We start from the raw sequence: 115,343 nt of genomic DNA on the forward strand, positions 1-115,343 counted from the left end.
GCGGGCGATCCCCCACAAAGGCATCGGCTTCGGCGCGCTCGCACACCTCGGTGATGAGCCGGCGCGTGCCACCCTGCAAGCCTTGCCGGCGCCGCGCCTGACCTTCAACTATCTTGGCCAGTTCGACGGCAGTTTCGACGCTGCGAGCGATGCCCTGTTCGTGCCGACCAGCGAGTCCGGCGGCGCAGAGGTCAATCTGCAAGGGCCGCTGGGCAATCCGCTGGCGCTCAACAGCAAGGTGTTCGGCGGTGAGCTGGACCTGAGCTGGACCTACAGCGGCGCGATGTTCGACAGCGCCACCATCCAGCGTCTGGCCGACGACTATGTGCAGGAACTGACCGCGCTGATCGGCCACTGCTGCGACACTGCCAACCGTGGCGTGACGCCGTCGGACTTCCCGCTGGCGCAACTGTCGCAAGCGCAACTCGACGCACTGGTGCTGGAGCCGCAAGGCATCGACGACATTTATCCGCTGTCGCCGATGCAGCAGGGCATGCTGTTCCACACCTTGCTCGAACACGGCAACGGCGACTACATCAACCAGATGCGCCTGGACGTCGACGGCGTCGATCCGCAACGCTTCCGCGCAGCGTGGCAGGCGGCGGTGGATGCGCATGACATCCTGCGCAGCGGTTTCTTCTGGCAAGGCAATCTGCCGCAACCGGTGCAAGTGGTGCAGCGTCAGGTCGAGGTGCCATTCAGCGTGCTCGACTGGCACGGCAGGACTGATCTGGAGGCAGCGCTGCAAACCCTCGCCGATGAGGAGCGCGCACTGGGTCTGGACCTGAGCTGTGCGCCGCTGATGCGCCTGGTGCTGGTGCGCACTGCAGCCGAGCGTTATCACCTGATCTACACCAACCATCACATCCTGATGGACGGCTGGAGCAGCGCGCAGTTGCTCGGCGAAGTGTTGCAGCACTACAGCGGCGAAGCGGTCGCCCGTGGCGCGGGTCGCTACCGCGATTACATCGCCTGGCTGCAACGTCAGGATGGCGCGGCGGCGCAAGCCTACTGGCTGTCGACGCTGGGCAATCTGCAGGAACCGACGCGCCTGGCCAATGCCATCGCGCGGCCGCAGGCCGGTTTGCCGAGCGTGGGTTACGGCGATCATTACCAGGTGCTGGACGCTGAGCTGAGCCAGCGCCTGGGCGAGTTTGCCCGGGCCGCGAAAGTCACCGTCAACACCGTGGTGCAAGCGGCGTGGCTGTTGCTGTTGCAGCGCTACACCGGCAAGGATTGCGTGGCGTTTGGTGCCACCGTCGCCGGGCGCCCGGCGGATCTGCCGGGTGCCGAAGCGCAGATCGGCCTGTTCATCAACACGCTGCCGGTGATCGCTGCGCCGTCCGCGCAGCAGAGCGTGATCGCCTGGCTGCAAGCAGTGCAGGCGCAGAACCTCGCCTCGCGCGAGTTCGAACACACGCCGCTGGCGGATATTCAGCGCTGGGCCGGGCAGGGCGGTGACGCGCTGTTCGACAGCCTGATGGTGTTCGAGAACTACCCGATCGGCGAAGCACTGGAACGCGGTGCGCCGCAAGGTCTGCGCTTCGGCGCGGTGGCCAATCAGGAGCAGACCAACTATCCGCTGACCCTGCTGGTGAACATGGGCGCGCAACTGTCGGTGCATTTCAGTTATCAGCGCGACAGCTTCGCTGCGGCCAGCGTGGCGCAGTTGGGCGCGCATCTGCAGCGTCTGCTGAGCCAGATGGCGGATGGCGGGGAACGTTCGCTCAGTGAACTGAACCTGATTGAACACGGCCCGCAAGTGAACAGCGATTTCGTTACCGAGCAGTGCATCCATCAAGCCATCGCCAATCAGGTGGCGGCGACCCCGGATGCCTTGGCGGTGACCTTCGCCCATAAGCAACTGAGCTACGCCGAACTGGATGCCCACGCCAACCGTCTGGCGCATAAATTGGTAGAACTGGGCGTCGGCCCGGAAGTGCGCGTGGGCGTGGCGATGCCGCGTTCCGAGCAGTTGCTGATTGCCTTGCTCGCGGTGCTCAAGGCGGGTGGCGCTTACGTGCCGCTCGACCCGGACTATCCGGCGGATCGCGTGGCTTACATGCTCGAAGACAGCCGGGCGCGGGTGTTGCTCACCGAACAGGCGGTTGCCGCGACCCTGAGCGTGCCGGGCGATACCCAAGTGCTGCTATTGGATCAGCTGTCGCTGGGCAGCTATTCGGCTGTTGCACCACAGACTGCGGTGCAGCCGGATAACCTCGCCTACGTGATCTACACCTCCGGCTCCACCGGCAAACCGAAAGGCGTGGCGATTGCCCATCGCAACGTCATGGCGCTGAGCGACTGGTCGGCCAAGGTCTACAGCCGCGACGACATCCAAGGCGTGCTGGCCTCGACGTCGGTGTGTTTCGACCTGTCGGTCTGGGAGCTGTTTGTCACTCTCGCCAACGGTGGTTCGCTGATCATCGCGCGTAATGCACTGGAGCTTGCGCAACTGCCGGCTCGCGATCAGGTGCGTCTGATCAACACTGTGCCGTCGGCGATTGCCGCGCTGCAGCGTGCCGGGCAGATTCCGCCAAGCGTGCGCATCATCAATCTGGCGGGTGAGCCGCTGAAGCAAGCCTTGGTCGATGCGCTGTATCAGCAGTCAACCGTCGAGCACGTCTACGACCTGTACGGCCCGTCGGAAGACACCACCTATTCGACCTGGACCCGCCGCAGTGCTGGCGGTCAGGCACGGATCGGGCGTGCGCTCGATCACAGCGCCAGTCATCTGCTGGATGCCGATCTGCACGCGGTGCCGCAAGGCGTTTCGGCCGAGCTGTATCTGTCCGGCGCCGGTATCACGCGCGGTTATCTGGGGCGTGCGGCGATGACCGCCGAGCGCTTCGTGCCGAATCCTTTCGTCGGTAACGGCGAGCGCATGTACCGCACCGGCGACCTGATTCGAGAGCGCGAAGAGGGCGAGCTGGAGTATATGGGCCGGATCGACCATCAGGTGAAAATTCGTGGATTCCGCATCGAACTGGGGGAGATCGAGGCGCGATTGCTCACGCAACCGGCAGTCACCGAGGCGGCGGTGCTGGCCGTCGAAAGCGACACCGGCGCGCAACTGGTGGCGTATGTGGTTGCCCCGTCACTGGAGATGCACGACGGGGACGCGCGGCGGCAACTGCGCGAGGGACTAAAGACTGGCCTCAAGTCTTCGTTACCTGACTACATGATTCCCGCGCACCTGCTGTTCCTTGAGCAGTTGCCACTGACCCCCAACGGCAAACTCGACCGCAAGGCCCTGCCGGCGGTCGATGCCAGCCAGATGCAGGCCGCGTATGTCGCGCCGCACAGTGAGCTTGAGCAGCAGGTCGCGGCGATCTGGCAGCAAGTGCTCGAAGTGCAACGCATCGGCTTGAACGATCACTTCTTCGAACTCGGCGGGCACTCGCTGCTGGCGGTCAACGTGGTGTCGCGCATTGCTCTTGAACTGGGCCTGACGCTGACCCCGCAACTGTTATTCCAGCACCCCGTCCTGAGCGATTTTGTCGCTCGACTCGATACAGGAGGCGGGGCAATCAACGAACAGAAACTGAGCAAGCTGGAAGCCCTGCTTGACGATATGGAGGAAGTCTGATGGACAAGAGTGTTGCTTTGAGGGTAGCCAAGCGCTTTATCACTCTGCCGCTGGACAAACGTAAGCTGTACCTGGAAAAGATGCTCGAAGAGGGCGTCTCTCCGGCCAACCTGCCGATCCCGGAAACACGTTCCGGGTTTGCGGCGATTCCTCTGTCGTACGCTCAGGAACGTCAACTGTTCCTCTGGCAAATGGACCCGCACAGCACCGCGTATCACATCCCCAGTGCCCTGCGCCTCAAGGGGCGGCTGGATGTGGCGGCGCTGGAGCGCAGCTTCAACGCCGTGGCGGCGCGTCACGAAAGTTTGCGCACCACCTTCGCCGAGCAAGGCGAAAGCTTTTGCCAGGTAATTCACCCGCAGCTGCCGCTGAGCATCAGCCTGACGCCATTGCCGGAGGGCCTCGATGCCGCCGGGGAAGACGCCGCGATCAAGGCCTTTGTCGAGAGCGAAACCGCACGCCCGTTCAATTTGCAGCAGGGCCCGCTGCTGCGGGTGGCGCTGCTCGAAGTGGCACCGGACGATCATGTACTGGTGCTGATCCAGCACCACATCATCTCCGATGGCTGGTCGATCAAAGTCCTGGTCAACGAGCTGATTCAGCATTACGGCGCCGACACCGCCGGGCAGCCGCTGAGCCTGCCGGAACTGGAAATACAGTACGCCGACTACGCGATCTGGCAGCGGCACTGGCTGGAAGCGGGCGAGCGTGAGCGCCAGTTGGCCTACTGGGTCAAGACCCTGGGCGGCGAGCAGCCGGTGCTGGAGCTGCCGATCGATTTCCCGCGTCCGGCCGTGCAAAGCCTGCGCGGTGCGCGGCTGGAACTGAACCTGCCGGCTGACCTCGGTGACGCCCTCAAACAGCTGGCGCAGCGCGAAGGTGCGAGCCTGTTCATGCTGCTGCTGGCGTCGTTCCAGGCGTTGCTGCATCGCTATAGCGGACAGGCGCAGATTCGCGTCGGGGTGCCGACCGCCAACCGTAACCGGGTCGAGACCGAAGGCCTGATCGGCTTCTTCGTCAACACGCAGGTGCTGAGTGCCGAGGTCAGCGGGCAACTGCCGTTCAACCAGTTGCTGGCTCAGGTCAAGCAGGCGGCGATGGACGCGCAGGCGCATCAGGATCTGCCGTTCGAGCAACTGATCGAAGCTTTGCAACCGGAGCGCAGCCTGAGCCACAGTCCGGTGTTCCAGGTGATGTTCAACCACCAGACCAGCCGTGACCAGGGCCGCAACGCGGCGCAGTTGCCGCAGTTGAGTGTCGAGGATGTGCAGTGGGAAGGGCGCACCGCGCAGTTCGACCTGACGCTGAATACTTACGAGTCCAGCGACGGCTTTGCCGCCGAGCTGACCTACGCCACCGATCTGTTCAAAGCTGAAACCGTCGAGCGTCTGGCGCGTCACTGGCAGAACCTGCTGCGTGGCATCGTCGCCGCGCCGAGCCAGCGCGTCGGCGAATTGCCGTTGCTGGAAAGCGCCGAACACGGCGTGCTGTTGCAGGACTGGTTGCGCAGCGCCGACCGCACTGCGCAAGCCGAATGCGTGCAGCAGGATTTCTCCCGGCGTGCACAGCAAACGCCGCAGGCCACTGCCCTGATCATCGGCGAAGACGTGCTGAGCTACGGCGAGCTGGATGCCCGCTCCAGTCAACTGGCGCACAAGCTGATCGAGGCCGGTGTCGGCCCGGATCAACTGGTTGGCATCGCCGTCGAGCGCAGCGCGGAAATGATCGTCGGCCTGCTGGCGATCCTCAAGGCCGGCGGTGCTTATGTGCCGCTGGACCCAGCGTATCCACAGGATCGCCTGGCCTACATGATCGAGGACAGCGGCCTGCAACTGCTGCTGATTCAAAGCCATTTGCAGACGCAGCTGCCGATCCCGCCGGGCGTGCAAGCGCTGTTGCTGGATCAGCCACGCGAGTGGCTGGCGGCTTATCCACAGACCGCGCCGGACGTGGCAGTCAATGGCGAGCATCTGGCCTACACGATCTACACCTCCGGTTCCACCGGCAAACCGAAAGGCGTGATGGTGCGCCACGCGGCGCTGAGCAACTTTGTCGCGAGCATGATCAAGCAGCCGGGCATCTGTGCCGCCGATCGCATGCTGTCGCTGACCACCTTTTCGTTCGATATTTTCGGCCTGGAAATCTACGGCCCATTGCTGGCCGGCGCCTGTGTGGTGCTGACCGGCAAGGACGTGCATCAAGACCCGCAAGCGGTGCTCGAACTGATCGAGCGTCACGCCGTGACGGCGCTGCAAGCCACGCCCTCGACCTGGCGCATGCTGCTGGACAATGAACAGGCGCCAATCCTGGCGGGCCGCACGTTCCTCTGTGGCGGTGAAGCGCTGTCGCAGGAGCTGGCGCAACGCATGCTCGCACTGACGCCGAGCGTGTGGAACCTCTACGGCCCGACCGAAACCACTATCTGGTCGGCGCAGCACGCCTTGAGTGCGGACAGCAGCCGTCCATTCCTCGGCACACCGATCGACAACACCGCGTTGTACATCCTCGGCAGCGACCTTGAGCTCAATCCGCTCGGCGCCCCGGGGGAATTGCTGATCGGCGGCGACGGCCTCGCTCGTGGTTACTTCCAGCGCCCGAGCCTGACCGCCGAACGTTTTGTCCCCGATCCCTTTTCGAAAATCGGCGGGCGTCTGTACCGCACCGGCGACCTGACCCGTTACCGCGCCGAAGGCGTGATCGAGTACATCGGGCGGATCGACCATCAGGTGAAAATCCGTGGTTTCCGGATTGAACTCGGCGAGATCGAAGCACGTTTGCTCGCCCTCGACAGCGTGCGCGAAACAGTGGTGGTTGCGCAGGACGGTCCGACCGGCCCGCAACTGGTCGGCTATGTGGTGCCGACCGCCGACGATATTGATGAAGTTGAACTGCGCGCCGCATTGAAAGCCAGCCTCAAGGCCGAGCTGCCGGAATACATGGTACCGGCGCACCTGCTGTTCCTCGCGCAACTGCCGCTGACGCCGAACGGCAAAGTCGACCGCAAAGCCTTGCCGGCACCTGACGCCAGCCAGCTGCAATCGACTTACATCGCCCCGCAAACCGCCACTCAGCACAGCGTCGCCGAGATCTGGCAAGCGGTGCTCAAGCTCGATCGCGTAGGCCTGAGTGACAACTTCTTCGAACTGGGCGGCCACTCGTTGCTGGTCACGCAAGTGGTCTCGCGGGTGCGTCAGACGCTGAACGTGCAGGTGCCGCTGCGCACGTTGTTCGAACACAGCACGCTGGAAGACTTCGTCGCCGCGCTGGGTGTCGATCAGGCGCACCGGGAGCCGCCGATTGTTGCCTTGCCACGCCTGCAACCGCTGGCGCTGTCCTATGCCCAGGAGCGTCAGTGGTTCCTCTGGCAACTGGAACCGACCAGCACCGCTTATCACGTGCCGGCGGCGCTGCGTCTGCGCGGTGAGCTGGATCTGCCGGCGTTGCAGCGCAGCTTCGACGCGCTGATCGAGCGCCACGAATCGCTGCGCACCTGCTTCGTCGAACAGCAGGGCCAGACCCTGCAAGTGATCCAGGCTCACGGCACGCTCGATCTGCAGGTGCAGGACGTGGCAGCGGATCTCGACGAGGCGGCGCTGCAAGCGCTGGTCGCCGCCGAAACCCTGCACCTGTTCAATCTGCAGCAAGGCCCGTTGCTGCGGGTCAAACTGCTGCGTCTGGCCGCCGATGACCACGCGCTGGTCATCACCCTGCATCACATCGTCGCCGATGGCTGGTCGATGAATGTCATGGTCGATGAGCTGGTGGCGTTGTATGCCGCCTACAGCCAGGGCCAGAACGTGCAATTGCCGGCGCTGCCGGTGCAATACGCCGACTACGCCGTGTGGCAGAAACAGTGGATGGACGCCGGTGAACGCGAGCGTCAATTGAGCTACTGGACCGCGCAACTCGGCGATGGTGATCAACCGCTGCTGGAGTTGCCGACTGACCGTCCACGTCCAGCCGAGCAGAGCTATCGTGGCGCCCGTCGCGATATCCCGCTGAGCCTCGAACTGGCCACCGCGCTCAAGCAACTGGCGCAGCGTGAGAATGTCACGCTGTTTGCGCTGTTGCTGACGTCGTTCCAGACCTTGCTGCATCGCTACAGCGGTCAGGCCGATATCCGCGTCGGGGTGCCGGTGGCCAACCGCAACCGGGTCGAAACCGAAGGCCTGATCGGTTTCTTCGTCAACACCCAAGTACTGAAGGCCGAGTTCGACAGTCAGCAGACGTTCCGCAGCCTGCTGCAACAAGTGAAAAATACGGTGCTCGGCGCCCAGGCGCATCAGGATCTGCCGTTCGAGCAACTGGTCGACGCGCTGCAACCGGAGCGCAGCCTCAGCCACAGCCCATTGTTCCAGGTGATGCACAACCACCAGAGCCAGGTGCGTCAGGCGCAGGGCGCCACGCGTCTGCCAAAACTGGCGATTGAAGGCTTGCCTTGGGCGTCCAGTACCGCGCAGTTCGACCTGACCCTGAACACCTTTGAATCGAGCGACAACGTCTGGGCCGAGCTGACCTATGCCACCGACCTGTTCGACCTCGAGACCATCGAACGCCTGGCGCAACACTGGACCCATCTGCTGCAAGGCATCGTTGCCGACAGCGCTCAACGCATCGCCGAACTGCCGCTGCATGACGCCGCCGAACGCGCGGCGACCTTGCAGCAGTGGAACCCGGCCATCCGCGATTTCCCGAGCGAGCAGTGCTTGCATCAATTGATCGAACAACAAGCCGCCCGCGCCCCGCAAGCGATTGCCGTGAGCTGTGCCGGGCAGTCCCTGAGCTACGGCGAACTCAACAGCCGCGCCAACCAGTTGGCCCACAAGCTGATTGCCAGCGGTGTCGGCCCGGACGTGCGCGTCGGTCTGGCGGTGGAGCGCAGCCTCGACATGCTGGTCGGCCTACTGGCGATTCTCAAGGCCGGCGGCGCCTATGTGCCGCTGGACCCGACGTACCCGGAAGAACGCCTGAGCTACATGATCGGCGACAGCGGCATCGCCTTGCTGCTGACCCAGAGTCATCTGATTGGGCGTTTGCCGGTGCCGGATTCGTTGCGCAGCCTGATGCTTGATCAGGAACGTGACGGTCTGGAAGGCTACAGCGACAGTAATCCGCAGGTGCGCATGAGCCCGGACAACCTGGCTTACGTGATCTACACCTCCGGTTCTACCGGGCAGCCGAAGGGCACGTTGCTGGCCCATCGCAACGTGCTGCGCCTGTTTGAGGCCACCGATGCGTGGTTCGATTTCGGCGCCGCGGATGTCTGGAGCCTGTTCCATTCCTACGCGTTCGATTTCTCGGTGTGGGAGATTTTCGGGGCGCTGCTGTACGGCGGCAAACTGCTGGTGGTGCCTTACGAGGTCAGCCGCTCGCCGGAAGATTTCTTCGCCTTGCTTTGCCGCGAAGGCGTCACCGTTCTGAACCAGACGCCGTCGGCGTTCAAGCAATTGATGCAAGTGGCCTGTGCCCCCGAACACGCGACGCAAGCACTGGCGCTGCGTTACGTGGTGTTCGGCGGCGAGGCGCTGGAGGTCAAGAGCCTGCGTCCGTGGTTCGAGCGCTTCGGCGATCAGGCACCGCAACTGATCAACATGTACGGCATCACCGAAACCACCGTGCACGTGACCTACCGGCCGATTTCGCTGGCCGACTTGCAGCGTGATGCCAGCAGCCCGATCGGCGAACCGATTCCCGACCTGTCCTGGTACTTGCTCGACGGAGATCTGAATCCGGTCGCCAAAGGTTGCATCGGTGAGCTGTACGTCGGTCGTGCCGGCCTGGCTCGCGGTTACCTGAACCGCGCCGATCTGACCAGCCTGCGCTTTATTCCCGACCCGTTCGCCGCCGATGGCGGGCGTCTGTACCGTACCGGTGACCTGGCGCGCTACCGCGCCGACGGCGTGATCGAATACATCGGGCGGATCGACCATCAGGTGAAGATTCGCGGGTTCCGTATCGAACTCGGCGAGATCGAAGCGCAGCTGCTGGAACAGGCTGCCGTGCGCCAGGCCGTGGTGCTGGCGCAGCCGGGCCTTAGCGGTCAGCAACTGGTCGCGTATCTGGTGCCAGGCGATGCCGCGCTGCTCGACGCAAGCCCGGCCGAACAGGCGCTGTGGCGCGACAGCGTGCGTGCCGAACTCAAGGCCCATCTGCCGGATCACATGGTTCCGGCGCACCTGTTGCTGCTGGCGCAATTGCCGTTGACCGCCAACGGCAAACTCAACCGCAGCGCCTTGCCGTCACCCGACGCCAGCCAGTCACAGCAGGCCTATCAGGCGCCGCAAAGCGCGATGGAGCAGGGTCTGGCCGCGATCTGGCAAGACGTACTGAAGCTGCCGCAAGTCGGCATCCACGACAACTTCTTCGAATTGGGTGGCGACTCGATCATCTCGATTCAGGTGGTCAGCCGTGCCCGTCAGGCCGGCATTCGCCTCAATCCCAAAGATTTGTTCCAGCACCAGACCGTGCAGCGTCTGGCACTGGTCGCGCAGTGGGGTGGCGACGAGTCGAGCATTGATCAGCAAGCCGCGAGCGGTGCAGCGTTGCTGCTGCCGATCCAGCAGCAGTTCTTCGCCGACGAGATTCCACAGCGTCATCATTGGAACCAGTCAGTGCTGCTGCAACCGCGGCAGGCGCTGGACGCTGAAAAAGTCGAGCAAGTGTTGCGCGCACTGGTGGCTCATCACGATGCCTTGCGCCTGAGCTTCACTCAGCACGATGGCGTGTGGCAGGCCGAGCACCGCGCGGTCGAAGCGCTGCCGCAGAACCTGCTCTGGCAGGAGGACGTGGCCGATGCCGCCGCCCTTGAAGCCTTGGGTAACCGCGCCCAGCGCAGTCTCGATCTGCAACACGGGCCGTTGCTGCGTGCGGTACTGGCGAATCTGGCCGATGGCACGCAGCGTTTGCAGTTGGTGATTCATCACCTGGCGGTGGACGGCGTGTCGTGGCGGATTCTGCTGGAAGACCTGCAAAACGCTTATCAGCAATTGCTGAATGATCAGCCGTTGAGCCTGCCGTCCCGGACCAGCGCCTTCAAGGACTGGGGCGAGCATTTGCAGCGTTACGCTAACAGCCCGGCGTTGCAGGCCGAACTGGATTATTGGCAGGCCTGCCTGAGCGATGTAAGTACCGATCTGCCGTGCAAACGCGTTGACGCCAGTCAGGACAATCGTCTGGCCCAGACCGTACAAACCCGGCTCGGCACCGAGCTGACCCGCCAACTGCTGCAAGAGGCCCCGGCGGCGTACCGCACCCAGGTCAACGATCTGTTGCTGACGGCACTGGCGCGGGTCATCGGTCGCTGGAGCGGGCAGGCGTCGACGCTGATCCAGCTCGAAGGCCATGGTCGCGAAGAACTGTTCGACGGTGTCGATCTGACCCGCACGGTGGGCTGGTTCACCAGCCTGTTCCCGGTGCGCCTGACGCCGGCAGAGACGCTTGGCGAGTCGATCAAGCAGATCAAGGAACAACTGCGCTCGATCCCCAACAAGGGCATCGGTTTCGGCGCCTTGCGTTACCTCGGTGATGCCCGCGCGCAACAGAGCCTGCAGGCCTTGCCGAGCCCGCGCATCACCTTCAACTACCTCGGGCAGTTCGACGGCAGTTTCGCCGGCGATGACGCTGCGCTGTTCGTGCCGTCGCCGGACAACGCCGGCCTCGATCAGAGCCCGGAGGCGCCGCTGGGCAACTGGTTGACCCTCAACGGTCAAGTGTATGGCGGCGAGCTGCGGGTGGGCTGGACGTTCAGCAGCGAGCGTTTCGACGGCGCGGTGATCGAAGCCCTGGCGGCAGATTACGCCGCAGAACTCGCAGCGTTGATCGGCCATTGCCTGACCCCGGGCGTCGAAGGCCTGACCCCGTCGGACTTCCCGTTGGCCGGCCTGACGCAGGCGCAGCTCGATCAGTTTCCGCTGGCGCCGCGCCAGGTCGCCGATGTGTATTCGCTGTCGGCGATGCAGCAGGGCATGTTGTTCCACAGCCTCTACGAGCAGGCCACCGGCGATTACATCAACCAGGTCCGGCTCGATGTCGAAGGCCTCGATCCGCAACGCTTCCAGCAGGCCTGGCAAGCGGCGGTGGACAACCACGACATCCTGCGCAGCAGTTTTGTCTGGCAGGGTGAACTGGCGCGTCCGGTGCAAGTGGTGCACAAGCAACTGGACATGCCGTTCCGCATCTTCGACTGGCGTGATCGTGACGATTGCCACAGCGATCTGAATGCACTGGCGGCTGCCGAACAGGCGCAAGGTTTCGACCTGAGCCAGGGGCCGCTATTGCGCATGGTCGTGGTGCGTCTGGACGAGCAGCGCTGCCACTTGATCTACACCAACCACCACATCCTGATGGACGGCTGGAGCAACTCGCAGTTGCTTGGCGAAGTCCTGCAGCGTTACAGCGGGGTTGCCCAGCCGCCACTGGCCGGACGTTATCGCGATTACATCGAATGGCTGCAGCGTCAGGACGTGCAGGCCAGCGAGCGTTACTGGACCGCGCAACTGGCTGACCTGCAAGCGCCGACCATGCTGGCGCAAGCGTTGCAGGCGCAGCGCGGCGATGCACCGCGCGACGGCCACGGTGAACATTTCTGCGTACTCGATGCTGAGCAGACGCGGCGTCTGGGCGAGTTTGCGCGCCAGCAGAAAGTCACCCTCAACACGCTGATTCAGGCGGCATGGCTGCTGCTGTTGCAGCGCCTGACCGGCCAGCCGTGTGTGGCGTTCGGCGCGACGGTAGCGGGGCGTCCGGCTGAGCTCAAAGGGGTCGAGCAGCAGATTGGTCTGTTCATCAACACCTTGCCGGTCATCGCCATCCCGCAGTCGCCATCGAGCGTTGGCGAATGGTTGCAGAGTGTGCAGGCGCAGAACCTGGCCTTGCGCGAACATGAGCACACTCCGCTGTTCGACATTCAGCGTTGGGCCGAGCGCAACGGTGAGGCGCTGTTCGACAACATTCTGGTGTTCGAGAACTACCCGGTGTCCGAGGCGCTGGCGCAGGGCGCACCACAAGAGCTGCGCTTCGGTGAAATCCACAATCATGAGCAGACCAACTACCCGCTGACGCTGCTGGTGCACTTGAGCGACGAGTTGTCGATGCACTTCAGCTACCAGTGCGAAAGCTTTGCCGCGCACAGCGTGGTGCAACTGGCTGGGTATCTGCAGCGCTTGCTCGGGCAGATGAGCGAGTCGGGTGAGCGTTCGCTCAGTGAACTGAACCTGATCGAGCACAACCCGCAGGTGAGTACCGACTTCTCCACCGATCTGTGCATCCATCAAGCCATCGCCCGTCAAGTGGCGGCGACCCCGGATGCCTTGGCGGTGACCTTCGCCAATACGAAGTTGAGCTACGGTGAACTGGATGCGCAGGCCAATCGTCTGGCGCACAAACTGCTTGAGTTGGGTGTTGGTCCGGAAGTGCGGGTGGGCGTGGCCATGCCGCGTTCCGAGCAGTTGCTGATTGCCTTGCTCGCGGTGCTCAAGGCCGGTGGCGCCTATGTGCCGCTGGACCCGGATTACCCGGCGGATCGCGTTGCCTACATGCTGGAGGACAGCCGGGCGCGGGTGTTGCTGACCGAACAGGCGGTTGCCTTGACCCTGAGCGTGCCGGGCGATACGCAAGTGCTGCTGATGGATCAGGTTTCGTTGAGCGGTTATTCGACTGTTGCGCCACAGACTGCGGTGCAACCGGACAACCTCGCCTACGTGATTTACACCTCCGGTTCCACCGGCAAACCGAAAGGCGTGGCGATTGCCCATCGCAACGTCATGGCGCTGATCGACTGGTCCGCCAGGGTCTACAGCCGCGAGGACATTCAAGGCGTACTGGCCTCGACGTCGGTGTGCTTCGACCTGTCGGTGTGGGAACTTTTTGTCACCCTGGCCAACGGTGGCTCGCTGATCATCGCGCGTAATGCGCTGGAGCTGGCGCAACTGCCGGCCCGCGATCAGGTGCGCCTGATCAATACCGTGCCGTCGGCGATTGCCGCACTGCAGCGTGCCGGGCAGATTCCGCCAAGCGTGCGCATCATCAATCTGGCGGGTGAGCCGCTGAAGCAAGCCTTGGTCGATGCGCTGTATCAGCAGTCAACCGTCGAGCACGTCTACGACCTGTACGGCCCATCGGAAGACACCACCTATTCGACCTGGACCCGCCGCAGTGCCGGTGGTCAGGCACGGATCGGGCGCGCGCTCGAGCACAGCGCCAGTCATCTGCTGGATGCCGACCTGCACGCGGTGCCGCAAGGCGTTTCGGCCGAGCTGTACCTGTCCGGCGCCGGCATCACGCGCGGTTATCTGGGACGTGCGGCGATGACCGCCGAGCGCTTCGTGCCGAATCCTTTCGTCGGTAACGGCGAGCGCATGTACCGCACCGGCGACCTGATTCGTCAGCGCGAAGAAGGCGATCTGGAGTACATGGGCCGGATCGATCATCAGGTGAAGATTCGCGGCTTGCGTATCGAACTGGGCGAAATCGAAGCGCGTCTGCAGGCGCATGCCGCCGTGCGTGAAGCGGTGGTCGTGGCCAGCGAAGTGTCGAGCAGTCAGCAACTGATTGCCTATCTGGTGCCGAGCGATCCGGCGATCATCGACGCCAACGCCGAGCAACAGGCCGCACTGCAGAAAACCCTCGGCAACTGGCTGGGCGCGACCTTGCCGGATTACATGGTGCCGAGCCACCGCCTGTGGCTGGCGCAGCTGCCGCTGACCCCCAACGGCAAGATCGATCGCAAGCGCCTGCCAGCACTGGAGCTCAGCGCCGCGCAGCTGCATGTCGAACCGGTGAACGCCACCGAGCAGGCGTTGGTGGAGATCTGGAAAGAGGTGCTGGGCCTTGAGCAGATCAGCACCCACGACAGTTTCTTTGCCTTGGGCGGCGACTCGATCATCTCGATTCAAGTGGTCAGTCGCGCCCGTCAGCAAGGACTGGAGCTGAGCCCGAAAGACCTGTTCCAGCAACCGACCATTCAGCAACTGGCCCTGTGCGTGCAGGCTGAAGGGCGTGTGGCGCCGGCCCCGGCGCTGATCGACCTGCCGCTGCACGGCTTGAGCGAGGCGCAAGTGGCGCAACTGCCACTGCCGGCGGGGCAACTCGACGGGCTCTATCGCTTGTCGCCGATGCAGCAGGGCATGCTGTTCCTCGGCCTGAATTCGCCGGAAGCGGATCTCTACGTCAACCAGTTGAGCGTTCCGGTGCAGGGCCTTGATCCGCTGCGTCTGCAAGCCGCGTGGGAAACCGTCAGCCGTCGCCACGACATTCTGCGCACCGGTTTTCTCTGGCAGGACATGGCCGAGCCGCTGCAATTCGTGCTCGCCGATCCGCAGTTGCCGTTCAGTCTGCTCGACTGGCGTGAGCAGGATCATTCGGCCGAAGCCTTGCAAGGCCTGGCGGATGCCGAGCGGGCCAAGGGCTTTGACCTTGACCAGCCACCGCTGCAACGACTGACGCTGGTGCAAGTCAGCGAGCACAGCTATCAGCTGATCTGGACTTACCATCACATTCTGATCGACGGCTGGAGCAGTTCGCAGTTGATCGGTGAAGTGCTGAGCCAGTATTCCGGACGACCACTGGCCGAAGCGGTGCCGTACCGTGGTTACATCAACTGGCTGCAGCAGCAGGACGCGAATGCCAGCGAAGGTTTTTGGCGTCAGCACCTGAGCCGGCTCGACGAGCCGACCTATCTGGCGGACGCGGTGACGCGCACCGGCAGTGGTCGCGGTCACCAGGCGCTGTACAGCCGTCTGGGCGAGGCCCGCACCGAAGAGTTGAAAGCCTTTGCCCAGTCGCAGCAGGTCACCCTCAACACCTTGGTGCAGGGCGCATGGCTGGTGCTGCTCAGCCGTTACAGCGGCCAGCGTTGCGTGGCGTTCGGCGCCACGGTGGCGGGGCGTCCGGCGAGTCTGCCGGCCTCGGAATCGATCCTCGGCCTGTTCATCAACACCTTGCCGGTGATCAAGGACGTACCGGCCGAGCAGGCCGTGGGCGCCTGGTTGCGCGAGTTGCAGGACTTCAACCTGGAGATGCGCGAGCGCGAATACACGCCGCTGACCGACGTCCAGCGTTGGGGCGGGCGTGCCGGGCAGTCGCTGTTCGACAGCATCATCGTGTTCGAGAACCACCCGATCGACCAGGCGCTGCGCGAGTGGCGCGATGATTCGCTGAAGTTTGGCGAGATCAATAACTCGGGCCTGACCAACTTTCCGATGGACCTGATGGTCACCCTCGAAGACGGGTTGGTGATCGAGTACATGTTCCTGCGCGAACATTTTGATCTGGCGACTGTGGAAGGCATCCGCAGCAACATGGAAGGCCTGCTCACCGCACTGGTTCAGGACGCCGGGCAGGCGCTGGGACGCATCGGTCTGCCGACCGGGCAAGTCGCGCCCGCGCCGCACGTTGTCGCGCAAGCGCAGACCACGCTGGTGCACCAGCGCATTGCCGGGTGGGCCGCGCAGCGTGCCGAACAAACCGCAGTGATCTTCAATGAGCAAGCCTTCAGCTACGGCCAGATCGAAGCGCGGGCCAATCGTCTGGCGCATGCGCTGATCGCCGAAGGTGTCGGTCCGGAAGTGCGGGTCGGTGTGGCCCTGCCACGCAGCGAAAACATGATCGTCGCGCTGTTGGCGGTGCTCAAGGCCGGGGGGGCCTACGTGCCGCTGGACGCGACTTATCCGCGCGAGCGCTTGAGTTATCTGATGCACGATTCGGGCATCGCCTTGCTGCTCAGCGATTCGAGTCTGCGTCAGGTGCTGCCGACCCAGGCCAACCTGCATGTGCTGGAACTCGATCAACTGGACCTGCGCACTCAGCCGGATTCGGCGCCGCAGGTCGCGGTGCAGCCGGGCAACCTGGCCTACGTGATCTACACCTCCGGCTCCACCGGTCAGCCGAAAGGTGTCGGCGTGGCGCACGGGCCGCTGGCGATGCACTGCCAGGCGATCGGTCAGCGTTACGAAATGAGCGCGGCCGATTGCGAGTTGCACTTCATGTCATTCGCCTTCGACGGCGCGCATGAACGCTGGCTGACCACCCTGACGCACGGCGCGCGTTTGCTGATTCGTGACGACAGCCTGTGGACTGCGGAACAGACCTACGACGCCCTGCATCAGCACGGCGTGACCGTGGCCGCGTTCCCGCCGGTGTACCTGCAGCAACTGGCCGAACACGCTGAGCAGCACGGCAATCCGCCGCCGGTACGGATCTACTGCTTCGGCGGGGACGCGGTGCCGGTGGCGAGTTTCGAACTGGCCAAACGCGCACTGCAACCGCAGTACATCATCAACGGCTATGGCCCGACCGAGACGGTGGTCACGCCGCTGATCTGGAAGGCCGCGGTCGACGATCAATGCGGCGCGGCCTATGCGCCGATCGGCAGCGTGGTCGGCGAGCGTAGCGGTTATGTGCTCGACAGCGACCTCAACCCGCTGCCGGCCGGCATCGCTGGTGAGCTGTACTTGGGTGGTGCGTTGGCGCGCGGTTATCTGGGGCGTGCCGGTGGCACCGCCGAACGTTTCGTTGCCAACCCGTTCAGTGCGGATGGCAGTCGCCTGTACCGCACCGGCGACCTGGTGCGCCAGCGTGCCGACGGCACTGTCGACTACCTCGGGCGGATCGACCATCAGGTGAAGATTCGTGGTTTCCGCATCGAGCTGGGTGAAATCGAAGCGCGCCTCAAGCAGCAGCCGGGCGTGCGTGATGCCGCCGTGGTGGCCCGCGAGGGTGTCAGCGGCAAGCAACTGCTCGGCTACGTACTAGCCGCTGCCGAGACCCCGGCCGACGGTTTGGGCGAACGTCTGCGCGAGCAACTCAAGGCCAGCCTGCCGGATTACATGGTGCCGGCACACCTGATGGTGCTTGAGCGCATGCCGCTGACGCCGAACGGCAAACTCGACCGCAAGGCCCTGCCGAACCCGGACGCCGAACAGCGCCTGGCCTACGTCGAGCCGCGCACCGAGCTGGAAAAAGCCCTGGCGAAGATCTGGCAGGAGGTGCTGAAAATCGAACGGGTCGGGCTCACCGACAATTTCTTCGAACTGGGTGGCGATTCGATCCTCAGCCTGCAAGTGGTGGCCCGCAGCCGCGTGCTCAAGGCTCAGGGCCTGAGCCTGAAACTGCGCGATCTGATGCAGAAACCGAGCATCGGCGAACTGGTAGCGAGCGTTCAGGGCACGGCGGAAAAAGCCTCCGGGTTGCTGGCGATGAACGCCGAGGTCAAGGGCGTGGCGCCGCTGTTCTGCCTGCATGCCGGTTTCGGCACGGTGTTCGACTACGAGCCGCTGGCGCGGCGCCTGAGCGGTCAACGCCAGCTGTTGGCGATTCAGTCGCGGATGCTGCTGGATCCGGCGTTCAACGACACCTCGCTGCAGGAAATGGCCAGTGATTACCTGGCGCAGATTCGCCAGAAACAGCCGCAGGGGCCGTATCACCTGCTGGGCTGGTCGCTGGGCGGTACGCTGGCGATGTTGATCGCCGCGCAACTGGAGCAGGCCGGGCAACAGGTCAAGTTTGTCGGGCTGGTCGACAGCTTCGTGCCGTCGGCGGCGGTCGACGCCGGGGCTGTCGATGACTGGCAAGCCGACCTGCGCGATTTCCTGCAGGTGACGCTGCCGGACGCCGCTTCGGACTTGTCTATCGACGGTGAGGAAACGCCGCACAACCTGCGCGCGCTGTTCCAGCGTGCCATGAGCGCCGAGCGCGGGGCGTCGACTTATGTGGCGCTGGGTGCCGAAGAACTGGCGCAGGTGTTCAGCGTGGCGCGCCGGCTCAAGCAGTTGTCGCTCAAGCTTGAGCGCTGTGCGCCGCTGACCGTCAACCCGACGTGCTGGTGGACCTTGGGTCGCGAAGCCGAGGCACTGGAGCTGGCGGCGCAACTCGACCAGCCGGGCATGGGCGGTGAATGGCTGGATTGCGGGCACTTCCAGATCCCGCGCGATGAAACTTTCCTGTCCGAGGCTGAAGAAATGCTCGGCCAGATCGTTGAATCAGTAGTCATGTCCTGAAACCTGCTGTGAAACCCAAGCAAAACCGATCGGGCGCTGCTGGCGCCCGATCGCTTTGGAGATTTGAATGTCATTGAATCCTGATATCGCCGCATTTCTGCAATTGGTCGGCAACGGCCGGGCCAGTGGCAAACGCGTCGGCATGCACGAGTTGAGCCCGAGCGAGGCCCGTGAACAGTTCGATCAGTCATCGTTGCTGATGGACGCCGGCGGTGAAGAACTGGCCGTGGTGGATGAGCTGCAATTGCCGGTGCGTGACGGTGCACTGTTGAACGCACGGATCTACAGCAATCATCCGTTGCAGGCGGGTGCCGGTCGTCCGGCACTGTTGTATTTCCATGGCGGCGGCTATGTGGTCGGCAGCCTCGACTCGCATGATTCGTTGTGCCGTGCGTTGGCCGCGCTAGCCGATTGTGTGGTGCTGTCGGTGGCGTATCGACTGGCGCCGGAACATCGTTTCCCGACAGCGGCCGACGACGTCCGCGATGCCTGGGACTGGCTGGTGGCGAGTGCTGCTGATCTGGGCATCGATGCGGCGCGGCTGGCGATTGCCGGCGACAGCGTCGGTGGCAGCCTGGCCACGGTGCTGGCTGCGCAACTGACGGATGCTGCTGTGCAGCCGCGTTTGCAGGTGCTGATTTATCCGGTTACCGATGCCAGTCGCACTACGCCTTCGATCGAGCGTTTTGCCGAAGGTTATCTGCTGGAAAAGGCTTCGCTGCAGTGGTTTTACGAGCACTATCAGCGTGATGCCAGCGATCGTCTTGATCCACGTTTCTCGCCGTTGCTCGGTGAAGTTCCGGCCGATGTCGCGCCGGTGCTGATGGTGTTGGCCGAGTGTGATCCGTTGCACGATGAGGGTGTGGCGTATGCCCGGCATTTGCAGGCGGCGGGGGTTATTGTGGATTTGCAGGTGTACTCGGGCATGACCCATGACTTTATGCGGATGGGGGCGATTGTTGATGAGGCTGAAGAGGCGCTGGGGTTGATTGCTGGGCGCTTGGTAGAGGTGTTTGCTTTGGCTTGACGGGGTGGGGGGTGAATATCCGTTGCTGCGGTAACGGCCGCCTAGGGTTCCGCCCTGACGGCGGGTCACTTTGGCAAAAGCCCCAAAGTAACCAAAGGGCTTTACCCTGACGTTCGGCCCTCGCTTAGGCTCGGGTTCCTTCGCTCCGGGATTCATCCGGGGGCAGCGCCTACGGTTTGCTTCGCTGCACCTCCTCTCGCTGTGTTTGGCTGCGCCAAACGGTCGCTGCGCTCCCACCCCCGGATAAATCCCTCCACTCAGCCTGCCGACGGGCCCTCAGATCAAGAGCGGTACTCGAGCTAACGCTCATTGTGTTGAGTGGTGGAAAAGCGAGCGCTCGGCTTTTGCTTTTCTGTAGGAGCCAGCCTACTGGCGATGGCGGCCTGCGAGCCGACCAGTCTCTAATTGACCACACCCCATCCCCCTGTGGGAGCGAGCTTGCTCGCGAAGGCGGCCTGACAGCCGACCAAACTCCAACTGAATACACCCAATCCCCTGTAGGAACTGCCGAAGGCTGTGATCTTTTGATCTGCTTTGGCTTTGGCTTTGGCTTTGGCTCTTGATGTGGCTTTTGATCTTTTGCCCCTTCGGCAGGCCGAGCGTAGGTGTCCATCCGGGGGTTAGGCGCGCAGCGCCATGCGGCGGAGCCGCATACATCGAGAGGAGGTGCAGCGAAGCAAACCGGAGGCGATGCCCCCGGATGGACACCGTAGCGAGGGAACACTGAGCCTCAGCGAAGTGCCGTACGCCGGGGCAAAGCCTTTTGGGTTACCTTTTCGGCGTCTGGAAAAGGTGACTCGCTGTAAGAGCGAAACCGCCAGCGGCAGCACCCGAAGCAACGGATATTCACCCAAAACCCCAAGAGCCTGGTCGGCCCAAAGGCCGCCAAGTCCCCAAAAAAAACGCCAGCAAAATGCCGGCGTTTCAGTGAGCGCTAAACGTATTACCAGTTATAGGTCACGTCAGCAGTCATGGTCCGGCCTTCGCCGTAATAGCAGTCGAGGGTACCGTTGCACGCGGCCACGTATTTCTCGTCGGTGAGGTTTTGCAGGTTGGCTTGCAGCTTCACGCCTTTGACATGCAGCGGCGATTTCTCCAGGTCGTAAGAGACCATGGCGTCATACACGGTATAGGACGGAATCTGGAACGAGTCCGACTCGTAATCCGAACCGTAGCTGCTGCGCACGTAACGGGCGCCCAGGCCCATGCCGAAACCGGCGAGGGCGGTAGAGATGTCGAAGTCGTAGTTGACCCACGCGGAGGCGGTCAGCGGTGGACGCATGGCCAGAGTGCGACCTTCGCGACCGTCGTTGTCCTTCTCCCACTTGGTCTGGTTACGCGACACCGCCGCCAGCACGCGCAGGTTGCGGGTGACGTTGACCTTGCCTTCCAGCTCGATACCGCGCGAACGCACGGAGCCGCTCTGGGTGCTGAAGCCCGGGTTGTTGAGGTCGGTGGTGAGCATATTGTCCTGGTCGATCTGGTACGCCGACAGCTGGATGAAGCCGTCGATCGACTTCGGCTCGTACTTGACGCCGACTTCGTACTGCTTGCCGGTGGTCGGTTCGAAGGCGCTGCCGCTCATGTCGGTACCGGTTTGCGGCAGGAACGATTCGGCGTAGCTGACGTACGGCGTGATGCCGTTGTCGAACTCGTAGCCCAGGCCGGCACGCCCGGTGAACTTCTCGTCCTTCTGGTTGCTGTGGCCGCCGCTCAGCGGTTGCTTGTTGTCGGTTTCGGCGAAGTCATAACGACCGCCGAGGGTCAGGAACCACTGGTTCCAGCGCAGTTGATCCTGAGCGTACAGGCCGGTCTGGGTGATGGTGTTGTCCCATTTGTACGGCTGACGGAAATTGATCTGGCTGCCATACACCGGGTTGTACAGATCCAGACCTGGAGCGGTGCGGTCGTACAGGCCGAGGAATTTCGAATTGTAGTGGTAGTAGTCCACACCCAGCAGCACGGTGTGCTCGACGTCGGCGGTGTGGAACTTGGCCTGGGCAATGTTATCGATGCCGTAGACCTTGTTGTGCTGCGACCAGTCCACCGCATAACGGCTCTGGTAGCTGCCGTCGTTGAGGCCGGTAACCGGGTTGGTCGGGAACGCATAACCGTGCAGCGGCGCCACGTACTGGTCGTTGATGTCGGCGTAACGCGCGTTCTGCTTCAGGGTCCAGACGTCGTTGAGTTCGTGAGCGATCTCGTAACCGACGACGAACTGCTCGCGGTGGTACTTGTTCACGTCCGGCTCGCCGAGGAACAGGCTGCGGCTGATGCGCCCGGCCTGGCTGCGATGCACCGTGCCGTTGGCCGGCAGGCCTTGGGCTTCCGGTACATCGTGGTCTTTCTGGTACTGACCGAACACGGTGATGGTGGTCTGGTCGTTGGGCAGCCAGGTCAGGCTCGGCGCCAGCAGCATGCGGTTCTGGCTGGCGTAGTCGATGGCCGAGCCGCTGTCGTTGACCACACCGGTCAGGCGATAGAGGAATTCGCCTTGATCGTCGATCGGGCCGCCGAGGTCGAAGGCACCGTACTTGCGGTCATAGCTGCCGCCACCGAGCTTCACTTCGTGCAGCGGGGTCGCGGTCGGACGCTTGCTGACCATGTTGACGATACCGCCCGGCTGGTTCTGGCCGTACAGCACCGAGGCCGGACCCTTGAGCACTTCGACGCGCTCCAGGGTGTACGGGTCGATCTGCAGCGAACCGCCGGTGCTGCCGCCGCCGTAAGGCATGTGCAGGCCGTCGAGGTACAGCGGAGTAGGGGAGAAGCCACGGGACGTCGGTTCGTCGAAGATCTTCACCCGGTCCGAGAAACCGCCGCCGGTCATGCCCGGCGTGTATTGCAGGGCCTCGGTGACCGTCTTCGAGCCGCGCATCTTGATTTCGTCTTGAGTGACGACGTTGATGGTCTGCGGGATTTCCTTGAGCGACGAATCGGTCTTCGAACCGGTGGCGCTGCGCTTGGCGACGATCCCGTCGACCGGGCCCCAGGCCGATTCGGCGGTGGCGGAAATGCTGGTCGGGGCCAGATCGAGGCTGGCACCGCCGGTGCTGCGCGAACGCAAGGCAACGTTGTTGCCTTCGACGCTGTAGGCGATGTTGGTGCCTTGCAGCAGTTGCGCGATGGCGGCGGTCGGTTCCAGGTTGCCACTGACGGCGCTGCTGCGCAGGCCGCTGACTTCATCCGGGCTGTAAAGCACTTGGAGGTTGGTCTGGCGACCGAATTCCTGCAACGCGCTCCCCAGCGACTGTGCAGGAATATTGATCGCCACGGCGGCGGCCTGGGCCTGGCCGATCATCGGCACAGTCAGGGCCATGGCGCAGAACGCGGGCAAGGTGCAACGGAAGGAGCGGCGGATCAGCAGGGCCTTGGCGAGCGGGTGGAGTCCGTGCGGTGCGGGCATTGTTCTTCTACTCTTCAAAGTGTTGACTGAGAACTATTTCTATTAACTGTTAGTAAGACGTTGAGCCTTCCGAAAACCGGAAAGCTCAACGCCATTTTTTTACAAAATTTTCACAGTCAGGCGGGTTGCAGCTCAGTGACCACTTTGCCGGCGCTCATGCGCACCAGTTGGTCGGCGACATCGAAGTAACGATCGTCGTGGGAAATGACGATGATGGTCTTGCCCAGACGCTTCAGGTCCGGCAGCAGCTCGGTGTAGAAAATCCGCCGGAAGGTCGGGTCCTGATCGGCGGCCCACTCATCGAACACCAGCACCGGACGCTCTTCCAGCCAGGCGTTGATCAGGGCCAGACGCTTGCGCTGGCCGGTGGACAGGTCGGTGGTGGTGAACGAGCCGTCACGCACGCTGACCTTGTGCGCAATTTCCAGGCGCTCCAGGTATTTGTTGGCGTCTTCCGGGATATGGGTGTCGCCCTGGACCACGTCGTCGAACAGGTAATAGTCGGCGAAGATCGTGGTGAACAACTGGCGGTAATCGTCGCGGTTGCTGGCGTCGACGAGCTGCTGGTTGAGGCGGATTTCGCCTTGCTGTGGCGCGTACAGGCCCAGCAGCAACTTGATCAGCGTGGTCTTGCCGCAGCCGTTTTCGCCGACGATGAAAATGATGTCGCCTTGTTCGATTTTCAGGTTCACCGGCCCCAACCGGAACGGCTTGGCGCCTTCTACCGTCGGGAAACTGTACGAGACATCGGTCAGCTCCAGGCTGTGCACCGGGGTTTTTTGATGGCCCTGATCACTGAGCAGCAGGTGCGGCTCGGGCGAAGAGAATTGCTCGGACAGATCGGCGATCCGGCGGAACGCGATTTGCGCACGACTGACGATCGGCAGGGTGCCGATGATGTGTTCCAGCGGCCCTTTCATGTACAGCAGCACCAGCACGAAGCCGCTCATCACCGCTTTGTCGGCGCTCGGCCACAGCGATTGCAGGCCCAGCGCCAGGCCGATCACCACGAAGAACAGCATCGAACCCAAGGTCTTGGCGACCACGAAAATGTTCACCGAACGCACCTGCGTGTCGCAGATCTTGTCGGCCGTGCCTTCGATGCCCGAGACGAACATGCGATGCCGGCGCGGGCGGTGGATGCGCAGTTCCTTGGCGCCCTCGGCGACTGCGTGATAGTGCTTCTGCAACTCGTCTTCGTAGTCGCGGGCCTTGAGGAAACCCTGCATGCCGCGCCCGCGTGCGATGTACTGAATGACCGTGCCGATCAGGATCGCCACCGCCATCATCAGGAACATCGGCCACGACAACATCGCCAGGTAGCCCATGCAACCGAGGGTCACGGTCAGGGAAATCGCCAGCGGCGCAAAGGCGAAGGCGAAGTCGCTGATGGTGTCGACATCGTGGGTCAGCACCGGAATCAGCCGATGGCTGCGATAGCGCTCGATCTGCTCGATCGGCGCCGAAAGGACTTTCTCGCCCAGCTCTTTGCGCAATTTGGCGATGATGTGCTGGCCGACGAAATTGGTGCCGATGTCGGAAAAGATCGAGCTGGTCAGCGCCAGCAGGCACAGGCCGGCAAACACCGCGACCATGGTGCTGGTCAGTGCGCCCTCGGCGTGCAGCACGTTGTTGATGGTCGCCAGCAGCGCGGTGACGCTCAGGCCACCGACCATGCCAAGCAGGATCGACACGCTGACGATCAGTCGAAAGGGTTTGAGCAGGGCGAACAATTCATTGATCACCCCGCGTGTTGGTTTGCTCATGGAGGTTCCCTGCTTGAAGGAGCGGCGAACACCGGCACTGCTCGTGGGGTTCGCCTGGATGACGTAGAGGGCAGTGGGCGCGCCATGGAGGATCGCACCCACCTGTAGAACGACTGGCAGGACGGCTAATTTAGCCGGGCGATGGCGTTACAGATCACGGGCGACCCGGAAGCCGATCCAGTCGCCACGGGTGTCGGTGTAGGTGGCGTTGCGGTTGCCCGAGCGCGAGAACACCGGTGCCTCGCCCCAGTCGTTGCCACGGATGCGCCGCACTTCGCACTTGCCGCTCAGCCAGGCACTGCCATCGCTTGGCGCACCGACGTAGTTCTCGTTGTAGCAATCGGCGGTCCACTCATAAATATTGCCGTGCATGTCGTAGACGCCGAACGCGTTGGCCGGAAAGCTGCCGGCCGGCGCGGTGAAGTTGTAGCCATCGGCGGCGCCGTAGGTGTTGGCGTGTTTGGCGATGCTGTATTCCTTGCCTTCGTCAAACGGGAAAGGGAACGGCCCGGTGCTGCCGGCGCGGGCGGCGTATTCACGCAGCGACTCGCTGACCAGCCGGTATTGCTGGCCGGTCTTCTTCGACAGCCAGGCCACGTAAGCTTCGACCTCCAGGAAATCCATGCACACCGCCGGGTGCTTGTCGGTGTACTGCTTGCGCGGGTCGCTGCCTTGATAATCCGGGATCCCCGCCTTGCAGGCGCGACCGGGGCGCGTGTCGCCGTCGGGCATCTTGTAGCCGCTGTCCTTGAGGTAGGCGTCCCACTCGCCGCGCAGAATCTGGAAACGGCTGATCGCCAGCGGTTTGGCAAACGTCACCGGGTGCAGCGGTCCTTCATCCGGCTCGCGGCCGACCTCATCCTCCGGGGTGCCCATGGTGAACGTGCCGGTGGGCAGCACGACCATTTCCGGGCAGTCCTTGCAGTCCTTGAACACCTTGCCCGGCGCAGGCGGGGTGGCGGCCTGCGCGGCGCCCGGCAGCAGGCCGGCGGCGAGGGCGGTGAGCATCAGCGCCGGCAGCGCCTTCAAGGAAAATCGACGCAGTTCACTGTTCATTGCGAGTCTCGCTAAAAGGAAAAGGGGATCGCCCGGATTCAAAGGGCCTGGTCGAGCACGGCCAGCAAGCGGTCGATTTGCTCTTCGTCGTTGAGCAGCCCCGGCGCGGTGCGAATCACCGGGCCGACGTCGCGGTGCACGGCATCGGCCACCACGCGGTTGGCCATCAGGTGCGCGGCGATCTTGTCGCTGTCCTTGCCCTTGACCCGGAAGAAGGTGAAACCGGCGGACAGCTCAGGGCTCAGTGGCGTCACCAGTTCGATCTGCGGCCGTTGCTGCAGGCGTTGTTTCAGGTAGCTGTTGAGCGCGTGAATGCGCGCCTCGACCTCGGCCTTGCCCAGCTCAAGATGCAATTTGAACGCTTCGTCCAGCGCCCAGCGGTGCTCGAACGAGTGGTAGCCACCGGGCGTCATGGTGGTGGAAAACGCCGTGGCTTCGGAGAACGTCGGAATGATCGGGGTAACGTATCTGACTTCGGCGAAGCGGCTGCAGACGATGCCGGTGCCACGTGGGCCGAACATCCATTTGTGGGTGCCGGCGATGAAGAAGTCGCAGTTCATCTGCGCGAAGTTCAGGTTGTCCACGCCGAAGCCATGTACCCCATCGACCACGTAAACGATGCGGTCGGCGTCGCTGCGACCACGGTTGTGCCGGTCGACGATGGCGCCGATTTCACCGATGGGCAGTTTCATGCCGCTGCCCGAATGCACCCAGCACATGCCCAGCACCCGGGTTTCGGGGCGGATGGCGCCGTCCATGGCAGCAAGGATTTCTGCCTTGCTGGCGCTGTACGAATCCTTGAACAGGCGAATTTTGCGCACCCGGGTGCCGTCGCGTTCGCTACGCAGGGCGAGGATGGTGTGGGTCGCGTAGTGCTCGTGCTCGGTGGTGAGGATTTCCTGATCGGGGCGCACGTGCACGCCGCCGTAGATCGTCGCCAGACCTTCGGTGGTGCTGCCGGTCAGGGCGATCTGTCTGGCGTCGGCTTGCAGGTAGCGTCCGGCCCAGACCTGCACGTTCTCCTCGCGCTGTTCGATCACGCCGAGATCCCAATCCATGGCCAGGCCGGGATTTTTGTCGAGGGCGGCGCGGTGTCGTTCAATCGCCTCGCGCACCGGTTTCGGGTGCGAGGTGATCAGAAAGTTGGAGAAGTGCAGATACGCTGGATCCTGATCGAACAGCTGCTGCAACCGCGTCCACTTGTTGCCGGTCGCGGGCGCGGCGTTCGCGGCACAGGCGACATTCGGCAGGCTCGCGCCCAGTGGCAGCGCCGCCGCGAGAATCCCCGCCTGCTTCAAGAACTCACGACGATTGCTCATGGCTGGGCAGTTCCCGGCGCAGCGGCCAGTGCCGGTTTCGCGGCTTTCTCGACCTGATCCCAGACCCGCAGGAAGTTGCCGCCCCAGAGCTTGGCGATGTCCGCTTCGGAGTAGCCACGCGAGATCAGTTCGGCGGTGACGTTACGGATTTCGCCGACGTTCTCGAAACCTTTGACGCCGCCACCTTCGTTGAAGTCGGAGCTGATGCCGACATGGTCGATGCCGATCTTGCGCACCGCGTAATCGATGGCATCGCCCAGATCCTTGAGGCTGGCTTTCGGCTCTTCTTCAAGGATGCCGTACAGGCGGCTGGCGTACTGACCAAACTTCTGCTCGGACCACGCCGCAATGATCGGGTCGCCCGGCATCAGCGCCATCGCCAGGTTCGGCAGCGGCGGCAGGTCGAAGTCCTTGCGCATCTCGTTGAGCTTGTCCTGGGTGTGCTGGGTGAGCGGACGCAGGTACTGCGAGAACGCGACGATCTGCACCACGCCGCCGCTGTTTTTGATCAGCTGCATTTCCTTGTCGCTGAGGTTGCGCGGAATGTCGACCATCGCGCGCGGCGCCGAATGCGAGGCTACCAGCGGCGTGCGGCTCAGTTGCGCAACTTGTTCGAGGGCTTTGGTCGACATTTGCGAGACGTCGATGATCACGCCCAGATCGTTGAGGCGCTTGACCGCTTGCTTGCCCAGATCCGAGAGACCGTCGAGGGCGTCCGGCGAATCATTGAGAAATGGCAGCGGCCGCGACGAATCCGCCCAGTCGTTGTTGCCGATGTAGCTGAAACCGAACATGCGCATGCCGCGCGCGGTCCACAGGTCCAGCAGGTTGAGGTCGTGGCCCAGCGGATAGGCGTTGAGCATGCTGATGAAAATCGCGAACTTGCCTTCGCCGTGCAGGCGCCGGAAGTCGTCGGGGGTGTAGGCGATGGCCACCTGATTAGGGTAGTCGCGAACCATCCCGGAGATGATCTTGAAGCGGATTTCCTGCTGATTGCGCGCCTCGTCGACGAAGCCGGGGGTCGGCTTGTGCGGGGCGTTCGGGCCGTTCCACATTTCCGGCCAGCCGAAGATGGTCAGCGCGGCGCCGGACAGGCGCCCACGGTTGGCCTTGGCGAGGTCGAACTGGCCGTCGCCGTCCTTGTCGGCTTCGTGGCCGTCGGTGCCGAAATTTTGCGTCAGGCTGACATGGCTGTCGAAAGACAGCATGCGTTCGTGCAACTCATCAGCCTGCTTCATGACTTTGGCCGGGTAGCCGAGGTCGTCCTTGAACCAGTGATGCCACACGGCAAAGCCTGCGCCGGCGCTGATCGCCAGGGCCAACGGCAGGCCGATGAATAGAGCCTTTTTCGAACGTGGTTTTGTCATTGCCATCTCAGTCAGGTTCGCCATCGAGGTGCAGGCGCGGGGGCCTTCGCTATCTGGGAAGAACGAGTGGTTGGCGGCAAAATTTAAGCCTGACACTGTGGCGAGGGGATTTATCCCCGATCGAGGGCGAAGCGCTTGCAAGGCCTGCGAGCGCTGTCCCTTCTGGTGTCGCCGCCAGCGTCGAATGGGAGTTGCTTCGCAACTCATCGGGGATGAATCCCCTCGCCACGGGTCATCATCGCCGGGCGCGTTAAATTTGCCGGGGCAACAAACGTTCTAGCTTGGATAAAGCCTGCTTCATGGCTGACACAGGTAGGGCAATGAAGATTTCTCGACGATGGTTCATGGCGGGCCTGGCGCTGACCGGCGCTGCCGTGCCTGCGGCGTATTTCGGGCATCGTGAATGGACGAAGCCGGACCCGACGATCACCCCGGGCGAAGCGTCTTTCGATGTCGCCGACATGGCCGGGCAGCGCCTGGCGAATGCGTTGCGCGGGGTGTGGGATATCCGTTTCGAAGGTGCCGATGCCGGCCTCGAAGGCTTGCCGCTCAAGGGCCTGCAAGTGTTTCTCGATATCGGCCAGAAGGGGCGCGGCGTGTGCGGTTTTCTCGACACGCCCGAGCGCCTGCGCTCCGCTGAAACACCGCGTTATCGAATTCTGGGCGACCTCGCGAAAGCCGATGCGGCGAAGCTGAGCTGGCGCTTGATCGGCGCCGATGGCCAGATCAGTTATGAGCTGGAGATGATCCTCGATGAGGTCTGGGCCGACTTCGGTAATGCCGGCAGTGGCACCCTCAGCGGCAAGGCTTTGCGCCTGGACCGCTCACTGGCCTTGCCGGCGCAGGACAATCGCTTCGTCGCCGTCAAGCGGCTGTTCCCCGAAGCGCGCGAGCGCACGCCGCTCAACCCGACGTTGCTGGCGTGGTTGATCTCCCCCGAGCATCGCCTGTTTCACCAGTTGTGGCATGCGACCCGGGACAAGTGGCACAAACTGCCCGAGGACAAACGCGAGGCCTTGCGCGGCATCGGCTGGCAGCCCGGCCCGCGCGACAAGGAGCGCGATGCCCGTGGTCCGCGCAAGGATCGCAATGGCTCGGGCGTGGACTTTTTCTTCATGCACCGGCACATGCTCGGGACGGCGCGCTCGATGCAGGAATTGCCATCCTGGGAGTTTTTCCCGCTGCCGCAGCCGGAGCTGATCCGCGACCGCGTCGGCTTCGCCCGCTATTTCGACAACCACGACGGCACGGCCTTGCCACCGACCTGGACGGCGGCGGGTGATGACGAATTCAGTCAGTGGGTCAGCGACATCAAGACTGCCGAGACTTACGAAAGCAACTTTCAGGTCTGGGAGTCGCAGTATCGAGATCCGGCGTATCTGGCCCGGCTCACCCTCGGCCAGTTCGGCTCCGAAGTCGAGTTGGGCCTGCATGACTGGCTGCACATGCGCTGGGCCTCCGTGCCACGCGATCCGTCCAACGGTCAGCCGGTGCCATTCGCCCGCGATCCGGCGGACTTCGCGGCCCGCTGGTACAACGCCGAAAATGATTTCCTCGGCGATCCGTTTTCTTCCCACGTCAACCCGACGTTCTGGCATTTCCATGGCTGGATCGACGATCGCATCGAGGACTGGTTCCGCGCCCACGAGCGGTTCCATCCGGGCGAAGTCACGCGGCTGCAAGTCAATGGCGTGCCATGGTTTGCTCCGGGGCGCTGGGTGGAAGTCGACGACCCGTGGCTCGGGCCGATCACCCATGGCTGCAGCACCACGCCGGGATTGCAGGTGGGCAAGTCGGTGGAGATGGATCCGGAAACCATGAAGCTGGCGCTGCGCATCACCTTCATCACCGACGAGGAAAAACTCGCCGGCCTGTTCCGCCGCGTGCCGCAACGGCCATGGTATGCGCGCAATCTGAAGCCTAAAACCAGCCCGACTTGAGGGCTGCGTCATCGATCATTCGCGAGCAGGCTCGCTCCCACGGGTTCAGGTGTCAGCCCACAATGTCCGGGCTGACTTCTACATGAGAACGCATTCTTACTGATGGAACGCGTTCAAATGTGGGAGCGAGCCTGCTCGCGAAGGCGATCTGTCAGTCGCCGCAATTACAAGGTCTGCCACCCGCCACCAAGCGCCTTGTACAGCGCAATGCTCGCCTGCATCCGCGCCAGGCGCAGTTGCACGCTCTGGTCCTGCGCTGCGTACAAGGTGCGCTGGGTTTCGAGGACAGTCAGCAAGTCTTCAGCGCCAGCCTGGTAACGGCTCTGCGCGATGTCGAATGCGGTCTGCGCCTGATTCAGTTCTTCGTTCTGCCACAACCGCTGCTCATCCAGGCGGCGAATGCTATTGAGCGCTTTTTCCACATCGGCGAAACCGTTGATGATCGCCCCACGGTAAGTTTCCAGCAGCTCTTGCTGGCGCGCAGAGGCCTTGTCGCGTTCAGCGCCGAGGCGACCGTTATTGAAAATCGGTGCGACCAGTCCGGCGGTCAGGTTGTAGAAAGGGCTGCGGATCAAATCGTCGAACTGATTGGCGCCCGAGCCGAGTTGGGCGGTCAGGGTCAGTGCCGGCAACATGGCCGCGCGAGCGACTTTGACGTCAGCTTCGGCGGCGGCCAGTTGGGCTTCGGCGCGTGCGATGTCCGGACGATGCGTGAGCAACTCGCTGGGCACGCCGGCGGCGATGTCTGGCCATTGCAGGTGCTCGAAGGACTCTGTCGCCGACAGTTGCTGCACCGGTCGGCCGAGGAGGGCGGCGAGGCTGATCAGCGCGTCCTGGGCTTGCTGTTGCACGCGCGGCAATTGCCATTGCTGGGCGGCGACCAGGCTCTTCTGTTGCGCCAGCTCCAGCGCGGTGGCTGAGCCTGAATCAAACCGCGTCTGCACCAGTTTCAGCACGCTTTGCGCGTTGGCCAGATTGAGTTCGGCGATGCGGCTCTGCTCGCGTAGCGACAAGGTTTGCGCATACGTGCTGGCAACGCCGCTGAGCAATGTCAGTTCGACCGTCGCCCGGTCGAATTCGCTGGCCTGCAGAGCGAACTGCGCACTGTCGCGCGAGGCGCGTTTGCCGCCCCAGAAATCGATTTCGTAGGTGGCGCTCAGGTTGGTATCGAAATAGTCCACCGCCTTGTTGCTGCTGTTGGCATCGAGTTGGCTGTAGCCATTGCCGCGCAGCAGTTTCTGCCGATTGGCATTCAGTCCGGCCTTGACCTCCGGCAACTGTGAGCCGCCAGCGATGACGGTGGCCGCCTGCGCCTGACGCACGCGAGCAACGGCGGCCGCGAGGTCGAAACTGCCGACGCGAGCCTGTTCGATCAGACGATCCAGTTCCGGGCTGCCAAATTGCGTCCACCACTGCGGGTTGTTGCGGGCAACGCTGGCGCCATGGGGCGACTGCCAGGCAGCTGGCGTTTGCACGCCACTGTCCGGGCGTTGAACGGGACTGCCGCAGGCACTGAGGATCAGGCACACGGTCAACAGGCTGAGGCGCGGTTTCATAGATCGATCATTCACTGGTAAGGGCCGTGACCGGGTCGAGCCGGGCAGCTTTGCGGGCAGGCATGAAGCCGAAGACAACACCGGTGACCAGGGCGCAGCCGAACGCGCCGAGTACCGCCATCAAGGAAAAAGCCACGGCCACTTCGCTGAGGATCAGCACGCCGCCGACGATCAGCGCCAGGGCGATCCCGGCAATGCCGCCGACCACCGAGAGCATCACCGCTTCGGTCAGGAACTGCCGGAGGATGTCGCGCTGGCGGGCGCCGGTGGCCATGCGAATGCCGATCTCGCGAGTCCGCTCGCGCACGGTCATGAGCATGATGTTCATCACGCCGATGCCGCCGACCAGCAGCGAAATCGCCGCAATCGAACCGAGCATCAGCGACAGGGTGTTCTGGGTGCGCGCCTCGGCCTGAATCATCGCGGCGTTGTTGGTCAGTTCGAAATCCTTCTTGCCGTTGTGCAGGCGCAGCATCAGTTGCTCGATGGCCTGCTCGGTGTCCTTGACCTTGCGCGCGTCGGCGGCGGCGATGGCCACGTATTCCGGATTGCGCGTGCCGAACAGCCGGACGCTGGCCGCCGAATAAGGGATGGCGATGCGATTGTCGCTGTCGGAGTCGCCGGAGCTGGCGCCTTTTTCCGCGAGTACGCCGACCACCTGGAACGGCACATTCTCGATCAGGATGAACTGGCCGATCGGGTTCGGCACATCCTTGAGCAGTTTGCTGCGGACTTTGTGGCCGATCACCGCGACGGCTGCAGCATTCTGCTCATCGGCCTCGGTGAAGTAACTGCCTTGCACCACCGGCCAGTTGAAGATCGCCGGGAAGTTGGTGTCGTTGCCGCCGACGTAACTCAGGTGGTCGGCATTGCCGTAACGTACGCCGGCCTCGGCGCCGTTGACCGGCATGATCCGCTGCACTTGCGGCAGGCTGGCCAGCGCGTGCACATCGTCGAGGATGATGATCCCCGGCGGCGTGCGCGGGTTGGGCGCCGAGCCGCTCAGATAAATAATGTTCGAACCGAACGCGCCCATCTGCGCCATCACCTGGCGTTTGCTGCCTTCACCGACCGCCAGCATCACCACCACCGACGCCACGCCGATGATGATCCCGAGCAGGGTCAGCGCTGTGCGAAAGCGGTTGATCCACATCACCCGCCACGCCGCGTGCAGGGCATCGACCAGTTCGCCTTTCCACGCGCCAGTGGCTTCGGCGCCGTCGGCCAGACGCTGGCGCAGATCCACCGCTTGCAGGGCGCCGGGGTTGGCGCTGGTCTGGGCGTGGGGATTGTCGCGGGCGCTGTCGCTGATGATCAGGCCGTCGCGGATTTCGATGATGCGTTTGGCCCGGGCCGCGACTTCGCGGTCGTGGGTGATGAGGATCACCACGTGGCCCTGGCTCGCCAGCTCATCGAGCAGCGTCATCACTTCTTTGCCGCTGTGGCTATCGAGGGCGCCGGTGGGTTCGTCGGCGAGAATGATGTGGCCGCCGTTCATCAACGCCCGGGCAATCGACACCCGTTGCTGCTGGCCACCGGACAGCTGATGCGGACGATTGCTGGTGCGCGAGGCCAGACCGAGGCGGTCGAGCAGGGCGGCGGCGCGGGCGTGACGTTCGGCGGCCGGGGTGCCGGCATAGATCGCCGGCATCTCGACGTTTTCCTGGGCCGAGCCGGACGGAATCAGGTGATAGCCCTGGAATACAAATCCAAAGGCTTCGCGGCGCAGCCAGGCCAGCTCGTCGCTGTCGAGGCCGGCGACGTTTTCCCCGGCAAAGCGATACTCGCCGGAGGTCGGCCGGTCGAGGCAGCCGAGGATGTTCATCAGGGTCGATTTGCCGGAGCCGGAAGCGCCGACAATCGCCACGAATTCACCAGCGTGAATCGACAGGTCGATGCCGCGCAACACGTGAACTTCAGGCGCGTCACCGCCGCCGTAGGATTTGCGAATGTCCTGCAGATCGATCAGAGGCGTTTGCATTCAGCCTCCGCTGCCGTCGACCGGGCCGATCAACAGGTGATCGCCTTCGTTGAGGCCGTCGACAATCTGCACCTTGAGCCGGTCGCTGATGCCGGTGCGTACCTCGCGTTGCTGAATCTCGCCGTTGGCCGCGACCACCTGAGCGGTTTGCAGGTTGGCCGTGGTGCTGCCCTGCAACGCGGCGACCGGCGCGGTGAGCACGCCTCTGGCCTGATTGGCGACGAAAAACACCTGGGTGGTCATCTCGGCCATCAAGGCGTTGTCGGCGTTATCGACGTCGAGCAAAACCGTGTACAGCACAACGCGGGCGCTGCCGCTTTTACTGCTGCTGGCTGGGCTGCCGCCGCCCTGGCTGGTCTGGTCCAGCGGCTTGGGCGGCACCGGCAGAATCTGCCGCACGGTGCTGCTCCAGCGCCGCTGGCCGCCGCTGAGGGTGGTGAAGTAGGCGGTCATGCCCGGTTTGACGTGACCGATGTCAGCCTCGGAAACCTCGGCCCACACCGTCATCGGTGACAGTTTGGCGATGCGCAGGATCAGCGGCGTCTGCTGTTGCGCGTTGAGGGTCTGGCCTTCGCGGGCGTCGAGGGCAACCACGGTGCCGGCCATCGGCGCGTAGATCCGCGTGTAGCCGAGTTCAGCCTGATCGCTGCGCAGGCTCGCTTCAGCCTGGCGGATCTGTGCCTGGAACATGTCGACGCGGGCCTGAGTGGCTTTCAATTCTGCACGGGCGGTTTGCACGTCTTCTTCACGGGTGGCGCCGCCGGCCACGAGATGCTGCTGCCGCTGATACTTCTGCCGCGCCAGTTCATGCTGGGCGCGCTGCTCCTGCAATTGCGCCTTGAGGTTTTCGATGGAGAAGCGCCCGGCGTCGAGTTTGGCCTGCTGCGTGGACGGATCGATTTCCACCAGCAGTTGACCTTCCTTGACCACGTCACCGACTTCGACGTGGATCTTCTGGATCTGCCCGGAGGCCTGCGCGCCGACATCGACATATCGGCGCGGTTGCAGGGTGCCCAGTGCGGTGACGCTGCTTTCGATGTCGCCACGACTGACTTGCACGGTGGCGAAGCGCTCGCGGCCCGGCGGCATGATTTGCCACGCGGCGTAGGCAACAACAGGAATCAGACAAAGGACTGCGAGCAGGGCGCGTCGAGCGGGGCGGGGACGTTTCATGCAGGGTTCCGGCCAGTGGAATTCGGCCCGTCGTCCGGCTGCACGCCACAGCGCGCAGCCGCAGAACGCTGTCGCAGGGCGCGACAGACACGGGGAGCTGTCCTGTAAACGATGAATACGCGGGGGAATTTAAGCGAAGACACAGGATGTTACAGGTATAGAACGGCACTATTTAGCGGGCAACGACAAACGCCACTTTAAATCTATATGAGAATTACTATAAATTACGCACCTCAGTTGCCACTATCTTGCTACCCGTGTTCGCGGGCCGTCGATCAGTGTGCTCAAGGATCGAATCCGCATCGATGCGGCCGGGAGTCATGTTGGAAAACTACTATCGCGAGCTGGTGTGTTTCCTGAACGCCAAGCTCGGCAACCGTCAGGTCGCCGAAGATGTGGTGCATGACGCTTATGTGCGGGTTCTGGAACGCTCCAGCGACACGCCCATCGAGCAGCCCCGGGCCTTTCTTTATCGGACGGCGCTGAATCTGGTGATCGACGATCATCGGCGCAACGCCTTGCGCCAGGTCGAGCCACTGGAAGTGCTCGACAGCGAAGAGCGCTATTTCACCCCGTCGCCCCATGGCACTCTCGATCACGGCCAGCGTCTGGAGATGCTCCAGCGCGCCCTGGCGGAATTGTCGCCGCTGTGCCGCGACAGTTTTCTGCTGCGCAAGATCGAAGGCCTGTCGCACCCGCAGATCGCCGAACAGCTGGGAATTTCCAAGGCACTGGTGGAAAAACACATCGTCAATGCGATGAAGCATTGCCGCCTGCGCATCAAACAATGGGATGCCCATTGAGCCGCCATCGCTAAATTTTATTTCACTGTCCTCGTTCCTACTCAACAGACGACCTGCTGTCCTGCTCAAGGCCAGTCGGGTCACTTAGGCTCTCCTTTCCCCTTGTTGAGGGGTTCATCCAGAGGACACTGGAAATGACTCAGGCAATTGCATCGCCCATCGTTCACGACCTGATCGGCGTCGGTTTCGGACCTTCGAACCTGGCGCTGGCCATCGCTCTGCAAGAGCGCGGCCCGACCCACGGCGAACTGGATGTGCTGTTCCTCGACAAGCAGGCCAACTACAGCTGGCACGGCAACACCCTGTCGACCCAAAGCGAATTGCAGATTTCCTTCCTAAAGGATCTGGTGACCCTGCGCAACCCGACCAGCCCGTACTCGTTCGTCAATTACCTGAAGGCTCACGGCCGTCTGGTGGACTTCATCAACCTCGGCACCTTCTACCCGTGCCGCATGGAGTACAACGACTACCTGCGCTGGGTCGCCGGGCAGTTCACCGAGCAGAGCCGCTATGGCGAAGAAGTGCTGACCATCGAACCGGTGCTGCACAACCATCAGGTTGAAGCGCTGCGCGTGATCTCCCGTGACAGCGAAGGCCAGCAGTTGGTGCGCACCGCGCGTTCGGTGGTGGTCAGTGCCGGTGGCACGCCGCGGATTCCGGAGGCGTTCAAGGCGCTGAAGGGCGACAGCCGCGTGTTCCACCACTCGCAGTATCTGTCGCAGATGGCCAAACAGCCGTGTGTGAACAACCAGCCGATGAGCATCGCGATCATCGGCGGCGGGCAGAGCGCGGCGGAAGCCTTCATCGATCTGAACGATTCGTTCCCGTCGGTGCAGGTCGACATGATCCTGCGCGGCTCGGCGCTCAAGCCTGCGGACGACAGCCCGTTCGTCAACGAAGTGTTCTCGCCGGAGTTCACCGATCTGGTGTTCCAGCAAAACAGCGCCGAGCGTGAGCGCCTGGTCAACGAGTACCACAACACCAACTACTCGGTGGTCGACATCGACCTGATCGAACGCATCTACGGCATCTTCTATCGCCAGAAAGTCTCGGGCATTGCCCGTCATGCGTTCCGTACCCTGACCACCGTCGAGAGCGCCACCGCCACCGAACGCGGCATCGAACTGGCGGTGCGCAACAACGCCACCGGCGAAGTCACCGTGCGTATCTATGACGCCGTGGTCCTGGCCACCGGTTACGAGCGGCAGATGCACCGCAAACTGTTGGCACCGCTGGAAGAATACCTCGGTGATTTCGAGGTCGATCGCAACTACAAACTGATCACCGACGAACGCTGCAAGGCCGGTCTGTACATGCAGGGCTTCTGCCAGGCCAGCCATGGCCTGAGTGATACGTTGCTGTCGGTGTTGCCGGTGCGTGCTGACGAGATTGCCGGCTCGCTGTATGAGCATGGCAAGAACCGTGTGCATCGTTCGGTGGCAGATCTGTTGTTGGCGACGGCAAGCTGAATCTGCTTTGCCTGATACACCGCCTTCGCGAGCAGGCTCGCTCCCACATTGGCTCTCTGTCGACCACAAAATCTGTGTTCAATGAAGATCTCCCTGTGGGAGCGAGCCTGCTCGCGAAGGGGCCCTTCAGCAATACCGCAAAACTCATTCCTGAACCCTTCCTGAACATCCCCGACACACCTCCTTCCACGGGTTTACTCTCAAATCATCGAGGCGTAAGCTTCGCGCGTTTTCATCAATAGCGGAGACCCAAAGTGGGTACTTGTTCGAGTGACAGTTGTCGGCCGGTCTCGGTAACCGGCAGATTCTCGGCAAGATAACGCGCAGCCTTTCTCTGCCGTTGTCTCGCCGTAAAGCGAGCAGCGGCATCCCGATCATGGTCAGTTGAGACCATGTCCCGACGTCCTTCTCATCGACACTGAAAGTATGTGATTTCGACCGTGTGGTCGCGATCGCAAACCTATCGACACGCCTGTCCTTGTGATCGGCGCGCCAAGCCTTGCCGTGCCGGATTTTCCGGCGTACGAGGCGCGGTCGTACCTGCTCGACGGTTTCCCGGCTGACCATAGGGGCAACAGCCATGAAACTTACGCTCAAGGAATTTTTCGCAGGCTTCCTGCGTACACGCCACATCGCCCGGCACTTCCGCCGTCTGGCGCTGCTGGAATCGATCACCGACACCACGGTCAGCCGTGAAGTCCCGCCCACCCTGGCCAACACCCTGGTCGATGCGGCCCATCGCGACAGCGGTGAGCTGCTGTCGTCACTGGGCACTCACACCGACGGTTTGACTGACTTTGAAGTCGACGCCCTGCGTGCGCAGTACGGCCTCAACGAAGTCGAGCACGAGCAGCCGCTGCCATGGTGGACCCACCTGTGGCACTGCTACAAAAACCCGTTCAACCTGCTGCTGACCCTGTTGGCGGTGATTTCGTGGCTGACCGAAGACCTGAAAGCCGCCACGGTGATTTTCTCCATGGTGGTGCTGTCGACGCTGCTGCGCTTCTGGCAGGAAAGCAAATCCAACCAGGCCGCCGACGCGCTCAAGGCGATGGTCAGCAACACCGCCACGGTGATGCGCCGCGACGAGCCGCGCATCGAACTGCCGATCAAGCAACTGGTGCCGGGCGACCTGATCGTGCTGTCCGCCGGCGACATGATTCCTGCCGACTGCCGGGTGCTCAGCGCCAAGGATCTGTTCGTCAGCCAGGCGGCGATGACCGGTGAATCGATGCCGGTGGAAAAATTCGCCCGTCAGGCCGACCGCGACACGCGTAATCCGCTGGAGCTGGAGAACATTCTGTTCATGGGCACCAACGTGGTGTCCGGTACGGCGGTGGCGGTGATTCTCACCACCGGCAACAGCACCTATTTCGGCGCGCTGGCGCAGCGGGTCGGCGCGACTGACCGCGCGGTGACCTCGTTCCAGCTGGGCGTGAACAAAGTCAGCTGGCTGCTGATCCGCTTCATGTTCGTCATGGCGCCGCTGGTGCTGTTCATCAACGGTTTCACCAAGGGTGACTGGACCGAAGCGCTGCTGTTCGCGCTGTCGATTGCCGTGGGCCTGACCCCGGAAATGCTGCCGATGATCGTCACCTCGACCCTGGCCAAAGGTGCGGTGTTCCTGTCGCGCAAAAAGGTCATCGTCAAACGTCTGGACGCGATCCAGAACTTCGGCGCCATGGACGTGCTGTGCACCGACAAGACCGGCACCCTGACCCAGGACAAGATCTTCCTCGCGCGCAATGTCGACGTCTGGGGTGAAGACTCCGATGACGTGCTGGAAAAGGCCTACCTCAACAGCTACTACCAGACCGGGCTGAAAAACCTGCTCGACGTGGCGGTGCTGGAACATGTGGAAATTCACCGTGAACTGAAAGTCGGCACGGCATTTCGCAAGGTCGATGAGGTTCCGTTCGACTTCAATCGCCGGCGCATGTCGGTGGTGGTCGAGGGGCGTGGCGAGCCGCATCTGCTGATCTGCAAAGGCGCAGTGGAAGAAGTGCTGGCGGTGTGCACCCGCGTGCAGCACGGCGAAGTCGAAGAAGCCTTGAGCGATGAATTGCTGACCCGGATTCGTCAGGTCACCGCAGCATTCAACGCTGAAGGCTTGCGCGTGGTGGCGGTGGCTGCCCGCTCGATGCCGGCAGGTCGCGACACTTACAGCCTGGCGGATGAACAGGAGCTGACGCTGATCGGTTATGTGGCGTTCCTCGATCCACCGAAGGAAAGCACTGCTCCGGCGCTCAAGGCTCTGGCCGAGCACGGCGTGGCGGTCAAGGTGCTGACCGGTGACAACGAACTGGTGACCGCGAAGATTTGCCGCGAAGTCGGTCTGGCGCAACAGGGCTTGCTGATGGGCAACGACATCGAGCGCATGAGCGACGCCGAGCTGGCGGTGGCGGTGGAGAACACCAACGTCTTCGCCAAACTGACGCCATCGCACAAGGAGCGCATCGTGCGCATCCTCAAGGGCAACGGGCATGTGGTCGGCTTCATGGGCGACGGCATCAACGACGCCCCGGCGCTGCGCACCGCCGACATCGGAATCTCGGTGGACAGCGCGGTGGACATCGCCAAGGAAGCCGCTGACATCATCCTCCTGGAAAAGAGCCTGATGGTGCTGGAGGAGGGCGTACTCGAAGGGCGTCGCACCTTCGCCAACATGCTCAAGTACATCAAGATGACCGCCAGCTCCAACTTCGGCAACGTGTTCTCGGTGCTGGTCGCCAGTGCGTTCATTCCGTTCCTGCCGATGCTGCCGATGCACCTGCTGGTACAGAACCTGCTGTACGACATTTCGCAGATCGCCATTCCGTTCGACAACGTCGACAAGGAGATGCTGAAGAAGCCGCAGCGCTGGCAGCCGGCGGATGTCGGGCGCTTCATGCTGTTCTTCGGCCCGATCAGTTCGATCTTTGACATCCTGACGTTCGCCTTGATGTGGTATGTGTTCGATGCCAACACTCCGGATCACCAGACCCTGTTCCAGTCCGGCTGGTTCGTGGTGGGGCTGCTGACCCAGACGTTGATCGTGCATATGATCCGCACGCCGAAGATCCCATTCCTGCAAAGCCGTGCAGCGATGCCGCTGCTGGTGATGACCGGGATCATCATGGCGGTCGGAATCTTCCTGCCGATGGGGCCGCTGGCCAACTACTTCAAACTGCAGGCGCTGCCGTCGATGTACTTCGTGTTCCTGCCGATGATCCTGCTGGCGTACATGGCGCTGACCCAGGCGGTGAAAGGCTTCTACATCCGCCGGTTCGGCTGGCAATAAAGATTCAAACAACACTGTCCCCCCTGTGGGAGCGGGCTTGCTCGCGAATGCGGTTGTCCAGTCACAGTTGTAGTGGCTGACACACCGCCTTCGCGAGCAAGCCCGCTCCCACAGGGGGAAGTGTGGATTTTTCCAAGGATTCCATCATGCAAGCCATCAACAACCTCAACCTGACTTCTTTGCTCGACACGCTGGTCAGCCTCAGCGCAGCGTTCATCCTCGGTGGCCTGATCGGTTTCGAGCGCCAGTACCGGCAACGCACCGCCGGCCTGCGCACCAACGTGCTGGTGGCGGTCGGCGCGGCAATTTTCGTCGACATGGCCAACCGTCTCGGCGGTGCTGAAGGTGCGGTGCGGGTGGTCGCCTACGTGGTCTCCGGCATCGGCTTTCTCGGTGCCGGGGTGATCATGCGCGAAGAGGGGAACGTCCGTGGCCTCAATACCGCCGCGACTCTGTGGACTTCCGCCGCTGTCGGTGCCTGCGCCGGTGCCGACCTGCTGGCCGAAGCGGTGCTCGGCACGCTGTTCATCCTCGCTGCCAACACCTTGCTGCGGCCGATCGTCAACAACATCAACCGTCAGCCACTGGACGTGGTCTCGGCCGAAGTCACCAACATTGTCTATGTCATCGCCCGGCGCTCACAGCAAAAAGCCGTGTTCGCCCTGCTCGAAGCCGAGCTGGAACGCAGCAACTACCCGGCCAGCGACGTCGATGTACACGCCTTCGGTGCCGACGAAATCGAGATCGAAGCCACGCTGGCGACGACTTCGGTCGACGGCGATGAGCTCGATGCGCTGGTGGCGCGGATTTCGACTTCAGCGCTGGTGGTGCAGGCGTTCTGGAGTCCGAGTACCACCGAATAAGGCAACAATGTCGGGCAGCCATTCGGCATGGCTCATGAGTGCGGATGAATGACCGGTTTTTTAGGAAAAGTCCTACAGAACTGCTCCTGAGGCTTGCGTAGTCTTGGCGCACCCATCCTCCTCCCCGAGATCGAGTATGATCAATAAATCCCTGCGTATCCTGATTGCCGATCCGCAGCATTTTCACCGGATGAAAATCGAGCGCCTGTTCAATGGCCTCCAATACTTCCGCGTCGCTCCGGTACAGAGTCTGCCTGAGCTGCTGACCCTGGTGGACTACGGCTGTGAACCGTTCGACGTCGTGGTCATCAACGCCGAGCTGGCGGCCGGATCGCTGGACCTGCCGGGTTTTTTCCTCAACAACCCGCAGGTGCGGCACGCCCTGATCTATAACGAGCCCTCGGCACCTGCGCTGACGCCCGCAGGCTTCGCTCAGGAAAACCTGCAGATCAGCCCTGTCGCCTTGCCCAATGCGGCCGCGATCAAGCACCTGATGGCGCGGGTCGACGTTGCCCCGTTGTGCGCAGTAAATGCTTGGAACCCGGCGCCATCCGCGCAACGCCGGGCCTGAGCACGGATTACCCTTTCGCGCAACTGTCAGATCTGACAGGTAGATACGCTTTGCTTCCCGTGTAACAGTCTTTGCGCAGCCAACCCGGTGAGTAGCAGCTGATGCCGGTGGCGCCATCGTCCTGTTTTTGCACTGGGAGCGGTCATGAAGTCAGCGCTGATCGTCGACGATCATCCGGTGGTAAGGGCTGCCGTGAAACTCGTCCTCGAAGCCGAAAGGTTCAAGGTGATTCACGAAGCATCCAGCGCCAGCGAAGCCATGGCGCTGAGCCGTGAGCACAAGCCGAAACTGGTGGTACTTGATCTCAAGTTGCCGGGAGTCGGCGGGCTGGAGGTGCTGGAGCGGCTCAAGGCCACCGACCCTGACTGCAGGGTGCTGATCTTTACTTCTCAGGATCCGTTGCACTATCAGGATCGCTGTCTGCGTAGCGGCGCCATGGGTTACGTGGCTAAAACCAACCAGTTGCTGCAATTGCACAAGGCTGTCCAGGCCCTGATGTCGGGCTACTCCTATTTTGCTGCGCTGACGGGTGACGGCCTTGTGTCGACCCCGTCGCACCGCAGCGAAAAACAGCTGATCGACGAGCTCTCCAACCGAGAACTGAACATTCTCGTGCAGTTGGCTCTGGGCAAGCCCAACAAGAAAATCGCCGCTGAAATGTTCCTCAGCCACAAGACCGTCAGCACCTACAAAACCCGCTTGATAAAAAAGCTGGGTCTGCACTCAAAGTCAGCGGTGTACTTGCGCGAATTCGCCAAGCGCAACGATTTGATCTGAGTAGCACAGTGAATCTGCGATGCTGGTGGTGCGTGCTCTGGTTGAGCATCACGGCCACCTGCTGGGCCAGTGAGTCGCCGCAGCCTCTGGATTTGTTGAGCCAGGCAGCACTGGAGAACATTCAAGTCCCGCTCGACCCCCAGGATCAACAGTGGCTACGCAGCCATTCGACGTTGCACATGGGTATTTCCGGGCCCGATTATCCACCGTTCGAGATCACGCGGAATCGGCAGGAGCTGGAAGGTCTCACCGCCGACTATGCCGAGCTGCTGGCGCAACTGCTCGGGGTGCGGATCGAGGTGCAACGCTACGCAAACCGCGACGCGGTGATGAGCGCACTCAAGCGCGGCGAACTCGATCTGCTGGGCACCTCGAACAATTTCGAGCTGGCCGATCCAGATTTCATCTTGTCGCGCCCCTATGCCGAAGACCAACCGATGCTGGTGACCCGGCTCGACGAAACGTTACCGGCCGACCTGACAGGCAAACGCATCGCCATGGTCGAGGACTATCTGCCGCTGACCAGCGTGCAGGCGTTCTACCCCGACGCGAAGGTGCAGCGTTACTCCTCGGCAATGGATGCGCTGGGTGCGGTGGCGTTCGGTGTCGATGACGGCTATCTCGGCGATCTGATCAGTGCCAATTACCTGATCAACACCAATTACCGCAATGACCTGCAACTGGCCGGGCCGTCGGGTCTGGATGCCAATCCCTTCGGTTTCGCCCTGCTGCGCAGTGAGGTGCGCCTCAAACGCATTATCGACAAGGCGCTGGCGGCGATTCCCATGGAGCGTCGTCAGTTGATCGAGCAGCGCTGGAGCGCAGGGCGCGCGCAAATGGCCGCGCAGTCGCAGGTGCGCCTCAGTGCCAGCGAGCAGCAGTGGCTGGAGCAACATCCGCGGGTGCGGGTCGGCGTGATCGAAGACTTCGCACCGCTGACGTTTTTTGATGCCGACGGACGATTCAACGGGTTATCGGCGCAGTTGCTCAACCTGATCAGTCAGCGTACCGGGCTGCAATTCGAGTTGGTTCGGGGGCGTTCGCTGGATCGTCAGATTGAGCAGCTCAAGGCCGGTGAACTCGACGTGTTGCCGGTGGTGACCCCGAGCAGCGAACGGGAAACCGAGCTGCAATTTACCCGTGCCTACCTGAACAATCCGTTTGTGCTGGTCAGCGCGACGACGGCCGGCAGCCCGCGCAGCCTCGCCGATCTGCCGGGCAAGCGGCTGGCGATTTATCGCGGTCATCCATTGCACGACTTTATTCTGCAGCAGGTGCCCGGGATTCGCCTGGTGGAGGTGCGCAGCCCGGCCGAGGGCATGGAGCAGATCGCCAAAGGCCAGGCCGACGTGACGGTCAGCTCACTGCTGGTGGCGCGGTTTCTGATTGCCCGTCATTACCGCGAGCGCCTGCGCATCACCAACACGATCGGCGATCAGCCGGCACGCATTGCCCTGGCGACCGCAACGCAGGATACGGCGCTGCACACGATTCTGAACAAGGCGCTGCTGAGCATCGCGCCACAACAGATGGACGAACTGGTCGAGCGCTGGAGCCATGACGTGGTCGTGGAAGACAGCTACTGGCAGCGTCATCGCCGCGAAATCCTGCTGGCGTTTGCCGGTGCGGCAGGGCTGCTGTTGCTGGCCTTGGCCTGGATCGGTTTTCAGCGCTCGCAGCTGCGTCAGCGTCAGCAGTGGCTGCACCAGTTGCAGCAGGCCAAGGATGCCGCCGACGACGCCAATCGGGCCAAGACTACGTTTCTGGCGACCATGAGCCATGAAATCCGCACGCCGATGAATGCCCTGATCGGCATGCTCGAAATGGCCCTCAAGCGTGCCGAGGAGGGCGTCACCGACAAGCTGGCAATCGAGGTCGCGTCCGCTGCCGGCCAGCAATTACTGGCGTTGATCGGCGACATTCTCGATATCGCACGTATCGAGTCCGGGCATCTGTCCCTCGCGCCGCAGCGGGCCAATCTGCGCGAACAAGTGATCGCGGTGTGCCGCGTATTCGAAGGGCTGGCGCGGGAGAAACGCCTGCTGTGGCAGGTCGAACTGGATGCGCACAGTGACGTCGACGTCATGCTCGACCCGACACGCTTCAAGCAAGTGCTGTCAAACCTGTTGAGCAACGCGATCAAGTTCACCGAGCAGGGTCAGGTGAGCCTGCGTTTGTCATGCTCTGCGATGCCGTCCGGGATCCTGGCGGTCGCGGTGGTGATTGCAGACAGCGGAATCGGCATCAGTGCCGATGACCGCAAACGCCTGTTCAGTCCGTTCGTCCAGGCCGCTAACCAGGGCCAGTCAGCGCGTAGCGGCTCGGGACTGGGCCTGGTGATCAGCCGTAACCTCTGCGAAATGATGGGCGGCACACTGCACCTGGACAGCGAGCCGGGGCATGGAACGCGGGTTGAGGTAAACCTGCAGCTGCCGCTGTTGACCGCGCTCGAACCCGAGACGGCAGGCCCGCAAGTGGCGGACACGCCAGCGCGTTCGCTGAGCGTGCTGGTGGTGGACGATCATCCGGTCAACCGCTTGCTCCTGTGCCGGCAACTGAGTGAACTGGGCCACGCTACGGTCGATGTCGAGGATGGTGAGCTGGGCTTGCAGCGCTGGCGAACACAGGCTTTCGATGTGCTGATCACCGATTGCAACATGCCCCGGCGCAACGGTTACGAACTCGCTCGGACACTTCGTGAAGAAGAGGCGGCGAACGGTCGTGCACGCTGCGTGATCCTCGGCTTTACCGCCAACGCGCAGGTCGAGGAGAAAGTCCGTTGTCTTGAGGCCGGCATGGACGATTGTCTGTTCAAGCCGATTCGCTTGCACGATCTGCAACAGGCATTGAAGGCGGCCAGCCGCGGCGACAGTGATCAGCCGTCGAACCCGACACCGCCGCTGCCCGAGATCGACCTGAGCGCGCTTGAGCAAATGGCCGGGGACAATCCGGCAGTGATGCAACGTCTGCGCGAACAAGTGCTGCGCAGTCTGCACGAGGACCTGCAAAAACTGGACGCTGCGCGCCAGCCACAGGACCTGAGCGAATTAACTACCCTGGCGCACCACATCAAGGGCGGTGCGCAAATGGTCGGTGCCGCGCGGGTGGCGGCGGCGTGCACCGATCTCGAAGAGGCGTGCCGCGACGCCGAAACCCTGGCGGTCCACCGCTCGGCGGATGCGCTGCGCAGGGCCATGCTCGGCCTCGCGCAGCGGCTTCAGGACTGAGCGATCAATCCCACTGCGGGGCAATGCCTTTCGGGCTGGTCAGGCGCTGGCCACGCTCCAGACCGGCGATCAGCGCCATGTCGGATTCGCTCAGAGTCAGCGCGGTGGCGCCGAGGTTGCTCTGCAGGTTGGCGCGTTTGGTCGACGATGGAATCACCGCGTACCCCGACTGCATCGCCCAGGCCAGAGTGACCTGCGCCGGGGTCGCTTGCAGGCGTTCCGCGATCTGCTGGATCACCGGATCCTTCAGCACTTCGCCATAGGCGAGGGTCATGTAGGAAGTGATCTGGATGTCCTGGCTGCGGGCGAACTCGACCACTTTGCGGTTTTGCAGGTACGGGTGCAGTTCGATCTGGTTGGTGGCGATGTTGTCTGCGCCCACCGCTGCGATGGCCTGTTGCATCAGCTCGATGGTGAAGTTCGACACCCCGATCTGCCGGGTCAGGCCCAGACGCTTGGCTTCTAGCAGCGCGCCCATGAATTCGGCGACTGGCACCTGATCTTCCGGCGACGGCCAGTGGATCAGCGTCAGGTCAAGGTAATCGGTCTGCAACTTCTGCAGACTCTCTTGGAGACTCTCGATCAAGCGATCCTTGGCGAAGTTGGCGATCCAGATCTTGCTGGTGATGAACAGCTCTTCACGAGCAATGCCGCTGGCGGTGATGGCCTGGCCGACCTCGGCTTCGTTCTCGTAGATCTGCGCGGTGTCGATGGCGCGGTAACCGAGTTCAAGGCCGGTGCGCACCGAATCGATGACCACCTGACCTTGCAGGCGAAACGTACCCAGACCAAAAGCGGGAACAGACATTGATGACTCCAGGGTTGCAGTGGGAATGGGCAGGAGTATCCGCGTCTGTGTCCTTGAGAAAAACCGCTGGTGGGGCAAAGCACTGTTGAGCAGAAGTCATGAATCTTTCCCGATAGTGGTGTTGTCTGGACTGGCCTCTTCGCGAGCAAGCCCACTCCCACAAGGGATCGAGATTCAACGGTGGGACTGTTCTATAAATGGAACACTAAAGCCGGTTTTTGCCGTCTAGTCCTAAAAACGCTATGGATTTAAGCTTAATCCATTGCGTCACCCACCTTTTCTGGAGGCAACCATGAAAAACATCATCGGTATCTACACCAGCCCTCGCGGCCATTGGGTCGGCGATGGTTTCCCGGTGCGCACTCTGTTTTCCTACGACAACCTGGGCAAACACATCAGCCCGTTCCTGCTGCTCGATCACGCAGGCCCGGCCGAATTCACCCCGACCACCGAGCGCCGTGGCGTCGGCCAGCACCCGCACCGTGGTTTTGAAACGGTGACCATCGTCTACGACGGCGAAGTGCAGCACCGCGACTCCACCGGCAGCGGCGGCACCATCGGCCCCGGCGATGTGCAGTGGATGACCGCCGCGTCCGGGATCCTCCACGAGGAGTTCCACTCGGATGAGTTCGCCAGAACCGGCGGCAAGCTGGAGATGGTGCAGCTGTGGGTCAACCTGCCGGCCAAGGACAAAATGGCCGCGCCCGGCTACCAGACCATTCTCGACGGCGATATTCCGAATATCGCGTTGAAGGACGATGCCGGCCGGCTGCGGCTGATCGCCGGTGAGTTCGATGGGCATAAAGGCCCGTCGCACACTTTCACGCCGATCGACGTCTGGGATCTGCGGCTCAATGCCGGCAAGTTGCTGACGCTCGATCTGCACGAGGGGCGCAACACTGCGCTGGTGCTGTTGAAAGGTTCGGTGCAGATCAACGGTGTGGAAACCGCAGGTGTCGGGCAGTTGGTGCTGTTCGAGCGCGACGGCCGTCAGTTGACCCTTGAGGCCAGTGAAGATGCGGTGGTGTTGCTGCTCAGTGGCGAGCCGATTGATGAACCGATTGTCGGCCATGGCCCGTTCGTGATGAACACCGAGCAGGAAATTCATCAGGCATTCGCCGACTTCCAGTCGGGACGTTTTGGCCGGATGCACGGGTAAATTTCACCCCTGTGGGAGCGGGCTTGCTCGCGAAAGCGCAGTGCCAGTCAATGCATGTCTGACTGATCCACCGCCTTCGCGAGCAGGCTCGCTCCCACAGGGGTTTTCCGGTGTTTTTGTGCTGGTGTTCTGCCTCTGAAATCAATTACTCCTACACTTGCCCAATCTGTGCGATCTTCTCGCGATTGGCCCCTGTCGGAGTGCTTTGATGTTGTCTTTTTTGACCGAACATCCGTTGTTTTGCGCGTTGATCCTGATCCTCCTCGATCTCGGGCTGTGGCGTCTGATCAGCTCCCGTGGCAGCGAGTGGAAGCTGCTGGTGCGGGTGCTGATTTTCAGCCTGTTCAGCGTGCTGTTGTTCAACGAAGGCCTGAATCCGATGGAGCCGGCGCCATGGGCCGACAACGTGCCGCTGCACCTGGCGGCGACCGGCTTGCAGATCGGTTGGTGGCTGTTCGGCGCGCGCACCCTGACGGTGCTGATCGGTGCGGTGATGATGCAGCGCGTCGGGCACACCGGGCGGCTGTTGCAGGATCTGCTCGGTGCGGTGATTTTCCTGATCGCGATTATCGCGGCCCTGGCCTACGTGCTGGATCTGCCGGTCAAAGGTGTGCTGGCGACGTCCGGCGCCTTGGCGATCATCGTCGGTCTGGCGTTGCAGAGCACGCTCAGCGATGTGTTTTCCGGGATCGTGCTCAACACCACCAAGCCCTATCAGATCGATGACTGGATTTCGATCGATGGCACCGAAGGCCGGGTCATCGACATCGACTGGCGCGCCACGCGTCTACAGACCAGTCAGGGCAGCATGGCGGTGATTCCCAACTCGCTGGCGGCCAAGGCCAAGATCATCAACTTCAGCCGGCCGAGCAACATGTTCGGCCTGGCCGTCAGTGTGCAGGTCAGCCCGCATGCGCGACCGACCACCGTGATCGACGCATTGGAGCGGGCAATGCAGGGCTGCCGCCCGCTGCTGGACAATCCTTCGCCAAGCGTCGCGCTCAAGAGCTCCAGCAGCGCCGGCGCGGAATATGAGATCAGCGGTTTTGTCTCGTCGATGGATCAGAAGCGCTCGGTGCGCAATCAGCTGTTCGATCTGGCTTATCGGCACTTGCAGGCGTCCGGGGTCAATCTGTTGTCGAGCGTGGAACCGAATGCGCCAAGCGGCCTGTCGCGGCCACGGGCGCTGCTCGACAGTTCGCCGATTTTTTCCACGCTGCGCCAGGAAGAAAAAGACACCTTCAGCCAGAATATGACCCTGCAAACCTTCCGTGCCGGCGAGACGATCCTCGAAGCCGGGGAGGTCAGCGATCATTTGTTCATCATCGAATCGGGCGTGGTCACCGTGACCTTGACTCGCCATGGCAGCCCGTTTGAATCCGGGCGCATGGGGCCGGGGGAGGTGATCGGCGAGGCCGGGATTCTGTCCGATTCTTCAGTACCGGCGACCTTCGCGGCGAAAACCTTCTGCGCGTTGTATCGCATCGAGAAGACCTATCTGAAGCCGTGTCTGGATGCCCGCCACGACATCAACGAGGCGATGAAAGCCTTGCTCGATTATCGCCTGCACAAGGCTCAGACCCTGACCCAGGACGTGCCGCCCGTGGTGGCGAAAACCGGGTTCCTGCACTGGTTGCGCAATCGCGTGTGACAGGGTGGTCTACTCGTCTTCCGGGAGATTGGCTATTTGTCCGGGGCAAGTGCGGGACTACCTTAGTCACACATTCACTGGCCCCGGAAACTCAATCATGAAAGCTCGTACCGATTTCTACACCGCCTCCCCAGACGCCCTGAAAGCGATGATCGCACTGGAAACCGCGGTCTCGAAACTGCCGCTGGAAAAGACCCTGGTCGAACTGGTCAAGCTGCGCGCTTCGCAGATCAACGGCTGTGCGTTCTGCATCGACATGCACACCGCCGATGCAATCAAGGGCGGCGAAACTCCGCGTCGGCTGTTCGCCGTCACCGCGTGGCGTGAAGCGCCATTCTTCACCGAGCGCGAACGTGCTGCGCTGCTGTGGACCGAATCGCTGACCCAGCTGAGCCTGACCCACGCCCCGGACGAAGACTACGACATCGTCGCGGCGCAATTCACGCCCAAGGAAATGGTCGACCTGAGCGTGGCGATCAGCACCATCAACAGCTGGAACCGTCTGGCGGTGGGCTTCCGCAAAATCCCGCAGCTCTAAGCCCCAGACACAATCTTTTGTAGGAGTGAGCCTGCTCGCGATAGCGATTATCCGTTCAACATTAATGTTGAATGAACTGGCGCCATCGCGAGCAGGCTCACTCCTACAGGGGGCATGCATTGCAGATCTGGATCAATGCCCATCCGCACTCGGCGCGGCCGGTGGTTGTACCTTGCGCATCAAGGGCACCATCGCCGTGGCGACGATGAAGCACAGCATGATCATCAAAAAGGTATCGCCGTAGGTCTGGGTCTGCGCCTCGCGGTAGGTCAGCAGCCACAGTTGACGCAGGCCTGCGGTGACGCCGACGTCACCACTCTGACCCAGTGTCGCCAGATTGCCACCGACCTGCGCCAGCCACTGATTCATCGCCTCGTTGCTGCTGTTCAAATGCTCGGCCAAGCGGGTGAAGTGCAGGTTGGTGCGGTCATTGAGAATGGTCGCGCACGCGGCAATGCCGATCGCTCCGCCCAGATTGCGCATCAGGTTGAACAGCCCCGAAGCGTGCTTCAAGCGCGCCGGTGCCAAGCCCCCCAAGGTCAGCGTCACCGCCGGCGGCACCGCCAGTTGCTGAGCGATCCCGCGCAGCGCTTGCGGTAGCATCAACTGGCCGGAACCCCAGTCGTGGGTGATCGGACTGAACTCCCACATCGACACGGCAAACAAGCCCAGGCCGATCATCATGATCCAGCGCAGATCCATGCGATTGGCGAGAAAGGCGTACAGCGGAATCGCCATGATCTGGAACACCCCGGTGGAAAAAACCGCCAGACCAATGTCCAGTGCGCTGTAGCCTCGCACCCGGCCGAGAAACAGCGGGGTCAGGTAAATCGTCGCGAACAGACCGATCCCGGTGACAAAGGAAAAGAAACAGCCCAGGGCAAAATTGCGATCCTTGAGCGCGCGCAGATCGACGATCGGATTGGCCACGTGCAAGGTGCGTCCGATGAAGGCCAGACCCGCCAGACCGCTGATCCATGCCGTGGTCAGAATCGTTTGATCGCTGAACCAGTTCCAGCGCGGGCCTTCTTCGAGGGTGTATTCCAGGCAGCCGAGAAACAGCGCGAGAAACACCATGCTCAGGTAGTCCGCGCCCTTGAGCAGCGCCAGTTCCGGCTGGTCGATCTTCACCAGCATCGGCACGGCCACGGCGACGAAAATTCCCGGCACCAGGTTGATGTAGAACAGCCAGTGCCATGAGGAAATGTCGGTGATCCAGCCGCCGATCACCGGACCCAGGGTCGGCGCCAGCGAAGCCACCGCACCGATGGTCGCGGCGGCGATCACCCGTTGTTTGCCGCTGAAGAAAAAGAACGCGGTGGTGAACACCAACGGAATCATCGAGCCGCCAAGAAAGCCTTGCAGCGCGCGAAAGGCGATCATGCTCTGGATGTTCCAGGCCACGCCGCAGAGCAGGCTGGCCAGAGTAAAACCGACCGCCGAGGCGCAGAACAGCCAGCGTGTGGAGAACACCCGCGACAGCCAGCCCGACAGCGGGATCACAATGATTTCGGCGATCAGGTAACTGGTCTGCACCCACGCCGTTTCATCGGTGCCGGCCGAGAGCCCGCCGCCGATGTCACGCAGCGAGGCCGAGACGATCTGGATGTCCAGCAGCGCAATGAACATGCCGATGCACATCGTGGCGAAGGCGAACACTTTGGTCGCGGTGGCCATGTCGGCGGCGTTGAATGGTTGCGCCGGGGCGGTGAGGGCGGTGCTCATGGCGCGACGGCCACGGCGTTGGTTTCGGCTTGTGCGCGGGTGTCGACTTCAGCGGTAACCGACAGCCCCGGCCGCAGGTGACCGAGTACGCCGTCAGCCGGATCGAGCAGGATTCGCACCGGCACCCGCTGGACGATTTTGGTGAAGTTACCGGTGGCGTTCTCCGGCGGAAGCACGCTGAATTGCGAGCCGGTAGCCGGGGCGAGGCTGTCGAGGCGGCCGTGGAATTCCTGGCCGGAGAGCACGTCGGCACGGATGCTCACCCGTTGCCCGGGTTTCATCCGCGCCAGTTGATCCTCCTTGAAATTGGCATCGACCCACAGACCGCTGGCCGGCACCACCGACAGCTGTTGCGAACCCGCCTGGGCATAGGCGCCGACCCGCGCGCGGCGGTTGCCGATCACGCCATCAACCGGCGCGCGCAGTTCGGTGTAGCCGAGATTCAACTGCGCCAGATCACGCTCGGCGCGGGCCTGTTGCAGGGCGGCGCGGGCCTGTTGTTTCTGGGTGTCGATCACCGCCAGTTGGCGCTGGGCGGCAAGCAGTTCGGCCTGGGCGCGGGCACTCAGGGCCTGGGCGGTCTTGAAGGTGGCGTCGGCGCGTTGGGCGCTTTCCACCGACACGGCATTGGTGCTGACCAGACGTTTGTAACGCGCATTGTCATCCCGCGAGCGGGCGGTTTCGGCACCGGCGGCATCGATGCCGGCGCGGGCCTGGCCGATCACCGCTTGCTGCAGTTGTTCAGTGGCGTCGAGGTTGGCCAGCAGCGCCTCTTCGGCGGCAACGGCGCCCTCGGCTTTGGCGAGGCTGGCGCGATAGTCACGTGCGTCGAGGCGGATCAGCACGTCACCGGCCCTCACCGATTGGTTGTCGCTGACCAGCACTTCTTCGATGTAACCGGCGACCTTCGGCCCGATCACCGTCACGTCGCCACCGATGTAGGCATCGTCAGTCTCTTCAAGAAAACGCCCGGTGCCCCACCAATGACTGGCGTAAACGCCGACCACGACCAGCGCGACCAGGCCAGAGCCGGTCAGCAGCAGGCGTTTGCGCAGTGGCGGTTTGGCGGGGGTGACCGGGGCAGACAGGTCTGGCTCAACGGTTGGCATGCTGGTCATGGCGTAATACCTGCGGAAACGGGCTGTTATTACGGGTGTAATATGACGCAAGTAATATTTTGTGGCAATTATGTTTTTGTGCCAATCGTCAGTTGCTTACCCGGCCTCGGGGTTTGGAGCGGTTCCGACAAACGACAGCGCCCGTAATACGGGGCCAAATCTTCAAGAACTCGATGAAAGCCCTCGGGGAACCCCTGAGGCGGTGACGTTGAACGCAGTAAAATCAAATGTTTAAGAAATGTAAGCGTTGTAGGAAGCGTCTTGCATTTGTGTAGGAAGGCTCTGACTATCACTCGCATTGATGAGGTGGCATTACGCTACTTTATGATTGCAGGGATGTTGCGTGCCGTATTTGCTTTGCGCTGTTTTCCGTCGTCGTTCCACGCTTTGCCCGCTGTTGTCGGCCTTTGTGTTGAGTGTGTGTGCCTCCTCGATTCAAGCGGCTGATCCTGTTGTGCCGGGCCAGGAAGTGCTGCGCCAGCAGCAACAGCAACAGCGCGATCTGCAACAACTGCAGATGGAACAACGCAAGCGCCAACTGGAGCGCGGTGCGTTCGGTCCTGCGCCCGCCACCCCAGTGCTCCCGCAGACCGTCACCCCCGATGAACGCTGCTGGCCGCTAAGCGGCACGCGCATTGGTGGCGTCACGCTGATCGACAGCGCCAAGCTCAACGCCCGGATCAAACCGCTGCTGGCGCCGTGCATGGGCGTCGGCCAGATCAACCATCTGCTGGCGACCATCACCGCCGCCTACGTCGAGCAGGGCTACATCGCCAGCCGCCCGTACTTACTGAGCGCGCCAGCGGCGGGGCAGTCGCTGGACATCATGATCGACGAGGGCTACATCGAGTCCATCGAGCTGGCCGATCAGAGCCTGCCCGTTTCGCTGGGTGGCGCGTTCCCGCACATGCTCGGCCAGCCGCTGAACCTGCGCGATCTGGAGCAGGGTCTAGATCAGTTGAACCGCTTGCGTTCGATCGACCTGACCGCCGACATCGCCCCTGGCAGCCAGCCCGGCGCGTCGCGCATCATCCTGCGCTCGCGCACGGCCGGGCAGTCGCGCTGGGCGTTGGGCCTGGGCATGGACAACCTCGGCAGCGCCAGCACCGGGCGTGACCGCGATACCGTCAGCCTGAGCTTCGACAGCCCGCTGCAACTCAACGATCTGTTGAGCCTCAGCGCCAGCGACACGTTGAATCAGGGCGATCGCTACAGTCGCAACGCCAGCCTGTATTACGCGATTCCCTACGGCTACTGGACCTACAGCGCGTTCGCCAGCCATGCGGAATATCGCGCGCCGTTCAAGCTGCCCAGCGCAACCTTGTACAGCACCGGCATCACCGATCAACTGAGTCTGCGCGCCGACCGCGTTTTGTGGCGCGACCAGAGCCGTCAGCTCAGCGCCAACCTGCAACTGGCACACAAGGACGTCGACAGCTATCTGGAAAATGTCCGTCTGGGCATTCAAAGCCCGACCCTGACCGTGGCCGAAGCCGGACTCAATCTGTTCTGGCTCGACCGTGCGGTGTGGAACCTCGACTTCACTTACTCGCAAGGCCTGCGCTGGCTGGGCGCCGATGACGACGCCAATCACGCGGTCAGCAACCTGCCCAAAGCGCAGTTTCGCAAGTACCGCGCCGGCCTCAGCCAGTGGCGCAACGGCCAGTTCGGCGCGCAAGCGTGGCAGTGGCAGAGCCAGCTCAATCTGCAATACAGCCCCGACCCGTTGCCGGCCATCGAACAGTTGCTCGGCACCGACGATTCTGCGGTGCGCGGTTATCGGGTCAGCAGCGCATCCGGTGCCAGCGGCGCGATCTGGCGCAACACCTTGCGTCTGCCGCTGCGCAGCGATTGGCCGGTGCAGATCACCCCGCGCGTGGGCCTGGACAACGGCTGGCTCAAGGCCGATCACGGTGCTCAGGGCCAGCGCCTGAGCGGCGCCAGCGTCGGGCTGAATCTGGGCTGGAAGAATCTGCAAGTGGACGTCGATTACCAGCGCGCCCTCAACACCCCCAACGGTTTGCAGCACGAGCCAGAGACCTGGCTGATGCGCGTGGGGTTGCAGATATGAGCAGTACCGAGACTCATCAAGCAGTGAACAAGCAGCCGTCGGATCTGAGCGCGACAGCCACGGCCAAGACTAAATCGCGCGCCGTGATGCCGTACTTACATGGAGACGTTTTTATGCCAGCACACACCTTTGCATTCCATCTTTCTCCTCGGGGCAAACTGCGCTGGGCGATCGCCAGCCTGTTCTTCGCCGTGCACCTGCCCAGCGCCATCGCCGGCGGTGTGGTGGTCGCTCCCGGCCCCGGCGGCACCGCGCAATTGCAGACCCAGGGCGGCGTGCCCATCGTCAATATCGTCGCGCCCAACGGCTCGGGCCTGTCGCACAACCAGTTCCTTGACTACAACGTCGACCGTCAGGGCCTGGTGCTGAACAACGCCTTGCAGGCCGGGCAATCGCAGCTCGCCGGGCAACTGGCAGCCAACCCGCAACTGCAGGGCCAGGCGGCGAGCGTGATCCTCAACGAGGTGATCAGCCGCAACCCTTCGGCCATCAACGGCGCCCAGGAAATCTTCGGCCGCGCCGCCGATTACGTGCTGGCCAACCCCAACGGCATTTCGGTGAACGGCGGCAGTTTCATCAACACGCCGAACGCGAGTCTGCTGGTCGGTCGTCCGGAGTTGAACGACGGCAAACTGCAAGCCTTGAACACCCGCGACGCCAGCGGTCAGTTGCAGATCCACAGTGGCGGCCTGCGTAATGCCGAGGGTTCGGTCAATCTGATCGCCCCGCGTATTGACAGCCAGGGCCGCATCGATGCCCGCGATCAGTTGAACCTCACCGTCGGGCGCAATCAGGTCGATTACGCCAGCGGTCAGGTCAAAGCCGTGGATCCGGCGGGCAACACCAAAGATCAACGCATCGACGCCAGCCTGTTCGGTGCGATGCAGGCCGGGCGCATCAACATCGTCAGCACCGCCGAAGGCGCGGGCGTGCGTGTGGGGGCGGTGCAAGTGGCCGGGCGTGACGGCGTGCAGATCCGCTCGGCTGGCGACCTGAGTGTCAGCGGTGAAGCCATCCCCAACAGCCTCGAAGTGACGCGTGCCAGCATTCGCAGCAGTCAGGGTGATGTCGGCCTGCACAGCGGCAACGACCTGACGCTGGCCGCCACCGACGTCAGTGGTCGCGACGTCAACGTCAATGCCAAGCGCAACCTGACCCTGAGCAGCGTCGAAAGCCGCAAGCTTCAGCAGACGCGAGAAAACTGGAGCAACAGCACCATCGGCATCACTTGGGAAACCTACGATCGCACCCAGACCGACAGTGAAACTCGCCAGCACGGCAGCCAGATCGTCGCTAGCCGCGACGCCAGGCTGACCTCCGGCAAAGACACCGAACTCAAAGCGGCCAAGGTTGAAGCGGCGAAAAATCTCGATGTGCAGAGTGGCGGCGATCTGCGCCTGACAGCTGCCACCGAAAGCCACACCCAGACTGATCAGGGCAACCATCGCAAGCATCTGTGGAAGGCCGACTGGAACAACAGCAGCGAAGAACAGCGCAGCATCGGCAGTCAGTTGAAGGGCGGCAATATCGCTCTGCAAACCGCCGCGTTGCTGCGCGCCGAAGGTGCCGAACTGAACAGCACCGGCGATGTGAAACTGGCGGGCAAGCAAGTGGACGTCACCACGGCCACGCGCACCAGTCGCAGCAATAACAACAGTTACTCCGGCGACCTGGTTGGCGGCGGATTCTTCGGCAAGACCGGTGATGCCGACAAGGGCCATTCCCGGCATCAGGGCAGCAAAATCAATGCGGCCGGCAAACTGATCGTCAAGGCTGACGACGTGCGCATCAGCGGCAGCCAGGTCCGTGGCGGCACCGAGGCCAGCGTGATCAGCGATCAGGGTTCGCTGGTGATCGACGGCGTGCAGGACACTTCGCACAGCAACAACCACGACAAGGACAGCAAATTCTTCGGCATCACCAAGGACGAGTCGCGGCAGAATTCCAGGGACAGCACCACGGTGCGCAGCGAGCTGGTTTCCGACAGCAATCTCAAGCTCAAAAGCGCCAAGGACATCGAAGTGGCCGGCTCTACGGTCAAGGCTGGTGGCGTGCTGACGGCGGACGCAGCGGGTGATGTGAACGTGCATTCCACGCAGAACAGCCACGCCAGCAGCTCGACCACCGAGACCCGTGGCTTCGATGCCTACGCCAAAGAGCAAACGCCGGAGCAATATCGCGCCGGGGTGCACTACGAAGACAAGCGGCAGACCGTCACCCGCAACGACGTCGACCAGCAGGGCTCGAGCCTCAGCGGTGGCAGCGTGCAGGTTAAAGCGGACGGCGATCTGACGATCAAGGGCGGTGAAGTCAAATCCACTGCTGGCGACACTACGCTGAGCGGCAAGAACGTGTCGTTGCTGGCCGAACAGGACAGCCACAAAACGTCGACCGACACCTCCAGCACTGGCGGCGGCTTCTACTACACCGGCGGCCTCGACCGCGCCGGCAGTGGTGTCGATTTTGCCCACAGCACCACGCAAGACAGCAGCAGCAAAACCAGCGCGCAAACCACCAACATGCAGAGCAGCGGCGACCTGAACATCAACGCCGACAAGCTGGTGACCGAAGGCGCGCAGGTCAAGGCTGGCAACGGTCTGAACGTCGCGGCCAACGAGATCGACAACCGCGCCGCCAGCAACACCGAAAGCAGCAGCCACAACCAGAGCAACTGGTCGGCGGACATCGGCGCCAACGTCGAGTACAAGGACATCGCCCGCCCGATTGCCGGTGCAGTCAAGGATGTGCTCAACGGCAAGGTGCCGGACAAGGAAGCCCTGAGCAATCTCGGCCAGCCGAACGTCGGCCTCGACGTGGCGATCGGTCACGGCCGCGCCGACAAGACCGAGCACAACAGCAACGCCGTGGTCAGCCGTTTCGACGGCGGCAGCGTCGAGGTGAAAACTGCCGGCACCCTGCACGACCAGGGCACTCAGTACAGCGCCAGCAACGGCAAGGTCAACATCAGCGCCGACAAACTGGTGGCCGATGCCGCGAGCAACACCCACAGCAGCACCGATAACTCAGTGGACGCCAAGGTCGACGTGCGGGTCTACACCAAGACCGGCGAAGACGTGAACGTCGCCGGCAGCGGCGCGGGTGGCAACAGCTACAGCAGCAAGGACAGCAGCACCGCGGTGGTCGGCGGTTTTGCCGGCAGCCAAGGCGTGAACATCAAGGTGGGCGGTGACGCGCAGTTCGCCGGCAGCCGTTTCGACGGCGGGCAGGGCGGAGTGAACATCAAGACTGGCGGCGATCTGGCGCTGAATCAGGCAAACGACCGTCAGAGCAGCAGCGACTCCAGCCTGCGCGGCAACGGCTCGCTGACGGTCGGCACCTTGCCGGGCACCGACGGCACCAACGTCGACCTCGGCGCTGGCTTCCAGCTTGACCACACCGGCAAACAGACCTCTGACACTCAGGCTCACGTGGCGAGCATCAGCGGCAAAGGCCCGGTACAACTGAGCAGCGGTGGCAATCAGGTCCAGCAAGGCACGCAGATCGACAGCGCCGGCGGCATTGAGCTGCACGCTGACGGCAAGCTTGATCTGCAAGCGGCCGTTGATACCCACACCGCGACTGGCAGCAATCTCGGCGGCGGCTTGAAGGGCGGCGGCAGCAAATCCAGCAGCGAGAAAAGTCGCGATCAGGGCGGTAATCTGAGCGGCAACTTCAACATCGGCCGCATCAACGAAAACTCGCAAACCCTGACCGGTGGCCAGCTCAACAGCCAGAGCCAAATCGCCTTGAGCGGTGACGCGGTGCACCTGCAAGGCACGCAAGTCGGCGCGCCGAAAGTCAGCATCGATGCGCAGAAGGGCGGTTACGTTCAAGAGTCGGCGCAGTCCACCGAGAGTCGCAATAACTGGAACGTTGCGCTGAATGCCGGCGGCAACCTCAGCAGCAAGACCCCGACCGCTGCCGACGAAAAGGCCAGCAGCGATCACGGCTTCAATGTCGGGGCCAAGATTGGTGTCGATTATCTGCAAGGCACCACCCAGCAAAACAGCCAGATCAAGGCTGACAGCGTGGTGCTCAACAGCGCAGGCGATGCACAGCTGTCGGGCGCGCGGATCGACGCGAACACTGTCGGCGGCAAGGTCGCCGGTGATCTGATCGTCGAAAGCCGCCAGGACTCGACGACCCAGGCCAAGGTCGATGTTGATCTGGGCCTGACGGCGAAGAAAAATCCACCGAGCGACAAGGAAAAGCTCGCCGGCACCGACTATAAACCGACGCTGAAAGCGCAAGGCGAATACGCGCACAAGGACAGCGTGGTGCAGGCATCCGGCATCAGTGGCAATCAGGGTGTGAAGTTGAACGTTGGTGGTGGTACGCAGCTGACCGGCGCACGGATTTCATCGACGGACGGCAAGGTCGATCTGGGCGCTTCGAAGGTCGTTGGCAGCGATCTGGTCAACCGTGACTACGGGGTGAAAGCCGGACTGGACCTGCCGCAGAAAACCGAGGAGAACGCACCGAAGGTGTCGTTTGATAACGGCAATCTGAAAGTCGGCCCGGTGACCCTGAGCGGCAATCTGGACAGCCAGACCCTACAGGCCGGGATCGACGAAAAAGGCTGAGCAGCACCGCTGTAAAAACTGTGGGAGGGGGCTTGCTCGCGAAGGCGGTGGTTCAGTCGATAAATTAGCTGACTGAATTGACGCTTTCGCGAGCAAGCCCGCTCCCACATTGGTTTTCTGTCTCGACCCGATCTGGCGGTCAGCTCGAAGCCTTCGCCTTACCCGCACTCATCAGCACGACCACCGCCAGCAGCGCGGACAGGATCGAACCCAGCAACACGCCGACCTTCACCGAATCGACCAGATGCGGCGCGCCCGGGAAGGCCAGTGCGCCAATGAACAGGCTCATGGTGAAGCCGATCCCGCAGAGCAGGGCGACGCCGTACAGCTGCAGCCAGCTCGCGCCTTGCGGCAGTTGTGCCAGACCACTGCGAATCGCCAGGGCGCCGAGGCCGAGGATACCGATCTGCTTGCCGAACAACAGGCCCAGCGCCACGCCCAGCGGCACCGGCTCAAGCAGGTTGCTCGGAGAAATGCCGGTCAGCGACACACCCGCGTTGGCGAAGCCGAAAATCGGCACCACGGCGAACGCCACCCACGGATGCATTTTTTCTTCGAGGTACAGCAGCGGCGAGTTGTGCTCGTCTTCGGGATTTCCCAGCGGAATGCACAGGGCCAGAATCACCCCGGCGAGGGTCGCGTGGATCCCCGATTGCAGCATGAAGAACCACAGGAAGGCGCCGGCGATCAGGTATGGCCAAAGTTTTCTGACACCGCAGCGGTTGAGGATCACCAGCAGTGCAATCACTGCCAACGAGGCCAGCAGCATGCTCACCGACAGGCCGCTGGTGTAGAAAATCGCGATGATCACCACTGCGCCCAGGTCATCGAGGATGGCCAGCGCCGAGAGGAAGATTTTCAGCGACACGGGCACCCGTTTGCCCAGCAGCGACAGCACGCCCAGGGCGAAAGCAATGTCGGTGGCGGCGGGGATCGCCCAACCGCTCAGGGTCTGCGGATTGCCCCAGTTGATCGCGACGTAGATCAGGGCCGGGACCAGCATCCCGCCCAGCGCGGCGAAGCCCGGCAGCGCGCGCTGACCCCAGGTCGACAACTGACCGGCGAGCATTTCGCGCTTGATCTCCAGGCCCACCAGCATGAAGAAGATCGCCATCAGGCCATCATTCACCCAATGCTCGATCGACAGACCGGCGATCTTGATGTGCAAGGTCGAGAAATACGTGGCCGCCCAAGGCGAGTTGGCGACCAGCAGCGCGGCCAGGGCAGCGGCCATCAGAATCAGGCCACCGGCGGATTCGGCAGCGAAAAAACGCGAGAGAAAGGCCAGGGCAGAAGGCGACTCCTGGCGGGCAGGGGCAGTCTGCAGGCGTGACGGATCGTGGCTCATAGGCACAGCAACTCCGCGCGGCGGCCCGACCTGCGCTGAATTAAACCTGCCCTGCCGCGTTGTTGCGGTGGCACCCGGGCGGCATTTTACACAATAGGTGGGACGGCTGCGAAAAACTCGACGACGTGGGTCGCTGCCCGGCAATTTCTCGATACGTGGAAATTGGCTTCCTGATGTGTGCTTAGCTGTGCGCCGTCCGTTTAAGCCTCTGACCCTTTATAAAAATGAAAACAACCCTCGTCGCCTTATTCGCTTTGTTATCAGTCATTCAGACCTCCCTGTCCGTGGCAGAAAATGCCAACGGCAAAAATCTTTATGTCCAGCGCTGTGCTGTGTGCCACGGCGCCGATATCAAGGCAACCGGGCCATTGGCCAATAAAAGCAATCCGCCAACGCCTGACCTGACAACAGCCACCTTCAAGAAACGCCTTAAGGATTATCCGGGCGTCATCGTGTCCTCGATCATCCTTCTTCCCAATGGAAACCTGATTCCAAAAACCTTGCAGGACAACGGCGTGAAGATCGCGCCGCACGCCTGGAGCGTTCAGGATTTTCGCGATCTGCATCAATACATGAGTGAGGTGATTGCAAAAGCACGATGACCTGGAGATGAACGGCGGATCGGGTCTCCAAGGAATGAATTGCCGGCCTTAATAGGAAGCATTACTATTCACGCCCTTTCCACAGCACGCCGTTATGAACCCCATGCTGCCCCGCAGACCCGGCTTTTTCGAGCATTACGAAGAGTTGATCGGCACCTGGACCCGGCGTCTGCGCAATCGCGCGCAGGCCGAGGATCTGGCGCACGACACCTTTGTGCGGGTGCTCGAATCCGATTCGGCGGCGGTGCAGCAGCCACGGGCGTATCTGCACCAGACCGCACGCAACATCGCGGTCGACGGTTATCGGCGTGAGGATCGACGGGAAGCCATGGAGTCGCAGGCGATCGATCACAGTGTGTCGTCCACCGGCGACCCGGAGCATTACATGCAGGCGATCCAGTTGGCCGACTCCATCGAACGGGCGCTGCAGGAACTGCCGCTCAACTGCCGGAAGATTTTCGTCTGGCAGAAGATCGAAGGGCTGACCCAGGCGGAAATCGCCGAACGCCTTGGGCTGTCGAGGAACATGGTCGAAAAGTATATGATCCGCACCCTGCGCCACTTGCGCGATCGCCTCGACGGCATGCAGTCATGAGCGGCCGCCGCTTTTCATCCCCAGCCCGACAGGACATTCCATGATGGATACCCGTGATTGCGCGTGCGGGCAAACAACGGTGCGCGATGAAGCGGCACGCTGGTTTGTGCGTTTGCAGGAACCGCTGATCAGCGCCGAGGAACAACAGCGTTTCGACGCCTGGCTGAACCAGCATCCGCAGCACCGTGACGAATTCCAGTTGCTGCAAGGCTTGTGGACGGCGGCCGATCTGCTGCCGGCGCCACGCCTCAAGGCCCTCGTTGAAACCCCGCCGGCCCGTCGCGAACGTCGCCCGCTGCTGCGCTATGCCGTGGCCGCCAGTGTGCTGGCGGTGGCGCTCGGCCTCGGTCTGTTCAGCGGTCTGAATCACCCCGACGGCTACAGCGCCGAGTTCGCGACGGCGCTGGGTGAGCGCAAGCACGTGGCGCTGCCGGACAGATCGGTGATCGACCTGAACAGCCGCAGCCGTCTGCAGGTGCGTTTTGAGAAGGATCGGCGGCTCATTGAATTGAGTGAAGGCGAGGCGCTGTTCAGCGTTCAGCACGACACGGCGCGGCCGTTCGTGGTCGAGGCCGGCAGTGGCAAGGTCACCGTGACCGGCACGCGTTTCGATGTGCGCCGCGATGTCACGCAAACCCGGGTCGCGGTGGAGCAGGGCACGGTCAAGGTGCAGGGGCGCAATGCGCCGGACAACGAGTTCATCAACTTGACGGCAGGTCTCGGTACCCACGTCGATGCCGAGGGTCGCGTCGCCGCCGCATATGCGGTCAACCCCGCCGAACTGACGGCGTGGCGCAGCGGCAAACTGGTGTTCAACAACGCCAGCCTCGGCGAAGTGGCAGCGGAAGTTTCGCGTTATCGCGACAAGCCACTGACGGTCAGCAACCCGGCCGTGGCCAGTCTGCGCCTGACCAGCGTGTTCAAATCCGACAACACCGACGCCTTGCTCAAGGCCCTGCCAAACATCCTGCCGGTGGCCGTCCGAACCCTGGCTGATGGCAGTCAGGAAATAATTTCAAAATAACATTCAGGTTTTTTTCGAGTTCATCGTCTTCCTGTTTAACTGCAACTGGTTTGCATTAACAGACGCACACTCTTGCGCTCCACAGGACTACGTTCGACGTGAAAAACACCTCAACCAACAACAAAAAATCCCCCTGGTTACCGCTGGCCCTGGCGTTGGCGGTCAACGCCGCCGTGCCGCTGGCCTTCGCCGCTGAAGCCATTCACATCCGCGCCCAGCCGTTGGGCCAGGCCCTGAGTGAACTGGGCCAGCAAACTTCGCTGCAAGTGTTTTTCAGCCCGGAACTGGTCGCCGGCAAACAGGCACCCGCGGTCGATGGCAACATTTCCCCCGAGCAGGCGTTGCGCCAATTGCTTCAGGGCAGCGGCCTCGACTATCAGATCAACGAAGGCTCGGTGACTTTGGCTCCAGTCGCGACCGCCGCCAGCAACGGCCCGCTGGAACTGGGCGTGACCGACATCAAAGTGGTCGGCGACTGGCTCGGTGACGCCGACGCCGCCGTGGTGCAGAACCACCCGGGCGCACGCACGGTGATCCGCCGCGAAGCCATGGTCGAGCAAGGCGCGATGAACGTCAGTGACGTGCTCAAGCGCGTGCCCGGTGTGCAGGTGCAGGACTCCAACGGCACCGGCGGCAGCGACATCGCGCTGAACGTCGGCGTGCGTGGCCTGACTTCGCGCCTCTCGCCACGCTCCACGGTGCTGATCGACGGCGTGCCGGCCGCGTTCGCGCCGTACGGCCAGCCGCAGCTGTCGATGGCGCCGATCTCCTCGGGCAACCTCGACAGTATCGACGTGGTACGCGGTGCCGGTTCCGTGCGTTACGGCCCGCAAAACGTCGGCGGGGTGATCAACTTCGTCACCCGCGCCATTCCGGAAAAAGCCACCGGGGAAATCGGCACCACCCTGGAGACCACCCGTTACGGCGGCTGGAAGCACATCGACACGGCGTTCCTCGGCGGCACTGCCGACAACGGCATGGGCGTGGCGCTGTTGTATTCCGGGGTCAACGGCAACGGTTACCGCGAGCGCAACAACGACAACGACATCGACGACGTGCTGCTCAAGACCCATTGGGCGCCGACCGATCAGGACGATTTCAGCCTCAACTTTCATTACTACGACGCCAGCGCCGACATGCCCGGCGGCCTGACGCAGAAGCAGTACGACGACAAACCGTATGATTCGGTACGCGATTACGACAACTTCAGCGGTCGGCGCAAAGACGTGTCGTTCAAGTGGATTCGGCAGATCGACGAGCGTACTCAGGCAGAAATCCTTACCTATTACACCGACAGCTTTCGCGGCAGCACCATCGCCGCCCGCGACCAGAAAACCCTCAGCTCGTACCCGCGTTCCTACTACACCCTCGGTGTCGAACCGCGTGTGTCGCGGGTGTTTGACGTCGGCCCGACCACGCAGGAAGTCAGCGTCGGTTATCGCTACCTGAAAGAGGCGATGCACGAACAGTCGAGCCGTCTGGCGCTGGTCAACAATCAGCCGGTGGTCACGCCGACGTCCGACGGCCATGTGTTCCAGGACCGCACCGGCGGCACCGAGGCCAACTCGGTGTACGTCGACAACAAGATCGACGTCGGCAACTGGACAATCACTCCGGGCATTCGCTTCGAACACATCAGCACCGACTGGCATGACCGCGCCGTGCTCGACACTGCAGGCAAACGCGTGCCGGAGAAAAACCGCAGCATCGAAAGCAACGAACCGCTGCCGGCGCTGAGCGTGATGTATCACCTGTCGGACGCGTGGAAACTGTTCGCCAACTACGAAACCTCGTTCGGCAGCCTGCAGTATTTCCAGCTTGGCCAGGGCGGTTCGGGTGACCAGACCGCCAACGGCCTGGAACCGGAAAAAGCCAAGACCTACGAGATCGGTACGCGCTACAACGATGACGTGTGGGGCGGGGAAGTGACGCTGTTCTACATCGACTTCGATGACGAACTGCAATACATCAGCAACGATGTCGGCTGGACCAACCTCGGCGCGACCAAGCACCAGGGCATCGAAGCGTCGGTGCACTACGACATGGCAGCGCTCGATCCGCGTCTCGACGGTCTGACCGCCAACGCCGGTTTCACCTACACCCGTGCGACTTACGAAGGTGAGATTCCGGGCTTCAAGGGCCGTGATCTGCCGTTCTATTCGCGGCAGGTGGCGACCGTGGGCTTGCGTTACGACGTCAATCGCTGGACCTACAACATCGACGGTTTCGCCCAGTCGAAACAGCGCTCGCCGGGCACCGGGGTCAACGCCGATGGCAGCTTCAACGGCAACTACATCACCGAAGGCACGGCCGACGGGCAGTACGGCGACATCCCGGGTTACGTGACCTGGAACGTGCGCGGCGGGTATGACTTCGGGCCGCAAGTGTCGAATCTGAAACTGGGTGCCGGGGTGAAAAACGTCTTCGACAAGCAGTACTTCACCCGCTCCAGCGACAACAATTCGGGGATGTATGTCGGTGCGCCGCGTACGTTCTTCGTGCAGGCCAGTGTAGGTTTCTAAGGCGCTGTTGTGGCTGAATCGGTTTCACACGGTTCAGCCACAAAAAGCCTGAAGCTATTGAGGGATCAGAAACTCGATGGTCGGCCCGGGATTCCCGGCCAGGTCTGCGCCTTTGAGGCAGACGTTCTTTCGGCCATTGGCAATGGAAACATGGAACACGCCTGTGGAGGGTGATACGCGTTGAAATCCCTGCCCGTCATTGCAATTGATGCTCCCTGGCTGGCCGTACTTGTATTGAAATCGGGCGGGATCCAGATCCGGTGAAACCGGAAATACCCTGATGTCGTATTCGTCGCCACCTACCGCTTCGACCTTATAGGCAGGCTTCAGCGGTGCGGGCGCGTCCATCATCCAGCGCCAGTAGACGCTGGGTGTTCTTCCGGCCCATTGCTTGGGTACGTCCGTAGGCCGCTGTTGGCCAATCAGGCAGAGAAAGTACAAGCCTGAGCCGTCTTTAAGTTCATGACTCAATTGATTATCGGCGTCCGGTGCAGCCGTTCGCACTTGGCTATAGCCATCAAGGTTCTGACATTCGTCCAGAGTGCGCGTAAAGCGATAGCGGTAGTAAGGCGCGGTTGTGGTGAACGTTTGCAGCCATCGCCAAGGCACGACTTGTCCATGTTCGTCGCGCTCGAGCTTGATGTAATCGCTGTTTTGCGACGAACCAGGAAACGACCAGTTCTCGCCCAGCGAACAACCGTCCAGACGTGGATTGAAATGTCCGTTGGCGAAACAGGCGTCCAGCCCATCGGTTGTGGAGGCGTAATTGGTATTGCTGCGTTTGTTGACCTGTCCCGCCACGACTTCGCAGGGCGCGCCCTTGTCGCAGCGATTGCGGTCACTCCCGCGAGTGGTGGTGCCGAGCACACCCACAATTTCATTGGTGTAACGCGCAAGCAGTGGCGAGCCTGACAGCCCGCTGACAACATCGAGACAACGGTTGCTCAGTTGTCCGACCCAACGCCATGGGCCTTCAATAATCGCCGCCGAGTGTTCTTGTTTGCAGGCCATGCGCTGAATGAAACCGTTCATGGGCGCGCCGGTGATCAGAATATCGTCTTCGCTGACCAATGGGGTCCGCGCCAGTTTCAACGGCTGGATACCGTCTCTGATCAACTGTTCCAGAGGCTGTTCAAGCTCAATGATAGAGAGGTCTTGACCGCGTAGCGTGCTCCAGCCAATGCGACTGACCGTGTAGGAACGGCTTTGCGGTTGCGTGTCGAAAAAATAATTGAACGTCACCCGACCCTTTGCAGGTTGATTGACGATGATCTCGTTATTGCCTATCTCCGGATGTGTGCAGTGTCCGGAGGTCAGCACATAGGCGGGTTGCGATACTGCTCCGGGTTCTCGAGTGTCAATCAGCGTGCCGGAGCAGGTCATGCCGTCTTCAACTTCAACACGGCCAATGGCTTGCCAATGCGCATAGTTCCCGCCGGCATTGGCCAGGCGCTCAGCGGGCGCAAAATTGGCAGTGCCTTCACCCCAGTCGTATCGATTAACGGAAGCGCATCCCTGGATAATAGTGATTAGCGCAATAACTGATCCTGTTCCAATGTTCATGCCGGATTTCCTTTTCTCCTGAGCTGGAAATCAACCCTATGATTGGGGGCAGGGCTTGTCTACTGTCAAACCTGACAGGTACCGCGCCAATGTTCAGACTTTCAAGGTCTTGCCGCCGATGGCCACCGCCACCAACAACACCGCCATCAAGCCAAACGCAAAACTCAAACTGCTGGCATGCGCGACAAAACCGATCACCGCCGGCCCCGCCAGAATCCCTGCGTAACCCAGCGTGGTGATTGCCGGCACCGCAATGCTTTCCGGCATCACCGTCTGCTTGCCCACCGCCGTATACAGCACCGGCACGATGTTCGAGCAGCCGGCGCCGACCAGCGCATAACCGAGCAGCGCGGCTTCCCAGCTCGGGGTGAAGGTCGCCAGAAACAGGCCTGCCGCTGCCAGCAGCCCGCCAAACAGAATGATCCGCGTAGCCCCGACACTGCGCACGATCCGGTCACCCAGAAGGCGTCCCACCGTCATGGTCAGGGCAAATGCGGCGTAACCCAAGCCCGCATACGCCGTGTCGATCCCGCGTTCCTGGGCGAGGAACACCGCGCTCCAGTCCAGCGCTGCGCCTTCGGTGAGGAACACGATGAAACACATCCCGCCGATGAACAGCACGATGCCGTGGGGAATGGCGAATGCCGGGCCCGAGCTTTCACTGCCGTACGGCAGCATGTGCGGCACCGCTTTGAACAGCGCGCCGATCAACACCGCCACCACCACCAGCATCGCCGCCAGTGGCGTCAGGCCGAGGCCGAGGAGGGCGCTGACACCGGCCGCGCCGACAATTCCGCCGAGGCTGAACAGGCCATGAAACCCCGACATCATATTCTTGCCACTGGCCCGCTCGACGATCACCGCTTGCAGGTTGACGGTCGAATCCACCGTGCCCAACCCGGCGCCGAACATGAACAGCGTGGCGATCAGCGCCGGTATCGACGACACCGTCGCCAGCAACGGCAGCGCCGCGCAAATCAGCAGGGTGCCGCCGGTGGCGACTTTGCGGCAGCCAAAGCGCGTGGCGAGAATCCCCGCCAGTGGCATCGCCAGAATCGAGCCGACCCCCAGGCACAGCAGCAGAAGGCCCAACGTACCCTCATCGAGTCCGGCGCGGGCCTTGGCGTACGGCACCAGTGGCGCCCACGCGGCAATTCCCAGGCCGGCGATGAAAAAAGCGATGCGCGTCGACATCTGTTGCAGGCGTCCGGGGACGAAGGTGTCTTGGGGGTTGAGGCTGGTCATATCGATCCTTGGCAAAAAACGTCGCGTCCCCGAATGACAGTGATAGCGCGTCGAGGTTCGATCGCAGGTCTCGGGGGCGGTGCAGCCGACATCCTAACCTGTGGGAGCGAGCTTGCTCGCGAATGCGGTGGTTCAGGCGATGAGATTGGTGGCTGATACGCCGCTTTCGCGAGCAGGCTCGCTCCCACAGGGTTTTGCACAGAACGGACATTTGTGAGCGCCAGTCATCCAATGTGGGAGCGAGCCTGCTCGCGAATACTGTGTATCAGCTAATCAATATGGCGGCTGATGCACTGCTATCGCGAGCAGGCTCACTCCTACAAGGGATCGCGGTTTACAGTGATGGCTTCGACAAGGTGAGTGAGGCCGGTGATGACGCAGTTCTACGATGCGCGGGGCAATATTTACGGGGTGGTTTCGCCGCAGAGACTTCACGAGGCGGGGATCGATCTGCCGAGTGGAGCCGCGCAGTGTGCTGCGTCGAGACAGGCGTGGAGTCAGGCAGCCATAGCGCTGTGCTGCGATTGGCCCGAGGGCCAGCGTCCGGCGGGGAGTAAATCGCACCGCAGCGACGGTCTGCTGATTGGCCCGTTCCAGGCAGTGCCGCCGTTCGACGTGCTGATCGTCAATACCGACGGCACCTTGGCCGAGCGCAGCGGCAATGGTCTGACGATCTTTTCCCAGTCGTTGCTGGAACAGGGGTTGATGCCGGCGGAAGGGGCGTCGCTGCGAGTGCATCACGACAAGGGCGACGCCGTGGAAACTTCGGTGAAAACGGCCACAGTTGAAGGCATGAACGGCTTCTGGCTGAACCTCGGTCAACCGGGCTTCGGGCCTTCAGCGGTGACCGCCCGGAATGTTGAAAACCGCGAATTCAATGGTCATGAAGTGAGCCATGTAAAACCATTGGCGCAGCTCGATCCCGCGTGGCAGCACAGCCAGTTCGTGCGCATCGGCAATCCGCATTGCGTGACCTTGCTCACCGACGTTGCCGTGTTGCCGAGCAACTCACAAATGCGCGAATCGCCCTGGGCTGAAGGCCTGACCCGAATCGCCTACGCGATGCCGACCGGCGCCGGCCAGCCATGCCCGGCGGGCATCAATCTGCAATGGGCCGCGCTTGAGTCCGCGCAGCGCATCGTCGCCCGAGTATTCGAGCGTGGCGAAGGGCCGACGGCGTCTTCCGGCACCAGTGCCAGTGCGGTGGCGTGTGCCGCATGGGCGGTGGGTTGGGTGGCGAGCGGCGAAGTGCACGTCGTCATGCCGGGCGGTACGGCGCCGGTGTTGCTCGAAGAAGAGCAGGGCGAATTGGTGCGGGTCAGGCTGTTTGGTACGGCTCGATTGATCGACTGAAGCGGCAATCGCCTTCGCTGGCAAGCCAGCTCCCACAGAGTTATGTGGTGAACACAAATCACGCGTTCACTGCTGGATACTGTGGGAGCTGGCTTGCCAGCGATGAGGCCATCAGCCTGACAAAAGTTTCAGATTTGTCCGCCGCTGAACGCCACCACCGGCATCTGCCGCTGCATCAGCACCTTGCCGCCACGAATCGAATACAGCGGCAGGCCCTGGCTGCGGATCACTTCGTAGTCGCTGTCCGCCGACAGAATCAGCAAGTTCGCCGGACGCCCCTGTTCCAGGCCATAACGCTCGCCCAAGTGCATGGCCTTGGCGCTGTTGTCGGTGACCAGGTCCAGCGCGTTCTGCAGGTTGCGGTAACCGAGCATGTGGCAGATGTGCAACCCGGCTTCCAGCACCCGCAGGATGTTGCCGTTGCCTAGCGGATACCAAGGATCGACGATCGAATCCTGGCCAAAACACACGTTCATCCCGGCCTCAAGCAATTCATTCACGCGCGTCACGCCACGGCGTTTCGGGAAGTTGTCGAAGCGCCCCTGCAGGTGAATGCTTTCGGTCGGGCACGAGACGAAACTGATCCCGGAATGCCCGAGCAGGCGGAACAGTTTGGCGCAGTAGGCGTTGTCGTAAGAACCCATTGCCGTGGTGTGGCTGGCGGTGACCCGCGCGCCCATGTCGCGGCTGCGCGCCTCTTCTGCGAGCACTTCGAGAAAGCGCGAGTGCGGGTCGTCGGTCTCGTCGCAATGCACATCGACCAGGCACCCGGTGCGCTCGGCCAGATCCATCAGAAACTTCACTGAACTGACGCCCTGATCACGGGTGTACTCGAAATGCGGAATGCCGCCGACCACATCGGCGCCCATGCGAATCGCTTCTTCCATCAGCTCGCGACCGTTGCGGAACGACTCGATGCCTTCCTGCGGGAACGCGACGATTTGCAGATCGATCAGGTGCCGGGATTCTTCGCGGACTTCGAGCATCGCCTTGAGCGCGGTGAGTTGCGGATCGGTGACGTCGACGTGGGTGCGCACGTGCTGGATGCCGTGTGCGGCCAGGGCCTGGATGGTCTTTTTCGCGCGGGTCTTGGTGTCTTCTTCGGTGATGGTGACTTTGCGCTCACCCCAGCACTCGATGCCCTCGAACAGCGTGCCGCTCATGTTCCAGCGCGGCTCGCCAGCGGTCAGCGTGGCGTCGAGGTGGATGTGCGGCTCGACGAAGGGCGGCACCACCAGATTGCCGCCGGCGTCGAGGTCGCCGGGGTTGAGGGTCGGGGCTTCGGTCTGGCGGCCGATGCTGCGGATCAGGCCGTCTTCCAGGTGCAATTCGTGCAAACCGTCCTGGTTGCGCAGTCGGGCGTTGATGATGTGCATCAGGCGAATCCTTCTTATAGGTCTGGTAGTGGCGCACCGGCGCGACGGGCGCCGAGCAGGCCGGTGACGATGACATACGTTAGCGCGGCGGCGGCAATCCCTACCAGCGGCGCGACCCAGGGCGAGTGGAACGCAGTGAGCGTGCCGACCGCGTAAGCCCCCAGTCCCGGCCAGTTGAACGCCGGCAGCCGTGCGTCGGCCAGACGCGGATAGCGCCCGCGCCAGCGGAAGAAAAAGTCGGCCATGATCACCCCGCCAATCGGCGGAATCACCGTGCCCAGCAGAATCAGGTACGGCACCAGCATGTCGTACATGCCCAGCAGGGCGAGCAGGGTGCCGATTACCGCGCCGGCCAGGGTCACGGTTTTGCGTCGGCCGGTGCGCAGCAGGTTGCAGCCGGCGACGGCGAAGTTGTAGATGGTGTTGTCCTGGGTGCTCCAGATATTCAGTAGCAGCATGGCCATTGCGGCCATGGCGAAACCTTGCAGCAGCAACACTTCAACCACGTCGGGCTGCTGATAGACGATCGCGCCGTAGGCACCGATCAGCACCATCAAGCCATTGCCGATGAAAAATCCGATCAGGCTCGCCAGCACGGCAACCCGTGCCGAGCGCGAGAAGCGGGTCCAGTTGGTCGCCTGGGTCGCGCCGCTGACGAAGGTGCCGAACACCAGCGTGATCGCGGTCGACCAGTCCAGCGAACCCGTCGGCACCACGCTGAGCAAACCATCGAGGCCACCGACTTTTACCGTCGCGACCCACATCGACAGCATCAACAGCAACATCATCGCCGGCACCGCGATGTACGACAGGATCTCCAGGCCGCGATAACCGACATACGCCGTGGCGCAGAACACCAGGCCGAACAGCACCATCAAGCCGAGCACTGTGCCTTGCCCCAGATCGAAGTATTTGCCGAGCACCACGGCGGCGGTCGCAGTGCCCCAGGCGTACCAGCCGATCTGGGTGAAACCGAGGATCAGGTCGCTGAGCTTGCTGCCGACTTCGCCAAAACAGAAGCGCCCCATCAGCACGGAGTTAAGTCCGCTCTTGAAGGCGATATAACCGAGGCCCGCCGCATACAGACCGAGCAGCAGGTTACCGACGATGATCACCGCTATCATCTCGCCAAAACTGAACGCCACGCCGAGCTTGCCGCCGGCGAACATGGTTGCGGTGAAAAACGTGAAACCGAGCAACACCATGGCGGTTGAGGCCAGACCTTTGCGGGCATGCATCGGCACTTCGCTGAGCGGGTAGTCGTTGCCGGGATCGTTCTGCGTCATGGGGCGTTCCTTGCTGAAGAGGGGGGACGCGGGTTGGGTTGCAGTGGTCGTGCCAAATGCTGATTGGCGCGGGTTATGTATAGACGAGGCGCATGGATTGGCGCGAAAGCGGTGCAACTGAATGCACCCGAGCCCAATGTGGGAGCGAGCCTGCTCGCGAAGGCGGCGGGTCAGGCGACATTTGCAATGGCTGATATTCCGCTTTCGCGAGCAGGCTCGCTCCCACAAGGGATGGGTGTTGGGTCAGAGGAATCTGAGCAGGGCGGCGACGATGGTTTCCGGCGCGTCCTCCTGGACCAGGTGGCCAGCGTTGGCGATTGGGTGAAATTGCGAACCGGGGATCATCTGGTGCAACGCCCGACCCCGCTCGATGGGAATCCACTGATCGGCTTCACCCCAGAGAATCTGCACCGGGCAGCGGATGCTCGGGTACAGCGGTTCGGCCTCGCGAGTGTAGCGCTCGTCCATCTGCGCGATCTGCCGATAGAACGCCGCTTGCCCCGGATCGCCGAGCCACGGTTGCACGTAGGGCGCCAGTTCAGCGTCGGGGATGTCGCGGTGAATCGCCCCGCGAATGTAAGTCGGAACGATCGCGCGCTGAATGTAATCGGGCAGGCCGCTGAACGCCGCTTCATGCTGGCGCACATGCTGCACGAACGGCGATCCCCATGGCGTCAGCGCCACCGGATCGATCAGCGTCAGGCTGCGGTAGTCCTTGCCATTGAGCAAATGCGTGCGCAACGCGGTGGCGCCGCCGAAGTCATGGGCAACCACGTCCGGGCGCTGGATGTTCCAGTGATCGAGCAACTGCGCGAGCAGTTGATTCTGCACCCCGAGGGAAACATCGTCATCCGGTTGTGCGGAGCGACCGTAGCCCAGCAGGTCGAAATAATGCACCCGGTGACTGGCGAAAAAATGCGGCGCGATGCGGTGCCACACATACGATGAAAACGGTGTGCCATGCACGAACACCAGCGGCGGGCCGTCACCGCGCACGGCGTGGCGCACCGGATGCCCATTGAAATCGAAGACCTGATCCAGCAACCAGTCCGTCATCGACCTGTCCTCTTGGCGGGGTTGAGCCAAAAAGCATAGGCATAAAAAAACAGCCGTGAAGGCTGTTCTCTATTTTCCTGACAAACACCGATCCTTTGTAGGAGTGAGCCTGCTCGCGATAGCGTCGGCACATCCGAAATCAATGTGTCTGACAAACCGCTATCGCGAGCAGGCTCACTCCTACAGGGGGATTTGTGTTGGATCACTCACCGCGATAGATGCAACCGCTGGTGCAGGTCTCGTGAATGCGGATCGCGCTGAGTTCCGGCAGCAGCGGCTTCATTTCATTCCAGATGAATTTGGCCAGGACTTCGCTGGTCGGGTTTTCCAGGCCAGGAATGTCATTCAGGTAGTTGTGATCCAGACGCTCGTACAGCGGCTTGAAAATCGCCTTGATCTCGGAGAAGTCGCGGATCCAGCCGGTGTGCGGATCGAGGTCGCCGCTCAGGTGCAGCGCCACCTTGAACGAGTGACCGTGCAGGCGTCCGCACTTGTGGCCGTCCGGTACGTGCGGCAGGCGGTGGGCGGATTCGAAAGTAAACTCTTTGAAAATTTCCACAGTGATTTCGGCTCTGTTCAGGTGGCGTTCGCCGCAGCGATTCGGGCAGGCGGCGAGTTTACCAGCTTGTGTTTGGCGATGCGGGAAAACACTGACTAAAGGGTCAGCAAGCGCTCGGCGAGGCGACCGTTGGCCGCCAGTTCGAGAAACTCGTCGCCCAGTCGGCGGCTCTCGTCCATTGCCGCGTGCCAGTACTTTTGGCGGCTCGGCGCATCGCCCATGAAGCGCTTGAAGTCGTTACGGTCGGGCAGTTTGCCGTAGGGCAGGCGCGCCAGATATTCCTTCGATGGCGCCAGCAACAGCACATCCTGCAAGCGCTCGACCGAGGCACGGCGCCACGGCAGGGTCTTGTCGAACCAGCCGGGGATCACCCGGTCGGTGAAGTGTGGATAGAGCACGATGCCGTCGCCGCTGTAGGGCAGGTCGAGGTGATAGTCGAGCAGGCCGCCGTCGCGGAACGTGCCGGCACCGGCGCCCGGCAGGTCGCGCACGCCTTCCATGACCATCGGGATCGAGCCCGAGGCCAGCAGCGCCTGACGCAGGTTGCCGGCATTCAGGGCGACGAAGCGCGACGGAAAGTCATTCAGCGCATTCAACGGCGGGGCGAGGCGCGGGTCGTGAATGATCAGGCGCTCAAAGTGCCGCGACAGCCGCGCGCGACCGCGCAGGTTATCGGCAATCACCGAGCCCAGCGCCAGACCGAGGCGGCCACGATGATCGTCGGCCAGGCGTCCGTGGCTTTTCACCACCATGATGTTCAGGCGGTAGTCGGCATTGTTGAGGATGCTGGCGTCGCGGCCGTCGAGCAGGTCATTGAGCATGCGCTGCGAGCTCGCGCTGATCTCGGCCATGGTCACGCCTTTGTTGAAGTTCTGCTCGGCATACAACTGGCCGAGGCGGCGGATGCCTTCGGCGGCGTCCGGCAGGCAGGCGCTGGCGAAGCGCCAGGAACCGACCGACGCACCGATCAGCGAGCGCTCACGCGGCGCGCTCGGCAGCCACTCACCGAACAACGCCAGATCCAGCCCTTGAATCCCCAATGCCTTCGGCCCGCCGGCCGCACCGGGCAGGGTGCCGACGTCAGCGGCGTTCAGGCCTTGGGCACGAATGCGCGCCATGGCCCGAGGGCCGGCCTTGAGGGTAAGGGCAGGGAACTTGATGTGGATGGCAGTCATACCGGTCTCGATCGTTAGCAAGCTTTGGATTATAGGCGCACTACTTGACCCTGTGGGAGCGGGCTTGCTCGCGAAAGCGGTGTGTCAGTCGCCATCATTATTGCTGACCCGCCGCCTTCGCGAGCAAGCCCGCTCCCACAGGGTTTTGCATGAATCTGCAAATGAGGTTGGTGTCAGGCGCAATGATGGCAATTCAGTTTCAGTTAAGTTCGCACCGCTATGGTGCCGACCGTAGCTGCACATAAAAACACGGAGACACCCATGAAAACCCTGACTGCCCTGTCCATTGCCTCGATCATCGGCCTGACCGCCAGCCTCGCCCACGCCCGCGATCTTGGCCCCGATGAAGCCCTGCGCCTGCGCGACGCTGGTACTATCGTCTCCTTCGAGAAGCTCAACGCCACGGCGCTGGCCAGACACCCGGGCTCGACCATCACCGAAACCGAGCTGGAAGAGGAGTACGGCAAGTATGTCTACCAGGTCGAAATGCGTGATCCGCAAGGGCTGGAGTGGGATCTGGAATTAGACGCGGTCACTGGGCAGGTTCTCAAGGATCATCAGGATACGTAATGAAGGTTAATGTTCGCGCCACCAGCCGCACGGCGTTGGCGCTTGTGATTGTTTGCTCGGCGGCGATGGCCCGCGACCTCGATCAGGACGAAGCGCTGAAGCTGCGTCAGCAGGGCGTGATCCTGCCGCTGGAGCAGGTGCTGCAACAGGCGCTGGATCGCTATCCGGGGGCCAAACTGCTGGAGGTCGAGCTGGAGGAAAAGCACGACGTCTATGTTTATGAAGTCGAGCTGCTGACGGTCGAGGGCGTGGCGCGCGAGCTGCACCTGAAAGCCGATACCGGCCAATTACTCAAAGACAAGGAAGATTGACCGATGCGTTTGCTTCTGGTGGAAGACCACGTGCCGCTCGCCGACGAACTGATCGCCGGCCTGCAGCGCCAAGGCTACGCGGTGGACTGGCTGGCGGACGGACGCGATGCGGTCTATCAGGGTAGCAGCGAGCCGTATGACCTGATCATTCTCGACCTCGGTCTGCCCGGCGTTCCAGGGCTGGAGGTGCTGGCGCAATGGCGTGCCGGTGGCCTGTCGACCCCGGTGCTGATCCTCACCGCCCGCGATTCCTGGGCCGAGCGCATCGAAGGCCTGAAGGCCGGCGCCGACGATTACCTGACCAAACCGTTCCATCCCGAAGAGCTGCATTTGCGGGTGCAGTCGTTGCTGCGTCGCTCCAAGGGCCAGGCCAATCAGCCGACGCTGAAAGCGGCCGGCCTGCATCTGGACGAAGGTCGCCAGTGCGTGATTCGCGACGGCAGCGAGATTCAGCTGACCGCCGCCGAATTCCGCCTGCTGCGTTATTTCATGCTGCACCCGGAACAGATCCTGTCGAAAACCCACCTCGCCGAGCACCTCTATGACGGCGAGACCGAGCGCGATTCCAACGTCCTCGAAGTTCACGTCAACCACCTACGGCGCAAGCTGGGTAAAGCGGTGATCGAAACCCGTCGCGGCCAGGGTTACCTGTTCGGCGGGCAAGCTTCGTGAGGTCGATCCAGCGCCGTTTGAGCCTGGGCTTGATCAGCGTGATGGTGATCGTTGGCATGGTGCTGGCGCAAACCAGCCTGTGGTTGTTCGAAGTCTGGTTGCAGCGTTATCTCGAGGCCGGTCTGCGCAACGATAGCGAAAGCCTGCTGGTCGCGCTGGTGCGTGGCCCGCAAGGTTTGCAACTGGATGAGCGGCATCTGTCGCCGGCCTATCAGCGACCGTTTTCCGGGCATTACTTCCGCATCGATTTTGCCGACAGCCACTGGCGCTCGCGTTCGCTGTGGGATCAGGATCTGCCGCTGCTGGAGCACCCGGGTTTGCACAGCAACCTGCAACTGGGGCCGGACGGTCAGCAGTTGCTGGTATTGCGCTCGGACTATCGACGTCTGGGGCAGTCGATCTCGATCAGCGTCGCCCAGGATTACACCCCGGTGCGCGAGAGTTTCCAGCGCATGCGCCAGATCGGCCTCGGGCTGGGCCTGGCCGGTTTGCTGCTGATTCTGCTGCTGCAACGGCTGACGGTGCGCCGCGCGTTGAAGCCGCTGGAGCGGGCGCGCGAGCAGATCGCCCAGTTGCAGCAGGGCCAGCGCTCGCAACTGGACGATCAGGTGCCGGTGGAGCTGGAGCCGCTGGTGGCGCAGATCAACCATTTGCTCGCGCACACCGAGGACAGCCTCAAGCGCTCGCGCAATGCGCTGGGCAATCTGGGACATGCGCTGAAGACGCCGTTGGCGGTGCTTTTGAGTCTGGCGTCGAGCGAAAAACTCGATGCCCACCCGGAGCTGCGCAAGATCCTCAAGGAACAGTTGGAGCAGGTGCAACAGCGGCTCAATCGCGAGCTTAATCGCGCGCGGTTGTCAGGTGATGCGCTGCCCGGCGCGCTGTTTGATTGTGACGCGGAACTGCCGGGATTGCTGGCAACGCTGAACATGATCCACGGCGAGCATCTGGCGTTGAGTTACGTCGCGCCGCCGGGGCTGCAACTGCCGTGGGATCGCGAGGACTTGCTGGAACTGCTCGGCAACCTGCTCGACAACGCCTGCAAATGGGCGGACGCCGAGGTGCGTCTGAGTGTGATCGAACGTACTGACGGTTACGCCCTGAGCGTTGAAGATGACGGCCCGGGAATTCCTGAAGAGCAACGCACTCAGGTGTTCAGTCGTGGCACGCGGCTCGATGAGCAGACTGACGGGCATGGCCTGGGGCTGGGAATTGTGCGTGATATCGTCGAGACGTGGGGCGGGTTGCTGGTGTTGGGCGAGAGTGAGTGGGGCGGGCTGAAGGTGGTGATCGAGCTGCCTAAACGCTGATCTCCCCAACACCATAAATCCCCTGTGGGAGCGAGCCTGCTCGCGAATGCGCTGGATCAGACACATCATCGCTGACTGACATACCGCTTTCGCGAGCGGGCTCGCTCCCACATTGGGTTTGGCAATGGGCTGTCAGACCCGGAACTGATCCATCAGACTCTGCTGTTGATTCGCCAGGCTGTTCAGCGACTGGCTCACCCGCGCCGACTCATTGGCCTGTCCGGACAGCGATTCGGTCACGTCGCGAATGGTCGCGACGTTGTTGTTGATCTCCTCGGCCACCGCGCTCTGTTCTTCCGCCGCGCTGGCGATCTGCAGGTTCATGTCGCTGATCACTGTCACCGCGTCGCCGATCTGGCGCAGTGCGGTCACCGCTTGCCCGACCTGTTCGACACTGCCCTGAGCCTGACGATGGCTGTTGCCCATCGACCCGACCACATCCTGGGTACCGGTCTGCAGTTGCTCGATGACCTGACGGGTTTCTTCCACCGACTCCTGCGTGCGGCGGGCAAGGTTGCGCACTTCGTCGGCGACCACGGCAAAACCACGCCCGGCTTCACCGGCACGCGCTGCTTCGATCGCCGCGTTGAGCGCCAACAGGTTGGTCTGTTCGGCGATGGCGCGGATGGTTTCCAGCACGGTGCCGATCTTTTCGCTGTTGGCAGCCAACCCTTCGACCTGAACCATCGCCGCGCTCATGTCGGCGGCGAGGGTGTCGATGCTCGCGGTGGTGCGGTCGATCACGGTCAGGCCCTGACGGGTGGCGCGGTCGGCGTCCTTGGCCGCTTCGGCGGCTTGCGCGGCGCTGCGTGCAACGTCCTGCGCGGTGGCGCTCATTTCGTGGGAGGCAGTGGCGACCTGATCGACCTGACGGTATTGCTGCTCCATGCCGGCGCTGGTCTGGGTGGCGATGGCCGAGGACTGGTCGGCGGTGTTGCGCGCATCCTGCACCGAGCGTTTCACCTCGGCGATGATCGGCTGCAACTTGTCGAGGAACTTGTTGAACCAGCCGGCCAGTTGACCGAGTTCATCTTTCTTGTCATACGCCAGACGGCGGGTCAGATCACCTTCGCCGCTGGCAATGTCTTCCAGCATATGCGCGACGCCGAGGATCGGTTTGGTCACGCTGCGCGCCATCAGCCACACCAGCAGTAGGCCGACGAACGCCGCGAGCACGCCGAGGCTCAGCTCGATCAGGGTGCCGGAGTTGTTGCTCGCATCCAGTTGCTGCTTGAGCGCTTCGGCGCGGCTGACCAGCACCTTTTCCGGCACGTCGAGCAACACGGCCCACGACGGGCCGCCGGGGATCGGCTGGAACGGCGACAGCACTTTCAACTGGCCGTTGCTGTGCAGGCTGCTGACGCTGCTGCTGGCCGCGAGCTGACGCAGCAGTTCAGCGCCGCTGACGGTGTCCACGGCATCCAGGCGCTTGCTCAGTTTGCTCGCATCCGGGCTGTAACCGGCGAGCAGGCCGGTGGGGCTGATGATGCTCACGGCGGTCTGGCCGTCGTAGAGTTTTTTGCTCGCGCCCTGGCTGATCGCCTGCAGGCTGTTGAGGTTGATGTCCACCGACAGCGAGGCGATGACTTTACCGTTGACCATCAGCGGGAAGACGATGCTGGTCATCAGCACGTTCTGGCCGTCGATCACATAGAAGTACGGTTCGATCACGCACGGCTTGAGCGTGGTGCGCGGACAGGTGAACCAGGCGTTGGCCGCCTGACCGCTGGGGCCGGTGCTGGTGTCGGCCATGTCGCTTTCCGGCAGGGCCATCGAGGTGACTTTGCCGGGAGTCGGCTGCGACCAGTACAGGGCGAAGCGGCCCTTGTCGTTGCTGCCCAGTTCGGCCTGACCGGCGAACAGTTCATCCTTGCCATCCAAGGCGTTGGCTTCGAACACCAGCGACAGACCGAGCAGATCCGGGTTGGCTTGCAGCGCGGACTTGACCTGACGGGTCATGTCTTCGCGCAGGTCGAAGGCATCGAGAAAGCGCTTCTCGGCCTGCTCGCGCAAAAACAGTACCTGTCGCGAGAAACCGTGACCGTATTGATAGGCGTCCATGAACTGCTGGCGAATCCCGGCAGCCTGCACCTCACCCTGCGACTCAATGCGCGCCTGGGCCGACTCGGTCAGCATCTCCATGCTCGAAGCCTTCACCAGCTCGGAGCTGTGCTCCATGCGATACAGCGAAAGACCCACCAGCAGGGTCACGATGCCCGCCAGGCACAGGCCGGCGAGCAGGGTGATTTTCCATTGAATGGAAAGTTGTCTGAGCGACATGGAGACGTCCTTATTCGATAAATATCTGAGACTTTGCACTGTAACGGCCGCGTTTCGGCTTTCTTTATTGTTCAAGTGCAATATGACCAATTGCCGCATGCCGGCGATCAGATACCTGTGGTGAGGGGATTTATCCCCGATGGGGGGCGAAGCCGCCCTCACAATCGTTCAGAGAAATTGCATAGTCAGGTTTGGCGACTGCTGCGCAGCCGATCGGGGATAAATCCCCTCGCCACAGGGTTCTCCATTGCCCGTTACATTTAAGTTCAGCCGCTCGCTTTGACACCGCCGCCACTCTGCGGCACAGTGCGCGCCCTTCTAATAAGACCCTCTTTGCAAATCCGCCGGTTAACCGTTGGCGGACTCATCCTGTCTGGCGGTGATATTTCATCGCAGTGTTTTTGAGGTAGTGAAATGAATGCAGTGATTGCTGCGGTCGGCGTCATGCTGATCCTCAGCCTGTCCCGCGTGCACGTGGTGATTGCCCTGATCGTCGGTGCGCTGGTCGGTGGCCTGACCGGTGGTCTGGGCATCGACGCCACGCTCAAGGCGTTCAACAGCGGTCTGGGTGGCGGGGCGACGGTGGCGTTGTCCTACGCGTTGCTCGGCGCTTTCGCCGTGGCGATTGCCAAGTCCGGCCTGGCCCATGCGCTGGCCGACAAGGCCCTGGCGATGGTCGATCGTCAGCATTCGACCGGCGGCGGCAGCGTCAAGTGGCTGCTGATCGGCCTGCTGTGGGTGGTGGCTATTGCCTCGCAGAACATCCTGCCGATCCACATTGCGTTCATCCCGCTGCTGGTGCCGCCGCTGCTCTATGTACTGACCAAGTTGCAGCTGGATCGCCGGTTGATTGCCTGCGTCATGACCTTCGGCCTGATCACCCCGTACATGGTGTTCCCGGTGGGTTTCGGCAACATCTTCCTCAACCAGATCCTGCTGGCCAACGTCAGCAAGGCCGGGGTCGACATCAGCCAGATCAACGTCATGCACGCCATGGCGATTCCGGCCCTGGGCATGGTCTTCGGCCTGTTGCTGGCGGTGTTTTTCAGCTATCGGAAAAAGCGTGTTTACGATCTGGAGAAAATCGAGCAGGTCGAGCAAGTCAGCGTCGCCTACAACCCGAAGACCATCGGCATTGCCGGTCTGGCGATTGCCGCCGCGTTCATCATTCAGTTGCTGCTGGATTCGATGATTATCGGCGCACTGGCCGGGTTCCTGATCTTCTCGGCCTCGGGCATCGTCAAGTGGCGTGAGACCGACGACCTGTTCACCGAAGGCATGAAGATGATGGCGATGATCGGCTTCATCATGATCTCCGCCTCGGGTTTCGCCGAAGTGCTCAAGGCTACCGGCGAAGTGCGCTCGCTGGTCGAAAGCGCGGCGGCGTGGATCGATCACAGTCAGGCGATCGGCGCGCTGTTGATGCTGCTGGTGGGCCTGATGGTGACCATCGGTATCGGCTCGTCGTTCTCCACGGTGCCGATTCTGGCGGCGATTTTCGTGCCGCTGTGCGTGCAACTGGGCTTCAGCCCGATGGCCATCGTGTGCATCGTCGGCACCGCCGGTGCATTGGGCGATACCGGCTCGCCGGCCTCGGACTCGACGCTGGGCCCGACCTCCGGTCTGAATGTCGATGGCCAGCATCACCACATCTGGGACACCGTGGTCCCGACCTTCCTGCACTACAACCTGCCGCTGCTGGCGTTCGGCTGGGTGGCCGCGATGGTTCTCTAAACCCGCCAATCCTCTGTGGGAGCGAGCCTGCTCGCGAAAGCGGTGTGTCAGCTAAAAACAGGCTGGCTGACACGACGCCTTCGCGAGCAGGCTCGCTCCCACAGGGATAACAGGTCTTTCTCCAGACTCAACTTTTGCTTTTGCGTGCCGTTAACGCCTTTAACCACGCCAATAAAACCAAAAGAGTGAGCCCCCCAATGCGCTTGAGTCTCAAGGCCAAAGTCCTGTCCCTTGCCGTCCTGCCGGTGCTGCTCTTTGCGCTGGTCATCAGTCTGACCACGCTGTTTATCCTCCAGCAACAGGCGCACACCGAGGTCGAGCAGACCCGCGAGCGCTTGCTCGCCGACGCCAAGGCCACCCTGCAAAGTTACGTCGCCGTGGCCATGACCACGATCAAACCGCTGTACGACGCAGCCGCCCCCGGTGACAACGCGGCGCGGGCGCAGGCGATCAAGCTGCTGTCGGGCATCCGCTACGGCAAGGACGGCTACTTCTTCGGCTACGACTCCGAGACTGTGCGCCTGTTCAAGGCCAACGACCCCGAAGGCGTGGGCAAAAGCTTCAAGGACAACCGCGACCCGAATGGCGTCTACGTCAACCTCGGCCTGGTGAAAGTGGCGAAGGACGGCACCCACTATCTGCAATACAGCTCGCCGCTGCCAGGCAATGCCAACGTGCTGGTGCCGAAACTCGGCTACACCGAGTACTTGGCGAAGTGGGACATGGCGGTTGGTACCTCGGTCAACCTCGACGGCATTGAAGCGCAAGTGGCGGTGGTGCAGGCGCAAGTGCAGGAGCGCATGCAAGGCGTGATCCTCAGCATCGTCGGCGTGGCGGTGCTGGTGTTGCTGGTGATTGCCATCGCGGGGATGCTGCTGGCCAACACCATTCTTCGCCCGCTGAACCTGATGAAAGCCAACCTCGACGACATCGCGGCGGGCGAGGGCGACTTGACCCGCCGGCTGGACATCACCAGCCAGGACGAACTCGGCGAACTGGCCGGCTCGTTCAACCGCTTCGTCGACAAGATCCACGGCCTGGTGCGGCAGATCACCGAGATGACCACGCAACTGACCGGCCTGGTGACCCAGGTGTCGGATCAGGCCCAGCGTTCCGATCAGGCGATGGAGCGTCAGCGCCACGAGACCGATCAGGTCGCCACGGCGATCAACGAGATGTCCGCCGCTGCCCAGGAAGTCGCCAAGAGCGCACAAAACGCCGCGGTCGCCGCGCAGCAGACCGACGAGGAAGGCCAGAGCGCCAAGCGCGTGGTGGCCGGCAGCATCAAACAGATTCATGCGCTGGTGGATGACATTCGCAGCAGCGGCGTGTCGCTCGACAGCCTGCAGCAGGACGTGTCGTCGATTGTCGGCGTGCTCGGGGTGATTCGCTCGATTGCCGAGCAGACCAATCTGCTGGCACTGAACGCGGCGATCGAAGCGGCGCGCGCCGGCGAGGCCGGGCGCGGTTTTGCGGTGGTGGCGGACGAAGTGCGGGCACTGGCCAGCCGCACGCAGATCAGCACCCAGGAAATTCAGGGCATGATCGATCGCCTGCAAGCGGGTACCCAGTCGGCGGTCGAGGCGATGCGCCGTTCCAGTGAAGCGGGCGATGGCACTTCGGCGCAGGCCAATCAGGCCGGGGCGTCGCTGGATGCCATGGCTGACCTGATCGCGACGATCAACTCGATGAACGCGCAGATCGCCAGTGCTGCCGAGGAACAAACGGCAGTGGCCGAAGAGATCAACCGCAGCGTGCATCAGATCGCGGTGGCGGTGGACAGCGTGGCGGACGAGACCCAATTGGGCGCGCAGACTTCGCGCAGTCTGGCGGAGCTGGGGCAGCGGTTGGGCAAACTGGTGGGCCAGTTCCGCATTTAAAAAGTCTGTAAAACCTCATTGTGGGAGCGGGCTTGCTCGCGAAGGCGTCATGTCAGTCAGTATTCTTGTATCTGACACACCGCCTTCGCGAGCAAGCCCGCTCCCACATTGGGTTTTGTGTAGGACTTAGGGTCTGTCCCAGTACGGCACTTCGCCAAAGCACTCGACAAAGAAATCGATCACCGTCCGCACCTTCACCGACAACCTTCGACTTCCCGGCCACAGCACTGCGATCTGCTGCGGCTCCAGGCTGTTCGATACCTGATATTCGCCCAGCACTGGCACCAGCGTGCCTTCGCGCACCGCCTCACCAATCAGCCATGACGGAAACATCACCAGCCCCAGGCCTTGCTCGGCGGCCTGAGTGAGGGTGTCGGCGTGGTTGCCGGTGATCGGACCTTTGACCGACCAGGGCGTCCAGTCGCCTTGGTCCTGACGGAAGAACCAGCGCTGCTGACCGGTCGCACCTTTGTAGGCCAGGCATTGGTGTTGCGCGAGTTCGTCGGGATGCTGCGGTGTGCCATGGCGCTTGAGATACGCCGGGCTGGCCGCGACCTGAAAGCGGTGCGGCGCCAGAATCCGCGCCTGCATGCTTGAGTCGTGCATCGGGCCGATGCGGAACAGCAGGTCGGTACCTTCCTGCAACGGGTCGACGTAATGGTCAGTCTGCTGGATGTCCAGTTGCAGCTTCGGATAGCGCGCGCACAACTGACCGAGCCACGGCGTCAGATGCCGTTGGCCGAACACCACCGGCGCGTTGATCCGCACCAGCCCGGTGGGTTCGCTTTGCTGCTCCTGCAACGCCTGCTCGGCCTCTTCCAGTTGCACCAGCACCAGCCGCGCATGGTGGCCGAGCATGCGCCCGGCCTCGGTCGGCGTCACGGCGCGGGTGTGGCGGTAGAGCAATTGCTGGTTCAGCGCCTGCTCCATCAACTGGATCTGCCGTGAAATCGAAGAGGGCGCCACGCCCTCGCGCCGGGCGACTTCGGAAAAACTGCCGTGGTCGAGCACCGCCACAAACAGCCTGAGTGCCTTGAATCCCAGTTCATTCAGCCCGTGCATGGATCTTCCTGCTGTGCGAGTTGCGCAAAAGTGTTGTCCGGATGCTCCCATTTATCGCACAGCTACGCCAGCCGATAATCCGCGCCATCGTTTACTTGCGTGGGTTTTGGATGATGCAGACATTGGATGAAGTGAGTGTGCCGGCGCCGGCGACCCGGTCGTGGTTGCGCCTGTTGTTGCTGCCGCTGGTGATTCTGGCCGGCATGGGCCTGTCGGTGGAGGCCGGGTTATTGGGGCCGCTGGGGGAGCAGGTCGGGCATCTGTGGGCGACCTTGAGCATCTTCGGCGTGGGTTCGGCGATTCTGTTTTTGCTGCTGTTGTTCGCCGGCCCGCAGAAAGGCCCGGCGCTGACTGATCTGCCGCGTTGGCAATTGATCGGCGGCTTTCTCGGGCCGATGTACGTGGTGGTGCTGACCCTGGCGACGCCGCATATCGGGATCGCGATGACGATGATCGCGATTTTGTCCGGGCAGGTCGGCAAGAGTGTGCTGATCGACCATTTCGGCTGGTTCGGCGCGACGCGCAAGAAGGTCAATGCCGAGCGGTGGCTGGCATTGGTGTTGATTGTGGTGGCATTGGTTCTGATTGCGCGGGGTTGAGAATATGAGTCTGGTTATTTTGTTGGCAGTGGTGGTGTTGGCTGGCGCGGTGTTGAGCGTCCAAGCGGCGATCAATGGGCGCCTCGGTGAAAGCGTCGGGGTGTTGCGCAGCAGTTTGCTGACGTTTTTCGTCGGGGCGGTGGTCACCGGGTTGTTGATTGTGTTTTTTGAGCCGGCGCATGCGGTGAGTTTGCTCGATGTGCCGAAGTGGCAGGTTTGCGGGGCGCTGTTTGGGGTGGTTTACATGATGGTCATGGTCGGTGCGGTGCCTGTTGTGGGGACGGCGGTGGCGACTGTTGCGGTGATTGTTGGCCAACTTGGGATGGGGATGTTGATCGATAATTTTGGCTGGCTGGGGAATCCGGCGATCGAGCTTTCGTCCTCGCGGGTGTTGGCGATGGTGTGTCTGGGGTTGGCTTTGGTCTTTATGTATCGGAGTAGTGTTCGGGGTTCTGATTGAGTTTTGGGTGTATATCCGTTGCTGCGGTAACGGCGGCTTAGGGTTTCGCCCTTACGGCGACTCACTTTTTTTACAAACGCCTAAAAAAAGTAAGCAAAAAAACGCTTGCTCCTACGTTCGGCCCGCTCGCTGGGGCTCGGGGTCCCTTCGCTCCGGGCTTCATCCGGGCGCAGCGCCTACGGTTTGCTTCGCTGCACCTCCTCTCGCTGTGTTTGGCTGCGCCAAACGGTCGCTGCGCTCCCACCCCCGGATGAATCCCTCCACTCAGCCTTCCGATGTCGCCCGTGGATCAAGATCAAGAGCTTTCGGCGAGCTGACACTCGGCCATTTGAGTGGTGAAGAGCACGGGATTCGGCTTTGGTTTTGTGGTGCTCTTGCCCCTCACCCCAGCCCTCTCCCGGAGGGAGAGGGGGCCAATTTTTGGGCTTTTCAAAATTGGTGTTCGACTCGGTATTTCACGTCGGCGCACCTCTCCCAAACACCGCGATCAGTTCCCTCTCCCTCCGGGAGAGGGCTAGGGTGAGGGGCTCTTGATCTGGCTTTTGATGTGGCTTTGGCTTTTGATCTTTTGCCCCTTCGGCAGGCCGAGCGTAGGTGTTCATCCGGGGGTTAGGCGCGCAGCGCCATGCGGCGAAGCCGCATCCATCGAGAGGAGGTGCAGCGAAGCAAACCGGAGGCGATGCCCCCGGATGGACACCGTAGCGAGGGAACACTGAGCCTAAGCGAAGTGCCGTACGCCGGGGCAAAGCCTTTTGGGTTACCTTTTCGGCGTTTGGAAAAGGTGACTCGCTGTAAGAGCGAAACCGCCAGCGGCAGCACCCGAAGAAACGGATATTCACCCAATATCGCCAGCAGACACCCAATTCCCCAAAAAAACCAGATCAAAAGATCGCAGCCTTCAGCAGCTCCTACACTGGTATTTACGGCTTATCCCAAAGCCCAGACAACCACCCAAAAAGGAGTCTGTCCCATGCCCGATAGAAAATGCGACTGCCCCAACTGCAAATGCACCATCAAGGAAGGCGACCACGCCTACGCCGTGCACGGCAAACACTATTGCTGTGAAGCCTGCGCGCACCACCACAAGGGCGGTGAAGAGTGTTCAAGCAAAGGCTGCCATTGCGCCCACCCCAAATAACCGCACGCATAAAAAAGTGGAGCCTAATCAGGCTCCACTTGCAGTTTCAGGCTTTGATCATCCAGCCGTTCGATATGGCGCACGGTGCCAAGCAGTCGTCGGCCTTCAACCCAGACCACCACGGTTTTCGCCTGGTCCAGGTATTCCGGTAACGGCGCCGGCACGCGCACGGCAAAGCGGTACGGATCACCTTCGACGGGTTCCAGGCCCAGCTCACAGTCGATGCTTTTGGTGATACGGCCGAACAGGGTGTCGAGGCCGTAATCCAGATGCGCCAAGCTGAAGAGGTTGCTCATGTGTATCCCCCGAAAAGTCCCCGTTGCCCGGCGAAAGTCTAGCCCGCCGGTCGCCATGTGACGTTTTCCACGCCGAATTTCTCCGCCATCGGTTTGCTGGTCTTTTGCACTTTTTCCCGGCCGAAACGCGGGATGCGACCCACACCGGCGTCGCAGCTTGCCCAGTGCCACGCCTCGGCGTTGTCCATTCTGTCCGAGCGGATAATGAACGACTTAGGCGTGCCGTGAAGGGTGTAATCGATGACAAACAGTTTTGCGTTGTTCATAAAGCCCGTAATCCTCCCTGTGGTATTAGAAGGATCGCGGCGCGTCGGGAAAATTCACTCGGATTGTCCGACGGTATCTATCGTTGTCGACGCTGTGACCGACTGGTTACCATGCGCCTCCCGCCAACCCCAATGAATGTTCGCCATGGCCCTCGCCGCACCCCCCGATCTCACGGATACCGATGTGCCGGTGCAACCGCTGGCGCGTACCTATCCGCGTGGTTTGTTCATCGAGCCGCACGAGCATGTCTGGGGGCAGTTGCTGTATGCGATGAGCGGGGTGATGTGGGTCGAGACCCCGCATGAGGCACTGGTGGTGCCGCCGCAGCGCGCGGTGTGGTTGCCACCCGGGGTGCCGCATGGAATTCGCGTGGTGTCGGACTTGCAGATGCGTAATATCTACCTGCGCCCGGTGCTGGCGGCAACGCTGGATCCGACAGTGCAGGTGATTGAAGTCGGAGGGCTGTTGCGCGAGTTGATCGTCGGGCTGGTGGAGCAGGGCGATAGCGGTGAGCCGGCCTATTACGACGCGTTGGTCGGGCTGGCGTTGCTGGAGCTCAAGCGTGCCCGGCGCTCGCAATTGAAGATCCCGCTGCCGGACGATTCCGACCGGCGCCTGATGAATCTGTGCCAGGCGGTGATGGCGTCACCGTCGCTGGACATTCCGTTCGAACAGCACGCGGAAAACGCCGGGGCCAGCGTGCGCACGCTGGCGCGGCTGTTCAAGGACAGCCTCGGCATGGGCTTCGCCGAATGGCGGCGGCAGGTGCAACTGGCGACGGCGGTGGCCGAGTTGATTCAGGGCGTGCCGGTGAGCGCGATCGCTCGCGAGCTGGGGTATTCGCCGAGCAGTTTCAGTGACATGTTCCGGCGCGAGCTGGGCGTGGCGCCTTCGCAATTCTCCACTGATTGAACACAATCCTGTGGGAGCTGGCTTGCCAGCGATGGCGTCGGCACATTCAACATCTTCATGGCAGACAAATCGCTATCGCTGGCAAGCCAGCTCCCACAGGGTTTTGTGGTGACTTTCCAGGATTTGGCCGAAATTCAGAAGTCCTTGGCCGACACCTCTGCCGATCCTTCCCTAGACTCTGCCCATTCCTTTCACGCGGCGGAGTTTCCTCCATGAACTACCTGATTTCGCTGGCCATCGGTCTGGGTGTCGGCCTGCTCTATGGCGCATTGGACTTCCGTTCCCCGGCACCTCCGGCCATCGCGCTGGTGGGGCTGCTGGGCATGCTCGCGGGTGAGCAGCTGTGGCCGATGGGCCGGCAACTGGTCGCCGGTTGGCTGTCCTGAATTCCTTTTCCCTTTGATGGATGTCCTCATGAAAGCACTGCAATTCGATAAAACCGGCGATCTGTCTTCCCTGCATTTCGTCGACGTACCGACCCCGGTGCCCGGCGCTTATGAAGTGCTGGTCGAGATCAAGGCGGCCGGTCTCAATCCCAGTGACGTGAAGAACGTGCTCGGACGGTTTCCGTACACCACATTGCCGCGAATTCCCGGGCGCGATTTTGCCGGTGTCGTGGTCGAAGGGCCGCCGGCGTTGATCGGTCAGCAAGTCTGGGGCACCGGGCGTGAGCTGGGCTTTTTCGCCGATGGCTCGCACGCGCAGTTCGTCAAACTGCCGGCCAATGGCGTGGCGCACAAACCGTCGCACTTGAGTTTCGCCCAGGCGGCCAGCCTCGGTGTGCCTTACACCACGGCGTGGGATGCGCTGGAGCGCAGTCTGGTGAGCGCTGAAACCCGTTTGCTGGTGATCGGCGGCGGCGCGGTGGCCACGGCGGCGTTGGCGCTGGCCAAGGTGCGCGGCGCGCAGATACTGGCAGCGGCGCGGCGGCCGGAGCAGGTCAAGGAGTTGCAGGCGCAGGGCTATGCGACGATTCAGCTGGATAAACCCGAGGACCTCGGCGCGCAGGTCAACGCGGTGTACAGCGGCGGCGCTGACGTGATCTTCGACACCACGGGGTTCTGGCTGCCGGCCTCGGTGGCGGCACTGGCCGCGTTCGGGCGCATCGCGATCATCGCCGCACCGGTCGATGGCCATGTGCAGCTGCCGGCGTTGGCGTTGTACCGCAAGGGCGGTTCGGTGGTCGGGATCAACTCGCTGCTGTACGGCGTGCAAGCCTGTGCGGCGATGCTCGAGCAGTTCGGGCGGTTCTTTGATGAGGATCTGTTGCCGTTGCCGCAGGGGTTGGTGGAGGTGCCATTGGCGGAAGGGTTGCAGCGCTATGCAGAGGTGAATCAGGGCAGTGGCGACAAAGTCATTTTGATTCCCTAAGCACCACGTCCCTCTGTAGGAGTGAGCCTGCTCGCGATAGCGGTATGTCAAATAACCCATTTGTAATTGACACACCGCTATCGCGAGCAGGCTCACTCCTACAATTGATTGGCGCAGGACTCAGGATTGCGGGACGCCGTTTTCCCACGCCGACCAGTTTTTCAGTATGTCCTGCACCAGCGGATTACCCGCGCGATAGAGATTCTCCAGCGCCGGCACAAAGCCGCCCTGATCGGCGTACTTGAGCAGATTGTCCACTTCGCTGCCGCCCGGAGCAGGCCGATCAAAGTCAGAGCCGGCACGCACCACGGCCAGACGCTGCACATCCACCAGACCTTCGCGACTGGCACGCAGCAGCGCTTCATAGGTGGAGTTGTCTTCCTGTTGTGTGGTGCAGTATTCACCCTTGTTATCGGTCAACAGTTTGGTCCAGACCTCGGCGCGTTCGCTCAGGCGCGTACCGGAGTACCAGGTGTTGCCCGCCAGCGTGTCGCAGCGCGTGACCACGGGCGGCTGATTGGCCGGGGCCGACGGGTATTTCCGGCGCCACGCCGCCGACTCCTTGCTCTCGCTCAGTTCGACCTTGTGGCTCAGGGCGAAGGCTTTGGCCTGCAGTGTCGGGTTGAGTTCGAAGACTTCGGTCTTGTAGTCCAGCGGCGGCTTTTCGTTCGGACCCTTGGTGTTGATACCGAGGTAACCGGTCGGCCAGCTCGCCGGCACATCGCGCGAATCCAGCTCCCATTGCGTGCCGAATTCCACCAGGTAATGCGCCCACGCGGCGGTGCCGATGGTTCCGTGTTTCGGGCTGATGCCGGCGATCCCGGCGATCAGAAACCAGCTTTTGCGCAGGTTGAATTTCGGCGACAGGGCCAGTGCCAGGGTCGAGGCGGCGGCATTGGTCTGGCCCATGCCGGTGGTCAGCAGGCACACCTGTTGTGCGTTGCAGCGGATGGTCGGGTACTCGGCGGACAGGCCCGGTACGCGGATTTCCTGCTTGAGATCGAGGCGCTCGATCCAGTTCTGCGCCTCGGGGGCGAACATGGTGATCAGCACGACTTTCGGCTGGATCGGCGCTTCAGTCGCCCAGGTGGTAGAAGAGAGCAGAGCCGCAGCGGCCAAGGTCAGACGGGTCATTGCTTGCATGAGAATCTCCTGATTTCAGAACTGGTATCCGATGCCGGCGTAGTAACCCCAACCGTTGGAGCGCGCGCGGAAATTGCCGTCGCCGAAGTTCAGCTCGCTGCCGTCCTCCCAGTTGCCGCCGTTATGGAAGTAACGGCCGACCAAGGTGAAGCGCAGGTGGGTGAACGAGTACAACAGCACGTTGGTCGCCACCGTGGCATTGGCGGTGCGCGCCGGATTGTCCTTGTGAATGTCCGAGCCGAAATCGAAGTTGGTGAAACCGATGTAGGTCAGCGACGCGCCGTTGCTGAATTTGTCGATGGGCACGATGTACTTGAGCTGCGCGCGGTAGCCGTCCCACGAATACTCATTGCTCGCGCCGTAGTTTTCCCACTGGTAGCGCCCGTACAGGTTGGCCGACAGGTTGACCCGCGAATGGGTGTCGATGTCGGTGCCGAAGCCGCTGTACAGGGTGTTGGCGCGGTTCTCTTTACGGCTGCCGTGATCGTAGATCCAGTCGAACGCCACGTACCATTCCTTGAACGGGCCGATGGCCAGGCTGCGGCCGGCGAGGTAGTCGATGGAGATGCGCGGCTCGTGTTCCATGAACACCGGTGAGCCGTGATCCCACACGCCTTTGTCGTGGCTGTTGCCGATGTTGAAGATCTTCGGAATGTCGACGTAGCCGTACAGCTCGAACGGACCCTTGCGCCCGAAGTACTCGTATTCCAGGTAGATATCGTCGGCCGGTTGCGGCCCGAAGCTGATGTCCTTGCTGCCGATCAGCGTCAGGTCCTGATTATACCAGTCCGACAGATACGCGCCTTTTTTCGGCGGGGCAGCTTCCGGGCTGAGGGCTTCGCCCTGAGCGGATTCGTCGGGCAGCGCCGGTTGCGCCAATGCGCTGTGGCTGAGAACTCCGGTAACGCCGGTCAGTAGCAGGGAAACAGCAAACGTGCGCGCAAACGGGGCGCGAAGAAGGGAAGCAACGTGCATTCAAAGTCCTTTTTTGCGGATCGAGGCCCGGATTCTGCGGGTCTGTACGGTTTTGTTACGAAAAAGCCGTTATAGGCAGGTCGCAAACGTTTGCACAAGGCGTACCAGTTTTCCAGATACACCCATTTCCCCTTGTGGGAGCGGGCTTGCTCGCGAAGGCGTCGGGTCAGCTGACACATCCTTCACAGATACACCGCTTTCGCGAGCAAGCCCGCTCCCACAGGGTTAGTCAGGTGTCGCCAAACCCAGTGTTTACTGGCCGAAACCCGCGGTTTAGAAGGCCCTAGTATTAAAGTATTAACACCATTTAATCAGTGCCCCATCGCGGGGCGTCTACTAGCTTGTCAGCCAAGACGCGGTTTTGTGATGACCGTCGCAGTCTTGATTCGCGTGTGGAATAAGCACGTCTCCCACGCCTTCAAGGAAGAATTTGGCCACGACAAGGAGTAGCCCGTGGAAGCAAGGTTTGGTGTCGCCCTCGTTTCGCGTTTTTCCCCACTTTCCCTTGCTGTGCACCTGAGCGTTGCCGGACTGTTGTTCGGCGGCGTCAGCGAGCAGGCGCTCGCGACCTGCTCGGCGGCAGGTTCGACGATTACCTGTTCGGGCGTCCCGACGCTGCCGCTGTTTCTCAATGACTACAGCAGTGCCACCAGCGGCCTGACGGTCAACGTCACCAACGGAGCGCAGATGAACGCCACCCTGGGCGGCAAGGTGCTTAACCTGACCGGGGCCAACATCAACCTGAACAACTCCGGCACCCTCGACCCGGCCTTGCTGGGCCTGGTGTCGATCCTCAGTGGCGGTGCGTTCATCGGTACCGGCGCGACCAGCACGGTGAGCATCGTCAACAACGCCACCGGGCTGATTCGCGGCACCGGCATGTTGCTCGGGCTCAACCTGACCAGCATCGACGGGCTGGGGATTGCCGTGAACAACTCAGTGTCGGGCACCACGACCATCACCAACGACGGCACCATCACCTCCACCGGGCTGTCGGTCGGCGGCATCACCCTGGCCGATACCCCGGTGGTCGGGGTGTATGGCGGTTCGCAAGTCAACATGACCAACAGTGCCAGCGGCACCATCAATGGCCGGATTGCGTTCGAAACGTCCGTGGCGGGCAACACCTTCACCAACGCCGGCAACATCACCGGCGGTGTGTCGATGGGGGCGGGCAGCACCAACACCTTCTACGCGATCACCGGTTCCAGCGTTAACGTCGGCGACGGTGTGCAAGTCTCCGTCGGCCTCGGTGGCCTGATCGGCATCAACCTGACCTTCGCCCCGACCGGAACGATCGATGGCGGCGCGGCGGGTACCAACACGCTGATTCTGCAAAACCCGATCGGCCTCGGCGGCGGCACCACCGGGACGGGCACGGCGTCCAGCGCCACCTACGTCAACTTCAACAACCTGACCCTCAACAGCGGCACCTGGACCTTGCAGGGGCCGTTGGTCAGCGGCGCCACCACGCTCAATGGCGGTGTCGCGCAGTTCAACGACAACGCGGCGTTCGGCAGCGGCGTGCTGACGTCCAACGGCGGGATCCTGCAGGCCAGCAATGCCGGTTTGACGCTGGCCAACCAGATCAACCTGGGCGCGAGCGGCCTGACCCTGCAGGGCATCAACGGCATGACCCTCAACGGGGTGATTTCCGGCACGGGCGGCCTGACCAAGATTGGCAGCGGCCAGCTCAACCTCAACGGTATCAACACCTACTCCGGCAATACCGTGCTCAACGGCGGTGTGGTGCTGGTAGGCAACAATCAGGCGTTCAGTAACGGCGGCATCACCGTCGGCGGCTCTTCGAGCATTTCGGCGACGACGCCGATTTCACTGGCTAACGCGATCACGCTCAACAGCACCCTCACTGCAACCGGCACCGGTGCGTTGACCTTGGGCGGGGTGATCAGCGGCGCCGCCAACCTGACCAAGACCGGCAGCGGCAGCCTGACCCTCAATGGCAACAACACCTAAACCGGGATCACCAGTCTCAGTGCCGGGACCTTGCGTGTCGGCAACAACAACGCACTGGGTACCGGTGTCCTCAACACCAGCAACGGCACCAGCCTCGACAGCACCGGCAACGTGACGCTGGGCAACAACCTCGGCATCACCGGTGCGTTGAACGTGCTCGGCAGCAATGCGCTGACCCTGGGCGGCATCGTCTCCGGCACTGGCGCGATCACCAAAAGCGGCAGCGCCAGCCTGACCCTGACCGGCAACAACACCAACAGCGGCACCACCGCGCTCAATGGCGGCAGCTTGTTCGTCGGCAGCAACACTGCCCTCGGCACAGGCGCATTGAACGCTGCGGCCGGCACTACACTGGATGCGACCACGGCGGTGACGCTGGCCAACGCTGTGGCGCTGGCGGGCGGGCTGACCATCGGTGGCACTCAGGCGTTGGGCCTGAGTGGCGTCATCAGCGGCGCCGGCAACCTGATCAAGGGCGGCACCGCGAACCTGACCCTCAGCGGCAACAACACGTTCTCCGGTGGCACCGCGCTGAATAACGGGACGCTGATCGTCGGCTCCAACACCGCGCTGGGCACCGGCGCACTGACCACGGCGGCGGGCACCACCCTCGACGCCAGCACCACCGTGGCGCTGAGCAACGCGGTCGCCCTCGGCGGCAACCTGAACATCGCCGGCAACGCCAACCTGACCCTCGGTGGTGTGGTCAGCGGCAGTGGCGGGCTGACCAAGAACGGCGCGGCCAACCTGATTCTCAACGGCGCCAACACCTTCAGTGGCGGAACCACGCTGAATGCCGGCACCCTGACCGTTGGCAACGCCGCCGCATTGGGCAGCGGCGACCTGACCGTCGCGAATGCCGCGACCCTCGACAGCAACACCTCGGTCATCCTCAACAACAACGTCGCCCTCAACGGCAACCTGGCCATCGGCGGCAGCAACGGCATGATCCTCGGCGGCGTGCTAAGCGGCGCCAGCCAGTTGATCAAGAACGGCACGGCCAACCTGACCCTCAACGGCGCCAACACCTTCACCGGTGGCACCGCGCTCAACGCCGGCAGCCTGACCGTCGGCAACGGCGCGGCACTCGGCACCGGCACGTTGACCGTGGGCGGTGCGGGCGCAACGCTTAACAGCAGCGCCAACGTGACGCTGAACAACGCGATTGCCCTGAACGCCAACCTGACTGCCGGCGGTGCCAACCCGCTGACCCTCGGCGGCGTGATCAGCGGCAGCAGCAACCTGATCAAGACTGGCGCTTCGACCCTGACCCTCACCGGCGCCAATACCTACACCGGCTCTACGTCGCTGAACGCCGGGACACTGATCGTCGGCTCCAACACCGCGCTCGGCACCGGCGTGCTCAACGCTGGCAACAACACGACGCTGGACGCCAGCACCGCGACCAGCCTGGCGAACAACGTCAACCTCGGCGGCAACGTGACCATCGGCGGCAGCAACGCGTTGACCCTCGCAGGCGTGGTCTCCGGGGTCGGTGGTGTGACCAAAAGCGGCCCGGCCGACCTGATCCTCAACGGCGCCAACACCTACTTCGGCAACACCGCGCTGAACGTCGGCAAGCTGATTGTCGGCAGCAATACCGCGCTGGGCAGCGGTGCGCTCAACGCGGCAGCCGGCACCACGCTGGACACCAACACTGCCGTCACGCTGGGCAATCAGGTCAACCTGGCCGGTGCGATGAACATCGGTGGCAGCGCCGATCTTACCCTCACCGGAACCGTCGCCGGTGCCGGCAGCCTGGTGAAAAACGGCGCGGCCAATCTCAACCTCAACGGCACCAACACCTACGCCGGCGGCACCACGCTGAACGCCGGTACAGTGACCGCCGGCAACAGTTCGGCGCTCGGCACCGGTGCGTTGACGGTCGGTGGTGCGGCAACGCTCGACAGCAGTTCGCCGCTGGTCAGCCTGGCCAACGCGGTCGTGCTGAACGCGGCGCTGAGTGTTGGTGGTACGCAGAACCTGACCCTCGGCGGTGTCACCAGCGGCACCGGCCAGTTGATCAAGAACGGCGCAGCGAATCTGACACTCAACGGCAACAACACCTTCAGCGGCGGCACCACCCTCAACGCCGGCACTCTGACCCTGGGCAATGCCAACGGTCTGGGTAGTGGTGGCTTGACCGTCGGCGGCGCGGCGACTCTCGATAACAGTGCCTCGTTCGGCATCGGCAATACGATCACCCTCAACGCCGGGCTGACCGTCGCGGGCAATAACGACCTGAGCCTCAACGGCATCATCGACGGCGCCGGCAGCCTGACCAAAAACGGTCTGTCGGACCTGACCCTGGCCGGCAACAACACCTTCACCGGTGCGCTGAACATCGTCTCCGGCAGCGTCACTACCCTGAGCAGCGGAGCCTTGGGCAACACCTCCGGGGCCAATGTCAGCGCCGGCGCCAGCCTCAACCTCGGCAGCAACGCCAGCCTCAACGGCCTGAGCGGCAGCGGCAGCGTGCAGATCGGCGGCGGCAACACATTGACCGTGGGCGGGGTCAGCAGCACCAGCACCTTCGACGGCGACCTTGGTGGTAACGGCGGCTTGACCAAGGTCGGCACCGGGACGTTGAATCTCACCGGGATCAACGGCATCACCGGCAACACGGCGATCAACGGCGGCATCCTGAACCTCAGCGGTTCGCTGGCCAGCGCGCAGGTCAACGTCAACACCGGCGGGATCCTGACCGGGACCGGCTCGGCGCTCGGCACGGTGAACATCAACAGTGGCGGCCATCTGGCGTTGTCCTCGGGCAACACCCTGTCTGCCGGGTCACTGGTGCTGGCCGCCAACAGCAATGTCGACGCGAGCCTCGCCACGCCATCGACCTCCTCGCTGATGAACATCGGCGGCAACCTGACCCTCGACGGCAACCTCAACGTCACCGATGCCGGCGGCTTTGGCGTGGGTGTCTATCGCTTGTTCAACTACATCGGCGCACTGACCGACAACGGCCTGACCGTGGCCGGTGTGCCGGTGGGTTATGGCCTGGGCGACATCCTTGTGCAGACCCTTGGCAATCAGGTGAATCTGGTGGTGTCGGCGCCTAACACGAACCTGCGCTTCTGGGACGGCAGCCAGACCATCCCGAATGGTAATGTGGACGGCGGCACCGGTACATGGACTGCCGGCGGCACCAACTGGACCAATTCCAACGGCACGCTGAACCAGACCTGGGCCGGCGATTTTGCGGTGTTCCAGGGCACGGCCGGTACAGTGTCGGTCAACGGCACCCAACTGTTCACCGGGATGCAATTTCTCACCGATGGCTACAACGTGGTCAACGGCACGTCGGGTCTGTTGACCGCCGTCAATGGCAGCGGTGGCACCACGGCGATGCGGGTTGATCCGGGCGTGACCGCCACGGTCGGCGTGGACATCAACGGCAGTGGTATCCTCAACAAACTTGACGCCGGCACCCTGGTACTCAACGGCGCCAACAGCTACACCGGTGGTACGCAACTGGACGGCGGCACCCTGGTGGTCGGCAGCAACACCGCACTGGGCACCGGCGCACTGATTGCCAACGCCGGCACGCAACTGGACAGCAACACGGCCGTGACCCTGGGCAATGCCGCCACACTTAACGGCAATCTGACCCTGCTGGGCAGTAATGCGCTGACCCTCAACGGTGTCATTTCCGGCACCGGCGGTTTGATCAAGAACGGTTCGGCCAGCCTGACTCTTGGTGGCAACAACGCTTTCCTCGGGCCGGTGGCGCTGAATGCGGGCGGCTTGATTCTGGCGTCGAACAGCGCGCTGGGCTCGGCCACCCTGAACGCGGCGAACGGCACCACACTGGATGCCAGCGGCGCCTTCACGGCGGGTAACGCGATCAACCTGGCGGGCAACCTCGGTGTCGTCGGCAGCAACGATCTGACACTGAGCGGCGCGATCAATGGCGCCGGCAGCCTGACCAAGAACGGCGCGGCCAACCTGATCCTGAGCGGTGCCAACAACTTCCTCGGTGGCGTCACCCTCAATGCCGGCACCCTGACCGCCGGCAGCAACGGCGCACTCGGTCTGGGCAACCTGACCGTGGCCGGTGCCTCGGCGCTGGACAGCAACACCGCGGTGTCGCTGGGCAACAACGTGGTGCTGAACGCCAATCTGACCAATACCGGCAGCAGCGACGTCGCGCTCAGCGGCGTGGTCAGCGGCACCGGCGGTCTGATCAAGAACGGCGCGTCCAACCTGACCCTCAACGGCATTAACACTTACAGCGGCGGCACCACACTGAACGCCGGCACCGTGACCCTCGGCACCTCGGCGGGCCTGGGCTCCGGCGCGGTGACCGTGGCGGGCGCTTCTACCCTCGACACCACCGCGCCGCTGGTGCTGGCCAACAACGTCAACGTCAATGCCAACCTGAGTGTGGCTGGCAACAACAACCTGACGCTCGGTGGCGTGATCGCCGGGGCGGGCACCCTGACCAAGAATGGTCTGGCCGACCTGACGCTGTCCGGCAACAACACCTTCAGCGGCACCTTTGATGTGCAATCTGGCAGCCTCACGACACTGGGCAACTCGGCACTGGGCAGCAATGCCGGGGTCAACCTCGGCGCTGCGGCAACTCTCAATCTCGGCGGCTCCGGCAGCCTCGCCAGTCTGACCGGCAGCGGCACCGCACTGATCGGTGGCGGTAACACCCTGAGCATCGGCGGCAACAACGCCAGCAGCCTTTTCGCCGGTGTCCTCACCGGAACCGGCGAATTGAACAAGCTCGGCACCGGAACCCTGACCTTGACCGGCCTCAACAGCCTGACCGGCAACACCACGGTCAACGCCGGCACCTTGAACGTCAGTGGCTCGCTGGACAGCGCCAGCGTACTGGTCAACAGCGGCGGCACCCTGACGGGCGGCGGCTCGCTGGGCGGCGCGGTGACCGTGGCCGACGGCGGTCATCTGGCCGGCGCCACCGGCAGCACCCTGTCGGTGAACTCGCTGGTGTTCAACGCCAACTCCAATTTCGATGTCGGACTGGGCACGCCGGTTTCCGGTGGCGGCAATGCGCTGGTGAATGTCGGCGGCAACCTGACCCTCGACGGCAACCTCAATGTCAGCGACATCGGCGGTTTCGGCAGCGGTGTGTACCGGTTGATCAACTACACCGGGGGCCTGACCGACAACGGCATGCTGATCGGCACGGTGCCGGGCAGCGTCACCCCGGGCGATCTGACCCTGCAAACCGCGCTGGCCAACCAGATCAACCTGCTGGTTACCGCACCGGGCGTCACCGTGCAGTTCTGGGACGGCAACCAACTGGTGGCCAACGGCTCGGTCGATGGCGGCAGCGGCACCTGGGGCACCGGCACTACCAACTGGACCGACGTCAACGGCACCACCAATCAGGCCTGGACCAACAACTTCGCGGTGTTCCAGGGAACGGCGGGCACGGTCACCGTGAACGGCGCACAAACCATCACCGGCATGCAGTTCGTCACCGATGGCTACAGCCTGCAGGACGGCACCGCGGGTTCGCTGAATCTGGTCAACGGTTCGTTGGGTAACGCCACGGTTCGAGTCGATCCGAACGCCACCGCGACCGTTGGCGTGGCACTCAACGGCAGCGGCACCCTCGGCAAATACGACACCGGCACGCTGGTGCTCAACGCCGCCAACGGCTACACCGGCGGCACCGCGCTCAATGGCGGCAAGATCGTCGTGGGCAACAACGCAGCGCTCGGCAGCGGTGTGTTGACCGCTGCGGACGGCACCGCGCTGGACAGCAACGCGACCGTCACGCTGGGCAACGATGTGGTGGTGAACGGTGGCCTGACTGTCGCTGGCAGCAACGCCTTGACCCTCGACGGTGTAGTCAGTGGGGCGGGCAACCTGATCAAGTCTGGCGCTTCGAGCCTGACCCTCAACGGCAGCAACACCTACAGCGGTGGTACTCAGCTCGCTGGCGGTACGCTGGTGCTGGGCAATAACAGCGCGATCAGCAGCGGTGCACTGAGCGTGACCGGCAACGCCAGCCTCGACAGCCCCTCGGCGCTGCAACTGGCCAACGCGATCAATCTGGGGTCGCAACTGACCCTGGCCGGCAACCAGAACACCACGCTGCTCGGCGCCATCACCGGCACCGGCAGCCTGGTGAAAAACGGCAACGGCGATCTGCTGCTTAGCGGCGCCAACACCTACAGCGGCGGCACCACGCTGAACGCTGGCACTACCACTGGCGACACCAGCAGCCTGCAAGGCGCCATCGTCAACAACGCGGCGCTGACCTTCGCGCAGAACGCCGACGGCAGCTACACCGGCAACCTCACCGGCGCCGGCACGCTGAACAAAACCGGCACCGGCCAATTGCTCCTGACCGGCAACAACACCTTCACCGGTGACACTTCGGTGCAGGCCGGCAACCTGATCGTCAACGGCGTGCTCAACAGTGCCAACGTCAACGTCGCCAGTGGCGCGAAAGTCGGTGGCAGCGGACAACTGGGCGGCAACGTGCAACTGGCCAGCGGTGCGACGCTGACCGGTGGCGGCACGGCTACACCGTTGTCGGTCGGCTCGCTGGCGCTGTTCTCGGGCACCAACCTGGACTTCAGCCTCGGCTCGGCCGCCAGCTCCACCACGGTGGTCAACGTCGCCGGTAACCTGACCCTCGACGGCACGCTGAATATCAGCAACGCCGGCGGTTTCGGCACCGGGGTCTATCAACTGTTCCGCTACGGTGGCAGCCTGACCGACAACGGGCTGGTCTACGGCAGCCTGCCGGTATCGGCGGCCAACCTGACCCTGCAAACCGCGATCGCCAATCAGGTCAACCTGTTGGTACAAGGCACGCCGGGTGAGGTGCAGTTCTGGAACGGCGGCACTACCAACCCTGATGGCAGCATCGGTGGCGGCAGTGGCGTGTGGGGCCCGGGCACCAACTGGACCGATCCGAGCGGCACGCAGGCGTTGGCGTCCAATGGTCAGTTCGCAGTGTTTGGTGGCCAGGCCGGTACCGTCACTGTGCAGGGCAATCAGAACTTCACCGGTCTGCAGTTCCTCACCGGCGGCTACAGCCTGGTGCCGGGCGCTGGCGGTACGCTGACGCCAGTCAACGGTGCGGACGGCAGCCTGGCGCCGGTGCGGGTCAATGCCGGGGCCAGTGCTGAAATCGACGTGCCGCTGATCGGCACCGGCGGTATCGAGAAACTCGATTCCGGCACCCTCGTGCTGACTGGCGCCAATACCTACAGCGGTGGCACCACCGTCAGTGGCGGTACGCTGATCGGTAACACCACGAGTCTGCAAGGCAACATCACCGACAACGCCACGCTGGTGTTCCAGCAAAACACCGATGGCCAGTTCAATGGTGTGCTCAACGGCACCGGCGCGCTGTTCAAACGCGGCGTGAGTCGCCTGTTGATGGTCGGCAATCAACCGTTCAGCGGTACGGTTTCCGTCGATCAAGGCCTGCTGCAAGTCGGCAGCCGTGCGGCCCGGGCTTCGCTGGGCGCACAAGTCACGGTCGCCAACGGCGCAGGCCTGAGCGGTAATGGCAGCGTCGGTTCGGTGGTCAACCACGGTGTGGTGGCTTCCGGTGGCGCTGACGGCACCTTGAGCGTGGCCGGCAACCTGACCAACAGCAGCGATGGTGTACTGGCGCTGACCGTCAGCTCGCCAACCGCCACGCCTCTGGCGGTGGGTGGTACGGCGGCATTGGGCGGCGGTCTGGTGGTCAACAGCCTGGCGCCGTTCACCGGCAACACCACTTACTCGCTGATCACTGCGGGCGGTGGTGTGACCGGCACCTTCAGTGCCACCGATCTGCCGCAGTACGCGTTCCTTAACAGCTCGCTGATCTACGGTGCCGATTCGGTGACCCTGGCCGTGAGCCGCAACGGCAACTCGTTCGCCGATGTCGCTGCTACGGGCAACCAGCGCGGCACCGCCACGGCACTGTCCAATAACGGAGCGGCCGGCGCGGCGTTGCAGAACCAGATCGTCAACCTCAGCGTAGCAGGCGCGCGTAACGCGTTCGACAGCCTCTCCGGGGAAATCCACGCCAGCACTGCCAGCGCCATGCTTGAGGACTCGCGCTTCATCCGTGAGGCGGTTAATGACCGTATGCGCCAGCCGTCGTGCAGCGCTGCGGATGATCCACGCAAAACCCTGGCACCGAGCGACACGCAACTGAGCAGCAACGGTTGCCACGGGGAAATGGTCGGCTGGATCCGGGCCATTGGTGCCTGGGGCGACATGGGCGGCGACAGCAACACGGCAAAAGTTGATCGCAACCTCGGCGGTTTCATGCTCGGCACCGACAAGGCGCTGGATGACACCTGGCGTGCCGGGATGGCGGCCGGCTATACCCGCAGCAATCTCAACGCGCATGATCGCAACTCCGATGCCAAGGTCGACAGCTACCACCTCGCCGGTTATCTGAACTCGCAATTCGATGCACTGGCGGTGCGCCTCGGCGCGGCTTACAGCTGGCACAGCATCGAGACCAAACGCGATGTCAGCGTCGGTACTTACAACGATCGCCTGAAGGCCGATTACGACGCGCGCAGTGCGCAGGTGTTCGGTGAAGTGGGTTACGCGATCAACGCGGCAGGCGTTGCCATCGAACCGTTCGCCGGGCTGGCCTACGTCAACTACGACAGCGACACCGGCAAGGAAAAAGGGGGAGTGGGGCGCCTGAAGGCCGACGCCGATCAGGACATCACTTACTCGACCCTCGGTGTGCGCATCGGCAAGTTGGTGACCCTGGCCAACGGCAGCCAACTGACGCCACGCGCGGCCATCGGCTGGCGGCATGCCTACGGCGACACCAAACCTGACGCCGACCTTACCTTCATCGACGGCGGCGCCTCGTTCAGCACCCAGGGCGTACCCATCGCCAAGGACAGCGCATTGCTCGAAGCCGGCATCGACTTCCAGGTCACCCCGACCGGCAAGCTGGGCATCGGCTACTCGGGCCAGGTGTCGAGCGACAACAACGACAGCGCGTTCAACATCAGCTTCAGTCAAAGCTTCTGAATCATGGTCGAAGTACTTTAGCCGCCCGAAAGGGCGGTTTTTTTTGGGAGGCAGGATAGAGCGGCTTTATAGGTCCGGCGATGAAGTGGCGGTGAGCGCTCGATAGCTTTCGCGAGCAGGCTCACTCCCACATTTGCTCTCTGTCACCCACCGACTCTGTGTCCACTGGAGATCCCGTGTGGGAGCGAGCCTGCTCGCGAAGAGGCCCGGACATTCAGCGCAAGAATCAGCCGGCCCGCGCTCTGCTAGAATCCGCCCCATCAATTGCCAGAGACTCTCCCATGAGCGAGCCGATTCGCCTGACCCAATACAGCCACGGTGCCGGTTGTGGCTGCAAGATTTCCCCGCAGGTGCTGGAAGTGATTCTGGCCGGCAGCGGAGCGCAGAACCTTGACCCGAAACTGTGGGTCGGCAATGCCTCGCGTGATGACGCGGCGGTGTACGAGATCGACGCCGAGCGTGGTGTGGTGTCGACCACCGACTTCTTCATGCCGATTGTCGACGATCCGTTCGACTTCGGCCGGATCGCTGCGACCAATGCGATCAGCGACATCTATGCGATGGGCGGCGATCCGTTGATGGCGATTGCGATCCTCGGCTGGCCGGTGAATGTGCTGGCGCCGGAAGTGGCGCGGGAAGTGATTCGCGGCGGGCGTGCGGTGTGTGACGCGGCGGGTATTCCGCTGGCCGGCGGGCATTCGATCGATGCGCCGGAGCCGATCTTCGGCCTGGCCGTGACCGGTCTGGTGGAAAAGCGCCACATGAAGCGCAACGACACCGCCACCGCCGGTTGCCTGCTGTACCTGACCAAGCCGTTGGGCATCGGCATCCTCACCACCGCCGAGAAGAAAGGCAAATTGCGTTCCAGCGACATTGGCGTGGCCCGTGACTGGATGTGCACCCTGAACAAACCCGGCAGCCGTTTTGGCAAACTGGCCGGCGTCACCGCGATGACCGACGTTACCGGTTTCGGCCTGCTCGGGCATCTGGTGGAAATGGCCGACGGCAGCCACCTGACCGCACGTATCGGCTACAACCACGTGCCGCGTCTGGACAGCGTCGAGTACTACCTCGAACAGGGCTGTGTGCCCGGTGGCACCTTGCGTAACTTTGACAGCTATTCGAGCAAGCTCGGCCGTCTGCAGGAGTTGCACAAGCGCGTGCTGTGCGACCCGCAGACCAGCGGCGGTCTGTTGATTGCAGTTACACCGGAAGGCAACGCCGAATTCCTCGCCGTGGCTGCCGAACTGGGCCTGAACCTGGCGCCGATCGGCGAGCTGGTCGAGCGACAGACCCACGCAGTCGAGGTGAACTGATGTCACGCGACTGCACCGATTACCGCGATATTTTCCTCAACGACCGGCCGATGATGGATGCCCGTGCGCCGATCGAGTTTGCCCACGGCGCGTTTCCGGGCGTGGTCAACCTGCCGCTGATGAACGACCGCGAGCGCGAGCAGGTGGGGACTTGCTACAAGCAGCATGGACAACAAGCCGCCATCGCCCTGGGTGAGCGGCTGGTTTCTGCCGAAGTGCGGGAGCAGCGCATTCAAGGCTGGGTCGCGTTTGCCCGGGCACACCCCGACGGCTATCTGTATTGCTTTCGCGGCGGCCTGCGTTCGCAGATCGTCCAGCAATGGATCAAGGAAGAGGGCGGGATTGATTACCCGCGTGTCGGCGGTGGCTATAAGGCGATGCGTACGTTCCTGCTGGAGACGATCGATCAGGCCGTGGCCGAGTGCGATATGGTGCTGCTGGGCGGCATGACCGGCACCGGCAAGACCGAACTGTTGGTGCAGTTGAGTAATGGTCTGGATCTGGAAGGCCACGCCAATCATCGGGGCTCGAGTTTCGGCAAGCGCGCCACCGGCCAACCGACCAACATCGATTTTGAAAACCGTCTGGCCGTTGATCTGCTGAAAAAACGCGCCGGCGGGATCCAGCAGTTTGTGCTGGAAGACGAGAGCCGGGTAGTCGGCAGTTGTGCCTTGCCACTGCCGCTGTACCGAGGCATGCAAGTGGCGCCGATGGTCTGGCTCGAAGACAGCCTGGAGCAGCGGGTCGAGCGGATTCTGCAGGATTACGTGATCAACCTGCACGCTGAGTTTGTCGCGGTGCATGGCGAGCAGGGCTTTGCGCTGTATGCCGAGCGGCTGATTGCGAGTTTGAACAATATCCAGCGCCGGCTGGGCGGCGAACGCCATCAGCGGATGTTCCTGCAGATGGAAGAGGCCTTGGCGGAGCAGGCGCGCAGCGGTTCGGTCGAGATGTTCCGGGACTGGATCAGCGTGTTGCTGCGCGAATATTACGACCCGATGTATGCGTTCCAGCGTGAGAAGAAGGGCGGGCGGATCGAGTTTGCCGGGGAGCGCGGGGCGGTGCTTGAGTATCTGCGTGAGCGGCTGAATCAGCGGGTTTGAGGGTGCTCTTGCGGGCCTCTTCGCGAGCAAGCCCGCTCCCACATTGGGTCTCCACTGGGCAGAAATTTCTGCCTGACGCAGATCCCCTGTGGGAGCGGGCTTGCTCGCGAAAGGGCCGGTACAGGCAGCGCAAAACTCAAGTCGGACAGGTCGCCTTGCCGTTATCCAGCCCCTGCTTGTAGCTGTGGCTCTGCAAACTGGCCTTGCCGTTGTGCCAGGTCAGGGTCAGCACGTACAGCGAATCGAAATCGCCCGACGCCCAGTCATCGGTGATGGTCTGCTTCTCGCCGACGGCCTTGCCGGCAACCTTGTTGATCAGCTCCGGCAAATAGCCGTGCGACCAGGCGGTGTAGATCGTCGCGTTGTGGTACTTGTCCTCGATCAGTTCGCGCGCCAGATCACTGGTGTCGTTGGCAGAGAACTCGATGTTCACCGGCAGGCCGAGCTTGATCGCGGCGGGGCTGATGGTCATCAACGGACGGATGTAGCTGTAGGAATTGTCCAGTTCGCCTTCCTCGACATTGCGCGTCGGGTTGGCGGCGAACACGTAATCGGCCTTGCCGAATTTTTCCGGCAACAGGGTCGACAGCTCGATCGCCCGGTTCAGGCCCTGACAGTTGAGCTGGCCGAGACCACCCTCGGGTTTTTCTGCGTGGCGCAGGAAGATCAGCGTCTGCGTACCGTCCACCGGTTGCGCGCGAATCTGGCTCGATTCGAGCGACAAGGTCAGCGCACTGACCGCCAGCAGGGAGGGCAGGGCCACGCAGGCGCGATGTTTGAAGCGTTTGGCGAAACTCATGAGGTTCGTCATTGAATATAGGATTCTTCAGCAAATTCGGTTGGGGCTGACCAACCCTTACACCGCGGGCTCCCAGCACCGGGTGTTGTCCATGTCGTGTCGTACTTCCCTTGCAAAGACATAGCTCAGAGTCCACTGAGGCCGCTTGGTTCGATCCTGGCTTCTGCACACTAACTGCAGAATGTTACGGTTCCTGGATTATGATCAGCGCTTCCCATGTGACTGGATGTTTCCCATGACCGATCTGTCCGCGTTCCCCATCACCCAGAAATGGCCGGCGCAGTACCCCGACTGGATTCAACTCTATTCCCTGCCGACCCCCAACGGCGTCAAGGTCTCGATCATGCTCGAAGAGATCGGCCTGCCCTACGAGCCGCACCGCGTGGGTTTCGACACGCAAGACCAGATGTCCCCGGAATTTCTGTCGCTGAACCCCAACAACAAGATCCCGGCGATCCTCGACCCCCACGGCCCGCAAGACCAGCCGCTGCCGCTGTTCGAATCCGGCGCAATCCTGATCTACCTCGCCGACAAGAGCGGCCAGTTGCTCGCCCAGGAAGGCGCGCTGCGTTACGAGACGATTCAGTGGCTGATGTTCCAGATGGGCGGTATCGGCCCGATGTTCGGCCAGCTCGGCTTCTTCAACAAATTCGCCGGCAAGGACTACGAGGACAAGCGTCCGCGTGATCGCTATGTCGAGGAGAGCAGACGCCTGCTCAGCGTGCTGGATAAACGCCTGGAAGGTCGCGACTGGATCATGGGCGAGCGCTACACCATCGCCGACATCGCCACGTTTCCGTGGGTGCGCAACCTGATCGGGTTCTACGAGGCGGGGGATCTAGTGGGCATCAGCAACTTCCCGAACGTGACCCGGGTGCTGGAGCGCTTTCTGTCTCGCCCGGCTGTGGTGCGCGGGTTGACCATTCCTTCCTGAGGCCACACATAACCCTGTGGGAGCGGGCTTGCTCGCGAAGGCGTCGTGTCAGTCAACACGTCTTGTTCTGATACACCTCCTTCGCGAGCAAGCCCGCTCCCACAGGAATAGTGATGACGCCCGCAGATTATTGCGTCCTCGGTAACGCACTGTTGATTGATCCAGGTTTGTACCTGCGCCCACCGAAGGCATAAGCTTCGCCCCCTACGACTTTCGTCTCATCTGCCGTTTTCAGGAAGCGCCATGTCCAGCCAGTTCCCCGAAGCACGTCCCCGCCGTCTGCGCCGCAATGCGAGCCTGCGCAGCCTGTTCCAGGAAACCGAGTTCAGCCTGAATGATCTGGTGCTGCCGATTTTCGTCGAAGAAGAGATCGACGACTTCGTGCCGATCAAGAGCATGCCCGGGGTGATGCGCATTCCCGAGCGCAAGCTGGCCAGTGAAATCGAGCGTTATGCCCGTGCCGGGATCAAGTCGGTAATGACCTTTGGCGTGTCCCATCACCTGGACGCCAACGGCAGCGACACCTGGCGCGAAGAGGGACTGGTCTCGCGCATGTCGCGGATTGCCAAGGACGCCGTGCCGGAAATGATCGTGATGTCCGACACCTGCTTCTGCGAATACACCGATCACGGCCACTGCGGCGTGATGCACAACCACGAAGTCGACAACGACCAGACCCTGATCAACCTTGGTAAACAGGCGGTGGCCGCGGCGCGTGCCGGTGCTGACGTGATCGCCCCGTCGGCGGCGATGGACGGCCAGGTGCGGGCGATTCGCCAGGCGCTGGACGCCGCCGGTTTCACCCAGATTCCGATCATGGCCTACTCGACCAAATTCGCCTCGGCGCTGTACGGCCCGTTCCGCGAAGCCGGTGGCAGCGCGCTGAAGGGCGACCGCAAAAGTTATCAGATGAACCCGATGAACCGCCGCGAAGCCCTGCGCGAATCGCTGCTCGACGAGCAGGAAGGCGCCGATGCGCTGATGGTCAAACCGGCCGGTGCGTACCTGGACATCATCCGCGACATTCGTGAAGCCTCGAACCTGCCGCTGTCGGCGTATCAGGTCAGCGGCGAGTACGCGATGATCAAGTTCGGCGCGCAGGCCGGTGCAATCGACGAAGATCGCGTGGTGCGCGAAAGCCTGGGCGCGATCAAGCGCGCGGGGGCGGACCTGATCTTCACCTACTTTGCGATGGATCTGGCGCTGGCCGGGATCTGACAGACACCGCAGAACTCCCTGTGGGAGCGGGCTTGCTCGCGAATGCGGTGTATCAGCAACGAATAGGTTGACTGACACGACGCCTTCGCGAGCAAGCCCGCTCCCACATTGGGACTGTGTAGGGTCACGGAAAGTTGAAGTAGGGCCGGATCCCGTGATCCCGGAAGTACCGCTCGATCACCTTCGGATCCGCACTGTTATCGGCTATCGCCACATAGGTATCCGGGCGCAACAGGTAAAAACCGTTACGCCCCAATCCCGCCGTTTCAAACGCCGGCCGCCAGTCGAACACGTGCAGCGGCAGATGGTGTTCATTGCACCAGGCGATCATTTCGTCGCTGGTGTCGCCGTATACATGCACCTGCCAGCAAGGTTGTCTTAGCGGTTCGTAGTTATCCCCCTCACCATCGTGGGCCCACGGCAAGCGGTCGCCGCCGTGGACGTGGCCGGCCGTGCCCTGGCTCAGCGGCATGCCGCGGTAGTTGAGGGTGACCTGTGAGACGGTGCGAAAGAGGAATTCGCGGCTGGCCTCGAACGTGGCCATTTTCGGGATCAGAAACGGTGCCAGGCGCGTGCGCAGCAGATCGGCGATGCGCCCCTCGGCGGTGACGAAAGTGAACACCTTGTCGGTGGTCGACACCAGCCTCCGGGCGAAGGCGATGCGCTCGGTTTCGTAAGTGTCGAGCAGCTTCGCCGTGGCGCTGCCGTTGAGCACGGCGGCGAGTTTCCACGCCAGATTGATTGCATCGCCGATGCCGGTGTTCATGCCCTGGCCGCCGGCAGGGCTGTGCACGTGCGCGGCGTCGCCGAGGAGAAACGCCCGACCGCTGCGAAAGTACTCGGCCACGCGGTGATGCACGCGGTAGGTGGAGAACCAGTTGACCTCGTCGATGTGCACTTTCAGGTGCTCGATGGCGCGGCTGCTGACGTCGGCAAATTGCAGGGTTTCGGCGCGGTCGGCACGTTCGTCACGCACGGTGCCGATCAGTCGGGCGCGGCCTTCACCGGCCAGTGGAAACACCGCAAGGAAGTCCGCTTCATCCAGATCCAGGTGCAGCTCACCGTTCATCGCCGGGCCGCTGGCCTTGACGTCGGCGACGTAGAAAATCTGCTGATAGGTGCCGCCGGGAAAACCGGTGTCGAGGGTTTTGCGCACCACTGAGCGGGCGCCATCACATCCCGCCAGATAGCAGGCCTGGCAGATTTCCTGTTCGCCATCGGGCAGGCGCAAGTGCGCGGTGAGGCCGTCGCCGGTTTCTTCGAAACTCTCAAGCTCGGTGTTGCGCTCAACTACCACGTCATAGTCTTCGAGGCGTTCGAGCAGGAGCTGTTCGTGTCGGTCCTGGGGAAAGATTTCGATGAACGAGTAGGGCGTCAGGCCTTCGCCGATGCGCTGCAACGGCAACTGCGCGACCGGTTTGCCCTTGACCCAGAAATTCGCCGCCGCGACCTTGTGGCCGTTGCGCACCACGGTGTCGGCCAGGTCCAGCTGGCGATACAACTCCAGGGTGCGCGCCTGCACCGCCAGTGCTCGTGAGGTGGTGCCGGGCGCGGAGGTCTTGTCGATGATGCGCACGCGCACGCCCAGTTTGCTCAGCCACAGGGCCAGCACCAGACCGGTGGGGCCGGCGCCGATGATCAGTACGTCGCTGCGGTTCATGGGCCTGTCCTCCGTTGGCTGTGGATCAAGTATGGATCAGATGGAAAGGCTAGCCAGTGCCGGCCCCTTCGCGAGCAAGCCCGCTCCCACAGTCGAACGCATTCCAAGGTGGGAGCGAGCCTGCTCGCGAAGGGGGCTTATAACTCGCCGCAGAAAAAAAAAGACCCCGCAACGGTAAAGCTGCGGGGCCTTTTTCATTTTGGCAGCGGTTTAGAAATCGATCGTGCCCGACAACTTCGCCACCCGTGGCTCACCCTGGGTTAGGTAGCCGCCCTGCGCCGATTCCCAGTACTTCTTGTTGGCCAGGTTTTCGACGCCCAGACGCAACGTCACGTCTTTCTGCGAGACCTTGAAGGCGTAACGCGCGCCGGCGTCAAAGCGGTTCCAGCTCGGCAGGCTGAGGTTGTTGGCCGCGTCGGCATACTGGCCACCGGTGCGCAGCATCCGCGCATTCAGCGCCACGCCTTGCAGGCCCGGTACATCCCAGTCGGCACCAGCGTTGAACTGGAAGCTCGGCACGCCGATCGCTCGGTTGCCGTCGTTGGCGCCGTTCTGGGTGTTGCGCAGTTCGGTGTCCATCAGCGTCAGGCCGCTGATCAGGCGCAGGCCATTGATCGGCTCGCCGAACACGTTCATCTCTACGCCTTTGTTGATCTGCTCGCCTTCACGCACGTAAGTGCAGGTGGTGGCGCTGTTGATTTCGCAGTAACCGTCGCTCGGCTGCTCGATGCGATACACGCCCAGGCTCGCGCCGTAGCTGCCCATGTCGACCTTGACCCCGGCCTCGGTCTGTTTGGAGCGCGCCGGTGCGTAGACTTCGTTGCCGTTGGTCACACGCAAGCCGCCGGCGCTGGTCGGCGAGGTCGGCCCCTGGGCCAGGCCTTCGATGTGGTTGGCGTAGAACGACACGTGCTCCCACGGCTTGAACACGATGCCGTAGACCGGCGTGGTGATCGATTCGTCGTAGCTCGACTTGCGGCTGCCGCTGCCGTAACTGGCGTAGTTGTAGCCTTGCACCACCAGTTGCTGGCGACGCAGGCCAGCGGTGATCAGCAGGCGGTCGTCGAAGAATCCGAGGGTGTCGGAGAGCGCGAGGCTGCGGTTGAAGGTCTTGCCGACGATGCCCGGATCGCTGACGTCGCCGCCGGAAAAATTACCGACCGGCGACGGCGTTTCCACCGGGTGGTAGATGTTGTTGGCGTACTTGGTCAGGTCGAAATCATAGGCACTGCGCTGTTCGGCCCACAGACCGCTGAGGCCGAAATTGAGCTTGTGGCTGACCGCGCCGGTGTTGAACTTGCCGTTGAGGCCGGCCATCAGGCTGGTGTTGTCCTCGTCGTGGGGGATGAACGAGCCGGTGGTGTAGGAGGCGCCGTTGTTGCCCACCAGCGTGGTCGAATTGTAGCGCCCGACCTCGCGGGTGTGCTTGGCGCCGCCGGCGACGTACGCGGTCCAGTTGTCGTTGAGGTCGTATTCGGCGCGGAGCATGCCAAAGGTGTCTTCGATGTCGGTGTAACCCCACTTCGGCGCGTAATTGGTGTCGGCCGACGGCGCGTCCGGAATGTGCGTGGCGGTGCCGAGGTTGACCGAGTTGCGGCCACCGTTGACGCGTTCCTTCTGATAGGCGAAGTCGCCGGAAATACGTATCGCGTCACCACGATAGTCGAGGCCGATGCTGAACAGTTTCGAGCGCTGGTTTTCGTGATCGATGCCGGTGTGGCCCTCGCGCTGCGACAGGTTGATCCGCGCGCCGAAGCGGTTGTCTTCGCCGAATCGCTGGCCGATATCAAAGTGCTGACCGATGCGGCCTTCGCTGTTGATATCGGTGGTGTAGCGGCGCAGCGGTTCGTCGCCGGCGCGCTTGGGTTGCAGGTTGACGCCGCCACCGATGCCGGAGCCGGTCGGGGTTACGCCGTTGATGAAAGCGTTGGGGCCTTTGAACACTTCCACGCGCTCCAGCGCGTCGGTGGAAATGATCTGCCGGGGCAGCACGCCGTACAGGCCGTTATAGGAAATGTCGTCGCCGTTCAGCGGCAGACCGCGGATCATGAACACCTGCGCCTGGTTGGAGAAGCCCGAGGCCTGACGCACCGACGAATCATTGAGCAACACGTCGGCAACGTTTTCCGCTTGCTGGTCCTGAATCAGCTGTTCGGTGTACGACGCGGCGCTGAACGGCGCGTCCATCATGTCCTGATTGCCGAGCACGCCGAGCTGACCACCACGGGCGACCTGACCACCGGCGTAGACCGGGGGCAGGGCGTTGGGCGTCAGTGCCTGGGCGTTGATGTTGACGTTGTCGAGCACCAGCTCCTTGCCGTTTTCATCGGCAGCGTGAGCGGTGACAGTCAGGGAGCACAGCAGGGCGAGAAGCGTCGGGCGAAACGGGACGGCGAGTCGAGCTGGAGCGGGCATGTCGATACCTGGAGGCGTACGGCCGGTGAGAAAATTAGAACGGCGCGGGGAACTCCCTGCGCAAATACGACTCCAGGTGCAAATGATAGGAGTTCGCAGTAACGTTTTGCAATCAGTTTATCTTGGTGAATTTCCCGATCTGAAAGGAAACCTGTAGTGAGGGGATTTATCCCCGATGGCGCGCGGAGCGGGCCGCTTTGATATTGGAGGGCTGCTGCGCAGTTCATCGGGGATAAATCCCCTCACCACAAGGTCACAGTCCTAGCCTGCGTGACGCCTTTGATCGTATGGTGAACCTGCCTCAATGCACGCCAAGGAGCGCCATGCACACCCCTCGATTACTCATTACCCTCGCCGCGCTGCTGGCGCTCGCCGGTTGCGCCGGCCAGCGCAGCCAGGAGCCGGCACCGCGTGCGCCGGCTGAAGTGAAAGCCGAAATAGTGCGGCTGATGCCGGCGAAAGTGCCCGACCGTCAAGGCTGGGCTACCGACATCTACGCCGCGTTCGCCGCACAGAACATCAGCCCGACCACGCAGAATCTGTGTTCGGTGCTGGCCGTGGCCGAGCAGGAGTCCACCTTTCAGGTAGACCCCACGGTGCCGGGGCTGGGCAAGATCGCCCGCGACGAAATCGACCGTCGTGCCGCCAAAGTGCATATTCCCAGTCTGTTGGTCAGTGGCGCGCTGCAAGTGCGCTCCACCAACGGCAAGACCTACAGCGAACGCCTGAACGCGGCACGCAGTGAAAAAGAACTCAGCGCCATTTTTGACGACTTCATCGGCAGAGTGCCGATGGGCCGCACCTTGTTCGGCGGCTTCAACCCGGTACACACCGCCGGACCGATGCAGGTCAGCATCGAATTCGCCGAGCAGCACGCCAAGGAGTATCCGTATCCGGTAGACGGCACGATCCGCCACGAAGTGTTCACCCGCCGTGGCGGCATGTACTTCGGCATCGCGCACTTGCTTGGCTACCCGGTGAGTTATCGCGAGCCGCTGTATCGGTTTGCGGATTTCAACGCCGGCTGGTACGCCAGCCGCAATGCCGCGTTTCAGAACGCCGTCAGCCGAGCCTCGGGCATCTCGTTGGCGCTGGATGGCGACTTGATCCGCTACGACTCGATCATGCCCGGCGGTACCGAACTGGCGGTGCGCACCCTCGGCAAGTCGCTGGGCATGCGCAACCCGACCATTCGCGATCAACTGGAGAAGGGCAAGACTCTGGAGTTTGAAGACACCAAGCTTTATCAGCGGGTGTTCGAACTGGCGGAGCAAGCGGAGGGGAAAAAACTGCCGCGTGCGGTGTTGCCGGGGATCGTTTTGCAGAGCCCGAAAATCACCCGCAAGCTGACCACGGCGTGGTTCGCCAAACGCGTGGATGAGCGCTACAAGCGTTGCATGGCCAAGGCCGGTTGACGCCGGTTCAAAGCACCTTGACGGCTCGGCCAATCGCCTGAATCGGCCCGGTTGGTTTGCCGATCGGCGAGCCATTGGCGCCTTCCAGCGTCAGCTCGAACAGCTGATTCGGTTGCAGCGGCGGCAATTTGTCCAGCGGCACCGACAGCGTCTGCCCCGGTTTGACCAGTCCCAGCGACACCGGCCCTTGCCAGCCGTCAGCCTTGGTCCAGAACTCCAGCGCCTTGTCCGCCGGCACTTCGACCACGCCCAGCGGGATTAACTGAATTTCTCGTGGATTACTGGCCTGAATCACCCAGCCTGGCGCCTTGTCCTGCGGCGCGACCAGCACCACCAGATAATTCGGTTTAGGCGGGGTCTGGGTCAGCAGAATTGAACCCAGGACCAACGTCGCAGCCAGTCCGGCAGCGCTCAGCCCGCGCCACAGCGGCAGCAGATTCCACCACGAGGTGGTGGACGTTTCAGGCGTCAGTCGCTCGACGCTGCGCTCGATTCGCGGCCACAGGAACGCCGACGGTTGCTGCGCTTCGGCATAGTCCGTCAGCTCCAGCAGCCGCCGTTCCCAGGCGTCCACCGCCGCGCGCAGATCCGGTTCATGCGGCAGGCGTTTCTGCACCTCTATCCGCTGTTCAGCAGAGAGTGTGCCGAGCACGTATTCGCCGGCCAGTTCATCACGTTCCTGCGCCGATTCAGTGGTCATCCCATGCACTCCCGCAAAGCGTTGAGGCTGCGTTTGATCCAGGCTTTGACCGTGCCCAGCGGCGTGCCCAACCGTTGGGAAATCTGCGCGTGGCTGTAGCCGTCGACATAAGCGTGGAGGATGCAGCTTCGCCGCTGCGGGTCGAGTTGTTCCAGACAACGATGGATCCGCGCCGAATGGCCCTGCACATCGAAGGCGTCCTCGTCAGGCTCGGCATCGTGTTCTTCGTTGAACGGCGTCTCCCGGCTTTGATCACGCAGCTGGTTCAACGCCAGATGTCGGGTCACGCTGAACATCCAGCCGCGCGCT

Annotated in this window: 68 protein-coding genes and 3 pseudogenes (2 of these 71 running past the window's edge); 40 read left to right on the plus strand and 31 right to left on the minus strand. The window is 62.5% G+C overall.

What is annotated here, in order from left to right; all coding sequences use genetic code 11:
* The 3 genes from HDC30_RS08665 to HDC30_RS08675 form a co-directional block, all read left to right on the plus strand.
* Positions 1–3,589: the end of a non-ribosomal peptide synthetase gene (locus tag HDC30_RS08665; protein WP_183782305.1), read on the plus strand. 8,732 nt of this gene lie to the left of the window's left edge; the window shows 3,589 of its 12,321 coding nt (coding positions 8,733–12,321); the start codon falls outside the window, past its left edge; the stop codon is at positions 3,587–3,589.
* Positions 3,589–18,582 (plus strand): non-ribosomal peptide synthase/polyketide synthase, encoded by a 14,994-nt coding sequence (locus HDC30_RS08670; RefSeq protein WP_183782308.1) that lies wholly within the window; start codon positions 3,589–3,591, stop codon positions 18,580–18,582. The genes HDC30_RS08665 and HDC30_RS08670 overlap by 1 nt, the downstream gene beginning before the upstream one ends.
* 67 nt (positions 18,583–18,649) lie before the next feature.
* Positions 18,650–19,609, plus strand: a complete 960-nt coding sequence (locus HDC30_RS08675; protein WP_183782311.1) for an alpha/beta hydrolase — start codon at positions 18,650–18,652, stop codon at positions 19,607–19,609.
* A 943-nt stretch (positions 19,610–20,552) separates the two neighbouring features.
* On the opposite strand, the gene HDC30_RS08680 is transcribed toward HDC30_RS08675, so the two are convergent.
* The 5 genes from HDC30_RS08680 to pvdM all read right to left on the minus strand — a co-directional run bounded on the left by HDC30_RS08680 (position 20,553) and on the right by pvdM (position 28,523).
* Positions 20,553–23,015 carry a TonB-dependent siderophore receptor gene (locus HDC30_RS08680; RefSeq protein ID WP_183782314.1) on the minus strand — a complete coding sequence of 821 codons (2,463 nt, stop codon included), beginning with the start codon at positions 23,013–23,015 and terminating at the stop codon, positions 20,553–20,555.
* A 116-nt stretch (positions 23,016–23,131) separates the two neighbouring features.
* On the minus strand, positions 23,132–24,781 hold the full coding sequence (locus HDC30_RS08685; protein ID WP_183782317.1) for a cyclic peptide export ABC transporter: 1,650 nt from the start codon (positions 24,779–24,781) through the stop codon (positions 23,132–23,134).
* Positions 24,782–24,928: 147 nt separating this feature from the next.
* Positions 24,929–25,837: a formylglycine-generating enzyme family protein gene (locus tag HDC30_RS08690; RefSeq protein ID WP_183782319.1), complete on the minus strand. Its 909-nt coding sequence runs from the start codon at positions 25,835–25,837 to the stop codon at positions 24,929–24,931.
* Between the two features lie 38 nt (positions 25,838–25,875).
* A complete protein-coding gene (locus tag HDC30_RS08695) occupies positions 25,876–27,156 on the minus strand; it encodes an aminotransferase class V-fold PLP-dependent enzyme (protein WP_183782322.1) in 1,281 nt (426 codons plus the stop codon).
* Positions 27,153–28,523: a pyoverdine-tailoring dipeptidase-like protein PvdM gene (gene pvdM / locus HDC30_RS08700; protein WP_183782326.1), complete on the minus strand. Its 1,371-nt coding sequence runs from the start codon at positions 28,521–28,523 to the stop codon at positions 27,153–27,155. Before pvdM ends, HDC30_RS08695 begins: the two co-directional genes overlap by 4 nt.
* 320 nt (positions 28,524–28,843) lie before the next feature.
* Here pvdM and HDC30_RS08705 point away from each other — a divergent pair, with 320 nt between their 5' ends.
* Positions 28,844–30,463: a PvdJ/PvdD/PvdP-like protein gene (locus HDC30_RS08705; RefSeq protein ID WP_183782329.1), complete on the plus strand. Its 1,620-nt coding sequence runs from the start codon at positions 28,844–28,846 to the stop codon at positions 30,461–30,463.
* Between the two features lie 164 nt (positions 30,464–30,627).
* Here HDC30_RS08705 and HDC30_RS08710 read toward each other — a convergent pair whose 3' ends face one another.
* From HDC30_RS08710 to HDC30_RS08720, 3 genes are read right to left on the minus strand one after another with little or no spacing between them, the layout of a single operon-like run.
* Positions 30,628–32,019, minus strand: a complete 1,392-nt coding sequence (locus HDC30_RS08710) for an efflux transporter outer membrane subunit (RefSeq protein WP_183782332.1) — start codon at positions 32,017–32,019, stop codon at positions 30,628–30,630.
* Positions 32,020–32,026: 7 nt separating this feature from the next.
* A complete protein-coding gene (locus tag HDC30_RS08715) occupies positions 32,027–34,000 on the minus strand; it encodes a MacB family efflux pump subunit (RefSeq protein ID WP_183782335.1) in 1,974 nt (657 codons plus the stop codon).
* The gene (locus HDC30_RS08720) at positions 34,001–35,173 is read right to left on the minus strand and encodes an efflux RND transporter periplasmic adaptor subunit (protein ID WP_183782338.1); all 1,173 of its coding nucleotides are present in this window, start codon (positions 35,171–35,173) and stop codon (positions 34,001–34,003) included.
* A gap of 320 nt (positions 35,174–35,493) precedes the next feature.
* Between HDC30_RS08720 and HDC30_RS08725 the strand changes: the two genes are divergently transcribed.
* The 7 genes from HDC30_RS08725 (at position 35,494) to HDC30_RS08755 (ending at position 46,163) form a co-directional block, all read left to right on the plus strand.
* The gene (locus HDC30_RS08725) at positions 35,494–35,976 is read left to right on the plus strand and encodes a sigma-70 family RNA polymerase sigma factor (protein ID WP_027614027.1); all 483 of its coding nucleotides are present in this window, start codon (positions 35,494–35,496) and stop codon (positions 35,974–35,976) included.
* A gap of 134 nt (positions 35,977–36,110) precedes the next feature.
* On the plus strand, positions 36,111–37,445 hold the full coding sequence (locus HDC30_RS08730) for a lysine N(6)-hydroxylase/L-ornithine N(5)-oxygenase family protein (RefSeq protein ID WP_183782341.1): 1,335 nt from the start codon (positions 36,111–36,113) through the stop codon (positions 37,443–37,445).
* Between the two features lie 580 nt (positions 37,446–38,025).
* Positions 38,026–40,725, plus strand: a complete 2,700-nt coding sequence (gene mgtA, locus HDC30_RS08735) for a magnesium-translocating P-type ATPase (RefSeq protein ID WP_183782344.1) — start codon at positions 38,026–38,028, stop codon at positions 40,723–40,725.
* Between the two features lie 146 nt (positions 40,726–40,871).
* On the plus strand, positions 40,872–41,588 hold the full coding sequence (locus HDC30_RS08740) for an MgtC/SapB family protein (RefSeq protein WP_007968289.1): 717 nt from the start codon (positions 40,872–40,874) through the stop codon (positions 41,586–41,588).
* Between the two features lie 136 nt (positions 41,589–41,724).
* The gene (locus tag HDC30_RS08745) at positions 41,725–42,159 is read left to right on the plus strand and encodes a chemotaxis protein CheY (RefSeq protein WP_150369746.1); all 435 of its coding nucleotides are present in this window, start codon (positions 41,725–41,727) and stop codon (positions 42,157–42,159) included.
* A 144-nt stretch (positions 42,160–42,303) separates the two neighbouring features.
* Positions 42,304–42,936: a response regulator transcription factor gene (locus HDC30_RS08750; protein WP_097087701.1), complete on the plus strand. Its 633-nt coding sequence runs from the start codon at positions 42,304–42,306 to the stop codon at positions 42,934–42,936.
* Positions 42,937–42,944: 8 nt separating this feature from the next.
* Positions 42,945–46,163, plus strand: a complete 3,219-nt coding sequence (locus tag HDC30_RS08755; RefSeq protein WP_183782347.1) for a transporter substrate-binding domain-containing protein — start codon at positions 42,945–42,947, stop codon at positions 46,161–46,163.
* A gap of 4 nt (positions 46,164–46,167) precedes the next feature.
* Here HDC30_RS08755 and dkgB read toward each other — a convergent pair whose 3' ends face one another.
* Entirely contained in the window at positions 46,168–46,971 is an 804-nt protein-coding gene (gene dkgB, locus HDC30_RS08760; RefSeq protein WP_183782350.1) for a 2,5-didehydrogluconate reductase DkgB, read from the minus strand.
* A gap of 292 nt (positions 46,972–47,263) precedes the next feature.
* On the opposite strand from dkgB, the gene HDC30_RS08765 reads away from it, so the two are divergent.
* The 3 genes from HDC30_RS08765 to HDC30_RS08775 all read left to right on the plus strand — a co-directional run bounded on the left by HDC30_RS08765 (position 47,264) and on the right by HDC30_RS08775 (position 50,319).
* A complete protein-coding gene (locus tag HDC30_RS08765; RefSeq protein WP_096797117.1) occupies positions 47,264–48,130 on the plus strand; it encodes a pirin family protein in 867 nt (288 codons plus the stop codon).
* Positions 48,131–48,338: 208 nt separating this feature from the next.
* The gene (locus HDC30_RS08770; RefSeq protein ID WP_183782354.1) at positions 48,339–49,781 is read left to right on the plus strand and encodes a mechanosensitive ion channel domain-containing protein; all 1,443 of its coding nucleotides are present in this window, start codon (positions 48,339–48,341) and stop codon (positions 49,779–49,781) included.
* 97 nt (positions 49,782–49,878) lie between these two features.
* Complete coding sequence (locus tag HDC30_RS08775; protein WP_115990283.1) at positions 49,879–50,319, plus strand: carboxymuconolactone decarboxylase family protein; 441 nt, start codon at positions 49,879–49,881, stop codon at positions 50,317–50,319.
* 132 nt (positions 50,320–50,451) lie between these two features.
* On the opposite strand, the gene HDC30_RS08780 is transcribed toward HDC30_RS08775, so the two are convergent.
* Both HDC30_RS08780 and HDC30_RS08785 read right to left on the minus strand, forming a co-directional pair.
* Positions 50,452–52,044 (minus strand): DHA2 family efflux MFS transporter permease subunit, encoded by a 1,593-nt coding sequence (locus tag HDC30_RS08780; RefSeq protein ID WP_183782357.1) that lies wholly within the window; start codon positions 52,042–52,044, stop codon positions 50,452–50,454.
* A complete protein-coding gene (locus tag HDC30_RS08785; RefSeq protein ID WP_183782358.1) occupies positions 52,041–53,162 on the minus strand; it encodes an HlyD family secretion protein in 1,122 nt (373 codons plus the stop codon). Before HDC30_RS08785 ends, HDC30_RS08780 begins: the two co-directional genes overlap by 4 nt.
* 343 nt (positions 53,163–53,505) lie before the next feature.
* Here HDC30_RS08785 and HDC30_RS08790 point away from each other — a divergent pair, with 343 nt between their 5' ends.
* The gene (locus HDC30_RS08790; protein ID WP_183782360.1) at positions 53,506–55,233 is read left to right on the plus strand and encodes a ShlB/FhaC/HecB family hemolysin secretion/activation protein; all 1,728 of its coding nucleotides are present in this window, start codon (positions 53,506–53,508) and stop codon (positions 55,231–55,233) included.
* Positions 55,234–55,346: 113 nt separating this feature from the next.
* Positions 55,347–59,816, plus strand: a complete 4,470-nt coding sequence (locus tag HDC30_RS08795) for a hemagglutinin repeat-containing protein (RefSeq protein WP_183782365.1) — start codon at positions 55,347–55,349, stop codon at positions 59,814–59,816.
* 139 nt (positions 59,817–59,955) lie between these two features.
* Here HDC30_RS08795 and nhaA read toward each other — a convergent pair whose 3' ends face one another.
* On the minus strand, positions 59,956–61,164 hold the full coding sequence (gene nhaA / locus HDC30_RS08800) for a Na+/H+ antiporter NhaA (RefSeq protein ID WP_183782368.1): 1,209 nt from the start codon (positions 61,162–61,164) through the stop codon (positions 59,956–59,958).
* A gap of 224 nt (positions 61,165–61,388) precedes the next feature.
* On the opposite strand from nhaA, the gene HDC30_RS08805 reads away from it, so the two are divergent.
* The 4 genes from HDC30_RS08805 (at position 61,389) to HDC30_RS08820 (ending at position 65,907) form a co-directional block, all read left to right on the plus strand.
* Positions 61,389–61,766: a c-type cytochrome gene (locus tag HDC30_RS08805; RefSeq protein WP_183782371.1), complete on the plus strand. Its 378-nt coding sequence runs from the start codon at positions 61,389–61,391 to the stop codon at positions 61,764–61,766.
* A 94-nt stretch (positions 61,767–61,860) separates the two neighbouring features.
* Positions 61,861–62,361 (plus strand): sigma-70 family RNA polymerase sigma factor, encoded by a 501-nt coding sequence (locus HDC30_RS08810; RefSeq protein ID WP_003223490.1) that lies wholly within the window; start codon positions 61,861–61,863, stop codon positions 62,359–62,361.
* 40 nt (positions 62,362–62,401) lie between these two features.
* Positions 62,402–63,385, plus strand: coding sequence for a FecR family protein (locus HDC30_RS08815; protein WP_183782373.1), 984 nt, complete (start codon positions 62,402–62,404; stop codon positions 63,383–63,385).
* Between the two features lie 98 nt (positions 63,386–63,483).
* A complete protein-coding gene (locus tag HDC30_RS08820) occupies positions 63,484–65,907 on the plus strand; it encodes a TonB-dependent receptor (protein ID WP_183782376.1) in 2,424 nt (807 codons plus the stop codon).
* A gap of 54 nt (positions 65,908–65,961) precedes the next feature.
* On the opposite strand, the gene HDC30_RS08825 is transcribed toward HDC30_RS08820, so the two are convergent.
* Together HDC30_RS08825 and HDC30_RS08830 are read right to left on the minus strand one after the other, a co-directional pair.
* Positions 65,962–67,470 carry a serine protease gene (locus HDC30_RS08825; protein ID WP_183782379.1) on the minus strand — a complete coding sequence of 503 codons (1,509 nt, stop codon included), beginning with the start codon at positions 67,468–67,470 and terminating at the stop codon, positions 65,962–65,964.
* A 93-nt stretch (positions 67,471–67,563) separates the two neighbouring features.
* Positions 67,564–68,715 carry an MFS transporter gene (locus HDC30_RS08830; RefSeq protein ID WP_183782383.1) on the minus strand — a complete coding sequence of 384 codons (1,152 nt, stop codon included), beginning with the start codon at positions 68,713–68,715 and terminating at the stop codon, positions 67,564–67,566.
* Between the two features lie 372 nt (positions 68,716–69,087).
* Between HDC30_RS08830 and HDC30_RS08835 the strand changes: the two genes are divergently transcribed.
* On the plus strand, positions 69,088–70,068 hold the full coding sequence (locus HDC30_RS08835; protein WP_183782386.1) for a diaminopimelate epimerase: 981 nt from the start codon (positions 69,088–69,090) through the stop codon (positions 70,066–70,068).
* Positions 70,069–70,196: 128 nt separating this feature from the next.
* Here HDC30_RS08835 and codA read toward each other — a convergent pair whose 3' ends face one another.
* From codA to HDC30_RS08860, 5 genes are all read right to left on the minus strand, one after another.
* Positions 70,197–71,444, minus strand: a complete 1,248-nt coding sequence (codA, locus tag HDC30_RS08840) for a cytosine deaminase (protein WP_183782389.1) — start codon at positions 71,442–71,444, stop codon at positions 70,197–70,199.
* 14 nt (positions 71,445–71,458) lie between these two features.
* Positions 71,459–72,730: a cytosine permease gene (gene codB / locus HDC30_RS08845; RefSeq protein WP_183782392.1), complete on the minus strand. Its 1,272-nt coding sequence runs from the start codon at positions 72,728–72,730 to the stop codon at positions 71,459–71,461.
* 243 nt (positions 72,731–72,973) lie between these two features.
* Positions 72,974–73,786, minus strand: a complete 813-nt coding sequence (locus HDC30_RS08850) for an alpha/beta fold hydrolase (protein ID WP_183782395.1) — start codon at positions 73,784–73,786, stop codon at positions 72,974–72,976.
* A 202-nt stretch (positions 73,787–73,988) separates the two neighbouring features.
* On the minus strand, positions 73,989–74,345 hold the full coding sequence (queD, locus tag HDC30_RS08855; protein WP_007915588.1) for a 6-carboxytetrahydropterin synthase QueD: 357 nt from the start codon (positions 74,343–74,345) through the stop codon (positions 73,989–73,991).
* 95 nt (positions 74,346–74,440) lie between these two features.
* The gene (locus tag HDC30_RS08860; protein WP_183782398.1) at positions 74,441–75,520 is read right to left on the minus strand and encodes a patatin-like phospholipase family protein; all 1,080 of its coding nucleotides are present in this window, start codon (positions 75,518–75,520) and stop codon (positions 74,441–74,443) included.
* 261 nt (positions 75,521–75,781) lie between these two features.
* Between HDC30_RS08860 and HDC30_RS08865 the strand changes: the two genes are divergently transcribed.
* From HDC30_RS08865 to HDC30_RS08880, 4 genes are read left to right on the plus strand one after another with little or no spacing between them, the layout of a single operon-like run.
* Positions 75,782–76,090 (plus strand): PepSY domain-containing protein, encoded by a 309-nt coding sequence (locus HDC30_RS08865; RefSeq protein WP_027614000.1) that lies wholly within the window; start codon positions 75,782–75,784, stop codon positions 76,088–76,090.
* Positions 76,090–76,401 carry a PepSY domain-containing protein gene (locus HDC30_RS08870; RefSeq protein ID WP_027613999.1) on the plus strand — a complete coding sequence of 104 codons (312 nt, stop codon included), beginning with the start codon at positions 76,090–76,092 and terminating at the stop codon, positions 76,399–76,401. Before HDC30_RS08865 ends, HDC30_RS08870 begins: the two co-directional genes overlap by 1 nt.
* Before the next feature lie 3 nt (positions 76,402–76,404).
* Positions 76,405–77,073: a response regulator transcription factor gene (locus HDC30_RS08875; protein ID WP_003223514.1), complete on the plus strand. Its 669-nt coding sequence runs from the start codon at positions 76,405–76,407 to the stop codon at positions 77,071–77,073.
* Positions 77,070–78,383, plus strand: coding sequence for a sensor histidine kinase (locus HDC30_RS08880; protein ID WP_183782400.1), 1,314 nt, complete (start codon positions 77,070–77,072; stop codon positions 78,381–78,383). Before HDC30_RS08875 ends, HDC30_RS08880 begins: the two co-directional genes overlap by 4 nt.
* A gap of 132 nt (positions 78,384–78,515) precedes the next feature.
* Here HDC30_RS08880 and HDC30_RS29440 read toward each other — a convergent pair whose 3' ends face one another.
* Positions 78,516–79,271 (minus strand): methyl-accepting chemotaxis protein, encoded by a 756-nt coding sequence (locus HDC30_RS29440; RefSeq protein WP_371262551.1) that lies wholly within the window; start codon positions 79,269–79,271, stop codon positions 78,516–78,518.
* Between the two features lie 102 nt (positions 79,272–79,373).
* A pseudogene (locus tag HDC30_RS29445) lies at positions 79,374–80,762 on the minus strand (HAMP domain-containing protein); the annotation flags it as partial.
* Positions 80,763–81,077: 315 nt separating this feature from the next.
* Here HDC30_RS29445 and HDC30_RS08890 point away from each other — a divergent pair.
* The 3 genes and pseudogenes from HDC30_RS08890 to HDC30_RS29455 all read left to right on the plus strand — a co-directional run bounded on the left by HDC30_RS08890 (position 81,078) and on the right by HDC30_RS29455 (position 84,277).
* The gene (locus HDC30_RS08890; protein ID WP_115990270.1) at positions 81,078–82,397 is read left to right on the plus strand and encodes a Na+/H+ antiporter family protein; all 1,320 of its coding nucleotides are present in this window, start codon (positions 81,078–81,080) and stop codon (positions 82,395–82,397) included.
* A 197-nt stretch (positions 82,398–82,594) separates the two neighbouring features.
* A pseudogene (locus HDC30_RS29450) lies at positions 82,595–83,419 on the plus strand (cache domain-containing protein); the annotation flags it as partial.
* A 102-nt stretch (positions 83,420–83,521) separates the two neighbouring features.
* Positions 83,522–84,277, plus strand: a complete 756-nt coding sequence (locus tag HDC30_RS29455) for a methyl-accepting chemotaxis protein (protein ID WP_371917818.1) — start codon at positions 83,522–83,524, stop codon at positions 84,275–84,277.
* Between the two features lie 126 nt (positions 84,278–84,403).
* Here HDC30_RS29455 and HDC30_RS08900 read toward each other — a convergent pair whose 3' ends face one another.
* Complete coding sequence (locus HDC30_RS08900; protein WP_183782409.1) at positions 84,404–85,339, minus strand: LysR family transcriptional regulator; 936 nt, start codon at positions 85,337–85,339, stop codon at positions 84,404–84,406.
* 113 nt (positions 85,340–85,452) lie between these two features.
* Between HDC30_RS08900 and HDC30_RS08905 the strand changes: the two genes are divergently transcribed.
* The 3 genes from HDC30_RS08905 to HDC30_RS08915 all read left to right on the plus strand — a co-directional run bounded on the left by HDC30_RS08905 (position 85,453) and on the right by HDC30_RS08915 (position 87,536).
* On the plus strand, positions 85,453–85,938 hold the full coding sequence (locus HDC30_RS08905; RefSeq protein ID WP_103369836.1) for a DMT family transporter: 486 nt from the start codon (positions 85,453–85,455) through the stop codon (positions 85,936–85,938).
* A 4-nt stretch (positions 85,939–85,942) separates the two neighbouring features.
* Positions 85,943–86,398 carry a DMT family transporter gene (locus HDC30_RS08910; RefSeq protein WP_027614318.1) on the plus strand — a complete coding sequence of 152 codons (456 nt, stop codon included), beginning with the start codon at positions 85,943–85,945 and terminating at the stop codon, positions 86,396–86,398.
* A 970-nt stretch (positions 86,399–87,368) separates the two neighbouring features.
* Entirely contained in the window at positions 87,369–87,536 is a 168-nt protein-coding gene (locus HDC30_RS08915; RefSeq protein WP_081730276.1) for a metallothionein, read from the plus strand.
* A gap of 23 nt (positions 87,537–87,559) precedes the next feature.
* Here HDC30_RS08915 and HDC30_RS08920 read toward each other — a convergent pair whose 3' ends face one another.
* Together HDC30_RS08920 and HDC30_RS08925 are read right to left on the minus strand one after the other, a co-directional pair.
* Complete coding sequence (locus HDC30_RS08920; protein WP_183782411.1) at positions 87,560–87,832, minus strand: hypothetical protein; 273 nt, start codon at positions 87,830–87,832, stop codon at positions 87,560–87,562.
* A 38-nt stretch (positions 87,833–87,870) separates the two neighbouring features.
* Positions 87,871–88,098 carry a DUF6555 family protein gene (locus HDC30_RS08925; RefSeq protein WP_095138739.1) on the minus strand — a complete coding sequence of 76 codons (228 nt, stop codon included), beginning with the start codon at positions 88,096–88,098 and terminating at the stop codon, positions 87,871–87,873.
* A 136-nt stretch (positions 88,099–88,234) separates the two neighbouring features.
* Between HDC30_RS08925 and HDC30_RS08930 the strand changes: the two genes are divergently transcribed.
* From HDC30_RS08930 to HDC30_RS08940, 3 genes are all read left to right on the plus strand, one after another.
* Complete coding sequence (locus tag HDC30_RS08930; RefSeq protein WP_183782414.1) at positions 88,235–89,011, plus strand: helix-turn-helix domain-containing protein; 777 nt, start codon at positions 88,235–88,237, stop codon at positions 89,009–89,011.
* Between the two features lie 212 nt (positions 89,012–89,223).
* Positions 89,224–89,397, plus strand: coding sequence for a DUF1427 family protein (locus HDC30_RS08935; RefSeq protein WP_007969534.1), 174 nt, complete (start codon positions 89,224–89,226; stop codon positions 89,395–89,397).
* Positions 89,398–89,425: 28 nt separating this feature from the next.
* Positions 89,426–90,382, plus strand: coding sequence for a zinc-binding alcohol dehydrogenase family protein (locus HDC30_RS08940; protein WP_183782417.1), 957 nt, complete (start codon positions 89,426–89,428; stop codon positions 90,380–90,382).
* Positions 90,383–90,502: 120 nt separating this feature from the next.
* Here the strand turns inward: HDC30_RS08940 and HDC30_RS08945 are convergent, their stop codons facing one another.
* Together HDC30_RS08945 and HDC30_RS08950 are read right to left on the minus strand one after the other, a co-directional pair.
* Positions 90,503–91,525 (minus strand): purine nucleoside permease, encoded by a 1,023-nt coding sequence (locus HDC30_RS08945; RefSeq protein ID WP_183782420.1) that lies wholly within the window; start codon positions 91,523–91,525, stop codon positions 90,503–90,505.
* Between the two features lie 15 nt (positions 91,526–91,540).
* On the minus strand, positions 91,541–92,500 hold the full coding sequence (locus HDC30_RS08950) for a nucleoside-specific channel-forming protein Tsx (protein ID WP_096797785.1): 960 nt from the start codon (positions 92,498–92,500) through the stop codon (positions 91,541–91,543).
* A 453-nt stretch (positions 92,501–92,953) separates the two neighbouring features.
* On the opposite strand from HDC30_RS08950, the pseudogene HDC30_RS08955 reads away from it, so the two are divergent.
* The 3 genes and pseudogenes from HDC30_RS08955 (at position 92,954) to mnmH (ending at position 105,893) form a co-directional block, all read left to right on the plus strand.
* A pseudogene (locus HDC30_RS08955) lies at positions 92,954–103,474 on the plus strand (autotransporter-associated beta strand repeat-containing protein).
* A 281-nt stretch (positions 103,475–103,755) separates the two neighbouring features.
* On the plus strand, positions 103,756–104,790 hold the full coding sequence (gene selD / locus HDC30_RS08960) for a selenide, water dikinase SelD (RefSeq protein WP_096797393.1): 1,035 nt from the start codon (positions 103,756–103,758) through the stop codon (positions 104,788–104,790).
* Positions 104,790–105,893: a tRNA 2-selenouridine(34) synthase MnmH gene (gene mnmH, locus HDC30_RS08965; protein ID WP_183782423.1), complete on the plus strand. Its 1,104-nt coding sequence runs from the start codon at positions 104,790–104,792 to the stop codon at positions 105,891–105,893. The genes selD and mnmH overlap by 1 nt, the downstream gene beginning before the upstream one ends.
* Before the next feature lie 136 nt (positions 105,894–106,029).
* On the opposite strand, the gene HDC30_RS08970 is transcribed toward mnmH, so the two are convergent.
* Positions 106,030–106,704: a histidine phosphatase family protein gene (locus HDC30_RS08970; protein WP_183782426.1), complete on the minus strand. Its 675-nt coding sequence runs from the start codon at positions 106,702–106,704 to the stop codon at positions 106,030–106,032.
* A 223-nt stretch (positions 106,705–106,927) separates the two neighbouring features.
* Here HDC30_RS08970 and HDC30_RS08975 point away from each other — a divergent pair, with 223 nt between their 5' ends.
* Together HDC30_RS08975 and hemB are read left to right on the plus strand one after the other, a co-directional pair.
* Complete coding sequence (locus HDC30_RS08975) at positions 106,928–107,626, plus strand: glutathione S-transferase family protein (RefSeq protein WP_183782429.1); 699 nt, start codon at positions 106,928–106,930, stop codon at positions 107,624–107,626.
* Positions 107,627–107,869: 243 nt separating this feature from the next.
* Entirely contained in the window at positions 107,870–108,844 is a 975-nt protein-coding gene (hemB, locus tag HDC30_RS08980) for a porphobilinogen synthase (RefSeq protein ID WP_027613860.1), read from the plus strand.
* Positions 108,845–108,968: 124 nt separating this feature from the next.
* Here hemB and HDC30_RS08985 read toward each other — a convergent pair whose 3' ends face one another.
* The gene (locus HDC30_RS08985; RefSeq protein ID WP_183782432.1) at positions 108,969–110,504 is read right to left on the minus strand and encodes an FAD-dependent oxidoreductase; all 1,536 of its coding nucleotides are present in this window, start codon (positions 110,502–110,504) and stop codon (positions 108,969–108,971) included.
* A gap of 210 nt (positions 110,505–110,714) precedes the next feature.
* Positions 110,715–112,919 (minus strand): TonB-dependent siderophore receptor, encoded by a 2,205-nt coding sequence (locus HDC30_RS08990; RefSeq protein ID WP_183782434.1) that lies wholly within the window; start codon positions 112,917–112,919, stop codon positions 110,715–110,717.
* Between the two features lie 323 nt (positions 112,920–113,242).
* On the opposite strand from HDC30_RS08990, the gene HDC30_RS08995 reads away from it, so the two are divergent.
* On the plus strand, positions 113,243–114,334 hold the full coding sequence (locus HDC30_RS08995; protein WP_183782437.1) for a DUF1615 domain-containing protein: 1,092 nt from the start codon (positions 113,243–113,245) through the stop codon (positions 114,332–114,334).
* A 7-nt stretch (positions 114,335–114,341) separates the two neighbouring features.
* Here the strand turns inward: HDC30_RS08995 and HDC30_RS09000 are convergent, their stop codons facing one another.
* Both HDC30_RS09000 and HDC30_RS09005 read right to left on the minus strand, forming a co-directional pair.
* Positions 114,342–115,034, minus strand: coding sequence for an anti-sigma factor domain-containing protein (locus HDC30_RS09000; protein ID WP_095138758.1), 693 nt, complete (start codon positions 115,032–115,034; stop codon positions 114,342–114,344).
* On the minus strand, positions 115,031–115,343 hold the 3' portion of the coding sequence (locus HDC30_RS09005) for a sigma-70 family RNA polymerase sigma factor (protein WP_183782440.1). 221 nt of this gene lie beyond the right edge of the window; the window shows 313 of its 534 coding nt (coding positions 222–534); its start codon lies beyond the right edge, outside the window; it ends in the stop codon at positions 115,031–115,033. Before HDC30_RS09005 ends, HDC30_RS09000 begins: the two co-directional genes overlap by 4 nt.

The organism is Pseudomonas sp. JAI115, from assembly GCF_014200835.1.
GTDB lineage: Bacteria > Pseudomonadota > Gammaproteobacteria > Pseudomonadales > Pseudomonadaceae > Aquipseudomonas > Aquipseudomonas putida_A.

What these genes read in the sequence shown, in the direction of transcription:
- HDC30_RS08670 (WP_183782308.1), top strand. Translation starts at nt 3,589, where the DNA reads ATGGACAAGAGTGTTGCTTTGAGGGTAGCCAAGCGCTTTATCACTCTG.
- HDC30_RS08675 (WP_183782311.1), top strand. Translation starts at nt 18,650, where the DNA reads ATGTCATTGAATCCTGATATCGCCGCATTTCTGCAATTGGTCGGCAAC.
- HDC30_RS08680 (WP_183782314.1), bottom strand. Translation starts at nt 23,015, where the DNA reads ATGCCCGCACCGCACGGACTCCACCCGCTCGCCAAGGCCCTGCTGATC.
- HDC30_RS08685 (WP_183782317.1), bottom strand. Translation starts at nt 24,781, where the DNA reads ATGAGCAAACCAACACGCGGGGTGATCAATGAATTGTTCGCCCTGCTC.
- HDC30_RS08690 (WP_183782319.1), bottom strand. Translation starts at nt 25,837, where the DNA reads ATGAACAGTGAACTGCGTCGATTTTCCTTGAAGGCGCTGCCGGCGCTG.
- HDC30_RS08695 (WP_183782322.1), bottom strand. Translation starts at nt 27,156, where the DNA reads ATGAGCAATCGTCGTGAGTTCTTGAAGCAGGCGGGGATTCTCGCGGCG.
- pvdM (WP_183782326.1), bottom strand. Translation starts at nt 28,523, where the DNA reads ATGACAAAACCACGTTCGAAAAAGGCTCTATTCATCGGCCTGCCGTTG.
- HDC30_RS08705 (WP_183782329.1), top strand. Translation starts at nt 28,844, where the DNA reads ATGAAGATTTCTCGACGATGGTTCATGGCGGGCCTGGCGCTGACCGGC.
- HDC30_RS08710 (WP_183782332.1), bottom strand. Translation starts at nt 32,019, where the DNA reads ATGAAACCGCGCCTCAGCCTGTTGACCGTGTGCCTGATCCTCAGTGCC.
- HDC30_RS08715 (WP_183782335.1), bottom strand. Translation starts at nt 34,000, where the DNA reads ATGCAAACGCCTCTGATCGATCTGCAGGACATTCGCAAATCCTACGGC.
- HDC30_RS08720 (WP_183782338.1), bottom strand. Translation starts at nt 35,173, where the DNA reads ATGAAACGTCCCCGCCCCGCTCGACGCGCCCTGCTCGCAGTCCTTTGT.
- HDC30_RS08725 (WP_027614027.1), top strand. Translation starts at nt 35,494, where the DNA reads ATGTTGGAAAACTACTATCGCGAGCTGGTGTGTTTCCTGAACGCCAAG.
- HDC30_RS08730 (WP_183782341.1), top strand. Translation starts at nt 36,111, where the DNA reads ATGACTCAGGCAATTGCATCGCCCATCGTTCACGACCTGATCGGCGTC.
- mgtA (WP_183782344.1), top strand. Translation starts at nt 38,026, where the DNA reads ATGAAACTTACGCTCAAGGAATTTTTCGCAGGCTTCCTGCGTACACGC.
- HDC30_RS08740 (WP_007968289.1), top strand. Translation starts at nt 40,872, where the DNA reads ATGCAAGCCATCAACAACCTCAACCTGACTTCTTTGCTCGACACGCTG.
- HDC30_RS08745 (WP_150369746.1), top strand. Translation starts at nt 41,725, where the DNA reads ATGATCAATAAATCCCTGCGTATCCTGATTGCCGATCCGCAGCATTTT.
- HDC30_RS08750 (WP_097087701.1), top strand. Translation starts at nt 42,304, where the DNA reads ATGAAGTCAGCGCTGATCGTCGACGATCATCCGGTGGTAAGGGCTGCC.
- dkgB (WP_183782350.1), bottom strand. Translation starts at nt 46,971, where the DNA reads ATGTCTGTTCCCGCTTTTGGTCTGGGTACGTTTCGCCTGCAAGGTCAG.
- HDC30_RS08765 (WP_096797117.1), top strand. Translation starts at nt 47,264, where the DNA reads ATGAAAAACATCATCGGTATCTACACCAGCCCTCGCGGCCATTGGGTC.
- HDC30_RS08770 (WP_183782354.1), top strand. Translation starts at nt 48,339, where the DNA reads ATGTTGTCTTTTTTGACCGAACATCCGTTGTTTTGCGCGTTGATCCTG.
- HDC30_RS08775 (WP_115990283.1), top strand. Translation starts at nt 49,879, where the DNA reads ATGAAAGCTCGTACCGATTTCTACACCGCCTCCCCAGACGCCCTGAAA.
- HDC30_RS08780 (WP_183782357.1), bottom strand. Translation starts at nt 52,044, where the DNA reads ATGAGCACCGCCCTCACCGCCCCGGCGCAACCATTCAACGCCGCCGAC.
- HDC30_RS08785 (WP_183782358.1), bottom strand. Translation starts at nt 53,162, where the DNA reads ATGACCAGCATGCCAACCGTTGAGCCAGACCTGTCTGCCCCGGTCACC.
- HDC30_RS08795 (WP_183782365.1), top strand. Translation starts at nt 55,347, where the DNA reads ATGCCAGCACACACCTTTGCATTCCATCTTTCTCCTCGGGGCAAACTG.
- nhaA (WP_183782368.1), bottom strand. Translation starts at nt 61,164, where the DNA reads ATGAGCCACGATCCGTCACGCCTGCAGACTGCCCCTGCCCGCCAGGAG.
- HDC30_RS08805 (WP_183782371.1), top strand. Translation starts at nt 61,389, where the DNA reads ATGAAAACAACCCTCGTCGCCTTATTCGCTTTGTTATCAGTCATTCAG.
- HDC30_RS08810 (WP_003223490.1), top strand. Translation starts at nt 61,861, where the DNA reads ATGAACCCCATGCTGCCCCGCAGACCCGGCTTTTTCGAGCATTACGAA.
- HDC30_RS08815 (WP_183782373.1), top strand. Translation starts at nt 62,402, where the DNA reads ATGATGGATACCCGTGATTGCGCGTGCGGGCAAACAACGGTGCGCGAT.
- HDC30_RS08825 (WP_183782379.1), bottom strand. Translation starts at nt 67,470, where the DNA reads ATGAACATTGGAACAGGATCAGTTATTGCGCTAATCACTATTATCCAG.
- HDC30_RS08830 (WP_183782383.1), bottom strand. Translation starts at nt 68,715, where the DNA reads ATGACCAGCCTCAACCCCCAAGACACCTTCGTCCCCGGACGCCTGCAA.
- HDC30_RS08835 (WP_183782386.1), top strand. Translation starts at nt 69,088, where the DNA reads ATGACGCAGTTCTACGATGCGCGGGGCAATATTTACGGGGTGGTTTCG.
- codA (WP_183782389.1), bottom strand. Translation starts at nt 71,444, where the DNA reads ATGCACATCATCAACGCCCGACTGCGCAACCAGGACGGTTTGCACGAA.
- codB (WP_183782392.1), bottom strand. Translation starts at nt 72,730, where the DNA reads ATGACGCAGAACGATCCCGGCAACGACTACCCGCTCAGCGAAGTGCCG.
- HDC30_RS08850 (WP_183782395.1), bottom strand. Translation starts at nt 73,786, where the DNA reads ATGACGGACTGGTTGCTGGATCAGGTCTTCGATTTCAATGGGCATCCG.
- HDC30_RS08860 (WP_183782398.1), bottom strand. Translation starts at nt 75,520, where the DNA reads ATGACTGCCATCCACATCAAGTTCCCTGCCCTTACCCTCAAGGCCGGC.
- HDC30_RS08865 (WP_027614000.1), top strand. Translation starts at nt 75,782, where the DNA reads ATGAAAACCCTGACTGCCCTGTCCATTGCCTCGATCATCGGCCTGACC.
- HDC30_RS08870 (WP_027613999.1), top strand. Translation starts at nt 76,090, where the DNA reads ATGAAGGTTAATGTTCGCGCCACCAGCCGCACGGCGTTGGCGCTTGTG.
- HDC30_RS08875 (WP_003223514.1), top strand. Translation starts at nt 76,405, where the DNA reads ATGCGTTTGCTTCTGGTGGAAGACCACGTGCCGCTCGCCGACGAACTG.
- HDC30_RS29440 (WP_371262551.1), bottom strand. Translation starts at nt 79,271, where the DNA reads ATGGAGCAGCAATACCGTCAGGTCGATCAGGTCGCCACTGCCTCCCAC.
- HDC30_RS08890 (WP_115990270.1), top strand. Translation starts at nt 81,078, where the DNA reads ATGAATGCAGTGATTGCTGCGGTCGGCGTCATGCTGATCCTCAGCCTG.
- HDC30_RS29455 (WP_371917818.1), top strand. Translation starts at nt 83,522, where the DNA reads ATGGAGCGTCAGCGCCACGAGACCGATCAGGTCGCCACGGCGATCAAC.
- HDC30_RS08900 (WP_183782409.1), bottom strand. Translation starts at nt 85,339, where the DNA reads ATGCACGGGCTGAATGAACTGGGATTCAAGGCACTCAGGCTGTTTGTG.
- HDC30_RS08905 (WP_103369836.1), top strand. Translation starts at nt 85,453, where the DNA reads ATGCAGACATTGGATGAAGTGAGTGTGCCGGCGCCGGCGACCCGGTCG.
- HDC30_RS08910 (WP_027614318.1), top strand. Translation starts at nt 85,943, where the DNA reads ATGAGTCTGGTTATTTTGTTGGCAGTGGTGGTGTTGGCTGGCGCGGTG.
- HDC30_RS08915 (WP_081730276.1), top strand. Translation starts at nt 87,369, where the DNA reads ATGCCCGATAGAAAATGCGACTGCCCCAACTGCAAATGCACCATCAAG.
- HDC30_RS08920 (WP_183782411.1), bottom strand. Translation starts at nt 87,832, where the DNA reads ATGAGCAACCTCTTCAGCTTGGCGCATCTGGATTACGGCCTCGACACC.
- HDC30_RS08925 (WP_095138739.1), bottom strand. Translation starts at nt 88,098, where the DNA reads ATGAACAACGCAAAACTGTTTGTCATCGATTACACCCTTCACGGCACG.
- HDC30_RS08930 (WP_183782414.1), top strand. Translation starts at nt 88,235, where the DNA reads ATGTTCGCCATGGCCCTCGCCGCACCCCCCGATCTCACGGATACCGAT.
- HDC30_RS08935 (WP_007969534.1), top strand. Translation starts at nt 89,224, where the DNA reads ATGAACTACCTGATTTCGCTGGCCATCGGTCTGGGTGTCGGCCTGCTC.
- HDC30_RS08940 (WP_183782417.1), top strand. Translation starts at nt 89,426, where the DNA reads ATGAAAGCACTGCAATTCGATAAAACCGGCGATCTGTCTTCCCTGCAT.
- HDC30_RS08945 (WP_183782420.1), bottom strand. Translation starts at nt 91,525, where the DNA reads ATGCAAGCAATGACCCGTCTGACCTTGGCCGCTGCGGCTCTGCTCTCT.
- HDC30_RS08950 (WP_096797785.1), bottom strand. Translation starts at nt 92,500, where the DNA reads ATGCACGTTGCTTCCCTTCTTCGCGCCCCGTTTGCGCGCACGTTTGCT.
- selD (WP_096797393.1), top strand. Translation starts at nt 103,756, where the DNA reads ATGAGCGAGCCGATTCGCCTGACCCAATACAGCCACGGTGCCGGTTGT.
- mnmH (WP_183782423.1), top strand. Translation starts at nt 104,790, where the DNA reads ATGTCACGCGACTGCACCGATTACCGCGATATTTTCCTCAACGACCGG.
- HDC30_RS08970 (WP_183782426.1), bottom strand. Translation starts at nt 106,704, where the DNA reads ATGACGAACCTCATGAGTTTCGCCAAACGCTTCAAACATCGCGCCTGC.
- HDC30_RS08975 (WP_183782429.1), top strand. Translation starts at nt 106,928, where the DNA reads ATGACCGATCTGTCCGCGTTCCCCATCACCCAGAAATGGCCGGCGCAG.
- hemB (WP_027613860.1), top strand. Translation starts at nt 107,870, where the DNA reads ATGTCCAGCCAGTTCCCCGAAGCACGTCCCCGCCGTCTGCGCCGCAAT.
- HDC30_RS08985 (WP_183782432.1), bottom strand. Translation starts at nt 110,504, where the DNA reads ATGAACCGCAGCGACGTACTGATCATCGGCGCCGGCCCCACCGGTCTG.
- HDC30_RS08990 (WP_183782434.1), bottom strand. Translation starts at nt 112,919, where the DNA reads ATGCCCGCTCCAGCTCGACTCGCCGTCCCGTTTCGCCCGACGCTTCTC.
- HDC30_RS08995 (WP_183782437.1), top strand. Translation starts at nt 113,243, where the DNA reads ATGCACACCCCTCGATTACTCATTACCCTCGCCGCGCTGCTGGCGCTC.
- HDC30_RS09000 (WP_095138758.1), bottom strand. Translation starts at nt 115,034, where the DNA reads ATGACCACTGAATCGGCGCAGGAACGTGATGAACTGGCCGGCGAATAC.